The sequence below is a fragment of the Novosphingobium sp. JCM 18896 genome (assembly GCF_025938095.1).
In the GTDB taxonomy this organism is placed as follows: Bacteria; Pseudomonadota; Alphaproteobacteria; order Sphingomonadales; family Sphingomonadaceae; genus Novosphingobium.
Genome location: NZ_JAPCZF010000009.1, coordinates 56992 through 155434, shown reverse-complemented (window position 1 = coordinate 155434; position 98443 = coordinate 56992). Strand labels below are relative to the sequence as shown.

The window sequence follows — 98443 nt, the reverse complement described above, 5'->3', positions numbered from 1 at the left end:
CGTTTCGCCCCTTCCTGACGATATCGAAGCGCTCAAGGCGCTGCTGGCGAGCGCGACCCAGCGCGCCAATGAGGCCGAGGCCAAGCTCGCCAATGCCCATGCCCGGGAGAGCGCCACCGAGGCCGTGATCGCGCACCTCAAGCTGCAGATCGCCAAGCTCAGGCGCGAGCAGTACGGCGCCAGTGCCGAGCGCACCCGGCGGCTGCTCGACCAGATGGAGTTGCAGCTCGAAGATCTCGAGGCCGACGCGGCCGAGGATGATCTTGCAGCTGAAGCCGCGGCCGAGAAGACCGCGACCGTCACCGCCTTCGAACGCAAGCGGCCATCCCGGAAGCCGTTTCCCGAGCATCTGCCGCGCGAGCGGGTCGTCGTGCCGGCGCCATGCTCTTGCCCGGCCTGTGGCGGCACCCGGCTGTCCAAGCTGGGTGAGGACGTTACCGAGACGCTCGAGGTGATCCCGCGCGCCTGGAAGGTCATCCAGACCGTGCGCGAGAAGTTCTCCTGCCGGGACTGCGAGACGATTACGCAGCCGCCGGCGCCGTTCCACGTCGTGCCACGTGGCTGGGCTGGTCCCAGCTTCCTCGCCATGCTGCTGTTCGAGAAGTACGGCCAGCATCAGCCCCTCAACCGTCAGGCCGAGCGCTTCGCCCGCGAGGGCGTGCTGCTCAGCACTTCGACGCTCGCCGACCAGGTCGGTGCCGCCGCCTTTGCGCTGATGCCGCTCTATCGCCTCATCGAGGCGCACGTCCTCGCCGCCGAGCGATTGCATGGCGACGATACGACCGTGCCCGTCATGGCCAAGGTGAAGACCGATACGGCCAGACTTTGGGTCTACGTGCGCGATGATCGGCCGTTCGCCGGCGCCGATCCGCCCGCGGCGCTGTTCCACTACTCCCGCGATCGGCGCGGCGAACATCCACGAGCGCATCTCGCGTCGTGGTCAGGGATCCTGCAGGCCGATGCCTATGGCGGCTACGGCGAGCTCTACGCTCCCGGACGTATGCCTGCGCCCGTGCTCGAGGCTGGCTGCTTTGCCCATGCGCGGCGCAAGTTCTTCGAGCTGGCCGACGTCGCCGGCGCAGCTCGCAAGAAGAGCCGCGGTGAGCATGCCGGCATGATCTACCCGATCGCGCTCGAGGCCGTGCAGCGGATCGATGCCCTGTTCGACGTCGAGCGCGGCATCAATGGCAAGGACGCGGCCGAGCGGCTCGCTGTGCGCCAGGAACTGAGTGTGCCGCTCATGGCCGAGCTTCACGTCTGGCTCACCACCCAGCTCGCCAGGCTGTCGCGCAACCACGATCTCGCCAAGGCCATCAATTACATGCTCCGGCGCTGGGACGCCTTCACCCGCTTCCTCGACGACGGCCGGATCTGCCAGACCAACAATGCCGCAGAACGTGCCCTGCGGTGCGTGCCGCTCGGACGGAAGGCTTGGCTGTTCTGTGGATCCGATCGCGGCGGTCAGCGCGCGGCCATCCTCTACACCCTGATCCAGACCGCCCGCCTCAACGACGTTGATCCGCAGGCCTGGCTCGCCGATGTGCTCGCTCGCATTGCTGAGCATCCGGCCCGCCAACTCGATCAGCTGCTGCCGTGGAACTGGCAGCCAACCCAGCGCTCGATCACCACCTGATCCGCGCTACGCCGCGGCTTTCACCGGATGGCTACGCCAAGACATGGTACCGACAGCGATAACTCATCGCGGCTGACCAAGCAGAAGGAACCGCCGGAACCCGCCACTTCGCCCGCCATTAATGCAATCATAGAACGTATCGACTATGGTTGCCGCATGAACCCCGATGCACTGATCGCCTGGACATCGCTCTATATCGCTGTGGACTCCATGGCGCTTATCTGCGCGGTGCTGTCGGTCATCGTCACCGCGTCTGAATTGCGAGCGGGCACATGGCGCCCCGCCCTCGGAACCAGGCTCGACATTGCTTTGGCACTGCCGAAAATCTGGCTCCGATGGCAGAAGAACTATTTTCACGGCGCACCGGTCATAGCGCTCATTGCGCTCGCCTTCGCCAATCACATCGGCTTCGAGGTCTTCTGGAACATCGAGCCTATCGGTTGAACCACGCGAGCGTGACGCCTCTGCTCGGCTGTGACGCGAGTCCGATCCCAGACCTCTGCCGCAGTTGATATGTGCTGACGCTCGAGAGGATCGCTCGCACATAGCCGCGGGTCTCTCGGAACGGCGGCAGCCCGCCGTACTTCATCACATTGCCTGGACCTGCATTGTATGCCCCGAGCGCGAGCGCCCAATTCCCGAATGTGTCCAGCTGCTTGCGCAGGTAGCGCGCTCCGCCATCAAGATTTTGCACAACGCTCCATCGATCGAAAACACCCAGAGAGGTCGCGGTGCCGGGCATGAGCTGGGTCAGACCAGAGGCGCCTTTCGAGCTGATCGCGAGCGGGTTGTAGCGGCTCTCCTGGATGATCAGCGCATCAAACAGATCGACCGGCACCCCCGCCCCGCACGCAGCTGTCGCCATCTGACCGAAATACCGTTGCCGCCGCAGTTCCTGCGCCGCGTTCAGAGCTGGGTGCGGCGCGTAAGGGACAGGCCCGCACGCCGTGATCGATGCGTTCGACGCGAGCGGCGCGGTGACATCGGTTGAGGAAGCCCTCCCCTTCATCCATGATGGGATATTCATGCTCGCGACAAGGCTCGGGCCAGAATCGGTAATGGTTTCGGGAGCCAATGCTTCGAATTCGCTGTCGAGACGTGCGGAAGACACCGCTGCCGTATCAGCGCTGGTAGATGGCGTGCGCCCCGGTTCGAGGAGACGAAACTCGCCATTGCTCGCGGTGAAGGCGCTTACCTCCACCTGGCGAGCATTTGCCACATTGGCCATGGCTAAAGGTACGGCGATGACGATGAAACTTTTGGGGATTTTCATGAACAAGCCTCTGACTTGAGGCTTGGTTCGGTTATCGCGCGTTCAATTCTACACCTCATCATTGACGACGCAAGCGCCCCGCCAGGTTTTGAGGCAAGAAGATCGGCGCCGCGCTCACAACTGTGGAGGTAGTGAGCGACGTACTGCCGTCGCCAAGTTACGCCGTAAGGGCCGATCCGCCTGTCACAACGGACGCTGGACGCTCAATCGCCAGCCTCATGCGAGCGCAGACGCTCTTGGACTCCGGAAAAGAACATCGCGATCCTGTGCTGGGCAAGTTCACGGATCGCGACTTCCTCCTCCTCGCCTCCGCTTTCACCATAGGATGTCCCTGGTTGGCTCGCCTGATGCAAAAGTGCTTCGGCAAGGCCCGGAACGTCATCAGCCGCCGCACCGCGATCACGCAGCGCGACCGCGTAGAGGTTCTCAAGGAGAAAATTGATCTTGCTGATCTCGGCGTTCAGAAAGATGCGCGTGTCGTCCATGGCCTGGTCCTTGTCCTAGCGCACGACATGATAGCCAACGGTGCACCCAACCAATACTCCTGCGAAGCAGAGCAGGCAGCTTGATTTCCAATCCCCCGTCGAGCGGGAATTAGAAAGTCGGATCCGACCAGCGGTTCACGGTTTTGAGGTTGCCGTCGAACCGGCGCCGCAGGTCGATGGTTCGCCCGCGCTCAGTGAGGTCCATTCGCTTAAGGGAGTCCTCCGTCACCGTGTTGGCGCCGAAGAACTCGTTGTCGCCGTGCCAATTCTTTCCCTCGATCAAACGGAGGTTCCATGCCCCCTTGGGCACCTGTACACTCGCGGATTGGTTCTCGCGGACATAGGTCGCGAAGATCGGCTCGGAGCGTTTATTGAGCAGCTGAACGACGACCTTCCGGTCGCTCGCGATCACCATGAGCGGCATCGTTTCGCCGGACGCATAAGCCCGACGCACCTTGAACTCCCCGCTCTTTGGGAAGGGCTCGGAAAAACTGAAGTCGGGGAGGAAGTCCCACCGTTTCGCGTCTGTGTAGAACCTCAATCCATAGGTCAGCAGCACCAGCGGGAGCACAAGCTTTCCCGCCCAGGCGACCCGGGTTTTTGCCCCTCGCTCTCGCCATCAGCGGTCCTTTTGGTACACAAAGCCTTGTCGGTTCGGGTCGCAGCGGGCGCCTGCCCAGTCGCCTCGTTCGACACGCGACCTTCGATCGTTCCAGCGCGTGTCCCCCGGGGCACCGGGCCGCGGACCTTTACGCTCGCGCATGTAATCCCGATCATCAATGCCCATAGCGGATCTCCCGCGGAAGTAGCTCGGGCTGTTGAGCGAAGGCGTGCCGAATGTGCCGCTCCACACTTTCTCGGCTCGGAGTTTCCGACCCTGGCAGGCGCAGCGTGGCGTATCCAGCGGCCGCCATCATGCGATCCCGGCGGGCATCTGAATCGGCCCGGTGGTAGCGATCGTCGAGCTCGATCAGCAGGACGACCTTTCCGGTCTGACGATCTTCAACGACGTAATCCACGCGCTTGCTCGAGAACCTGTTCCGAACGGACGTCGCCTGAGAGCGGTTCAGACCCTTCTTGGGCTTGAGGATCGCACCCATCGATACTTGAGCGTGGATCCTCGCCCAGGGCAGCGTTTCTTCAATCAGCGCGAGCGTCCTGCGCTCGATCGGCGTCATCAGGGGCGCCGGCATCACGTCGAGCGTTGGCCCCGATGGTCGCCGCCCAAGCCAGGCTTTCACCAGTAGCGCGAACCCGAGAACCATGAGGAGCGGCAGAAAGCTCCGTAAGAGTGACCACTAGCCATCGATCGCCTCCGCTTGCAAACCGCCGTGCGAGATCGCTGCCCGGACCTTCAACCAATCGCGTCGACGTCGGAGGGCGAGCCCCGCCAGCTCGACAAAGGTAACCGCGATCCGGCCGACCACAGCGGCCGCAAACAGCGCGAAGCCAATCGCCGCCACATCCGCCAAGACCTGCTCCTGCGCGATCGCGTCCGCCAAGTGGCCGCATCGCGCATAAGTTTGGGCATGGGAGTCACATCGCATGGGCTTGTGGATCGTGATCGCATCGGCAAAGTCCTCGAGGCCTGCCTGCCTGACGATGGATGCCAGAGTGTTCGATGGTGTCAGCATGTGATCGCCCTCATCGGCTGCGTTCGATATTGCGTTCGGGCAGGTCCACGTCCTTCGCCGGGGCCGGCGTGTCCGATGATTTGGCTGCGCTAAGGGCTTCAAGCCCGTGCGTCGGAAAGCCGATCGCGGAACCAGCGCCGTTGAGTACGCCGGCGGATACGCTCGCGCTGAATTTGCCGACCTTGCTCGCGTCAAAGCGCGAGGCTTTGCCAAGGGTCTTCTCTCCGGTTGTTTCGAGAGCGCTGGTCTTCTCACCATCATTGCGCGAAATCGTCCGCAGGAGCTGGTCGCGGTCGTTCGTGAAAATCTCCACGTCCTCGCGGACGCGCGTGAGCATCACATAGCTCAACTTCTGGGTGGCGAGGTTCTGCTCAGTCGAGTGCATGACGCCGATACCCCTGTCGGTCGTCATGCCCTGCGCCTGGTGCATGTTGATGGCGTAGGAAAGCCCGAGGCGCTCGAGCATCTTGTCGCCGAGCTGGAGTTCGAGGACCTCTCCCTTCGCGTTCTCAATCTTCACGCCGTTCTCGCCGACCGAGAGGATCTTGGCAGCTTCGGAGTTCAGCAGGCCCCGCTGCTTGTCGTTGTCGGCCCAGCGGATTTTGTCGCCCCCATGCAGTGACGTATCCATCTTCTCGGAAAGCTTCAGCGTATCGCGCTGATCTGCAGGATTGATCTTCTGCGGATTGAACCGGAGCTCCCGGCCGCTCTCATTACGCAGGACTACCCTGCCCTTGGTATCGGAGCCGAGGACTTCGTACCGCCCTCGCAGGAGGCTGATGTCGTCATTGCGCCGGACCACGTCGAGCACGAGACCGGCGCGGTATGTTTGCGGGTACCGCAGTTCCTCCCGCGTCGTGTTGACCTGCTGCAGCGTTGTAACCCGCACGCCCTCGCCCGAGATCGACCCCTCGCTTTTGAGGCCGGCTTGGACCAATTCGTTGAGTTCCGAGCGCGCAACCCGGCCAGAAGCATAGATCGCGGTGCGTTCGCGATCTTCAGGCGACAAGCTGAGCCAACGGTCCGCAGCCTGCTCGAGATACTCGTTGCCATGGGCCTGGACCCGCGCACCGAGCACCTGGAAGGCCTCCTTGAAGCTGCCCGCCCGGCTGAGCGAGGCCACCTGCTGCATGTGCTCGGTCTTTTGCCGCTGGCTCGTGTCGAGGCGCGCCATCGCCGGGTCGTGGCTTTGGGCAAGACCGAAGGCCTTGCCCCAGTCGATCGAAGCCAACTGCTTCTCATCGCCCGTCATCCATAGACCGTCGAGCTTGAAGACATTGGCGATGGTGACGAGGTTATTCATAGCTTCGTTGGCGACGAGCGAGGCCTCATCGAGCACGAGGACCTTGTTCTCGAGCGCAGCCCTCGAGGCCTCGAAGGCCGACCCCTGCCCTGCCCTTGCGCCGCGGATATGCTGGTTGACGAAGGACGACACCGTGGTCGCGTCGATGTTGGTTTCGTCGCGGAGCATGGCGACCATTTTGTTTGCCATGGCAAGGCCGATGACCTCCTTTCCATGATCGGTGGCGACAGCGGCCATGGCCTGCAGCATGGTTGTCTTGCCGGCGCCGGCGACGCCCTGTATCACGACGACGCGATCGGGCGAACTCAACGCAAGAGTTGCCGCGGCGAGCTGCTCACCATTGAGCGGCCGCTCGGCGGCGGCCTGCAGCTTCTCGCTCACCACTTCGGCGGAGACGATCGGCGCCGTGGCCCCCCTGCCCTCGTCGATACCGGCAAGCAGCTGACGCTCCTGAGCGATATGCTGCGGTGTGGTGACCTGACTGGAGACCCCGTCCAGCCTCGTCGTCGCTCCTGGGATCAGCTTGCCTTGGCCCACCAGGGCCGAGACCCGGCTCTCCGCTCCTTCGATGGTCACGCCCGGCAGGCCAAAGTTCAGGGCCGACTTGTAGATATCGTTGACCGAAAATGCCGCCTCACGCTGCCCCAACATTCGGATCGCGGAGGCTACCGCCATTTCGGTTCGCAGCTGCGCCGGTGACAAGGAGGCTCGGGCCAAGCCCTTGGTCGTGAGGTCGTCTGCGGGCCGCAGGTAGTCGCCTATCACACCGCTCACGCTGGCGATGATCTCCTGAACCCTGGCCGGAATTCCGATCGGCTTTTGCCCATCGATCCCAGCGCCGACAGCACTCCGGCTGAGAGCTTGGCTCAAGAGCGCCTTGCCATCGAACCCTAGGGCGGCGGAGCGATTGACCCAGGACTCCCCGAGCTTCGCCCGATCATCGACCGTGATCTTGGGATCCCGGGAATTGACCACCACACGGTCCCGGCCCTGAGGCGTGGTTATGCCGATCTCGTTCGCTTTGGCGACCACCTCCTCGCGCCGTTGGCTGAACTCCTGGATGACGTCCTTTGGGACGCCTCTGATCTCAAATTGCCCATGTTTGCCGGTAAGCTCAGTTTGATATCCAAGCTTGGCAAGTTCCTCTCGGAACGCGGCGTGATAGGCCGAACCGATCGTCGTATTGTTCTTCCAGAGCTCACCATTCCACAGCGCCTGCCATTTGCCAGCCGCGGTCCTGGTGATCGCTGCGACGACGACATGAATATGGCCCTGGGGGTCGAGCTTGCGGCTCGTGTCGTGCTCGAACATGGCATAGACGAGATTGCCCGTTCGCACAGGCTCGCCGCTCTTGTTGCGGCTGTAGTCGCGTGCCTCCGCCATGGTCTTCTCGACCCAGCCCATCGTCGATTTGACGGCGGCCATGTGCGCCGCGAGGATGCGCTTGTCGCCGGCGATGTAGGCCATGACGCTGGCCGACTTGGGCATCGAGAAGGTGAGATCGATTCCAGTGCGCCGGTTGGCGCTCTGGTTCACCAATGTCCCATCGGGCAGCTTGCCGTTGAGGAGGTTTTCGAAGTCCTCCTTTTTCACATCGCCCGTAAGCCCAAGCGCCTCAGCCCCCTTGCCGCCCCACCCGGTGGCCTCGGCCGAATGCTCGGCCGTGTAGTAGTCGTCCTTGGCGAAATAGTTGGCAGCTCCGCCGGCGGAGCGCACCGATGCGATGGAGTGCATGGTCTACATCTCCATCCCGAAATCGTCGCCGGCATCGTGGTCCCGGCGATGCTCCTCCTCCTCGAGACCGATACCCTGACGCTCTTCCTTCGCGATCAGGCTTTCCTGCTCCGATTTTCGAGCATTGGGCCGATCGGCTTCCTTCCGCTGGTCGGAGGTCTGGAGACGCTGAGCATCGGTACTTCCCTGCTGCTCACGCTCGCTCTCCCGCCTGTCATCCGTGCTCCCGGTGTTGGGCGATTTGAGGCCGCCAAGCCACTTGGGCGCTTGCTCGCCTTGCCCCGTCGGGCTCGAGGCCCCTGGCTCTTCGGTCGGCTTGGCCGGCGCCATCGGGAACGCGCTACGCAGGGCTTCCGCGCTGAGCTCTGCCTCTGACCGGTCATCAACCGCTGCAGGATCCTTCTCAGGCTGCCGCTCACCACGATCGAGGACCTCCTGCGGCTTGCCGTCAGGCCCGTCGCCCTCGCGCCCTTCCTCGCCCATTTCGTCGTCGGATTCCTCCTCCGGGGAGTATTCGGATGCCCGCATGGTGGTGACCCGTTCGAAGCCTTCGGCGACGTGGGGATAGCTCAACCATTTCAGCTGGATCTTGGCTGCCGGGAAGCCGTCCGGGAACTTCACGAAGCCGTGGAGCGAGGGCAGTTCCTTGATGTCGTCCGGCATCACCAGATGCTGGACTTCCTTGCGCGGTGTGATCGTCGAGGCATCGCGCGAATTGTTGTAGCCGTAGCTGTATGCCTCATCCATTTGGCGCACTTCGCGGCTGCCGATGAAGTCCGAGCAACGCTTCGCCGTCTCGATATCCGAGGTGGTCAGGATGAGCTTCGTTCGGGCGAGCGAACCGAGATTGATCGCGCCATTCTCGCCGTAGGTTTCGGCGAGTTTTCCGAACGAGTGGATGCCCAGAACGAAGGCGCCGCCGACCGCGCGGGCGGTCTGCAGACCATGCTCGATCGCCGGCAGACGATGAAGCGCGTGGACCTCGTCGAGGAGAAACCAGGTACGCAGATTTCGGGTGCGACCGATGCGGAACAACGCGTTCACCGCGAGGTCCATCCACAGCGTCAGCAGGGGCCTGTTCAGCACGAGGTCCGGGTGGGTCGAGGTAATGAACAGAATAGCGCCCTCACCGCCCTCGTCGGCCATCCAACGATTGATCGAGAAACCCTCCTCGCCGGGCCTGGGATCGGGGAGAAAGCGGAGCGCATTGGCGTGCGTGTTGAAGGTCGCGCGGATGGACTCCGCCATCTTGGCCGCCTGGGTCGCGACGAGCGGTGCGGCGACCGTATTTTCGAGCTCCTGGCTGATGGTTTTCAGGTCAGCCTGCATGAGATGATAGGCCAGCGCGCCGTTGCTCGTTGCGCCCTTCTGGATGAGCTTCATGCACATCTCGACGAAGAGCGTGCGGGCGGCCTTTTGCCAGAAGTCATCCTCTGCATTGTGGCCGCTCGGAATGAGCGCCGTCGCGGCCGACAGGAACTCAGCGTAGTTGTCGCAGTCGGAGAAGATCGTCCACGGCTTGCAGCGCCGGTCCATCGTGTTGAGGATGGTGTCCGTGTCTGGATTGAAAAAGCTCTCGACGAAGCTGCCGGTGAGATCGAAAATCACGCAGCGGTGCCCCCGCGCGCGGGCCTGCGTCACGAGCTTCTTCAGCTCGGTGGTCTTCCCCGCACCGGTCGTGCCGATGAACATCGCGTGGCTTTGTTCGAGCCGCCACGGATAGGGGATGCCGGCAAGCAAATAGGGCACGTGAAAACCGCTGCGAACGCGCTCGGCGGTGGGAAGATCAAGGACCGCCGGAGGAGACGCCGGCGGCGAACGATCTGCGCATTCCTTGTCGAACTCCGCGCGGTTGTGACGGCGGATCTCTTCGACGAGCTGATCCTTGGGAATAAGCAGTGCGCCGCGTTCATGGCGCTCCTTCAAAATCTCAGTCCCGCGCTTCCTCGAGTAGTCGATAAACCAGAGCGTCAACGGTGCGCAGATGAACACCGAGCCTAGCCCCGAGGCCAACAACAGACGCATGAATTTCGCCCACGCCACAACGACGGCCGAGTGGTGCGGAACCCACGACATCTGCCCTACGACGACCGAACCATCGGGCAACGTAAGGTTGACCGGCTTGTGCGGATTGAGCGCCACCCAATTCCACAATTCCGCGTAGATCTTCATCAGGCACAGCTGGATTTCGTGTTCCTCGAAATAGAAGGCGGAGATGATCGACAGAAGCACGGCGGAGGTGCCAAGCCAGGTCAGGATCGGAACCCGGATTCCTGCCCAGGTCATCATCAGCTCATGCGAAAAAAGCTGCGATCCCCGGGTGAAGTTTCCAGCGTTTCGGACAACCTTCCCGCGCGCCGAATGATGCTCGATCGTGGCGGCGGATTTGCTGAAGCGGATGTCCTGATCAGCCATGGTAGGTCGCCACGTTCGTAGTGGCCGCCTGGATCAAAACTTCGGCATCTTTCGCATCGGTTTCGGTTGCTCGGCGAAGGCAGTCGATGACGAGGATTTCGAGCCCGGTCAGCAGCCTGTCGATGTTCACGTTCTGAGAGCGTAGAGCGAGCGGCGCGCCGATCTGGATGATGTGGCGAAGCGCCTCAGAGCGATCGCATGAACGGATCGACGCGACCTGGTCGATCATGCCCGCCATGTCTGGCTGCAGACGCACGCCGACGACTTGGCTTTCTGAAGGTGATTTCATTTCCAAGCCTTTTCGAAAGAAGGCTTGGTTCGGTTATCGCGCTGCCATTCTTAATCGCCAGCAAGCGCGGTGTCTACCGTCTAAGCGTTTACAGACAGGGCCGCGGAAACGCGTGATTTTGCGGGATAAACTAAACGACACCAATGGCGTTTACATGCGTAAACGCCGTTTACGCGCGTTAACGGCGCAATATCACCTACTTAGAGTTACGGCTTGCCGTGTAGGGTGTGCTTCCGTAGTAGGCACTTCATCACCTCGAATAATGGTTGGTCGGATTTAGGAAACGGACAATTCTTTCCCGTTCCTGTGGGGATATTTAGCCGAGCCGGCGCTTGATGGCTACCCTCGTTGTTCGCCCTTACGCGTCGCAATCGCGCCTTCGGTCCACAGATAGCCTGCATGAATATGCAAACTGACAACGATTACTGACTCACTGCGGGGCCAGGTATCGCCCGGCAGTTCCTTGCAAAGCTGCCGCGCCGCGATGTTGGATTTTGAAAGAAATGGCGTCTACGGCTGCCTGATCAGCCCGGCACATCGAATAGCCGTGAAAGGGAAATGCATCATGCCAGAGACCGAGCCTAAACCGGATGTTACCGCCCTCACGGTTCAGTTGCTGAGCGCGTATCTGGCAAACAATACTGTCGCCTCAAACGAGCTTGCCGACCTCATCCGCACGACGCGATCTGCGCTCACCGAAGATCCGCCGGCGGCATCTAACCCGGCAGCCGACGAACATCCGGCGCCAGCGGTCACGGTGCGCAAAAGCTTGGCCTCTCCCGACCATATTCTTAGCCTCATCGACGGCAAGCCCTACCAGACGCTGAAGCGGCATTTGACGCGCCACGGATTGACCCCTGAGACCTATCGAAAACGCTACAACCTCCCGGATTCGTATCCCATGGTCGCGCCAGCTTTCGCGGCTAAGCGGCGCGAGATCGCTCAGAAGATTGGACTTGGCGTCAAGCGGAAACCTGAAGCTGAATCGCCGGATGCTGGGAGCCAGACTGGAGTGGTCGCCGAGGTTGTCGGCAAGATCGAAGCCGCCGCGCCGCAGACCGAAAAGGCGGTAAGCAAGTTGGCGTCGACGAAGGCTTCATCTCCTGCCCGCTCTCGCGCAAAGGCAGCTCCTGAAAAGGCTGCGGCCTTAACCGCAGCGAAGGCCCCGGCCGAAGCGCAAAAGCTGACCCAGGAGAAGGCCGCTTCCCCTGCCCGAACCCGCTCGAAATCGCCTGCCGCGAAGACACCGCTCGCAAAAGCTCCGAGGATCGAAACGGCGGAAGAGAAGCCTGTCGCAAAGCGAGCCGTCGACACTGCGAAGCGCAAGGCCTCGGGCAATTCTTCCGCAAAAAAGACGACGAAACCGGTCGCCGATCTGAAGCCGGTGGCTGCGGCGGATGGCGCCGCCTCGCAAGTTCAGGCCGCGCCGTCGGAGGAAGCAAAGCCGAAGGGTGATGCGGGTGCGAAAGCGGCGGCTGCCACCTCCAAGGCTCCAACGCGCAACCGAACGAAGGTGGTACCTAGCGGCCAGGCGAAATCGGAATCGGCCGTTGTCGACACCGCGAAGTCGCCTCCACGGGCGAAGCTCGGTTTGTTTCGTAGCAAGGCAGTGGAGCCGGCCGTCGATGCACCCGTGCCGCCCGTTGAAGACGTCGTCTCGGACGATGCTGGGGCTGCACGCAAGGCGCCCAAAGCTAAACGGATGGCACGGATGCCCGCTGCCAGTCCGCAGGGCTGACACGGCGGCAGATCGGGGACGATAATGAGTTGGCTAGAGCGCAGAACGCCCGAAACCAGGAAGCCCTACGATGCCCGTTCGGAGGGCGACATTGATTACGGTCGTGTCGTCCACTCGGCGTCTTTCCGCCGGCTCCAGGGCAAGACGCAAATCCTCAATCTCGGGGACAGCGATTTCTATCGGACGCGGCTGACGCATTCGCTTGAAGTCGCCCAGATCGCGGGAGGCATCGTGAAGCAGTTGCGCTTCAACTATCCAGACCATCCCGCCCTCGCCAGCCTGCCTGAGCACAGCCTCATCCAAGCTATCGCCTGTACGCACGATCTCGGCCACCCCCCGTTCGGACACGGCGGGGAAGTTGCGCTGAATTATTGCATGCGCGCCGACGGCGGTTTCGAGGGCAATGGGCAGACCTTGCGCATCCTTTCGCGGCTCGAGAAATTTTCGAGAGAGGCGGGTTCGAACCTGACACGCGAGACGATGATGGGCGTCCTCAAGTACCCCATTGCATACGATCTCGCTGCGAACCCTGCCATCAAGCCGAAGATGCTTGAGGAGACCAGCGGGACACCTCTGCTGGACCGCGAAGCATCGAAGCCGCCAAAGTGCTACTTGGGCACCGAAGACGATGTGGTCGACTGGATCCTACAGCCTCTGTCGCGAGGCGATCGGGACCTGTTCCAAGGCTTCGAGGCGAAGAAGGGCAAGCATCACAGGGCGCAGCACAAGTCGCTCGCTTGCAGCATCATGGACCTCGCCGACGACATCAGTTACGGGGTCCACGACCTTGAGGATGCGCTGGCGCTAAGGCTTATCGAGCCTAACGATTTTCGCCGTCATGTACCGCCCGACAAATGCAAAGGAATACTCGACTACCTAGCTGTCCAATATGCTGCGTGGGGGGAGTACGGCAACGACGTCTACGAAGGTTTTGTAGAAAGGCTGTTCGGTGGCGGCGACCGCCGCAAACACCAGATAAACCGGGTGCTGAACTACATCATTCCGTCCGTCCGATTTGACGAGCATACCGAGTTCGAGGAGCCTCGCTTGCGCTATCGGGCCGGCCTGCCCGGACCGGTCAAAACCTTTGTCGATGCGATGAAGGACTTCATCTACGAAATGGTCATTCGAAGCCCAAGCGTGCAGCACCTAGAACTCAAGGGACAGATGATGGTGATCGCAGTTTTCGAGGTGATGAAATCGGATCCAAAGAGCTTCCTGCCGACGGACATCTACGCCAAGCTTGATAGCGGTGAGAAGCCTGCACGCGTAATATGCGACTACGTGAGCGGGATGACCGACAATCACCTCCTCCGCACATACGAACGGCTCTTCTCGCCCCGCCTAGGCTCCGTGTTCGACCGCCTGTAATGGGACATTTCCTATATCGCAGATACCCGCGATTGACGCGTCCACCAAATCAGGACAAATCCAACTTGCCAATTAGTGGCAGGATGCGAGTTAGGCTGACCGCACGTCGTGGGAATGCCGTCCACAAGCGGCGAGACTTCGGATCAGAATTTGTGGACTTGGGATCCGGGATTTATCAAAGACGGGCATTCATTGATTTCGGACAGCCGCTGAGTTACGTGCGGGACACTTAGGCATCATCAGGGGGCGGGCGATGCCGACGAAGGCACAAATCGAGAAACGGCGATGGTGGATTGGCACCTCGCTCGCTGTTGCGAGCCTCGCGGTGGCTGTATGGCAGTGCTCAAATCCACCACCAGCCCCGAGTGGACCAGAAATGACGCCTGCTAGCGCGGCGGCCACCGATGCGGACAAACCGGAGCCTCTGCTCAAAAAAATTCCATTTCAGTCTCCCGTGACGATGCCATCCGGGCATTGGGCAAGACTCGAGCCACTTTCGCCCGAGAAGGGCCTATCAGCTACAGCGCGCGCATCCCTCATCACGCAGACCGCTATCTTGTTTCAGCAAAAGGTGGTTGGCCCCGATAAAGTTCAGGGCTTTATGAGCATCGACACTGATGACTGTACGGATTGGAACTCGCCTATTTGGAGCGAGGGCGTTGAGAAATACCGTAGCCAGTTTGAAGAGCTGTCTGATGAAGATCTAATTGCACTGAATAGACAGTTGAACACCATGCCATCACCTGCTCGCGAGGACGTTAAGCAGAAGAATGATTGCTTGGATCGCATGATGGATGTTTTGACGACGCTGCAAGGACGCGACATTGATAAGTAGCGTTCAATATTTCTAGATATTAATGAACTCATATTTTTCAAGAGCGACTGATTGTTCCGTCACTCTGGTACGATGGAGCCGATAGCTGGCGCTTTGTACTTATGTTATGTGCCGAGTTAGCGGCTTCTTTGGAGGGATTGAGTTGGGTAGCACGTGCGTAAGCGTCCTAGCATTTCTGTGGGCGCTCAAGATAAACTGGGAAGCCTGGTCGGCAATTGGCACGGTTGCGGCGGCGTTCTTGGCAATGTGGTTGCCTGGAAGGGCGGCCCAGAAAGAATGGAAGCGTCAGGATGAGATCAGGGAGAAAGATCTCGCACGAGCCAAGAAAGAAAAGAATGATGTGATCCGGGAGGTCACTTCGAGTGTGGCGCGGATACTCTCGTATCGAAACGCCGCAATCGCGATTTGCGATGCCGACAACGTCTATGGGGTAGGCTTCCTAGCGATCGAACGCATAAATCAGAACTCCAGAACCTATCTTGAGATGTTAGAGATTCTTGAAAATCGTCCGGAGCTGACTGACGGTGCGATCTATTCCGCGATATTCGCTAAAAGGATTGCTCAAGTAGTGATTGAGCAAACTTCCGTTAGCAACAATGGCTGGAACTGGAATGAGCGCAGCAATGTCCTGAGAGCATACGACACGGTCGCGGAGATGACCGAGGCTCGAAACAGAAAGGCTCGAATTGATGCGGGCTGCAAGCCAGATTCGAGCGTGGCCGATTTAATTGGTGCAAAGTACAAGGCGGTTGCTGAAGCGATAGCAGCATCCAGAAAAGCCGATAGCGGCGAGCCTATCATTACAGTCACAGACGAGTACTACTGATTTCAGAAATGAACTAAAGGCGTATAAGAGAAATTACTCGATGTATCGGCCGAACTCAATCATGAGCCGGATAGGCGGACAAATTCATATTTTCTTGGAAGCTCAGTATGATTGACATAATTCCCCTGAGGCTATCTCAGTATACTTCTTTAGAAATTCCTTTATCGTAATGACATAATCCGAATATGCGAAATCACTAGCTTACAATTCCTCGCAGATACACGTCCAGCGATCTGGCTCTGGCCTCGGCCTTCGGCGGCGTGTTGATTTCGCACTCCCAAACAACGATCACGTTCCATCCCTCGTTGCGAAGCTGTTCGAGATTGCGTCCATCGCGCTCGACATTTCGATTGAACTTTTCGATCCAAAACTCGGTGTTCGACTTTGGCGTCGTTGCGACCTTGCATCCCTGATGGCGATGCCAGAAGCAGCCATGCACGAAGATTACGGTCCGGTACTTAGGCAGGACGATATCGGGTTTGCCGGCAAGGTGCTTGCCATGGAGCCGAAAGCGAAATCCTAGGCGATGAAGTTCCCTCCGCAACGCGACTTCTGGCTTGGTATCGCGCGACCTGATTCGGGACATTCGTTCTGATCGCTGGGCAGGCGTCAGGGTATCGACCATTACCTATATCTCATTCGCGCTCCTCTGCGCAACAAGTTCGAAGAACGGTAGCCCGCGGACCACCTCGCCCGGGACATCGAAGGACTTGTAAAGGCATTGGTGGACTTGAAGCGACTTTACGCGCTCGGCAAGCTCCGCTGAGCCGCCGGTTAGGCCCAGCGCCGACAACTCAGCTGGCGTCACATTAGGTACCTTGTGAATGAACCAACTCAGCAGCGGCTCGCGGTAATCCGTCGAATTCACCTTAAAATGCCGCAAGTATTGCGAGGCGAGGATAACTCCGGTGCCGAACTCGCGACCTTGCAACAGCAACTTCCGCAGCACGTCGAATTCGTACCGCATAATATTGTCTGCCTCGTCCACCAGCAGATAGGAATCGACTGCACGGAGCTGCGGTTCGGTGCCGATGAACGGTCGCTTCGGCGTCCGCAGCATGTTTTCGTAGAACATGTTCAGCATCACTGCGACTAGCATGTTCTTGCTCCGGTCATCCTGACCGAGGGCATCAAGGGATACGACCACAACACCGTCGAGGAACTCGTCGAAGGGTATAGTGTCACTGGTACTTGAGGCAAACACCTCCATGTCGACCAGGTCATCGATAATCGCCATCGGGGAGTCCGACCTGCCGTCGAGCAGTTCTCCATATGCCGTATGCACGTCGTAGAGCGTCGGCTGCTGGCCCGGCAGGCAACTCTCGTAGGCCGCCTTAACAGCCTTCTTGAGCTTGTCGCGCTGGACCGGCCCTATCCCGGAGTAAATCTTGTCGAGGACGTCCGCGAAGAAGCGGAAGCGATCCAACCAAGGAGCCGCGGCCTCGCCCATCGCTGACGTGTCAAACAAGTTCAGTGGGAGACGATAGGGCCGGACGACCCGCGCACCCGTCGCCTCCACAAAGTCCGGGCTGCTGTAGTCTCGCTTGTAGTCGAAGATCAGGAAGCGCGGCTTGATGCCGCGGTTGCCGGCGGTGGAATCGCTGATCTGGAGGATTAACGACTTCAGGAGCTGCGTCTTGCCGGTACCGAGATCGCCGACGACTCCCATGTTCAACTGGTTTAGCCGAGTGTCGGAAATGTTGAGCGACAGGTCGGCCGGCTGGAAGCTGTCGACGGTCCTGCCGATCGACAAGATCACCCCCGTCGACGCATCTGGGGCGACCGCGGGCGCTTCAACCTCAATCGGTACTGCCTGCGCGGCGTCGACGACTGCGGCATCCGCGACGCCAGCCTCCGCCCCCGTCGGAATTGCCGCCTCTTCCACCTCTGCGATGCCCTCGTCCGTGGACCTGATCGCAACCGATCGCGTGACCGCTTCGGCACCCGTGGGGAACAAGTCCCAATGTCCTACGCGCGCGCGGACGCCCTCATAGAACTCCAAGGGATTACCGGACACGATTTGGCCACCGTCAGCACTTCCGATCGTTATCGTCTCGTCGAACCCGTCGCCATCGCGATCCCGGACGCCACTGCGGGCGCTGTCGTCGACGATGATAAGTCGCCCGCGTTGGTCAATCGAGACGCATGGCTTGGGATCGAGGATCGCGGCCGCGACCTGCTCGTGCAACACCGACCAATGCGTCTCCTTGCCTTGGATGTCGGGGTGCTGGCTATACACGCGCATCCCGAAGCCGATGATCGACAGCAACAGATGTTGAAAGCCCAGCGTCCATGCGACCGGCTGCCCTTCATGCGGTAACATGCTCGACAACAATCGCGAAAAAGTCCGGGCCTGCTCCAAGGCGTCGTTGATCTCGGCGGCAGGAAATACGGATCCGGGCCGGCATTTTACCTCGACCGGCGTTAGATGGACACGGACACCGCCATTCGTGGCCTTCATGCCGACGACAAGGAGGTCCGGCCGCGAGAGCGATGCGTCCTTTCGCTCGTGGCCCAGCGACTTGGCCAAGTCGGAGAAATAGCCGCGGAATGGGTCCACGGGCACGATGATGCACGCCGAGACCCCGTCCCCATCGACGTCGAGCACGGGGACAAGACTGTCGCCTATGTTCGAGAGGCGAAACCGATCTTGCAGCATTCGCACGGCGACGAAGAGGCCAAGATCGCCTGTCGCCCCAGTGTTATCGCCAGCCAGGCCGCGAATTGTAGGAATGCCTCGTCGAGCTATTTCCAGCAAAACATCTTGGATCTTGGAGGAGTCGATTGCCGCGCAGCCAGGCAACTTGGACAGTGCCTTAGACAGCGCCTCTCGGTCGGCATCCTTGACCTTCGACAAGAGGTAGTAGCCGTTAGTGTCGCCGGCTCGATGGGAATACGATGGCATGTCGTAGTCCCAAAGATACGCGCCCTCTAGCCATCCCCCTAGGAAGCAGGCCGGGTCGATCGCCGAGGAGGAAGCCGCGACGAAGTCCGTCTTTCGCGTTTCCAGCATGTCCCTGACGACGTTTACGTTCGGCGCAAACCGCAGCCCCGTCCGGCGCTCGCCCAGGCTTTCAACCGTGGCCACGCAAGTAGCGACCTTGTCGGCCAGCACGTCGCCGGACGCGGTGGACAAGGATGATTGACGCGTTTCGCTGAGAAACGCTCCTGGTAGCTGCCTCCGCACGCGGTGGCGGAGCAATCCGCCAAGGCCAAGCGGCGATCTTCCGGAAACCTCTGCGGCGCTCGGCTCCGACATGTCAAGTTGAGCGATGATACCAAGGTCGGGCCTGGCATTCGGCGGCTGGCCCTCGAACCACCGAACACTGTTCCTAGTATCCTCGGTCAAGTTCGCGATCGTTGCGTCGTCCGGCCGCGAAAGACTGTCCCGATGATCATAGATATCGACGAACCTGCGGCCGGCGGCCTGCCTTGTCGCTCGCGTCGTTTGTTCGCGGTACCGCTCGGAGCACCACGTCAAAAGGCCCTCGTTACAAGCGTCAGTTGTGCCGCCAGCACTCGAAACGACTACGCCGATGGATGTCTTCGCAGATAGCAAGCCCGAGACGTCATCTAATGACCTAGCGACCTGCGCTGCGCTGAATCCAACCGAAATCCCGCCTACTGAAATTCCGAATGCCTCGCCGAACGGAGCAAGCCTGGACCGTTGGGGAAGGCGACCGAGGCGATCACCATTCCAAAGGACGGACCAATAGTCCGTGCCATTCTCCACGGCGAGGAAGTCGACCTTCTCGATGCCTCCGGGGGATCGAAGGGAGAGGGACAACAGGTCGGGGATGCAATCGGGATCGAGCACGCTAACGGCGGGACATGGGTTGCCGCCCTCGTCCGCTTCTAGCAGCACGCTCTGCGCGACGGCATGCCAAGCCATCCTCAATGGATGCAAGGGCGACAACAGGATCGCGTCGGGGACACGCGAGATCGTCTTGCGGTCATCCTCAAGCGAGGTGACGACTGCGACATCAACCCAGCATGCGACGTCCGGATCTGATGCGAGCCAAGCCTGGTAGGCATCGAGGTACCGCTCGACCAGCGTCCGGAATTCGTCGTCGGTGGAAAGCCACTTCCCCAACTCCGCCGCCTCGACGAGGCCCGTTTGGTCGCCGATGCCGCGAACGCGCGCCGCGATCGCCTGGCGCGCCTCGATGAACCCGTCGGGCGGTGCGAACTCCGATGCATGGGGGCGCGGGTCTTGCAAGAAGCGCCCTTGAGAGAAGATCGGCCCGGTCCCTACCCCCCAGGCAGGCTGCACCCAGGCGTCGACGTAGTCGTCCGCGAGGACAATCGGGAGATATGACCGCGGCACGGCGTCTTCCGACAACATCCAATCTTGCAAGCTGGAAGCGCGCGCACTTCGATTCAACTGGACGACCGGCTTCGCCTCGGAAGGCTCGATAACTCGTCTGTTCGCCCTAATCAGTCGCTCGAATTCACTGCGGCAACCTTGCTCGACGACTTCCTCGACCACAAGGAAAACGCGACAAGTCTCCGCGGAGACAGATCCGTCCGGGAGCGACTTCGTGAAGCTAATGTCGACTTGGTAGTTGGTATCGGCTTCGACCTCGACTTGGTGGAAGCCCTCGCGGATAGCGCGCACGTCCAGCTCTTGGCGTCCGTCTGGACGATCATGGACCTCGTCGGAAACCCCAAAGGCGACTGGATCGACCTCAACGCCGGGGGAGGTGAGCACCAACAATTCGTAGCGACCGCCACCTGGAACGGTAAGACTCGTCTCCAATGCCGGCGAGCCCTTGGGGGCCCGCGAAGGCTTCTTCGGCGGCGCCATTTTGCGGGCTAGTCGGCACGCGACCACGATGCCTGGTTGCCATGTCGCGAGGGAAATGACCTTCACGGCGCCGGGCTTGAAGTTCTCCGCGGAAGCCGAATAGCGGATCGGCGACTTGTGCGATGGAGGAGCTTGATCGACGAAGACGCTCTCCGGCTTCTCGCCTGCAATTACGTTCCCAACGTTGTTGCCCTTTCCGCGCTCAATGGAAACAACTGTAGCAACGGCATCCGGACCGACGGCCTCGAACGTCAAGGCCACGCTGGATTCCACGATGAACGGCATGCCCTTCGCGACCGGGATTAGGCCATTCGAGCAACCCATCTTGATGTCGCCCTGCGCCGCTGCATCTTCCGTCAGCAGTTCGGACCATTTCTCGACGGTCAAAGCTCGCCACCAGTTTTGCGCGCATTCAAGCTCTAAGCCGCCGCTTGAAGCGTAGTACGCAGGCGTCGCGCGCTCGAAGGCCGTCGGAAGTATCCCGCCGTCCTTCAAGTGGCCTAGAAAGGCATCGAGATGGCGACTGTCCTCGTCGGAAGCGCTCTCCTGGGCCCTCCGGATGCCTGGGCCAAAGCCATCCGCCATTGCGTCAGCAACCTTCTCCAGGATTGCTGCCTGCTCCTTGGCCGACAGCGAGCCATCCCGCATTGGTGGCATGCCACATGCCAGGCTCAGCAGTTGCGTGCCGGAAAGACCTTCTCGGCCTGGCTCAATCGAGAATAGTCGTGAAATCGTTTTCCAGGCAGCCAGGCGCTGCGTCCGATCCTCGTCCATTTCATCCGCGGCCGACGCCGATCGCGACAAGAGGTCGCGGGCTTCTTCCCGTTGTACCGGATCGGATATGCCGGCATTCGTTATGCCGACGTTGACTATCTCCTGTAGAAACCCATCTGCCCACCAGTCCTCGAACGGCACGTTCCCGCCGTTGCTAGTCGCCGCGACCCCGAACTCGTCTGTCGTGGAGGTGACGGAGCGCATGCTGTGTTGACCAGGAGGCACGAGCGCCAGGAAGATCGGCTTACGCGGAGAATTCCGCAAGTTGAGGAGGTGGGTATCGTCACATCGTCCCGACGCGCCGATGGCAGGATTTACCTCGCCAGCCTGAAGCATAGGGAGCTGGAGTAGGATCGGCACGGCCGACTGCTCGGCACCTGAGACGAGGGTATCGAAGACGCCTGCCATCACCTCCATCGGCGGGCCGTGAAAAATCAGCCTCACCTCTCCCTCGGCAGACTGGGAAAGCTTGTCGCGGATCAGGTTTGCGATGTGGGTGGCAAGGCGACTCATCCGGCGAAATCCTGCGTAATTTCAAACGGTGGAACCAAGAGCATTCCACTCTCCGCATCTGGACTATCTAGGACCAGGCCGAGCATCCTAAGTTGGTGGCCGAGGTCATTCGTGGCGATGTCCCTATGGTCGACGATTGCACCGTAGCCTGCGAGGTGTTGGGAGAGGCGGCGAACCGACCGGGGACCGCTGGTTCCAGCCAGGGCGCAATGGACGAGCGCCAACACGCTGACCGGCCCAAGACCGACTACCCATGGGCTGGCATTACTCGTCCCGCGCTTGCGCAGCGCGTAGCCTTGATCATAGCCCCGAAGGATGGGATTGGCGGCTTGGCGCTGCCCGAGAACGTGGCGCGCGAATTCCATGATGTTGGAGCCGATGCCCTTCTTGCAAAGAAGCGTCCGGGTTTCGCGCTCGGAAACTTCGTCCAGTAGCTCCTTAATCGCCGAAATCTGTCCAGCTGATAGGCAACGCAGGCTTTCGCACGTCGCCGCGACGGACTGGGCCGATGATAGCGGCTGGCAAGAAATGCCCGCCTCCTGCAATGTCCAGAGCGCGGCGTTCATCCCCAATCGGGCTTGGAGGAAAGCTGATGCCCGATCCTTGATCCCGGGCAACGCCCTATCGCCATAGGAAAGGAACTGGAACCTCTGCGGGAACATCGCCGTTCTTGTTTCGGTCTCGCCAACGGGACCACCTCCATCGAGCGACGAGCGAATACAATTCCATGTTCGCGCATGCACGTCGCAAAGCCATGTAACATGGGCGACGGCTGCGATCCGAACTATGGCTTCCAGGAGGCTTGTCCACTGCCTCCTGGTCATTGCATCCTTCGCTGCGATGATAGCCGACAGGTCGCGGACGAAGCGACCGGCAGGATATTGCAACCCACTGCGGTCAGCAGGGTCGAGCGTGCCCCTCTCGGTCACTTCGAACTCCGCCCAACTGGACTCTGGGCACCAGGACGACATTTCTTGCTGCAGGAAGCGGGCAAAAACATCGTCTTCCTCGGAGACGGACAGGCCCTCGAATAGCGCGGTCCAAGTTGCCGCTGCGGCGGCATCGTTTGGCGAGCCGAGCCAGACCATGCGGCGCACAAGCGCGCCGGCTGGCCATGAGTTGCTGCTCAATCTTGCGGAGCCCGAGAACACCGCTGCCTGCGGAACGAGCGGCGTGACCTGCACGAACCGCTTCGATGACTGGTTCGGTAGTTTTGGGCTTTCGAGAATCGAATGCAGCAACAAATGGAATGTGTCCGCGTCGAGCGCAGCGTCATCGGGCTTTCGCGACCGGTCGCGGCTGCGCTGGACTTCCCTGTCCAATTCACGGCCCCGCTGCGGGACCGTGCGCTCCGATGAGCCCTCTAGTCCTACGTGTCTGTACAACGACGACAAGATTACTTCGGAACTTGCATACTCTGGAGCCGGCGACATCGCCAAGACCGAGTCTTGGTATGCTGAATGGGAAGTGCGCCAGGGTTCATCCCGGAATTTCGCGAGAGTCACCGCGATGCCCCTTCCTTGCGAACGCCAAAGCCCGACCGTCGCTGGACGACGGAAGTGTCAGTCGAGCCGATCCTGATGCGCGCCCTGTCAAGGATGATCTTGTCGCGAACGATCGGGCCAGAAAGTCGCGCGCGCGTTGTGTCCAGAAGTGCCAGCACCGTGCGCGGTAGCGAAGCCATGGACATGCCTTGCTCCAGTTCCCTGACGGCCTTGAATAGATCATAGGTTAGGGCAATAGGCTGCCCGGACCGACCATCTCCAACCATGAGGAAGCAGATTGGGGATGCTGGCCGACCAACCGTATCGATCTCCAGGGGCTGCACAGACCGCGATGGGACGATCAGCGTCGCCCGCCTTATGGCTGGTGGGAGGGGCTGGCCGAAGGTCGTCGTCAGGGAAATCTCAAAGTCCTGATTCCGGTTCAGGAGCTGTTCTACCTCCTGGGCGACGTCGAAGAGGTCATCGCCCGCGGTGTCCTCGATAACTCGCTGGAAGTCAGCGAGGATCGGCGCGTCTAGCGCCGCCGCGGTGCGCGTGCCGAAGGATCGCCTGACCAGCCGGCATGCGAAATCCCTTACTAAGCGCTGGACGTTTGTGGCTGATGCCGGCCGCTTGCGCCGTACGCCTCCAAGAGAGAGGTCGCCATCGAGCTTCGCCAGTCGTTCCAGAAGGTCCACTTCTGGCCGCGTGAGGACTTGCAGCCGGCGAACGTAGTCCAACCCCTCGGCCACCGAGCGGCTAAAGCGAACGTCTAGCTCCCTCAAGGCAAACCTTGAATTTGTCGTCGCCTGGATTTCCATGTCTGGGTCGGCCAGCGCTGGATCCAGCTGAATGGAGAGTCCCTCAAGCGTGTCCGCTATCATCGCTGGAAGGTAGGGAGAACGCCGCGACGACAGGAACCAGGCCAAGCCCATGGCGGTGTTGTCGTCTTCCATGTCGAGGTCCTTGAGCTCGCGAAGCAGTGCCGGCCCGGCCTCGCGGTCCCAGGAATGAAACAAGGCGTGCTGGTACTGCGCAGCAACAAGCTGGAAGATTGCTGTCGACTGTTCCTTCGACGGTTTTGCTCCCCTCCGGGCTTGTTCGTCTTGGAGGACTTGCTTGGCCGCCCACTCGCAGGGTTCTAGAGCAGCGTCGCGAGGGGTCACGCGGTGCCCAGCAAGCAGATATGACGCGAGGGTAAAGAGATCGCGGAAACTCCAACGCTTACCGCTCGCCACCTCGTACCACCGAAGCATTTTCAGCAGCGAGCCTTCTTCCCGCTCACGCGCCAAGCGCTCCCGACTCCCGCAGAACGGACAGGTCGCGCCGCCGGCACAACTTCCGGGGGATAGCCACATCCGGCTATCGAGCGCGGTTCGCAACAAGCTGCGAGCCGGCTCCTCTCCTGCCTTTTCAGGCGACAGGAGAAGAGATTCAGCGTCCATCGGCCAAACCGCCACGGTCGGGAAGCCATCGAGTGGCCAGCATCGGGCGGCGTTGGGCGAAAGGCTCACAGCCCGCGTCACTGCTTCAAGCAGGTTGAGCGAGCGCTCCCTATTCGTGTCGATTGCTTCGATCAGCGCGTCATCCAGCACGCCGCGGTTGACACAGCAGAGGTAGGCCTCTCCGGTGGTCGATGCTTCGGAACTCTCCAGTTCATCGAGCAGGAGCTGGGCCGCCGTGCGACCGGCAGCATCGACTACTGCGGATGCGTCTTGCACGATCGACAGTCCGAGCGTCGCCTTACCCTCGTTCGAGCCGCCGTCGGCAAGGACCCGCACGACCCGAGGAACGGCGGTTCCCTCCGCTGGGAAGAACGCTTGGCGAAGACCGGCAATCAATTCGCCACCACATTGCAGGGAGGCGTCTAGCCACCCTACCGTCGACTCGATCGCCTCGGTCTTACCGTTCCCAGGCCCTCCAACTAGCAGGAGAATCCGCGGCGTCTCGTTGGGTCGTGAGGCGATGTCCGAAGTCCACTGCTCCAATCTATGAAGTAGGTTCGTCTCGAACACTGCTTTGCCGGGCCGGCCGCTGCTTGAATCGAAAAGGCGCCGGACACCACCGGACCGATTGCCAGCCCAATTGAGCAACTGCGCCGGATAAGGCGCCGCACCTTCGACCGTCATTCGTCCCCCTTAGGCTGTGGCCGCGATCGGCATTGCTTCCACTGACTTGCCGAATACAGACTTCGTAACCGCGACCTCCTCTAGCAGGTCGCGTACAGCAGCGCCGATAGCGCGAGCAAGGTACGGAGGTACAGCGTTCCCGACTTGGGTGTAGCGAGGGCATTCCTTGGTCCTGCGCTCGCCCCCGGTAGTGTACTTGCCCTTGAATGCGAACCAGTCAGGGAAGGACTGGAGACGCGCATATTCCCGCACTGTCAGGATTCGAGGCTCGGAATAGTGCAAGATGTCGTCGGGAAGCGTCGTGACGGTCGGGGCTGGCTCTCCGCTCGCCATTGGATAGATGCGGTGCTTCTTGAGGCCGTAGGTCTTACGGCTCTCGTCGTCCATACGAACCCCGCGCCGACACTCTGCCAAGATTCGCGCGAACCGTTCCCTTACGTCGTCGCGATGACGTGCTAATCGCATGCTGTCCATCGGACCCTCGTGTCCCTCGTGCATGAGCCATTGGTATCGCGTGGCTGGACCGTCGTATGGGACTTCCTTGGCTGGACGCGAAAGCGCGGGGTCATGGCAATCCACCAAGCCTTTTCCACCCACTTCGAGATCGGACAGCGCGTCGCTAGCGCTGACGGCGCTAGGAAGGCCAAGTTCCTTCAACTGCCTCACACGGGCCTCTTCGAGCAATTCAAAAATTCGCCCCAGACCGCCGTCCAGCCATTCGCACAGGTCGCGGCGAACGCCGACCGCTATTAGGCGGGAACGGCGCTGCGGGACACCAAAGCGCGACGAATCTACGAGAACCGCCGCGACCTCGTATTCTGCGACGCGCAGCCGCTCCACAAGCCGATCATAAAACGACTTTGGCTTCTCTGCCAGCGAACCTGGGATTGGAAGATCGACCACGTTCCTGCGGGCGTGAGCGACTTTCATTCCGGGCACGTTTTCGAGGATAAGCGCCTGCGGCTGTAAGGCCTCGACTACCTCGACGTACCGCTCGAACAAGAGATTCCGGGGATCGTCTTCCACCCTCCGCCCTGCGAAACTGAAACCTTGGCAAGGGGGGCCTCCCGCCAGAACGTCGATTTTCCCTCCAAGCTTCGCCAGATCGGAACGGTGCTTGTCCAGTAGCTGCTCAATGTCCCAAGCCTGGCGGGAGAGCCAGTCTGGCCAAGAAAATCGACGGCCCTTGGCCGCTTTTGAAAGGAAATTGGCCGAGAAAGTATCGAACGCCATCGGATCGCGTTCGATCGCAAAAACCCCCTGCAAGCCAGCTTGCGACAGGCCGAGCGAAAATCCACCACAGCCCGAAAACAAATCACCAAATGTATAGGTTCTCATTCCCCGCCTGGCCCCGATAGAGGAGAAATCATCCTTGCGTTGCTTTTGAACTAAAGCATTATTCAAGCTTGATGTCTCAGAAAATTCAGTCCGTTTCGCCCCTAACCGACCGACGGTCCCCATAGCAATCTCCTCGACGTGACGCCACTCAGCTGGACGCTTTTCCAGATTTCGACGGCAGAACATATAGGGAACATATCACGGGTTTCGGCGAGTTAGAATCACTTTTCTCGCCCGCTGGGTTGCGGGATGACGGCTTGGCCAAGCTTATCGGACAGCTTGCCCCTCCCCCGTCATCCTAACCAATAGCTGTCCAATCGCATCATTAGCCGAGATGACCGCTTCGTCATCAAGGTGCGCATAGCGCGCCGTCATCTGCAGCGACGCGTGACCCAGCAACTTGCCGATCATCGGCAGAGTTTCCGACATAGTCGCGGCATGGCTCGCAAAATTATGACGGAGATCGTGCATCCGCACGTGTGAGAGACCGGCCGCCAAGCGAGCCTTACGAAAGACGCCGTCGAGGCTTGCTACGGTTAACTGACGATCTCCGATCCTGAAAACCCAAGGGACCGTCGGGTGCCTGGCGATGGAAGACAGAACCCCCTCCGCTTCCGCGCCCATCCATACCGTGCGGGGGCCGGTCTTGGCGTCGTGGAGCAAGAGGCGACGCCCTTTCACCTCATCCCAGCCTAAGCCGCAGATTTCGGATTTTCTGCAACCCGTGAGAGCGACCAGCTTTATCGCCGCGACCTGCATCGGTGCAACGGCCTCCAGGTCGGCGAGTGCCTGACCAAAGCGCGCCAGTTCATCAGCCGTAAGCAGGCATTGATGCTTGTGCAGGCGGTGGCGCTTGATCTCGGTACAGGGGTTCGCTCTGCCCGGCAGCACTCCCCACGCTTCGGCCTTGTTGAATAGCGCGCATAGCAGTTCAAGCGCGCGGTTCGCGGCCGCCGGCCCCGAGTTCGCGGTGATCGCCGCGAACCAGCGCGCAACATCCGCGACCTCGATTTTGTCCAGAAAGCGCCGTGGGAACGCACCCGTCAGATGGTTTCGGTAGTAGGCATTCCGAGACAACGTTGATGCTTTCCATCTTGGGGAAATCTTATCCCAAAACTCCTGCAAAAACTGTTCATAGAGTGGCATGCGCCTAGTTACGACTTTGTCGTCGCCATGGCTTTCGCCCGTCTGCATGCGCAGAAGAATTCGGCGCGCCACATCGAGCGCCTGCGCGCGCGAAAGCACACGGGCATTGCCGATCGTCAGTGTTCGATTTCGGCCTTCTGATCTGGCCTGTACGACGTACACCTTCCGGCCCGAGCTGTAGGATCGCAGTCCGAAGCATGGCAGGTCTTTTGCCCACTGCGTGTATCTCTTGCCTGGCGCGTTTCGCCCTGCGTCATCGGCAGGCAAACCCAGCGAGGCAAGCTCCTGGACGAGAATGGCTTTGAGCGTAAGAGCGTTCATGCTGTCGGCTCCATTTTTCCAGCGATCGAAGCGCAGACGCGTGCTGCGGCCTCGGAAACCACATCATCAGCCAGGTGCGCATATCGAGCCGTGGTTTCAGGAAGGGCATGGCCCAGAAGCTTGCTGATCAGCGTCAGCGGAATGCCATCGCGGATCGCGACGGATGCAAAGCTGTGGCGCAGATCATGCAACCGGACGTTGCTGAGGCCTGCCCGCGTCCGCAAGTCCATCCACGCCGGATTGACGTTGTACGGTAGGCTCGGCCGTCGTCGGGACGGGAATATCAGGCCTGTGGCATTCTCACCCCGGAGGTCGTCGAGGATCGCCGCCGCTGGGGCGTTCAAATAGACGACCTTCGCCCCGGTTTTGCTATCAGGCAGGAAGATGCGTGGGGGCTTCACCCATTCCCATTCCAGGCCCGCGATTTCGCCGACGCGGGCACCGGTATAGATCAGCAACCGGATGAGCTGGACGGCAGCCGGGTACTCCCGTTCCCCCTCTCTCAGGACGGCGGCAAGCGCACGATATTCTGCAGGGCTCAAGTAGCGCTCGAGGAGCTTGCGCTTGTAGCGCGCGATGCCCTTGCAGGGGTTCGAGCCCCGCTTGCGATAGCCGAGCAATTCGGCCTGCTGGAACATCGCCGAGAGCACCGGCACAGCCCGGTTGAACATGGCTGGCTCATGGGCCATCGCATCACGCCAACGAGCGACGTCACTGACCTGCCCCGCCGCCACGGCTATGGAGCCAAAGAATGGCAGGATGTCTCTGCGCAGCGCATGCTCGTTGCGAGCCGTAGTAGACGGCTTCCAACCGCCCTTACGCAGGCCAATGAACTCCGCCGCAAACTCTTCGAACGTGAGCCCTTTTCCGGGCCTCTCTTTCGGCTTCTGAGGCAGGCCATCTAGCGCTACCTCCTGCAGGATTCTGAGAGCTTCCCGGCGTGCCTGGCGCGCCGTCATTTTCGGCACACTCCCTAGCGTCTTGAACCGCTCCATTCCGCGCTCACGATACCGAACAATCCAGCTCTTGTGCCCACTAGGACGACAGCGCAGGCCGAAGGCCGGCACTTCTGTATCCCACAGGATTGTCACAGTTTTCGGCGGCTTACGCAGTGCGTGGTACGCATATAGCCTGCAGGGTCGCTTTTTTGCCTTCTCTAGCCCGCCGGAATCCTTGGTCTTGGCACGCAACTGGCCTGCGGCAACTGTCCAACCTCTCGTGTTTTCAGCAGCGGCATCGCTTGATTTTACTTGATTTTTTACCCTGCTTTTACGGTTTTTCCGTGTAGGGTGTGCAAAAAATAGGAACTTGAAGCCTTGCCATTGCCGATGTTTCCCTGATGGTTCTTGACGACAAAATAGATACCCTTGTGGGACGCGGCAGCCGCTAGGCTGAACCGCAATTTATTCATGGAATGAACTCCATAGGGTCGCCAGATCGGTGTAAAAACAAGTCAAACTCGTGCAATATCCATCTCGATCATCGCTCGCATTTCGGCAATGATCCCAGGCGACATTTCTGTCCTGGAAGGTGCGAAACCATGTCGAAGATCGAACGCGAAAGAGCTGCCTTGCGACAAGCGGAGGTCGAGCTCGAGGAACGGCGTAAGCGCCTCGAGGAGATGGAGCGCGAAGAGGAGGAACGCGAGCTTCAGAAGCTCGTGAAACGGCTCTCGACCGACAAGGCGATTTCAGTTTTGAAATGCGCCGTTGAACTGGGTTCGAAACGCGCGCTCGAGGCGCTGGAATCTGCAATCGGCACGGCTTCGAAGAAGCCGGCGGCCGAGGCGGCATAGGCCGCGAGAGCAGATTGCAAAATGAAGGGCGCCGGAGCTTGCTCCGACGCCCTTTCCATAGGACGATTTCAGCGGTCTCAGGCCCAAGCCAGGTGCGGGAGTTGGTCGCCGCAATCGGTGTCGCAAAAACGCACGAGATAATCGAAAATGTGGCTGAGCTTGCATCGATCAAAACGATAGCAGGTTGCGGGATCGTGAAGTTTCTGGCGGACCGTCGCCAGCGGGATCGAGGGCACCTCCCCGGCTTCGAAACCAAGACATTCCAGAACGCGCTCTGCCTGCTCAAACGTGACCGCGATCGGCGGTGAGAGTGCGATGTTGGGGCTGACCTGAAGCTGCGGTTCGTCAGCAGTGGATGCCCGGCTTACACGGATAGCCCGGCCGAGAAACTGGGCCTCCTCGATTATCGCCAGAATGTCCTCGCGATCGCCCAGCGCGCTGGCAAACGTAGCGATCGGCACGGCATTGGCGTTGTGTTCGAAATTGAAAGCCGTGCCGTCCATCTCGCCATCGTCGGGCATGGCGTAGCGGCCTGCTGACTGAAGGATAACGCGCAGTGCGGCCAGCTCCCGGGCATTGAGGGTGGCAGGCTTCGAGTGAAGGGGTGATTCCGTATCGACAATGCGGAACATGGCGGGCATCGATCGTCTCCAGCTGATAGGCTGGCCTTTCCCCTCCCTCTCCTCTTTTCATCGCCAGTTCGGCGCGTGCTGCTCGCAATTCTTGACGCTCCACCGTGGTACCGTGGGACGATGCGAAGCGACGCGCCGCAGCGTCCATGTCGCAAGCAATCAACCTCTCCACTCGTGCTGCGCAGGCGAGCCGAGGCGATACTCCTGGACCGCGAAAGCGGGCCGGTGCGAGCCTGCCGGCGGTGCCGTGATCCGGCGCCGGCGGACCGCGCGAAGCGAGACGGCCGCAGGGCCGTCAGCGAGCAAGGGACCGCCGCGCCGGCCACCGCCCTCGCCGCACGCGTTCGACCTCTCCGCTCGCGCTACGCAGGCGAGCCGGGGCGATGCACCTGGACCGCGAAGGCGGGCCGGTGCGAGCATGCCGGCGATGCCGTGATCCGGCGCCGGCAGCCCGCGCGAAGCGAAACGGCCGTGGGGCCGTCAGCGAGCAAGGGACTGCCGCGCCGGCCACTGACCGTGCCGCTGGCTAGCGACCTATCGGGCGTCCGAACATGCGAAGAAGGGCCACCCGGTCGCCCGGATGACCCTCCAATATTTCGCGCGGGCGCTGAGCCTCGTCAGCTGATGATTTTGACGTATCCGGCGATCGTGCCTGCCAGGAGTATCAAGGTGCCCTGAGCGATGAGGACCCACTTCATCACGTCGATGGACGTTTGGATCCCCGCAAACTTGCCCTCGAATTTCCCATCGATTCCTGCGATTTTCCCATCGACGCCTGAGATTTTTCCATCGAGACCCGCCATGCGTGCCTCGATGCCTTTGAAACCGGCATCGAGTTTCGCTTCGATGATGCTCTGCATCGCGGTGATGCGATCATCGTAGTGCTTCATGGCTTCTGCGACGGCCATCTCGATGTGTTCCTCGAAGGCGTGCACCACCCGCTCGGCGGCTTCGTCCGAGATATTAGCGGACTTCAGCGCTCTGAACAACGAAACCTGCATGATCGTTCCTCCTGTGTCTTGATGACGCAAGGGATCAGGTCGGCCGTGCCGGGTGGTGTCAGGGACCGCGTAGCGGCCGCGTCAGCGGCGGTAGGGGAAACGATTTTCCCGCAGGGAAAATGGTGGGCCCCTGCCGTCCTTGAGACCACCCGGCACGGCCGACAGACTGGGCCGACTAGAGAGAGATTTTCCCTCTCGGTTTGCTCGCGAGCGATCTGCCCAGAGGGCATGTCGCGACCGCGACGAAGGGGCTCGATGCCCCTGCAGTCGCGCCCCAGGGCAACAGATAGAGAGAGGGAGGCCCGGGCGAATGCCCGAGCCTCCCGATGGGCGCTCACGCCCGGTTGGAGAACTGCTCCGGACGCTGATCGGTGAGCCGGCGGATGTGCAGCGGAACGCCTGCCTGGCGAAGGCGCTGCGCGAGGTTGGACTGGATGCCCGAACCTTCGCAGACGATCGCCTCGACCGGCCGCAGCTTGACCAGGTTTTCGTTGCGGAGGAAGGCGGCGCGGTTTCCGTGGGCGCGGTTGGGGATGAAGCTGATCGCTTTGACCTTGCGGGCCTGCGCCCATGCGGTGGCGGTGGCGTCGACGCCCTTGCGCATCCCGGTCGTGGCGAGGACCATTTCCGGGATACGGGCCTGGATGTCGTCGAGGATGTCCCAGAGCATCTCGTGGTCGTGCCACTGCTGACCGCCCGACACGACGACCATCGGACCGGTCGGTGCGTGCTCTTCGTTGCGCTGGCGGTTTCGTGCGGCCAGGAAGTCGCGTGCGTTGATCTGCGAGGCGGTGACCCCGCCCCGTGAAATCTGCGAGCCGCGCGTTGCGGTGAAGGGCTTTCCGGTCTCGACCCGATAGACGGCCGATGCGTGGTCGCGCATGGCTTCCAGCGCTTCGCGGCAACCCTGCAGGGTCTGGCAGAGGAGCTGCGTTTCCTCCATCTCGACGGCGTGGATTTCCGACGGATCGTAGTTGCGGGCGAGCTCTCCCAGCTTCTTGGCGGCGTCGTCTTCGCGTCCCTCGGCGATACGGGCGGTCATATGGAAGGAGTTGACCATTCCCCAGACGATCTGCTGCGCGAACTCCTCCATGCGGGTGTCGCGAAAGACGTCGAAGATCGTGCCAACGGCGAGTTCCACGGCCGCGCGAGCCATGTCCGGATCGGGCATTTCGGAGGCAATCGGCGCATCCATGACCGTCAGCTTGGCCAGCTCGCTGTGCTCGATGAAGGCGCCGTCATAGCTCTGCTCGTGGGATTCATCGGAACGGGCGATGCGCTCGTTGGCAACGTGGGCGGCGAGGTCGGCGAAGTTGTTGAACTGGGTCATGATAAGCCTCCGATTGTCCGTCATCGTCTTGATGACCCTCATCATCAGGCACGTGGCGGTCAGGAGGTCAGGGACGGCCGCAGGCCGCCGCGAAGCGGGCCGTGGGGGAACCGATTTTCTCGGCATCCTGGAGCGAAGCGGAAGGGTGTCGTGAAAATTGGGGGGACCGCGGATCCTTGACGGACGCCAACCGACGCGTGCCACACTTGGCCTACAGTGTGAGAATAAATAGAATTGTGCTCTCCCCGCGCCCCGCGCGCGGCAGTGCGTTTGGCGCGACGTCGGTGGCGCGGCCGCCCCCGCAAGTCTGATCGTCACCCGCAGGGCCGAGACCCGCTTGCGGGGCTCGGTGGAGCTTGGGCTTTGAGCGAGCCGGCCCTTGGGCCGGCGATGCGCTGAAGCCCTAGCGGAATAGAGCAGCGGTGCCGCGCAGCGGCATGCGCCGTCCCCTTTCCTGCTTCCCTTCAACACATACGCGATATCGGAACCTGAGCGCGATCCCCATCCCCAGATCTTCCCCGACATCTACTGGCCAACGGCCGCACGGCGCCCCTTGAACTATGAGGTCCAAGTCTTCAGCACGCCCATCGTCAGACAGGCCATTTGAGGTGGGGTGCAAATCCATCTGCAGATCTGGGACACCCCAGATTCTCGATCCTGCAGGCGGCCTGCGTGTAAGGCAGGGCGACAAGCACGGTTCAGATCGCTCCGGCGGGCAGCATGTAACTTGGCCACCCGCCATAGCGAGATCCATCCGGCTGCATCGGTCGGGCAAGATCGCCGTCAGGCCGCCAGGTGCGACAGCCCGCTCAGCGCTGATCCGAGCGCTTCCATGTTGACCAGATGCTCGAGATACAGGTGCCCCCACGCAAGCTCTTCGGCGATACGCTCGTCGTCGACAACGAGCTGCCACCGCTGGCCAGGGCCTAGGCTTCCAACATCGAGGGAGGCGAGCAGTTGGGCCCGGCGATCTGCGAACCGCTCCAAGTCCCTGAGGCATTGTGCCGCGCGATCGAAGTCGCGCTGCGATGTGATGGCAAAGTCCTTCATGACGGTGCTCTCCTGTCCGGGACGCAACAGAAAGGGCGGCGCTGCGCGCCGCCCTCGTTCGGTTCAGAGAAACTCGACTTCTTCGGCGATGATCTCGCAGCCGTAGCGCGTCTGGCCATCACCGTCGGTCCAGCGGGTGTAGTGGATGCGGCCAATCACCGCGAGCAGATCGCCCTTGTGCTTATGGTTGCGAACACCGATGCCCATGCCGTTGAAGATCGTGACCTTGTGGAACTCGGCGTCCTTGAGGGGAAAGCCGGTTACGGGGTCCTTTTGAACCTTGCCTTCGCGGATGCGCGGGCGCTCGGTCACCAGGGTGAGTTCGGTGATCCGGGTGTCGCCGCGATCGCGGGCGACGGGGTCCTTGGCAAGACGACCGACGAGGTTGACGTTGTTCATTTTCCTAAGCCTCCAGTTGAACCGGTGGATCGTCCGCCGGTGCCCCTGATGAGCCCCTGGGCGGGGGCTGACCCACCGGAGCGAAGCGAAGGGAAACCCCTAAGGACCGGGGTGGTGCGGGCAGCCCGCGAAGCGGGCAACACGGCCCGGGACGCCGGGGTTGGGGCGGCTCCTGAGCAGGGGCAAGGGGCACTACCGAGGCGGTCGGCCCACCGGTTCAACTGGAGGCTTCTTTCGAGATGAACGACTTCTCGCTGGATCGCCGCTGACCGTCAGGCGGTGAGGTAGCCATTCCCGGCGACCAGGATCCACGCTTGCCGGCCCGTTGGCCACTGGCGTTCTGATCTGGGAAGCGCAAAAATCCGGAACACACGCTATCAAGACGAGCATCCGGGAATCCAGAGAACGGTAGAAAATCGCTGTTCAGTGAATATAGACTTATTGGCAAATATACGCTAGATCATGCTTATTCACTGGACAGAAAATATGCTGAAACTCGAAAATGAAGAACAGGAGCTACTGGATGGGCTCGTCGATGCGATCGGCGGGTTGCCCGAAGGACAAGCCTGGATCGCAGAGCGGGAGGTCGCACTCACGCCGCGCGGTAGTCGAGTCGATGCCATTATCGAGGCAATCATCGCGGGTCAGTCGCTTCAGCTTCTAGTCGAAGCCAAGCGCGAGGCCTTTCCACGCGACGTGCGCCAGGCGGTCTGGCAGCTCCGCAACCACCTCGCTCATCAGAACGACGCCGAACGCGAGGTGGTGCCCTTCTTCATCGCGCGCGCCATCTCACCGGGCGCACGCGAGATCCTGCGGGAGGAGAAGATCGGATTTTACGACCTGGGCGGGACGCTCTACATACCGGCACCGAACACCTTCATTTATATCGATCGCCCCGTTCCGCCCAAGGACAGCAAGGCATTCCGGGCAATTTTCCAAGGCCAGCGCGCCCGCGTGGTCCAGGAAATCTTCGCGAGACGCGCCGACTGGGTGAGCGTCAAGCAGATCGCCGAGGATGCCGAAGTCTCGCCCGCCACGGCATCCGAAACGCTCAGCGAAATGGAGCGGCGTGAATGGGTCGAGGTCGAAGGCGCCGGGCCTTCGAAACTGCGCCGGTTGCGCGCACCGACACTTGTCCTCGACGCCTGGGCCGATTTCCTCGCCGATCAAAAGCCGCCGAAGTTCGACCGCTACTATGTCTCGAGCGCCAATGCCGAGGACCTCGCCCAAAAGCTCGATCGAGCGTGCGATGAAGCTAATGCTGCTTATGCTGTCACCTCGGAGGCGGCCGCACAGGCTTATGCGCCTTATCTCTCGAGCGTCTCTCAGATCCGCTGCCGGATCGTCCCCGGACCACACCGCGATCGCGCACTCGAACGTCTGCATGCCCGCCCGGTTTCGGAAGGCTGGAACCTGGCCGTGATCGAAACCAGGGCTCGGGGTGATGTCACCGTCGGCGAGCGGATCGACGAGATCGCCCTCGCGCCGCCGCTGCAGGTCTATCTCGACCTGCTGCAGGGCTCTGGGCGAGCCAAGGAGATGGCCGCCCATCTCCGCACAGAAAGGCTCGAGCAGTAATGGCCAAGCCCCGTACCATCGGCGGCTATGGCGCCGCTGTCACCGAAGGCTGCGAGCGGGTTCTCGTCACGCTACTGCGCGGGCTCGGCCCGTGGAAGGATTCGGTCTTCCTTATCGGCGGGCTCGCACCGCGCTATATCATTACCGCCCGGCCGCCGGCCGTCCCGCAGCATGCAGGGACCGGTGATGTCGACATCGTCGTCGACATCGCCATGCTTACCGACACGAAGGCCTATCAGACGCTCGAGAATAATCTTCGTGCGATGGGCTTCGATCGTGCGGAGAACGACGCCGGCAAGAAGCAGTCCTGGCGCTGGAAAGCGCAGATCGACGGTCGCGCAACGATGGTCATCGAATTTCTGGCGGACGCGCCCGAACTCAGCGGTGGACGCGTGACCGAGCTGCCTACCGAGGGCAACGTGACCGCGATCAACATCCCACATGCCTCAATGGTCTTCGACCTCCATGATCAGGTTGAGATCACCGCCGAGCTGCTCAATGGCGGTGGCCGCGCGACGGAGGTGGTACGTTTTGCCGACATCGTCAGCTTCACCTGCCTCAAGGCGTTCGCATTCGATCAGCGGGCTGAGCCCAAGGACGCGCATGACCTCGTCTATTGCCTGGAGCATTACGAGGGAGGCCAGGAAGCCCTCTATGGCGCGTTTAGCGCTGCTATGGAGGGAGAGCATGGCGCTGTGATCCGAGAGGCCCTCGGCCGTCTCGCGGTCCGTTTCAGCGACGCCAATCCTGACGAGAGCTATCTGCGCGACGGTCCCACTGCCGTGGCGCGCTTCGAGGATGACGACGCCGACGTGGAGACTGAGCCCGAGCCGCGCGACCGGCGCATTCTACGTCAGCGGCGTGCGGCCGACGTGATGAAGGAATTTCTGGCTGCGCTCGATCAAGCGGAGTCAAAATAAGGAAGGGATGGCGCTGAAGCTGGCCATGGAACCACTACTTCGCCCCAAGTCGGTCCGATCAGCAGCGAACTTTCAAATGTGATGAGGGATGAATAGAAAGACCCGCCGCTCCGGAAGACCGGAGGGCGGGCCTTTCAATCGACGCCGGAGGCGCGTCACTTATGCGGGTTCGAACTCCTTCTGCTTGCCGCGCGCGGGCGTCTTGGGAGCGGGCGCCGTGCTGTCACCGAGACCGTCGCCACCCGCGGCCGGGTCGACGACCTGATCACCTTCAGGCTCCGCCGGCGGCATCGGCGGCAGAGCGCCATCACCCGACGCTGCGGGCATCTCGCGCTTGCGCTGCGGGCGCCGCCAGCTGACGTTGAAGCTCTCGTCTTCCTGCTTGAAGACCGCGATATCGAGCGGCGCCGCAAGGCTCGGATCGTCGAGCCGGCCCGAGTAGAAGCTCTCGCCGGTGCCGCTTGCCGAGTATTCCCACAGCGCGCCGATCTTCACCCAGGTCCGACGATCGGCCGAGAGGCCCATAACATCGAAAACCGGTGCGCGTTCGTTGTTCGAGACCACTCCCCGCAGCGCGACGACTGCGTTGAAGCCCAGCGTTACGATGCGACCAACCGGAGTGCCCTGCTCGTTCGCCTTCAGATTACCAATGTTCATGCTCATGCCACTTCTCCTGATGAGTCCGAAACCCAATGTCCGAACCACAATCCTCTTTCCCCCTCCTCCCCCGGGCCCTTCGGCCCGGCCCGCGCGAACGCGCGTATCCGCCGCGCCGGTCAGGCGCGGCGTCGCTGGCTTGGCGGTGAGGGTGAAATAGGCCGAGCGGCGCAGCCGCTCAGACAGCCATTGTCCGTCTGCCAAGGGGAAGGGAAAACGCGCAAAAGAGAGGGCGGCCCCGGCGGGGGAGCTAAGGCCGCCCCAGGGAAAGGAAACACTGCGTGGTCATGCAGTGCCCTTCGGGTCGCATGCATTTTGTACGCATTCGAAAATTGTCCGGACAGTATAAATGCGACGAAATACTTAGTTACGCCCGTAATGGAGGCAACAGATGTTATCGCATGTTAACTACACATTCCGACCAAGGTTACATGATACGCTCAAGTGTCCAGACTGATATCGAACAGCCAGCCATTGACGGAGAGCATCTCGTTCTCGCTCCGATCGTATGCCTCAAAAGTGCCATCAAGGTCCGTATCGGGCTTGATGAGCAATTCGAGCGTATGCTGCGAGCTGTCAGCGATCACGGCCTTCGTAAAGCCCGCGGCAATCGCGGACGCTTCAGCGTCGACTACCGGCGGAAATTCAGGAGAATGAAAATTGCTATCCATGACTAAGGCTCCGAGATCATCGGTCGGCGATCGCAATGTCGGCGCGCACCCTCGACGCTGTTAATCGCAATACTGATCTTCTGTGTCGCTTTGGGAGTGCCGGCTTCGCGAAGGAGTTTGCGGGCCCGTCTCATAAGTTGCAAGGCTTCGTCTATCTGGCGCTTCGCGCGCGGACTTGCGGGTGTGAGGGGGCGCATCAGTAGTCCTCCCTGGCCATGATGGTGATGACCCTGCGGGTGACCGATGCATCTGCAGGATCATCCGATCCAAATTCGAGGCAGAGGTCGTAGTAATCGATTTTGAGACAGGCCTGCACGCCGTCGATCTCGAAGCTGGAGAAGTCCCTCTCGGGCGAGCTCGAAGTGAAGGTGCATTCTCGAGCTGCTTTCATGACCCTCGCCTGTGCGACAACGTCGCCAGGAAACGTTCCGTCCGAAATCTGCGCCAGCAGATTTGCGGTTATGACTATCCTGGCGGTGCGGTCGAGACCTTGGCGGGCTCGATCGTTGAGCCGGGCGATCGTCTCTGTCGTTGCTTGGGTGGTAGCGAGCATGGCCGTTCCTTTCAGCTAGATCGCCGCGGCCCTCCCACTCCACCTTTGATCCCCTGCGCAGAAATTCCTCGCGTTACATGACACCGCCACGCGCTTCTTCAGACCCTCTTCGAGCGTGAAAGCGCTGCAGCCAGGTCTCGAGCGAGGGTCTGTTGTCGAGATCGTAGTGGGCGGCCATCTCCTGGAAGCGCACCAACGAGGTCGGGGCAGAGGCAACTATCTCGTCGATCTCGGCCTCGGGGAGCAGGCGCTCTACACGAATGAAGTCCGTCATCCTGCCAGGCTTGGTTTTCGTCGATCGTCGCCAAAGACCTTCGACGGTCTGCAACCGCGGGGCCGCGCGGGCTTCAATGAGGACAATCATGCGCAACCAGTAGGCGGGCAGTGCCCGCACCTCGTCGGGCTTCATCGCGGTGCAGAACACGCAGCTCGACTTGGGCGGAACCGGGAGACCCTCGGCGCGGATGCGATCCTCGCAGGCCTGTCGATTCCATCCCCAGTCTCGCAGCGGGTAGCGATTGTCGAAGAATGGATCGGCGATCGTCGCGGCATGGGCGTAGCGTTGCCCATCCCGCTTCCCGGCGTCGTAGCCAATGTAGCGGGTTACCTTCTCGCCGCGCGCCCACGTGTCGATCGCCGGTTGCCACCGCTTGATGAAGGCCTCCTGGGGCGCCGCCTTGTATTTGAGCGAGCAGGACGATCGTCCGAACGCGATGCTGGGAAGGCAGCCGTTCGTGAGGAGTGAGCCTGCAAGATCGGCATAGGGCGGGTAGTTCTTGAAGCGCTTGGTGACGTAGCGCACGACATGGAATTCGATGTCGCGCCTCGCCATCCAGTCGCGCATGATTTCGAGATAGGCGTAGGTCTCAGGTTTCTCGGCGCCGGGATCGGCGGTCAGCACGAGATCGGGCGGTCGGCCTTGGCTCACGAGCTCGGGGAGAAGCGCGGTCGAGTCCACGCCGACGCCGTAGGAAAGCACGGCCCGCGGACGCGCAAGCGAGAGGAAGTCGATCGGCCTTCGCGGACGGCCCGATGTCATTGGCGGAGGGGCGATCGCGTTCATGAAAGCACCATCGCGGTCGCGGCGGACCAATCGTAGTCGGGAAGCTCTTCGACCTGCGGACCGTCACAGTCCCACATGATCCAGTCGCACCCTTCGCGCTTTGCGACGTGAATAGCGGACCGGATCTCAGCCGGCACACCGTCGTCTTCCGTGATGCCTACGTCATCACAGACGTACATGAACCAACCATAGTCTCCCTTGTCATAGCAGGCCCACGGACAGTTCGGGATCCACTCCTTTGCCGTCTTCGGGCTCATGTGAACGGTGCCAAGCACCATCATTTTCGCGATTTCCATGCGAAGCTCCTGGTTGAATTTCCGAAGGGAAGTGGTTTCGCGCGGGGCTCAGAACGGGAACCGTTCGCTAAGGCGCGTCGCGCCGCCAAAGGCGCGCAGCGCCTGGGCCATTTCGAGCCGCAGGCGGGCCTTGCTGGAGATACGGATCTCAGGCGCCAACGGTGAATGGTCGGCCGTGACAAAACCGTCAGCGATCGAGCCGTCCTCAAGGCTCACGCGGATGAGGTGCCCCCATTCTGCAGCCGGGCCCGCGTAGCGGGCTGTGAACTCTCCAAGCTTTGCCGTCAGTCCTTTGCTCGCCTTGCTCCAGCGAATGTGACCTGCACCCAGATTTTGCCCCGGCATCCGGCCTCGAGCGAGCCAGATTTCAAGGTGGGCGCGCTGCTGGAGCGGCGTGTTGCGCGTCCTTTCCATCGTGCGCATGACGGGGAACGCATCGCTCAGTGCGTCGAGGACACGCAGGAACTCGCCTTGAGCGGTAACCAGCAGATCATCGCATTCGCGAGCGGCCAGTCTTGCCTTCAGCTGGGCCCTTACGGCGTCGTCTGCGATCAGAATTTCGGCCTCGGCCGCGGTTATCGTGTGGGAACAGGGGACGGCATCCTCCGCCTCGACAAATCCAGTCCTGGTCAAAACGAGGATCGAGAGTGCTTCTGCCGAGCGCTCGCGCGCGAGATGAAGCGCGCTCGGTCGGCGTGACGGCCTGTTGCCGCGCCCCAATGGCGGAAGAAGGTCGAGTTCTGTCAGAATGACGATCCGGCGCTCCCACGACACCGGCCGATGTCCGTCCTGAGGTATGGGCCATTGGCTCGGCCGGAGCTTGCCGCTGGATTGCGAAGTAGGCGCGGATTGGCGCACGCTTGTATCTTCCCTGGCGAGGTTCGCCCGACGGGCAGCGTCGAACAGATCGCTGATGTCACCGCCACCGTCAGCAAAGCCGTGATCGTATGCTGCCTTCAACGCCCCGTGAGCGTCGCTCCGGCCAGCCACGGTGCACCGGTGATTCCATCCAGCGATTGCCGCGTACCAGCCCTGCGCAAACTGCACCGCTCGATCCCAGTCGTAGCCGTAATCGTCCCGGGCCCGCACGATCGCCTTGTCCTGTTCGCTGGCCCTGCCGTCGGCGATCTGACCCGAGACGAAAGCGAAGTTCTTGCTCTGGCGCTCGGCCTCGGTGCGCACGCGCATGGCCTCGAAGATGGGACGCATGGCGATCGTCCTGGCGTGGGTGCGCGCCATTCGTTCATCCGCCGGCGCGCTGATGGGCAAATCGGGATAGTCCTGCCAGGCGGCGGCGAGAGCTGCGGCCTCGGCCGGGCTCCGCCCGCGCCGAAGCCAGGTTTCCGGATTCGTCACGTCGATGGTGTTGCAGTCCATGGGAGGCTCCCGACTTCCCACCAAATCTGGCGGGCCGAAATTTCCCTCCCTCTCCTCTCCCTAACTGGCCTGGCAGAGGTCTGCCGCCCATTGCTCGACCCAGCACTCGGTAAGCTGATCGTGGTCGAGGTCTTAGGTCTGGTTCTGCCTGTCCGATTAGGCCCAGCGGGCTGACCTTGAAGGGTTTTCGGGCGCGCTCGCTAACCGGACGTCTGGTTAGCCCCGCGCGCGGCTATTCTTCGGACGCATTCGGTGGGGTGATCGGCAGCATAGCAACATTGCGTCGGTCTCGAAGCTCGCGGACAAGATCGGCATTGCGCTCCTCCAACCGCTTCGCGCGGGTCTCCGCGATCAACGCGCGCCGCAAGAGAGAGGCATTCTCGGTGGCCAGCACCCGGACCCGTACCTCCGCCTCCCCCTTTCCTCCATCCAGCTTTGGAACCTCATCTTGACCCGAAGCCGGAGATCGTTCAGCCTGAAGGGCACGGAGATCTTCAAGCACAGCGCGATGATTGGTGTAGAGCGCGTTGCGTCCGATGCCGGCGTGCCGGGCCAGCGCCGCAACGGAGATTTCGGATTCAGGATCGGCGCGCAACACGGCGAGAGCTTCCCGCAGGCGGGCAGCGACCCGCTCGCGGCGACGCCCTTGGGGAGTATCAGCCGAGGTTGCCATCGGCGGGCTGCAAATCGAGATCGTCGATCACGCGGCGGCTCTCCTCGACCCGCGTGATCGCCAGATTTCGGCTTTCAGGGTCAAGGTCGGTTCTTTCCAGGAGAGTCAGGTTTCGTTTCAGGCGGGCTTCCCAGACCGGCTTGTGACGTTCGCTCACTGCGAAGTTCGCGCAAGTGACGCAGGTGCCCTGCGTGCGGAGAACGGGATTGGGCTCTTTGTCGGACCCGAGGCAAGCCGACGTCTCCCGACGGTAGAGGCAGTAGCCCCAGTCGCAGACATCGAGCCTGATGTCGGTATCGGCCAGCAGGCGGGTGATGTAGGCATCGAGGTCGCCATCGTGCGTGCGACCGCGGAACGGCGATCGCGCCGCGAGATCGCGCCCGGCCTTGCCGCCCAGGCGAGGCGCGACCAGCAACTCTTCGAGCGCGGCGCGGGTTTCTCGTGCCGCCTGGGCGTCGACCAGGTCGGCGAGTTCGAAGTCCGTGCCGACATAGGCGCGGTCGGTCATGCCGCGGGTCACATGCCCGAGATGCTTGGCCAATGCCGCGAGGCCGGTCCTGTCGCGCCGTCCTACGAACCGCGCGAACGTCTTGCGACCCTGGTGGGTGGCCAGTCTCCAGCTTTCACCGTTGATTTCGGGAAGGCGAAGCGCGGCCCCAATGCCGTCATTCAGGCGAATATTCATAGCCGAACTGGTGAGCGGCTCGATCGGCAATGCCGAGGTTCGGATCGCGCTCCCCGGGCGGACCTGGAGCAGCCAGAGATATTGTCGGCCGTCGATCGCTCGCCATGGTGCTGATAGGCGCTCGAGAACTTCGATGGCGCGAACGGCGGGTTCGGGGGCGATCCAGCGATGCAGCATTCCGTTCCCTGGAGCGTCCTTTCGGATCGTGCCGGTCAGATAGGCGAACATCTCCTGCTGCTCGCCCTTCACCCTCTCGATGCAACCGGCTTCCAGCGACAGGATTTCCGAAGCGCGCGGCCCGACGAGATAGGCGATGACAATGAAGCAAGCCTCGTAGAGACGGGCCACCATGCCATTGAAGGTGAGCATCGGCTGGACCGTCAGCGGCTGAGTCTGCCCAGGAACAAACTCGATCGGTGGAGCAGCGTGCAGGTATCGGCGTATGCGCCTGGAACGCCCCGGTTTTGCATGCCCTTTTGCGGACGCCGCATCGTGCAACGCCTGTATGTCGTCACGCATCTGAAGGATGGCATCGGCTGGCTCGCCGATGAGATGGAGCGCTCCCGCAACGAGCGGCACTGCGATCTCATCAGGCGTATAGGGCCACCGCTCGACCGGGCGCCACCGGCCCAGCTCATTGAGCGCGGGCGGCGCGGATTTCGGGGTGTCGGGAAGCTTCTCACGCTGCTGGTAAAACGCCCGCAGCAGCGTGCGGTAATTGCTCGCGGTCGATAGCGCCATCGTGCCATTGTCTCTCGGACGCTGGGCGAGATCGTCGAACAAATGCCGGATGGCCTCGTCATTCAGTTCCGACCATCGAGCCAGGCCGCGGGCCGCCATCCATTCCAGCACGACCCGCTGGAGCGTTCCCTGCGTTCCAAGCGAACGTAACGAGAGCGCGGATCGGCCGGGAGGTGGATCGCTGTGCAACGACCAGAGCAGATGCTTGCTCGCCTCGCGCAGCGTCCGCCAGCGCGGCTCGTTGAACCGGCTTCCGTCGGGCAGTGTGAACCCCCAGTCGACGCGGAAGGTGGTGTCCCGTTGACCCACGACGCCTGTTGCCATCTGCCAATGGTCGTCGCCGAACATCGAGTGCGGAGAGACGCGAAGCGAAGCCTGCGGCAAGGCGAGGAGTGGAACGCTCATTCCAGTTCCGGGAGATCGGGGAGCATCGCGGCCCGTTGTTCAGCCTCCTCCCTCAAGTCGGGCGGAAACACCGGAAGAAGATCATGTTCGAGCACCTGCAGGCTGGGCGCATAGAACAACGCCCAGCGGGCCGGATCGATCTGATCGCGGGCGTCGAGAAGGTGCCGGAGGGCCTGTAGCACGCGCGCGAACCGCTCGACGTCAAGCGGAACGATCAACCCCGGACAGGCAAGGCAACCTCGCAGTCTCGGACAGAGATGCGGATTTCCGTCAGCACCCTGTTCGACAGGCGCCAAACAACGGTGTCCGAACAATGCCGTTACCGGGCCGTGGCGGGCGGGCTCCTTCCAGTCGGGTCCGCAGACCCAGGCCACCATGAGCTTCTGAAGGCGCGCGATCGTCTCCTGCTCGAGCTTGCGCGCGGCCGGTCCCTCGACGTAACGATCAGTCGTGACGAGGCTGGCGTGATTGAGAACCGTCCCTGCCGCGCGCAGGTCGCCGCCAGAAGCCAGATAATGCTCCGTGGCCACGCTGCCGCGCAGTTGCGAGGCCGTGAACTTGGGCACCAGCGGCTTCGGCCGCTCGGGATGTGCGGTGTTCCAGCGTTCGATCCGCCGGTTGGTGCGGCCGATGAAGCGATTGATGAACCCGGGGATGCTGTCGGGCGCGATCAGTCCGGCAGGATGGTCGTGCCTGCGATAATAGGCGCGTGACAGGTAGCGGATCAGGAACAGACATTCCCGTTCTTCGGGCGGAGCATGCGCGATCAGCGGCTCGGTCATCGCCAGCAGCATTTCGATCAGACGCGGTGCGGATCGCATTTTACGGCGGTCGAAAGACCGACGCTGCATTTTCGGAGTTCGACCGCCCCGCTGCTTGAGCCATTCCACCATGACCCGATGATCATCGAGTGGATGGGGCACGAGGCAGTCGCGGCGGATCGCCCGAAGAGGCTGGGGATTGGCGGCAAGCTGGATCGCCAGCGCGACAAAGAACGGCCCCATCGTGTGCGAGGTCAAGTGATAATGCTGGGCGATCACCTCCTGACGTCCATGATGCTCGAGCGAGTTCGGGTTGATCCCGGCAGCGCGGATTGCCTCGCCGCTGGGAGCGATGCCGCCGCCGATCCGGTGGAGTTTCCACACCCAGCGCGCGAGCGGCTCTCCCGGACCAGTTCCCTCCGGGGGGTGGGGAGAGGCGATGATCTTCTGGCCACGCTGGAACCGCGCCCATGCGATGTCGATCTCTTCATAGGCGGCCGCGAGGATCGTTTTCATTTCCGCTGCCGTGAGCCGGGCTTTGGGTTCTGGCGCCCACCCCGTGCTGGGGAACGGACTGTAAGGGATCGCGAGCGCGCTCCCGAACAGATCCGGATCGGTCTGCTCGATGCGCTCGAGCAATGGTTTTAGGCTGGCGAAGCGTTGCGCCATCGTGGCTCGGCTAAGCTGGCGGCCTTCTCTCGAGGGTGCCAGCGCATCAATGTAGCGCCGGATCGTGCCGGCGTTCACATCAGCAGCGCAGCTTACGCCTTCTGTGCGTAGGAAGCGACCGAAGCGCCGGATCACTCTCCAGCGTCCGCGTCGTGTGGAGATCGAAGATCCGGCATCATGAACCCTGAACGCCTCGACAAAGGCGCAGGTGAGGTCACGTGGCATGTCGAGGGCGACCGGATCGAACGTCTGCACGACCTGTCCCCATTCATCACGAAAGGAGATGCCTCGATCATCTGGCGCTTGCGCGGTCGACGCTCGATCGATCGCAATACGGCGGTCGATCCGTCCCTCAGACAGCATCGTTGATCGCTTCGCCGTAGAGCCAGGCAAGGCTCTCGTTGATATCGGGTTCGTACAGCTCGACGCAGCGCAGGTAGATGGCGGTCGTCGCGATCGAGGCATGGCCCAACAGAACCTGGACGATCTTCAGCGGATTCAGCGCCGGATTGGCACGAGCCTGGATCTGAAGTCGCGTGAGCATCACCATCGCAAAGGTGTGACGGAGCCAATGCAGCGTGCCGGGCAACCCGGCGGCCGCGAACGCCTCGGACAGAAGCGCCGTCAGGCGTTTGCGCGTCATCGCACGGCCATGTTCATTCAGGAGAAGATTGGGCGGCGCCCTGTAGCGGGGATCGGCATTGCGCGCGCGCCGCACGATCCGGGCCCGGTCCTCTCCGATATACCAGTGCGTGCGATCAAGCAGGCGAACCGGCGGATAGACCGTTCGCGGCCGGTCGCCCTTGGTGATGCTGAGCGGCACGCCCACAAGCGGGGTTTCTTCCGGGTGAAGCGACCAGCTATCCGGTATCTGATCGACCGCCAGAGCACATAGTTCCTTGCGTCGAAGGCCTGCGCACAGCGCCCACTCCCCTGCAAGGCGCGCGGTCGGCGCAAGCTGCGCGAACAGCCTTGCCAGCTCATCGGGGCGCATCGGTCGTGGCAGTTGCTCCGGGACCGAGACCGTGAGGCTCCCGGTCGAACGGCGTCTGATCTGTGGCCCAACACGCGGTCCCCTGCCCTGCCGTATCTGCAACGGTCGCGGGAACGCGCGATGCCGGATGAAGTCGTGATCGAGGGCCCAGGAATAGAAGCGATAGACGGTGGCAACCCGGGCATTGATGGTGGAGCCGGCAAACGGCCGTCCGGTATGCTGGCTCGGCCCTTCGAGCATTCGGGATCGAAAAGCGGCGAGCACATGCTCGTCGGCGACATCCCATCTGATGTTGGACTGCTCGAGCGCATCGAACCACTCGTACAGGTGCTCGCCATAGGTCCGTACCGTCTCCGAGGCCTGGGAGTGGCCATGAACCTCGGCATGTTCGAGCAGATAGGCAAAGGCCGGCTCGATGATGGCCATATTCGCCTCGAACAGGATGGGGAACCCGGCGGGAATGCCGGGCTCACCTACAACGGCACGGATGATCGTCACCATGGATCACACCTCCGCCTCACCCACGCGGGATCAGGGCGGTTATTCTAACATCATCCCGGCCCTTCCTGTTCGGACAGTCGGCTGAGCGAGCAATTTTTGGGTCGGGCGACGCAATGCCTGTTCCAATTCATCCATATATCCACTATCTCGGATATATGGATACAGATTCGGCTATCACGGCCCTTTCCGCTCTCGCACAGGGCACGCGCCTTGACGCATTTCGGTTGCTGGTGCGCCACGAGCCCGACGGATTGCCCGCCGGCGAGATCGCGAAAGCGCTCGACGTTCCGCAGAACACGATGTCCGCGCACCTCGCCGCGTTGACGCGCGCGGGCCTGCTGCGTTCCGAGCGGCACAGCCGCTCGATTATCTACCGCGCCGACCTCGGTGCGCTGCGCGCGCTGACCCTCTTTCTGGTTAAGGACTGCTGCGCCGGGAAGCCGGAGCTGTGTGCGCCACTCGTCGCCGAACTCGTCCCCTGCTGCTGACGGAGACTGCCATGTCCACCGATCGCGTATTCAACGTCCTGTTCCTCTGTACCGGCAATTCGGCGCGCTCGATCCTCGCCGAAAGCGCCATGAACAAGCTCGGCCAAGGCCGCTTTCATGCCTTCTCGGCCGGGAGCTATCCCAAGGGTGCGGTCAGCCCCGACGCGCTCGCACTGCTGGAGCGGCTCGACTATCCGACCGAGGGCCTGCGCTCGAAAAGTTGGGAAGAATTTTCCCAGCCCGGTGCGCCAGTCATGGATTTCGTGTTCACCGTTTGCGACGACGCGGCCGGTGAAGTTTGCCCGGTATGGCCCGGCCATCCCATGACCGCCCATTGGGGCATCGAAGACCCCAGCCATGTCCAGGGCGGCGACATCGAGCGCGAACGCGCTTTCGTGATGGCGCTGAACTATCTGGAAAACCGCATACGGCTGTTCATCTCGCTGCCGATCGACAAGCTCGAAGCCACGGCGCTGACCGCCAAGCTGCGCGAGATCGGCCATGCCGAAGGCTCGACCGCTCGCCGGGGAGATGCGGCGTGACCGACATCATCGTCTATCACAACCCGGAGTGCGGCACGTCGCGCAACGTGCTGGGCCTGATCCGCAATGCGGGTGTCGAGCCGCACGTCATCGAATATCTGAAAACCCCGCCATCGCGGACGCTGCTGGTCCAGCTTATCGAGCGCGCCGGCATCACACCGCGCGAGCTGCTGCGCGAGAAGGGCACGCCCTATGCCGAACTTGGCCTGGGCGATCCCTCCCTGTCCGATGAATCCCTGATCGACGCGATGATGGCGCATCCGATCCTCATCAACCGGCCGCTGGTCGTCTCGCCGCTCGGCGTGAAGCTGTGCCGCCCTTCGGAGGCGGTGCTGGACCTGCTGCCCGCGCCGCAACAGGGCGCCTTCGCCAAGGAGGACGGCCAGCAAGTTGTCGATGCGACCGGCGCGCGGGTGATCTGAGGCATGGCGACCGTTTTCGACGCCGACACCGCGCCGGTCCGTCCCGGCATCTCCTTCTTCGAGCGGTATCTGACCCTGTGGGTGGCGCTCTGCATCGTCGCAGGCATCGCGCTCGGCCATCTGTTGCCCGGCTTGTTTGGCGCGATTGCCTCGGCCGAGGTGGCGCGGGTCAATCTCGTGGTCGCGGTGCTAATCTGGCTGATGATCGTGCCGATGCTGCTCAAGATCGATTTCGGCGCGCTGGGAAGCGTCCGCCAGCACTGGAAGGGCGTCGGCGTCACCCTGTTCATCAACTGGGCGGTCAAGCCTTTCTCGATGGCGCTACTTGGTACGCTGTTCCTGGGCTGGCTGTTCGCGCCGCTGCTGCCGGCGGGCGAAGCTCCGTCTTACATTGCCGGGCTTATCCTACTCGCGGCTGCGCCCTGCACGGCAATGGTGTTCGTGTGGTCGAACCTCTGCGACGGCGAGCCGAACTACACGCTGAGCCAGGTGGCGCTGAACGATCTCATCATGGTGTTCGCCTTTGCGCCGCTGGTGGGGCTGCTGCTCGGTGTCGCCTCGGTGACGGTGCCGTGGGATACGCTACTGCTCTCGGTCGGCCTCTATATCGTCGTGCCGGTGATCGTCGCGCAGCTCGTCCGCCGCGCCGTACTGGCGTCGGGCGGACAGGCAGCGCTGGACGGGTTGCTGGCCCGGCTCGGGCCGGTGTCGCTCACCGCTTTGCTGGCGACGCTGGTGCTGCTGTTCGGCTTCCAGGGCGAGGCGATCGTCGCGCAGCCCTTGGTGATCGCGCTCATCGCTGTGCCGATTCTCGTACAGGTCTATTTCAATGCGGGGCTGGCCTATTGGCTGAGCCGCCGCTTCGGCGTGGCGTGGTGCGTGGCCGCGCCCGCCGCGCTGATCGGCGCCTCCAATTTCTTCGAGCTGGCGGTCGCCGCCGCGATCAGCCTGTTCGGCCTCAAGTCCGGTGCTGCGCTCGCCACCGTAGTGGGTGTGCTGGTCGAGGTGCCGGTGATGCTGTCGGTCGTCGCGATCGTGAAGCTGTCGCGCGGCTGGTATGAGAAGGGAGCGATGGCTTGACCCGTATTCGCGAGCTGACCGACCCGGACAATCTCCCCGCGCTCGATCTGCGTTATGCCCATGAGCGGCCGGCGCTCGGGCTTGGCGCGGGCGATCCGCCGCCGCGTATCCTGCTACTCTACGGCTCATTGCGCGATCGGTCCTTCTCGCGCTTCGCGGTCGAGGAGGCCGCGCGGTTGCTCCAATTCTTCGGGGCCGAGACGCGCATCTTCGATCCCTTCGACCTGCCATTGCCGGATCAGGTGAAGGGCGACGATCATCCCGCCGTCCATGAACTGCGCGACCATGCCATGTGGTCCGAAGGCATGGTGTGGTGCAGCCCGGAGCGGCACGGCCAGATTACCGGCATCATGAAAGCGCAGATCGACCATCTGCCGCTGGAGATGAAGGGGATGCGCCCGACCCAGGGCCGCACGCTCGCGGTGATGCAGGTGTCGGGTGGCTCGCAATCGTTCAATGCGGTCAACACGCTGCGGCTGCTCGGCCGCTGGATGCGGATGTTCACCATTCCCAACCAGTCAAGCGTGGCGATGGCCTACAAGGAGTTCGACGAAGCCGGGCGCATGAAACCCTCCAGCTATTATGACCGCATCGTCGATGTGATGGAGGAACTGGTGCGCTTCACCGTGCTCACCCGTGGGCACGCCGCGCAGCTCGTCGACCGCTATTCGGAGCGGAAGGCGGAGGCGGCAAAGCAGGGTGCCGCTCCCGATCTGGCATCGCAGTCGATCGCTTAAGTCGAGCGCCTCGCCAAGCGAGGGATCAGGCCGACCACCGCCAGCTCTTTGGGTTAGCGCGGCGGTCGGCCTGATCCCTCTCCGCATCCGTTCCTAATGAGACAGATCAGAGGACCGGACCTAAGAGGTCGCCCATTTCAATGAGCTCGCCGATCTCCTTACGAGCAGTGGCGATCGCCAAACTCCAAGGGTCGGTTGGTCGCAATTCCGGCCTCGGGGCGAGTGAGGGCGGCAGCAGCCGAACCGGGCTGCGGGCTCGGCGCTTTTGCCGCAGGAACCAGCGCGTCATATGGTCTGCGACCAGCATGTCGGTTTTGGAGATCCCGCGCTCATAAGCTTCACGGCGAGCCGCGATTCCGTAGGCCATAGAATCTATACTGGCGATCCGATCTTCAAACGCGCGCAGATAGGGCAAGGCCGCGCCTTTGACCACAAAGCAATGCAGGCGAACACCGGCCGGCAGAATCCGATCCAGGTGCTCAACGACCGCGATCAGGCCTTCCGGCCCGCGGACCTCCCGGCGACACATCGAGCCGACACCAACTACTCTGCCCGGGACCATGGACCAGGCTAGAGCGTCGGCGCAGCGTTCGTAGTCCGTCGGCGATCGGCCTTGCAGGACCGGCATAAACCTGTCGGCAATGCCAGTGGCATCAGCTCTGCGGCGGGTTTCTCTGTTGGCGCCGATCGTTCGGGACAGTCGCTCGGACACGGATGCCCGGTCGCGCGCAATTTCGGCCTCGCAGGGGTAATCGAAGCTGGCGAACAGGCGAAAGGGATGCGCCACGGCGAGCGCGATGTAGTCGTCGATCGACCACGGAAAGCCGCCGTAGACGACGTGGCTCGTGAACCCGCCAGAATCGAGGATGGCGTCGACGCTTGCGGGCAGGTTGCCCAGTTGCGCGAAGTCCCAACCGATCCATTGGCGTTGACCTCCCGCAGACTTCCAACGAGCGAGCGCGCTGGCTGAAACGAGCACCGTCGCCCTCAAGGTTAGCGCTCGGCGCAGGATGGGGCCTGGGCGCAAATGAGGCAGGCCAAGTGCGATCTGTATCATGCCCGGCCCGCCTCAAAGGTTCATGCCGGGTGGGCAGTCGATGAGCTCGGCGCCGAGGCTCGCGAAGGACGCCGGCTCCTTGCGGCCTTCGTAGATTTTGGCGTCGACCAAGGCGAACTGTCGTTCGCCAGCGTAGCTGGCGAAGCCCAGATGATTGACGCTTTCGACGATCATTCCGACGACGCCGGTCTTCCCCTCTGGAACCCAATCGGCCCAGCTGCCCCAGGCGGCGGTGACGCACAACTCGCCGATGCTATCCTGGTAGGCCTTGCGGCGCTTAAGAACATGCGACTGGTTCTCCGTCACGCTTTCACCAGTGAAGGCCGAGAACGCGTCGGGATGCCAACAGCGGACGGTGTCACGGGCGAGCTGAAGGAATGACGCCGGATAACGGCCTAGCCGTGCAATTTCGGCCTCGTGGGCGAGAATGACATGCGACCAGTCCACGTCTTCCTCATACGAAGCGCCCTCGATGCGGAGTGAATCCGGCATAGCCTGCTGTCGCTGATCGGAGAGGATGAGGCCGCCATGCGACGGCGTGGTCACCGACCAGATGCCGGGAAGAATCTGATCGGCCTCCTGGATTGCCCCCCAGATGGACGATTGAGGCCGGGGACTGAATGCGAACGTCTTCATGGCGATCTCCTGTGCGAGTTCGCCGCTCTCATCCCCCTTCACCTTTCAGGCGGCTCAGGCCTGGTCGAGCATCGCCTCGAGGCGGTCCAGGAAGTCGGCATCACCGAGCTGGTGCACCTGGACACTCAGGGTTCGATGGAATTCCTCGAACCGCTGTCGTTCATCGGCCTTCATCTCCAGGTACTGAGGCGTGCGTTCGCGCAGCAACTGAACCGCGAAATCGGCCTCGAGACCTGTGCGCAGGTCGAGGAAGGCAACGATGGCATCGGGGCGCACTTTGCCGGCCTGGGTGACAATATCGAATAGCGGGCGCTTGATCGCGACCTGCACATTCTTGCGGCGCATCCGGTATTGGAAACTGACCAACTGCTCGAGAAAGGTTCGATCCTCTTCGCGATCAACCGGGATGAAGCGGTTCCCCTTGAACACCGGTTGCGCGTAGGCGCGGAGCGGAAGGTATCCTTCACGCGGGCTATGCTCGCCCACGACGGCGAGGACGATGAAGGGCGGCTCGACCTTGGCACGGATGATGCCGGTGTGCTGGACGCGGTTGCGGACCTTGAGGTCGCCGAGCCCGGTATGGATGGTCGTCCCCGAGATCCCGTGCGCCTCGAGAAGCAGGAAGGCCTGCGGGGCAAAATCGCCGGGCCAAAGTTTTTCGGCCTCGCGCAGACGAGCGTGAACGCGCCGGGCCTCCCAATCCTTTACGTTGAAGTAGAGGTGGTCCTGCAAGTTGATCCGCGGGGCTATCAGGAACCGGCTCGCCGCCTCGCGGATGCGCGCGAACTCGTCGCGCAGGCCATGCTCCGGCCGGCCTTGGGCCGGAAGCGCCGGCAGCACGTTTGCATGGGACGCTTCGAGCAGCATCCAGAGCAATCGACCCAGGCGCGGGATCGAGACGCCGCGGCTGCGATCGTCGAGCTCCTCGTCGTCGGGTTGCTGCGCGAGCTTCTCGGGAGCCTTCTTGTGCGCATTGAACAGGCCCTTGGGGAATTCGATCTCGAACAGACTGTCGCCCGGTCGCTCCCGGATGCGGTCAGGCGCCTGGGGTAGGTAGAATGGGCAGCGGCGTTGGTGCAGCGGGCGGCTCGTCAGCCGGCGGAGGTAATAGGTCTCGGCTTCGGACAGGTACGCTGGACTGGTGAGCGGCGGCGGGCATGTTTCGCCGAGGCAACCGCAAGCGATCCACTGCTCGTTCTCACGCGCAATCGTCACCAGCGTGACGGACGCGCGGTGATCGGCATCGCTGCCTTTCCCGGTGTACCAACGTACCAGGGCATCCTGCACGCTCGGGGGAATTTCTCGGCGCGCAGATAGTCCGTGGGTATCGCGCGGTACCAACCACATAGTTCAAACGACCTCTTGTGCAGGACATTTGTTCTTGATACGTTCTTTCCAACAGGAGAGCAGCATGATCAAGAAGTTCGAGATTGGCCGGTTCGACCTCGATATTCAACTAAGGGACGAGGCGCTCGACGAGCGCAACTCACCGGCTCGTCGCATGGTCGCAAATGCGTCGATCGGTATCGAGCCGTTCGATGCTTATTATTCCACGCGTGAACTGCGCGAAGCTGTCGAAGGCGTTCACGAAGGTCGCATCGGAGCAAAGAAGCGCCTGGCCCGCATTCTTGGCACAGAGTGCGACGACTATCAGCGCTGCCTCTATTACCAGCTGGCGGGCCGCGGTGTCATCCAGATGCTGGAAGTCTTGACCTGGCTCGAGGCGTTGCTGGGAAAACGCACTGTCATCTCGGCGGATCTGTTCCGGGCCAAGGAGTGGCCGGCGGTTATGGTGAACCCATACGTCGCGGCGCAGCCGGACGGTCCGCTGGTGAGCGCCGATCCCGATTTCGAGGAAGGCCCCTCCTGGTATCTCGATCCTGATCTTGGCGGCGTGATCGAGGAATAGTCAGAGCGTCATCACCTCAAGCTCTATCGTGTCGTGGGAAGTCGTATCGGCGACCCTGACGACCCGATAGGGCTGCAGGGCGAAGTCGGTACGCACCACTGCGAAGGGCATGGCGGTCTCCTCGCACATTTTCTGCGCAATCCTGTCCGCGTTGCCACGGCTGCAAAGCGTCCGTCGACGCGGATCAAGAACAGGGTCGGTCACTGGCCGGGCCTTTCAGGTGAAGATGGTCGGCATGATCTTGCGCTCGCGCACGATCTCGAATTTTCGGTCCAGCAGCCCGCTGACACGATACCGACCGGTCCCATCGCTGCGCGTGAGAACGATCTGCTTGCCGCTGCGCATCACGCGCATGAGTTCGTGCTGGGTATTGTCACTGAAAGCGATCGGCTCGGGAAACCGGATCAGCGCGCCGTCCGGCAATGCGCGCGAACGGCGCCGGATCGTCGCAAAACAGCGTCGACGCCAGTCCAAGGCATTCGGATCGCGCGTCGGCGTCAGCCGATCGAGGATCCTGAGCGGGCAATCGGCCTCATTTGGCCCCATGCTTTCGCTCATGTCCTTGTATGAAAACGCGAAACCGTCGTCTGCCTTCGGGTTCCACCGCACCAGGCAGACGATCGCGGTCACCGCGCCAGGACCGTTGTCGTCGTAAGCCTGGAGCGCGGCATAATAGACGCGGTTGCCCGGGCACGCGCTCTCCAGAACACGGTAGCCGTGAGGAGGAGCCTCCTCGGTCGCAGACCGTTCATAGGTGAACTGCGCGTCGAGATATTGCTTGGGGCTCGCGTGCCCATCCATACTGGCAAGGCGCATCGACAGCCATCCCATGATGATCTCCTACATTAGCGTTGGTTGAGAGCGGCCCACCTCGATCTGCAGATGGACGGCGATCTGGCGAGCCAGCGCGGGAATGTCCGCGAGCTTGCCGGCGCTCGCATGCCGGACCTGGTTTCCTGGCCTTTTCCAGTGGCGATGGCGGTAAGTCAGCGCGGGCGAGCCGAAGCGCTCGACTGACAGCCGCATGTAAACGACATCGCCCTCGAGCACATAGTCTCCGGCGATCGACGCATTCGGCGCGACATAGTCGAGCCGATAGTCTGCGCGTGCGAGGCCCAGCTCGAATGCGATCTGGCGCAAAGCTCGCTGCCCCTCTCGTCTGAAGGCCCGCAGATCCTCGGGCATGTAGTCGATGCCCTTGCGCAGAAGGGCGACGATCGCGGGTTTGTGCTTGAGCTCGGCAAGCCGTGACAGGCAGGCCTCTCGCAGCGGTCCATCATCGGGATGATCTTCGGCGAGCGCGCCCTCGGCGAGGCGCGACAGGCGCCTGGCGAAGAGCTTCACCGCGGGGTCGCCACCAGGATCATATCCCGCCCGCTGGGCATCGCTGGCCGCATCGTTCAACGCAGCCATGCAGCTCGCGAAAGTCGTCAAACCTTCCGGGTGAAGGGCGCGGCGGAAGCGAAAATCGAGATCGTAGGACAAGGAAAACCTCCTGCATCACGTTGGATGCCGGGCCCCGTCCCCCTCCTCTTTTCAGTGCAGCGATGCGGCATGCGCGTTTTCATGCCGTTCCTCGGAAATGGAAGTACGGCCCGGAGCTGACCATGCGGCGAGCCATTTGAAGGCTTGTTCGGCCTTGGCCGCGGCGGTGATGATCGCACTTTTGTCGGCCTTCAGAATTCCAATCCAATGATCGATGTAGCTCGCATGGCTGTCGTGGAGCTCGCACGGCAGGCCAAGTTCGCAGCAGATCATTCCCGAAGTCATATCGGCGACGACCTCCTCGAACGCGTAGGCCTTGTCGCCGAACCGGCGGCCAAATTCCCTCCCGAGCCGGTGGGCAGCACCCGTCGCGTGGGCATACTCGTGCGCTAGCGTCGCCGCGTGATGATCGCTGCTGATGAATGCGGCTTTGAGCGGCATCTGCACGTAGTCACCGCCTGGTGAGTAGTAGGCCCGGCTTCCCCCATGCCGCGTCTCGATCGGGATCGCCGAGAAAAACGCATCGATCGCTTCCTGGTGCGCGGAAGGATCGGGAGCTTTTAGGGCAAGAGTATCGGGGTAGAACCGCGACGGCAGGCCTTCGATATCGTCGCAGTTGTAGACGAGGTACGAACGCATGAACCGGATAAAGCGCACGCCGGCATCCTCGCCAGCCAGTGAAGGGACTCCGGCCTTGCGCAGGGTGTTGAAGTAGATGCTGGGCGCCGGCAGCGCACCCTTGACGATCCGGCCGCCGAGTTCATCGGCCTGCCGTGCTGTCATCCAGAAGCGCGACTGGTAACCGCTTCCATCAGCAATCGCCCACAACAGGATCGAGTTGATGCCAGTATAGGCCTGCCCACCGGCGCGCAGCGGCCGCCCACCTGCGCCGAATGTGCGCCACGGCCGCCGCCATGGCAGCACGCCCAGCTCGATCTTGGCGATGATGAGATCGGTGATTTCCTGCGCGATGTCGCGCTTGCCTGCACGGCGCATGGGCGTGATCCTCTTCGAAATGAAAAGGGCCCGGCGAGAGATGCGCCGGGCCCAGATTGTCATCAGCAGGAAGGAGACGGCGTCAGGCCGCGAGAACCTCGCCTTCCTCCTGGTCGACCGTGTCACTAACGGTATCGCTGCTGCCGGGGTCTTCGTCGGTCGTGCTGTCGTCAGCGAGCACGCCACTCACGTTCGGATCTTCATCGGACGTGTGGCCATCGCCGCTTCCCTCAAGACCGTGGGCCTCGTCGATGTCCTCCGCTTCCACATCGCCCGGGGCATCACAATCGAACCGCATCGCGGCGGGAACCCACGCGAGCGCTCGTTCCTTGATGGCGTCCTCGACAATGACCTCGCCAGCGAAGAGCTTGGCGCAGCTTTCCGAAATCTCGGTCTTCTTCGAGGCCGCATAGCGGTTGGACAATTCCGCGCCGCCGACGTCCTTCAGCAGGTCGAGGATGCTACCCTTGCTGATGCGGTCGAAGTAATTCTCCGAGGTCGGGCGCCACATCGCGGCAGGTTCGATCTCGAGAAGCTGGCCGAGCTGCGCGTGGATGGGGTTGTAGCCCGAAGCATAGCCCATTTTGGCCTCGATCGAGGTGGCGACACTATAGGCAACCCAGGCGCCCTTGGCCTCGTCGCCGAGATCACGGAATGCCATGAACCGGTCGACCACACTCTTGTGCTCGCCCCAGGCCCGGTCGAGAGCCTCGTAGGCGCCAGCGATGATCTCGTCGGCCATGCCCTTGGGCACCGCATCAGCCGACACCGGATCCTGCGGCCGACCGGCTTTGATCGTCGTCCCGCGGTTGTCGTAGCTATGCAGGATGCCGTCGGCGAGCGCGAAGATCGCGTAGTCGAGCGCCAGGCCGGGATCGCCCAGCAGCGAGGCGGCGAGAATGTTGCGGCGCTGGACCGACAGTTCGTCGAACAGGCGAGCGCTGTAAGCCTTGCCGCCGGGGGCCGTGGCCTCGGGCGCCGAAGGTTTGGTCGCGACCGGGCTCGATCCCGTCGGCGTCTGGAAGCTTCCGCCGGTGACCTTGCCTTCCTCGTCGCGCTCTATGCGCAGCTGCTTCTCGCTGAAGAAGTCGGCCTCGAGCACCATCTCGCCCTTGGTCGTGATGATCAGGAAGCGGCCCACTTCAGACTTCCATTCCTCGGGAAGTTCGGCCGTCGGATTGGAAAGCTCCTGCATTTCCTCGTCGAGGCGGTCGTACTCGGCGTTGAGGGCGACGGCCTCGTCGGATTCCTCATCGAGCCCGTCGACCTCGCTGCAGATCGCCTCGATGCGCTGTTCGATTTCATCGATCCGAGCGACCGCGGTCTCAGTCAACGGCGCCGGCGGGAGAGTAACCCGGTGCAGATCCATATCACGCGCGGCCTGCCAGCTCGACGTGTTGGCAACGGGCCAGATCGTGCCGAGACCGGTCTCTTCAGACAAGCTCGCGGCTTCAGCCTCGAGCTTGGCAGCGGCGAGCTGTTGCAGGATCTCGAGATCGGTCCAACGATCGTCCGCAGCTTCGGTGAAGAGGTCCCGTTCGATGCGGCCACCAGCAGCGGTGTACGCCTCTTCGCCGACCAGTAGCGCGATCGGATCGTTGCCCCGGGTCGAACCGTTGGCAATCAAACGGCGGACGTAGTCCGGGTTCTCTCCGTGATACCGCGCCTGCTCATAGACCCGGAGCTGAACCGCGTGCTGATCGGTCGACGCGTAGGCCTTGGCCATCTCGAGCGAGAGATTGCCGCTGGCCAATGCCTCGAAGATCGGTTCGGCAAGCGTCGCGAGGCGGAGCCGGCCTTCGACAAAACGACGCGTCAGACCGAACCGCTTCGCCACGCCAGCGATATCACCGCCATTGCCAAGGAAGTGATGAAACGCGCGGCATTCCTGCGCCGGCGTCATCTTGAGCTGATGGAAGTTAGCCGCCAGCGAGGTCTCCGACAGCGTCGCATCGTCTCCCTTGAGGACGAGGACCGAGACGTCAAAGCTATCCGCGGCGATTTCGCCGCGTTCGGCCATCAGGTTCAGCGCGCGAAGCCGACGCCCGCCGTCGAACACCGCGAAGGTGCCGCGGGGCTTGGCCGGCGTAACCAGCAGGTTTTGCAGAACGCCGCGCGCACCGATGTCGGCCGCCATCTGTTCGATGAAGAGTTCGCCATCAGTGCGCACGTTGTTTTCGGAGAGGACGAGCTTGGCAAGTTTGACAGTCTGGATCATGGGGATTTCCTTCTGAAGCCCCGATCTTCTGCCGGAGCACCCTCCCCTTCCCCCTCCCCTCCTTCTTCAGCCCTCCTTGAGGATCGACGCGAGAATCGCGTCTGCCTGGGCCACGGGCACGAAGATCCTGGTCTTGAACTGAATGATCTCGGTGAAGCACCCGAGCGACTTCAACCAAGCGAGCTGCGAGTAGAGTTCGCCGACGAGCTCGATCCGCTGCTCACCATTCACCAGGCTCTTCCGGATCGTCATGGGGCAGGGTCGATCGACCACCGCCGAGCCCTTCTGGGCGAGCGCAGTCATGATCGCTTTGGGCGAAGCCTGGAATTCGCTGGCCACCCCGAATTTGGCGAGCACGCCGGCAACATCGCTCTCGTCAACCAGGCGGCCGAGCCAGCTGTTCCCCTCGCCGTCGACCACCCGGCGAACGGCAATGTAGTCGTGCGGGAGAGAGTTCCAGATGGGCAAAAGCAAGCCGGTCGCGAGATGGATCGTATCGACCTCGGTCTTGGCAGCCGCTTCCTCGACCTCGGCCGCCCACAGGCGCGCGAAGGTATCGGTATCCGTGGTCTCCCATGCGCTTTCAGCGAGATCTGCGGCGATCTTGTACTCGTGACGGGTCGGCCGCGTCAGGATCACCCGCTGGATGAGTTCGCCGCTGTCTTCCATCAGCGACCGAGCTCGTTCGGCGAAAGCGACCCGGCCCGACTTCGTGTTGAGCATGAACTGCGGCTTGTCGGTTCGCTCGGCGATCGCGAGTATTCGTTCGAGCGTTGTCGGCCGCACAGCACGCTCGATTTCGATCGACAGCAGATGCGAAGTCGCGCCGGTACGCGCATCGGTCCGGAGGACAACGTCGCCCACGACCCGGGCTTTGTCGGCCGCGATCGTCTCGACGCCGACATCAAGTGTGCCGGCCTCGCGCGCTGCCGCAACCCGTGCCTCGACCAGGCCCAGGAACTCCTCGAAGATCGCGTTCTGCATCCCGATCGGTAGCGCCAGGATCCGGTTGAGCCACCGAGTGATTGGCGGAAGATCTTCAACGATGCAGCCGTCATCTGTCGTGATCTTCAGCCCAGACCGGCTTTCGAAATCGAGCAGCGTCGTGCTCTGGAGCTTGCCCGTATGAAGCAGGCCGAACCAGGTCACGAGCGCGGCCCTGGCATATTCGCTTTCGAGATTGTCGGCCGGGTCGAACAGGTTCTGGCCGCCAGTCTGCCGCTGGCCTCGCGTCAGCGCGCCCAGGCTGTCGAGACGGCGAGCAATGGTGCTGGTGAAGCGCAGTTCGCCTTTGCAGTCGGTCGTGCAGGGGCGGAACAGCGGCGTTGTCGCCTGATGGGTACGGTGCGTTCGGCCCAGACCCTGGATCGCGCGATCGGCGCGCCACCCGGGTTCGAGCAGGATGTGAACGCGGCGCTGCTGGTTCTTGGCGTCGAGGCTCGCATGATACGAACGGCCGGTGCCGCCGGCGTCGCTGAAAACCAGAATGCGCTTCTCGCCGGCCATGAACATGGCGGCCTCGGATTGATTGGTGCGGGCCGAACGACTTTCGAGCCGCTGTCGCCCATCGGATAGCGAGACCAGGCGCTTGGACCGGCCGGTGACCTCGGCGACGGATTCGGTGCCGTAGTGCTCGAGTAGCGCGTCGAGCGCGGTCTTGATCGGCGGCATCACGCAGATCCGCTCCATGAGATCCTGCTTCGCTCGAAGGGCGACCTGGTTGTGCACGGGCTGTCCGGCCTCGGTGAACATCGGCCGCGAGTACTCCTTGCCGGTGTCGTCGGTGAAAGTCTGCATCTGCTGGGTCGGGAATGCCCGCTCGAGATACTCCATGATGTATTCGCGTGGGGACAGGTCAACTTCGAGCCGGGCGCGCTCCTCCGGGCTGAGGCCGTCGAGCCGCCGATTGAGGATGCTCTCAGCCGTGGTCACGAGCTGGACCACGACCGACTGCCCCCCGGCGATATGACTGTCGATCGCGTCGATGACGGTGGGAAGCTTCATCGACAGCAGCACTTGGTTGAAGAACCGCTGTTTGCAGGATTCGAACCGCGAGCGCGCCGCAGCCTTGGCCCCGCTGTTGAGCGTGCCGCCGCCAATGTCGTCGACCACACCTGTGATCGCGAGCGCTTCCTCCAGATTGCGATGGATCACCGCCCACGCATCTGCATAGGCGTCGTAGATTCCGATCTGATCTGGGCGAAGTTCGTGCTTGAGGATGTCGTATTCGACGCCAGCGAAGCTCAGCGCGCGGGCTTGATATAGGCCCAGGGCCTTTAGATCGCGTGAGACGAGCTCCATCGCCGCGATCCCGCCCGCGCGGATCTCCGTGATGAAAGTCTCGCGATTGGCGAATGACGTCCCCGGCCCCCAAAGGCCAAGCCGGACGGCATAAGCCAGGTTGTTGACGTCCGACGCCCCCGTCGCCGAAGCATATAGCACCCGAGCGCCGGGTAGATGATTTTGGAGCAGCACACCGGCGATGCCTTGCTGCGATCCGGCCGTCTTGCCGAGAGCCCCCTCCCCGCCAGCGACCCCGCCCATCTCATGGCTTTCATCGAAGGCTATGACGCCCTCGTAATTTTCGCCGGCCCATTCGAGGATCTGGCGCAGCCGAGACGCGTCCTGCCGCTGACTGCGCAGGGTCGGGAAGGTCACGAACAGGATGCCCTGTGCGAGCGTGATCGGCTCGTCGATCTTCCAGGCCGAGAGCGGTTGGACGTCGGCCGACATACCGCCCAGCGCCTGCCAGTCACGGCGAGCGTCTTCCAGCAGCGCCTCGTTCTTTGAAACCCAGATGTTTCTCTTACGGCCGTTGACCCAGTTATCGAGAATGCAGCCGGCGACCTGACGGCCCTTGCCCGCCCCGGTACCATCGCCGAGGAAGTAGCCCTTGCGATATTCCCGACCGTCCTCCGAGGGGATCAGGCCGACGCCTTCCTTGTCGGGGACGAAGCGGCCCGGCAGGAATTGGGTCCATGCGCTCCCCGCATAAACGATCGTTTCGAGCTGGGCCTCGGACAGACGCTTTTCGGTAACAATTCGCTCGTGAAGCCTTGGCTCGTAATTGGGTACCGGCGCGGGGATAGAGCCCATCGCGACGGATTCGACGAGATCGGTCGGATGCTGGCCGGCCTCGTGGAAATCGATGCGGCTCGGCCGATAGGGCAGATAGACCCCCGCTTGCTCGCCGAGAGGTCGAGGTACTTGGAGGGCAGTGAAGCGGACGGGAAGGACATCGTTGCGCTTCGGAGCGGGAATCGCCGCCGGCACCGTCTTCTTGGTCGCGCGCATTGCCTTGAAAAGGCTCGGCCGCGCGACTGCGGTCGCGGTAGCCGGTCGAACCGGGGAGGCGCTGCAGCGCGGCACTATCGTCACCGCCTCAAGGAGCTGCGCCACTGAATCCCGTGCGACGATTGTCGAGCGCCCGAGGCCAGGCTTCTTGTCGACGACGTAGATGCGCACCGCGACGCTCGTGCCCTGCTTCTGGTAGCATTTGTCGAGCCGGTAGGATCCGATCACGCTGCAGCCGGTGAACGTTGCCTCATAGGACTGCCCCATGCTGGCGCTGCTAGTGAACCAGTCGGGCATTACTGCAACGAGCCGCCCGCCCTGCGCGAGGCGAGAAAGCGCGGAGCGCAAGTGCCGGACCGCCGCGAATTGATCGACGCCCCTCCCCTCTGAGCGCGAGAACGGTGGGTTCATCAGGATGAGCGTGGGCGCAAAGTCTGGCGCCAGCGTCGCGGCGAGCAGAGCTGCGTCATGACCGGTGATGGTCGCTCCAGGAAAAAGGAGCTTGAGCGCGTCCCGTCGTTTCGGATCGAGCTCATTGAGGTGGAGGTCTTTGACCTCCGGCAACATGGCGACAAGGCTGCCATGCCCGGCGCTTGGCTCGAGCACGATGTCGGTGGCCCTCACTTGCGCAAGCAAGACCACCAATCCTGCTATATCGAGCGGTGTCGAGAACTGCTGATATCGGATTTGGTCCTCGCTGCGGACCGTTTGGGTTGGCAGCGCTGCAACAAGATCCGACAACGCGTGAATGTCCTGGGCGCATGTCACTCGCGGAAGACCGAGGGCGTGGCGGGTTAGGCCTTGCTCGAGCAGTTCGAAGGTGTCGCGCTGGGTCCAGCAGCCGTTGGCGTTGGTCCCACCGAACAACGTCTCGGCTTCAAGGTTTAGCACCTTGCGGTTGATGGTCCCGCTGGCGATGTGCCCGGCGATGCGATCGATCGCGGCGTTTTGCGCGCTACTGGTGTAGGTGAGAAGGTCGGTCACTGCGAGGCTCCTGATGCTGACGATGCCAGCACCAGGCCCTCCCCCTCCCCTTTACCGTTTCAGGTTGGCCTCGGCCCAATCCTCGAAGGGATGGGGAGTCTTGCGGATGAGCTGCAGCTTCTTGTGCTGATAGGTAGCCCATGCGCGACGAGCCCCTGCCCTGCCCGCACCGTTGTTATCCTCGGCGATGACGAGCTCCTCGATGTTTTCGGGAAGCGCCAGCAGGTGAAGTCGCTCTGCGCCAAGCGAGGCCCAGCAGACAATTCCGTGCATCGCCGTGAACGCCGCGGCGTCCTCCATGCCCTCGGCGATCGCCAGCTTGCGCCCGCCATTGAGGCTTGGTCGCCAGGCACCCTGCCCCGGCCTTCCGAGCATGACTTTCTCGGTCCGATAGGCGGTGGCCGGATCGAGGAATATACGCTGGACTGCTGTGAGCTGCAGACGGTCTCGAACCGCTACCAGCAAGGCCGGCTTGAACTCGGTATGCGGCTTGGGCTTATGAGGACAGCGCGGATGAAACCGGAGGTCCTCAAGGTCGGCCGGCAACCTGCGTATCGATAGGTACTGCTCAGCGAGGGTTCCAGCGATGGGCTGGCCTTGGTCCCAGATCTTGCTGACGTTGCCGCTTCCCGTTGGCTGGCGGTATTCGGGCATGGGCGTCCCCACCGCAGGCTTCACCCGGCGAAGTTCGCGCAACACATCCTCGGACTGACAGCCAGCGAAGCAATGGACGATGATCCCACGATCGCCCTGCCGCAGGGACAGGCTCGGTTTTGCATCGGCGTGTGCGGGGCAAAGGCACATAGCGTAGTTGCCGTGCCAAATACCGCGGAGGGCGCCGACGAGGTCCACCAGCTCTTGGGAGGGTCTATTAGCCTTGAGCGTCATGGTCGTTCCTTTCCGACCAAACCCCTCCCTCTTGCCTTTGTTCGGTTTGGTTGCCTGTTTTGGCACCGTGTGTGCCGGCTTTTCCATCTACCAAGAACCATCTCTAAAAACGCCGCTGCTTGCAGCGGAAGGATTCGTGATTCAAAAGGATTCAGATTCAGAGCCTAAAAAACGAAGCGATATTAATGTGATAGAACGGTTATCCTGACTTGGCGGGGGATTTTGCCTGTCCTTGTGGGGGCAGTTTCCTGACCTAGTGGGGGGCCTTACCTGACCGAGCGGGGGCCATCCTGACCTTTTGGGGGAGGTCGAGTGCGGGACCATTCTGAGGTGAATTTGTCCCTCCAGAATTCTAGAGGGAGGGTTTTAGCGCAGCAAAACGCCATAGCTGGCTATGCTGTGCGACTCGCCTGCATTGCTGCCCATCTGCCGCACGCTAGGCATTTTCTATCCTGACCAATTGGGGGATACACAGCCTTTCTATCCTGACCTGACTTGACGAAACAGGTCAGGTCAGGCAGCCACTAACGGCGATGTACCCGATTCTGATCGGATTATGGCATGGATGACCAAGCCGACGAAATAGCTGAAACAGCTGAGCCAGCTCGTGGTGACGAAGCTCCGGGTCGGGCAATGCGCGTTGCTGCGGCTTTAAAAGCCAAGGGGGGCGATGAATTCGCGAAACCCGGCAGCATCATCGAAGTTAAATTCGTAAAGGGCGAGTCCCTTAGTCTCACCGCATCGCGCCTTTTGGCCTTGATGATTCTGACCGCAGGCGGCGATGCCTGGGAAGACCGTCCACACCGGATGCGCAAAGCCGATATCCGCCGCGGTCACAAGGGCAACGAGCGTATCAGTGACATGCTCGAGGAGCTTCATCGAACCTTGTTCGCCGTAGATGACAAATCTTGGCGCGGGAAGAAGGCCACCACACGTTTTTCGCTGATCTCTCGATCACGCGAGGAGAGTGAAGAAGACGGTGAGGCTGGCTGGATTGAATGGGAATTCACGCCCGACGCTCGCCGTCTCATCCAGGCGTCTGAAACGTATGCAGTACTAAATCGCCAAGCCGTCCTTGGGTTCAGATCAAGTTATGCGCTCAAGCTTTATGAGCTTGGGGCACTGCGCTTGCATCGCCGGCATTCCACCTGGAAGGGTGATATGGCAAGCCTTCGGGCGGCGCTCGGAATTCCGCCAGAGGTTTATACTGACTTCGCTCAGCTTCGCCGAAAGGTGCTTGAGAAGGCAAAGGCGGAGATCGACCAGCTCGCCCATTTCAAAGTTGAATGGAGCGAGATCCGCAAGGGAAGGACGGTCACCGAGCTTGAGTTTCGTTTCGAGCCCAAGGGCGCCCCCGACGTACTTGATACAGTCGACGAATTGGACCGGCATTCGTCGGGGCGAAAGGCTCGGAGAGACGGGACAGTCGAGGATGTTGCAGTTGCCCAGTCAGCGCGCGCGCTTCCCGGAGCTGCGACTAAAAGTGTGATCAAGCCGGAAGATAGAACCTTCCCCAGAGGCTCGATCAGCTTCGGAGCAAATGACCTGCTCGAGATTGGGCGTCAGTTCGGTGGGGGCTGGGATGTCAACATGATCGCTGACGCTTATCGCGACCACATGGGAGATCGTCTCGAGAGGCTTCGTGGCGCCAAAATGATCGCATCTTGGAGAGGATTTTGTGAAGGATGGGTCATCCGCAGGGGGCGTCCACAGTAAAAATTGCACGCGTGCAATTCTGCCTCCCCCATTGAGTCAGGATAAGCCGCAATCGGGCCAAAAACTGGGTCTCAAGCTGTTCGCACTTTCGCAATTCGTGAATTTCTTGACCAAAAAGCGCAAGTTGAGGTACCACCTTCGCGATTGCGAAAGGTGGGCATGTGTCTAACGGTCTCGATATTGAAGAAGCCGAGCGTCTTGTGTCGGTGGCGACGCTTGCAAATCGGACATCGTCGGTTCTCGAAAAGCTGAGAGATTCTGCCCGCAATGCGCGAGCAGATGACCGCCGCGAACCTACGTTCACAATCAGCAAGGCGGCAGAGCTGGTAAACAGGACGCCTGCGGCAATTCGCGATGCGGAGAAAGACGGCCGCCTACCGGAGCCGTTGCGTACCGACAAAAACCGACGCGAACGGTACACGTTGGCACAGCTGAACGACATGCGCGGTGTCTTCGGGACGAGACCCTATCGAGCCCCAGGCGATCCTTGCTGTGTCGTTGCAGTCCAGAACTTCAAGGGTGGAGTTGGCAAGTCGACTGTAGCAGTCCATCTGGCACAGTACCTCGCGATCCGAGGGTACCGAGTTGCCCTTGTAGACTGTGACAGCCAGGCCTCTGCGACGACGCTTTTTGGCTATGTGCCTGACCTCGACCTAGATGAGGAAGACACGTTGTATCCTTTCCTCCGAGAGGATGAGAGGACTTCGCTCGACTATGCGCTCCGCAAGACACACTTCGACGGTCTTGAGCTAATCCCCGCGAATCTACGTCTCTTCAATTCTGAGTATGAGCTCGCCGCGCGGATGGCGAGGGGAGGGTTCGACGCGCTGCTTAACCGACTGAAAGTCGGGATCGACAGCATCGCCGACCGCTTTGATGTTATTGTAATGGACCCGCCGCCAGCACTGGGAGCAATCTCATTGTCTGTGCTTCGTGCCGCCAATGCGCTGGTAGTTCCGGTCCCGCCCACCGTGATGGATTTTTCATCTACTGCAGCCTTCTTGTCGATGCTCGACGAGACAATTGAGCAGCTCGCTGAACGCGAGATGGCGCCAGAGCTTCAATTCCTGCGCTTCGTCGGCTCCAAAGTCGATGAAAACAAGTCGATGCAGAAGGAGCTCTTGCAGCTGATGCGGACCCTGTTCGGCCACGCTATGGTTCGAACCCCGCTCAAGGATTCTGCGGAGATCGATAACGCGACCGCACGTTTAATGACTGTCTACGAGTTGGACGGTCCAGCAACGAGTTCAGCCGTTCGCAATCGCTGCCTCGGATATTTAGACGGGGTCAACGCGGAAATCGAAGTCGATATCCGGTCGATGTGGCCGAGCCATCAAGCGGCATTGCGCAAGGCAGCTCTGGCTTAAGTTGGTCAAATTGCACGCGTGCAATTTAGGTGTGAGGATGCTGGGATGACCAGAAAGAACAGCGGTTTTGCAGCGGATCTAGCGGCAGGAATCGATCTGTCTGAGGAGCAGGCTCCGCAGCGGCGAACGGGCATTGCTTCAAACGTTTTGACCGGTCGCTCGAACAGGCTCGCTGATCTCGCTTCCGGCGCAGTAATTAACCGCATGCAGGAGTTGGTGGACCCTGCTCGCTGCCGAATGTGGGAGGGGCACAACCGCGACTATCAACTGCTCACCGAAGAGCGCTGTGCCGATTTGATCGATAGTATCAAGGCTCAGGGGCGCCAGGAGATGCCCGCCATCGTTCGTCGTGTCTCGGGCGAACCCGACTATGACTTCGAGGTCATTTGCGGAGCGCGGCGGCATTGGACGATCAGCTGGCTCCGGTCACACAACTATCCGGATTTCAAGTTCCTCATCGACATTCGAGATATTGGCGATGAAGAGGCATTCCGCCTTGCTGACATTGAGAACCGCGCGCGTGACGATCTCTCGGACCTGGAGCGGGCGAGGGACTACCTCCGTGCGCTCGACCTGTACTACGGGGGGCGACAGAAGACGATGGCGGAGCGACTGAACGTGACCGAGAGTTGGCTTACACGCTATCTCGATCTCGCGCGGTTGCCCGAGGAATTGACACGAGCTTTTCCTAACCTTCAGGATTTAGGGGTCCGAAACGGCATCGCGCTGAAGGGCCTGTTGAAACCGGAGGAACGTAAAGCGAGGGCTTTCGCTGAAGCTGGGCGGATAGCCGAGGCGCGGAAGGCCGGGGCGCCCGTCCAGACGGTCGTTGATATCATCAAGACGCTGACTCTCGCGGTAGACCCCCCCAAGAAGTCAGGATCCCCCAAGAAGTCAGGAAGGGGTGAAACGATCACCAGTGAAGGGGGCAGGCCTGTCCTCAGGATCGAGGGATCTGATCGCAAGGGGGTCCGGCTTACACTGCTCCATAAAGGTGGTGCATCTCGCATCGAAGCAGAGTTGGCTCTGAAGGCGATCCTTGACCAGCACTGGTCGTGAGCGTCCACGTGGTTGAGCTCGGCGGAATGACGAGGTCGTGCCGCGAAAAGGCGCGATAAGACGGGCCACAAGCCCGAAAGAGTGGATTGATGCTCGCCGAAAACCCAGGGAGCTCTAAAAATGCGTTTTAAGGGGTGCTACAGCGTTTTCGTCGGGTCTCTAGTACGATGCCCCTGCCAAGGTCAGTTTCGGCCCTGTACGGCCCTTTAAATCGACGTCTAAAATTGAGCTTATAAATCAACAATTTGGGTCAGGTTTTGCCCCAGATCGTAGGATGTCACGCCGTGCGTGCCAGCAAAGCGTCGATTTTCGCCATCTCATGATCGAATGCATCGAACACCGCAGCGAGCTCACGATCGCGGGGGAGGGGAGCGGCCTCCTTGACTGGTCGCCCCCGCTTCGGCGCTACAAACCCAAACTCCGCGGCAAGATCCGGCGTCAGGAACAGGCGCCAGGTTTTTCGCGCGGTAATCTCGACCAGCAGCTCCGCGGCCCGCGCGCGCTCGAGCAGCTTGCTCGCGCCGGCGAGGCTCAGACCCAGATCGCTTGCCACCAACTGCGGCGACACCAGCGGGCGATGCTGGGTCAGCGCGAGGAGGGCGGGCAGGGCGCCAGGACGGTACGCGGCGGTGATCGCGCGCTGGGCATCGCGGTAGAGCCGCTCGAGCGCATCGAGCCGCGCGAGCCCGGCGTTAGCCTTTGCCTCTAAATCCCGGATTGCCGCGAGCCAATCGGCATCCTGCGGCGTCTTCTTGAGCCGGAAGGCTTTCACCCCGCCAACGAGGCAGGGGAGGGGAGTGCTCGCCAGTTTCAGATCGCGCAGCGCAAACGGGAGGCCGAGCCAGGGGATCGGGCTGCCATCGACGCGCGCGTGCTGGCGCACGCGGTCGAGCGCGCGGATGAGGGTGGGGTGCTCGGCGGCGCCGGCGGGCTCGCCGATCGCAAGCGGGAGCGCGTCGCGCCAGGCGAGGGGATCGCTCTCGGCGAGCGCGGCCTGCCACGGCGCGAAGTCGGCGTAGAGGTCGAGATGCGTGGTGGGCTGCGCGCGGCCGGGCAATTTGAGCCCGCAGCCCCAGGAAAATGCGTCGATTTCATCAAGCTCGACCTGCTGCAGCTGAAGCGCCTTGGCGTAGCCACTCCAGGCGGCGCGCCGGACCCAAGCCGCGCGTACCGAACTCGCGCAAATACGGGCATCAAGCCGTGCAATCGCTGCGCTGCAGCTGGCGATCGCGTTGACCATTTGCGGCGTGTAAGCCGGACCGAACTGGGGTGAGGGCAGCGGCGCAGACACGTCCCAAACTTAACCCAACAGCACTCTCAGTCAACTCAGCCGATAGGATTGTAAATGTGGATATTCGATAATTGCAGTTATCACATAAGCATGTTTGACGCCCCTTTATAAGGTGCGCTACAGGTGGCGCTGAGGCGGACAAGGGGGAAGTGTTTGGAAAAGACGGTTTTCTGGTCCTGGCAAAGCGACCTCGATGCGCGCGTCACGCGCGAGGTCATCCGCTATGCGCTCGACGCCGCCATCACGCTGCTCGCGGCCGATGTCGAGGAAGCCGAGCGGCCGAGCCTGACGTCGGACACGCAAGGGGTGGCCGGCACGCCCGATATTGTCGCGACGATCCTGCGCAAGATCGACGAGGCCGCCGTCTTCGTCGGCGACGTCACGCCGATCGCGGTGTCGGCGAGCGGCAAGGCCTGCGCCAACCCAAACGTCCTCCTCGAAATGGGCTATGCCAACCGGGCGCTGACCGACACCCGCGTGATCCAGGTCTGGAACACGGCTTTCGACGGGGCCACGCTCGACAAGCTGCCGTTCGATATGCGGGGGCGGCGGGGGCCGATCGGCTTCCATTTGCCGGTTGGCGCGGTGACCACCGAGCTGCGCCGCGTGCGCGGCGACCTTGCCAAGCAGCTCGCGGTCGCGCTCAGACTCTCGCTAGGCCAGCTGCCCTCGCCGCCGCCTGAAGCGGTGCATTGGCAGCCGCATTTCGCTGGGGATCCTGACCTTTGGTTCGACCGGGCCGAACCGCAACTCGTGACGAACCCGGCGCACGGCACGAGCAAGTTCGTCTGGATGGACCAGTTTCCGGGCTACGCGCGGCTTATCCCGTCAAAGTGGCAAGCAAAGGCGGGCGCCAAGCAGTCGCTGGCCAATCATCCCGGGCATCCGGCGCTGCTCGCGCGCGCCAACTCCTTGAGTTACGGGATCAGTCGCGGCGGAACCTCGGTCTACTGGCCCGGCACCGAGGAGAATCGGGTCAATCCGACCTTGGCGGTCACCCAGTGGTTCGAGAACACCGGCGAATTCTGGGGGGTGGGTGGTGGCTTCCTGTTCGAGCGGGAAGGGCGAGTACGGCTCGCCACCGGCTATTTCTTCCACCACTGGCTGGAATTTCTGAAGCGCAACACGGCGCTGGCGCTCGCGCATGGCGGGTCGCTGCCGATCCACGTCCGGCTCGGGGTCAATGGCCTCGCGGGAAGTTGGTGGCCGCAGGGACGCTTCGATTTTGGCGACGAGGGCTATGCTGCCGTCGAAGAGAGCTACGAGTATCAGGCCACCCTGACCTCGGTTGCCCCTGAGGCGCTCCAGCAGGCGGCGGTCGACGCTTTTAACGGTCTGGCCGCGGTCTACGGGGTCGAGCCGCACAGCTACGACCACATTGTCGCGCTCTCCAGATGACCGGGGAGGATTCTCTTCGCGTGCCGATCGATGATCAGGCGGCGCATTCGGTCGACCTGGCCTGGGAAGTCACCAAGCTTGGCGCCGGGCAGACGATCACGGTCAACAAGGCGCTCATCGACGCCTATCAGGCCGCGTCGTCACCGCACAGCATCCGCGCCCTCAAATCAGACCTCGAAGCCTTCGATCTGTGGTGCCGCAAGATCAAGCGACCGGCGTTGCCGGCGACGCCCGAGCTGGTCGCGGATTATCTCGACGCGCGGGCAGGGCAGGGGGCGAGGCCAGCCTCGCTCAGCCGCTACAAGGCGTCGATCGCCAAGATCCATCAATTGCTCGATCTCAAGGATCCGACCCAGACCGAACTGGTCAAGCTGCGGCTCCGCGCAATCCGGCGCGACAAGGGCAGCGCGCAGGCGCAGGCGCGGCCGCTGCGGTTCAAGGGGCCGGTGCGCGACGTCGCACACGATAGCCCACGCGGATTGAACGTGCGGGCGCTGCTCGAGGCCTGCGCGGACGATCTGCCGGGCCTCCGCGATCGCGCGCTGTTGTCGGTCGCCTATGACACCGGTCTGCGCGCCTCCGAACTCGTCGCGATCGACCTGAAGCACATCGTCGACGCGCTCGATCCCGAAGCGCGGCTGTTGACCATTCCGCGCAGCAAGGGCGACCCCGAAGGGGAGGGGGCGACCGCCTTCCTGTCGCCGCGCTCGGTGCGGGCGATCGCGGCGTGGACGGCTGCGTCCAGGATCGACGCGGGGCCGCTGTTCCGACGGGTGCAGGTGCGCCGCTACAAGGCGCGGGCGGCGGTCAAGGGAAGGCGGATCGAGACCATTTCCGGGCGCGAGACCTGGGACTTGCGCAAGACGCTGTCTCGGCCCGCGATCCCGGCGCGGACCGAATATGATGTCGGCGCGGCGGCGCTGCATCCTGGCTCGATCGGACCGATCTGGCGGTCGATCATCCGACGGGCGTTCGATCGTGGCGCTCTGGGCGATCTCACCGCCGACGACTTGGCGCGGCTGCTCAAGGGTATCAGCGCGCATTCGACGCGGGTCGGCCTCAACCAGGACCTTTTCGCCAGCGGCGAGGATTTGGCGGGCATCATGGATGCGCTGCGCTGGAAAAGCCCGCGCATGCCGCTCGCGTACAACCGCAACCTCGCCGCCGAGTCCGGCGCGGTTGGCCGGCTCGCAGCAAAGCTCAAGTGAGGCGCACTACGAGGGGATGCCGCCGGCGAGCGGCACCCCCTCTTCGTTATTGATGCGCGGCGTCAGCAGCCAGCGGGTCCTTCGCCGGCGGTGTCGGTGTCTCCCGGCGTCCAAACCTGGCGTAGAGCGTCGGTAACACGAACAGCGTGAGAAGCGTTGCGGAAAGCAGTCCGCCGATCACCACCGTCGCGAGCGGCTTCTGCACCTCCGCGCCAGGCCCTGTCGCGAGCGCCATAGGCACAAAACCCAGCGATGCGACGAGCGCGGTCATCACCACGGGGCGGAGGCGGGCGAGCGCCCCTTCGTGCGCGGCTCGCGCCCGTGCCATACCGCGCGCCATCAGATCCTGAATCGATGTCACCATCACCAGGCCATTCAGCACCGCGATGCCGGAAAGAGCGATGAAGCCGACGGCAGCCGAGATGGAGAAGGGCATGCCGCGCAGCGCGAGCGCCAATACCCCGCCCACCAGTGCAAGTGGTACGCCGGTAAAGACGATCGCCGCCTCTCTAACGCTGCCAAGCGCGCCATAGAGCAGTAGCAGGATCAGCGCGAAACAGGCAGGGATCACGAGCAGAAGCCGATCGCGCGCTGAGGCCAAATTTTCGAACTGACCGCCCCATTCGAGATAGGTGCCTGCCGGCAGTCGAACATCGCTTGCGATTTTCTCCTGCGCGTCGGTCACCACGCTCGCAACATCCCGGCCGCGCACATTCGCTTGGACCACAATGCGTCGCTTGCCATTGTCGCGGCTGATCTGATTGGGACCATCAACAACCGCGATGGTCGCAACGCTGCCGAGCGGAACAAAGGCTCCAGTCGGCGTCGGCACCGGCACTTGGCCCAAGGTCTCGAGATTGGCGCGTGCCTCTTCTCCCAATCGGATCGTCACGGCAAAACGCCGGTCGCCCTCAAAGATCATACCTGCGTCGCGCCCACCAACGGCCGCTGCGAGCGTGTCTTGAAGCGCTCGCGCGGTGATGCCGAACCGCGCCATCGCGTCGCGATTGGGCGTGACGTCTAGCATGGGAAGCCCCTCGGTTTGTTCGACGCGGACATCGGTCGCTCCCTCGACTTTCCGCAGCACGGCGGCGATGCGGTTGGCCGTTTCTCCCATCTGTTCGAAGTCGTCACCGAACACTTTCACCGCAAGGTCACTGCGGACGCCTGCGATCAGCTCGTTGAACCGCATCTGGATCGGCTGAGTGATCTCGTAGGCATTGCCGGGAAGCTGCGAGAGCCGCTGCTCAAGACGTTCAACCAATTCGGACTTCGCAAGGTGCGGATCGGGCCAGTCGCTGCGGGGCTTCAGGATCACGAACGTGTCCGAAACGTTCGTTGGCATCGGGTCCGAGGCAAGTTCGGCAGTGCCGGTCCTTGAAAATACGAACCGCACCTCCGGCTCGCGCGCGATCGCTCTCTCGATCTCGATCTGCATCGCCTGGCTCTGGTCAACCGAAGTACCGGGCACGCGAAAGGCTTGGATCAGCACGTCGCCTTCGTCGAGTTGTGGCAGGAATTCCTGTCCAAGCGTCGCGAAGCTGCCGATCGCCACGACAAACGCGGCGATGCCGATTCCCAGCGTGCGACTGGGCCGCCGCATGGCTGCGTTAAGACCCGGCTCGTAGCGGGTCTTGAGCCAGCTCATGACACGCCCTTCCTTTTCCTCGACAGGCTTTGAAAGCCAGATACCGAGCATGGCAGGCACGAACGTGAGCGAGAGGATGAAGGCGAAGACGAGGGCTAGGATCACAGTCAGCGCCATCGGCGTGAAGGTTTTTCCCTCGACCCCGCTCAGCGTCAGCAGCGGCACATAGACCAGGATGATGATCGCCTGGCCATAGACCGAAGGCCGGATCATTTCTCGAGCAGAGGCGGCGACCGTCGAGAGCCGTTCCTCAATATCAAGGGTGCGCCCCTTGTGATGTTGGCGTTCAGCGATCCGTCGAAGGGTGTTTTCGACGATGATCACCGCGCCATCGACGATGAGGCCGAAGTCGAGCGCTCCGAGGCTCATGAGGTTGGCCGAAACACCGCCTCGCAGCATCCCGAAGCTGGTGAGCAGCATCGTGATGGGAATGACGAGTGCCGCGATCAATGCCGCACGAAAGTTTCCAAGCAGGACGAAGAGGACGACAATGACGAGGAGTGCACCCTCTGTGAGGTTTTTCACGACCGTCTTGATCGTTGAATTCACCAAGGCCGTTCGATCGAGAACCGGCTGTACGACGACGTCGTTCGGCAAGGAGGCATTGATCTCCTGAAGCCGGGCGTTGACGCTTGAGGCCACCGTCCGGCTGTTTTCACCGATGCGCATGACGGCGGTGCCGACCACCACTTCCCTGCCATTTTCGGACGCGGAACCCATCCGCAGAGCCTGCCCGGAACGAACGGTCGCGACCTGATTCAGGAGGATCGGTATCCCTTCCTTGGTGGCGATGACGGTTCGGCCGAGTTCGTCGGCATTGAGCAGACGGCCGTCGGAACGAACGGCCAGTCCCTCGCCGTTGCGGTTGATCACACCTGCGCCGACCGAGCTGTTATTCTCTTCGAGCGCAGTCGCGAGGTCGCTGAGGCTGAGGTCCAAGGCTGCCAAGCGCTGTAGGTCTGGGACAACCTGGTACTGTTTCACATAGCCGCCGATTGAGTCGATCCCGGCCAATCCTGGCGTGTTCTTCAGGAGCGGTGAGACGATCCAGTCCTGGACGGTCCGCAGATAGGTTGCCTGATCGGCCTGGCTGACAAGCCGCTCGCCCTCGGGCGTTATGTAGCTGCCGTCGGGTTGGATGCCGGGCTCACCGGGCGCGTGGCGATCCTCCTTGCGATGTGCGAGATGGACCGTCCACATCAGCACGTCACCGAGACCCGTGGCGATCGGCCCCATTTCCGGCGTGACCCCCTCGGGGAGGCTCTCCTCGGCGCTGCGCAGCCGTTCTGCCACCTGGGCCCGTGCGAAATATATGTCCGTGGAATCGGAAAAGACCGCCGTCACTTGTGCGAAACCGTTTCGACTCAGCGACCTTGTATACTCAAGGCCCGGCACGCCGGCGAGCGCCGTCTCGATCGGGAACGCCACCTGTTTTTCGACGAGCTCGGGCGAGAGGGCAGGTGCCCGGACATTCACCTGCACTTGGTTGTTGGTGATATCGGGGACGGCATCGATCGGCAGGCGGGAGAGTGCCCAACCCCCGATGATCACGCCGATGACGGTCACGAGCAGCACAAACCAGCGCCGCTCGACCGAAAAGGTCACAATGCGCTCGATCATGGCTTAATCCTCGTCGACCGCTTCGCTCTTTCCGAGCTCGGCCTTGAGAGTGAAGCTGTTGGCGACGGCGATTTGCTCGCGTCCCGAAAGGCCTGACAGGATCGTCACGGCGTTGCCGCTGGGTTGCCCGAGGGCAACTGGAATCGCCTTGAAGCCCTGCGGAACACGAACAAAAACCGATGGTTTTCCTTCGACCGTCTGCACGGCGTCGGCGGGCACCATAATGCCCGAGGAGCTGCTTGCCACCGAGATTGCCGCCGTCACCGGCTCGCCGATCCGCCACTGGCCCGCCCGGTTGTCGATGAGGGCTATGACAGGCACGAGGCGGGTGCCTTCGTCGAGGATTGGCGAGACAAAGCTCACACGCGCAGTCGTTCGGCGCCCAGGCGCCGTGATCTCGACGGTTGAACCCGGTCGCACACGGCCGGCATCGGCCGGCGACAGCGACAGGTTGACCGAGACTTGGGAGAGATTGGCGACCCGATAAAGTTCGGCATCGGCTGCCACGGTCTGCCCCAGGGTCACGCTTCGTGCGATGACTTGGCCGCTAATGGGTGATCCGATGCCGAGACGGTTGAGACCGCCGCCGCCACCCCCCGCTGCAGAGACCTGCTGCTGGGCCAAGCGCAGAGCGATGTTGGCCTCCGTTGCTGCCGTACGTGCGGCGATCAGATCCTGTTCGGGCGACACGCGTTCGGCAAACAGGCGTTGCTCGCGTCTCAAGTTGGATTGTGCGAGCGCCAGACGGGCACGCGCAGCTTCCACCTCGGCCTTGAGCGAGGCGGCCTCACGGCTTTCGACGATGGCGAGCGTTTCGCCGCGTCGCACGTCTTGTCCGAGATTCCGGGTCAGCGCGACGACTTTCCCGCCGATGGCAGCGGAAACGACTTGCATACCCTGGGGATCGCCTTCGACGGTTGCAGGCAGCGTGATCGCGCCCGTGCCGCCGCGGGAGGGAAGCGCGACCTCAATTCGCGCCGCGGCGACCTGCTGGGGCGTGAGTCGGATCAGACCCTCTTCGCCCGCGTGGCCTTCTTCCTTTTCCGCCTTCTCCTGCTCGGCGGGCTGGCTACCGCATCCGGCCACGACCAGTGCGAGCACGAGGGGCGCGATGGCCCGCTGCGTGAAGTTCATCGATTGTCTCCCTGATCGGGCGCGCGGGCGGTCAGCCGCTCCAGCTGCGCTTGTGCGTTGTGATAGGCGAGCAGCGCATCGATGGCGGTTGCGCGCGTCTCGGATAGGACGCGCTCCGCATCGAGCAGATCGAGCTGGCTGAACTTCCCCTCCCTATAGCCAATCCGGGCGATGCGCGCTGCCTCCTCGGCAGCCTCAAGGGCAGGCCCGGTCGCGGTCGCGGCGCTCGTTGCAGCGTTAGCGGCATCCGCCTGTGCCTCGGCGATTGCTTGCGCAACGTCCTGTGCCGTCACCCGCTTTTGTGCTTCGGCGCGCAGTTGCTCTGCACCCGCTTGCTCGAGCGCTGCCTTGCCGCTGTTGAAGAAAGGAAGCGGCACCGACAGGCTGAAGACCGCTGCGGTGTCATTCGTCTCCTCGAGACGGCGAGCGCCTGCACCCAGCGTGAGATCTGGGACGCGCTGCGCGCGTGCAAGGCGCATTTGGGCGGTTGCCGTGGCAAGGTCGGCATTGGCCGCAGCCAGCGAGAGTGTACCGGCAGCATCAGGGGGCCGCAGCGGTCCATATCGGCTGTCGACGCTATTGAACCAGGAGCCGTCGAGTGGCGCCAGGATGGTTTGGCCTATCCGCTGGCTGAGCGTGAAGCGGGCGACCTCGGCAGACCGTTCCGAGCGCTCCAGGGCGGCCGCGGCATTGATCCGCGTGACATCGGCGCGCTGAACTTCAAGCGGTGACGCGCGTCCGGCGCGGACACGGACATCGGCGGCACGAAGACCCTCGTTCGCAATCCTGAACTGCTCGCGGGCGTTGACGAGGCGACGTTCCGAGGCAGCGGCCTCTGCATAGGCGCGCGTTACCGCGAATCGGAGATCCGCCTGAGCAATAGCGCGCTCAATTCCCGCACGATCGCGCTGGGCATCTGCGACTGCTACGCGCGCGGATCGTTTGCCGCCGAGTTCGATTGGCAGTTGGAGAGAGGTCGTTGCCTCCATGCTCTGGGTCCCCGAATAGGGCCCAGTCCCCGCGACATTCTCCGCCTCGATATTGATCGTGGGGTTTGGCCTGAGGCCGGCGATGGTTCGAGCCGCTTCAGCCGCTCGAAGGCCCGCCGATGCTGCCTCAAGCGCTGGCGCTGACGCGCCTGCAAGGTCGAGTGCGCGCGACAACGTCAAGGGCGGTTGTGTTTCTGCGGAAGGCGGCGTCTGCGCCTGGGCGCTGAAAGCGTACGGCGCTGCGACCACAAGGGCCGCTAACAGTCGATTCATGTCTTGGAACTCCTGTGATGGCTGAGGGGCGCGATAATCGGTGGCGCCCCAGCGGCTATCATCAGGCTTTTGGGGGTCTCAGCTCTGCGCTGCGTGGCGCAGCCGTGAGTGCCTTCGCCGTATGAATGAACATGTCTGGCGGGCTGGCCCGAGCGATTGGGAGATCGCGGGTCGCAGGAAGGGCGGCAAGATGGTGCCCATGACAGCCACAATGGTTGTGGTGGCAGGCCTTCTTTGGATCTGCCGGCAGCGATCTTCCCTCTTCGGCACCATCTTCAGCCGCGATGGTTGGAGAAGTCGCGGAGCAGTCGATCGACGCCACGGCGTGGGCAAAGGATCCGGTCCCGAGGGACAGAATGAAGGCCAAGCAGGCGAGGACGATGAGCAGCCGGACCATTCTCGCCTTCACCCCTTGCTGGCCGCACGCGCAGTAAGGAGTTCGGTCCGGCTTGGCCCCTTTGAAACCCTTAGCTCGGTGATGGACTGCTGCAAGATCTGCGCACCACCCCACAGCCCGAGCGCCGCCATAATTCCAGCCACGATTATATCGGGCAGCGCCGAGCCGGTGCCGAACACGCCCAAAGCGGCCAGCATCACCGCAATGTTGCCGATCGCGTCGTTTCGCGAGCAAATCCATACCGAGCGCATGTTCGCGTCGCCCTCACGGAAGCGATACAAGATGAGCGCGACACCGCCATTGGCGAGCAGAGCGACAAAACCGACCGCGCCCATCACCTCGGCATGGGGAACGGTGCCATGTGAGAGTGCCCAGATCGCGTTTAGCAGCACATAGAGGCCGAATGCGAAGATAGTCGCGCCCTTGACGAAAGCTGCGCGAGCGCGCCAGGCAAGAGCAAGGCCCGCTACGCCAAGGCTGATCGCATAGTTGGCGGCATCACCAAGAAAATCGAGGGCATCGGCTTGGAGTGCTCTCGATCCTCCCATGATGCCGGCGGCCAGTTCGGCGGCAAACATGAGCCCATTGACGGCCAGCGCGATCCACAACGCGCGCCGCCAGGCGGGGCTGTTTGTGGGGCCGCCTTTGTCGGCGGCACAGCTGGAACATGCCATTGGTCGGGCTCTCGTATTCTTAGAACGGCTCGCTATATGCACCCTGTAGCAACTATAGGGTCAAGAGGATTTCTGATGCAGATAGGTGAGCTGGCCCGAACGACCTCGACGAAGGTCGAGACTATCCGCTTCTATGAAAAAATCGGCCTGCTTCCAGAGCCGGGCCGAACCTCGGCGAATTATCGCGACTATGGTGCCGCTCACCTGGCGCGGCTTTCCTTTATTCGCAGGGCACGCGATCTCGGTTTCACCCTCGACCAGGTGCGCGAGCTGCTCACCTTGTCTGACGATCGTAACCGGTCATGCGCCGCCGTCGATACCGTCGCCCGCGCCCATCTCGCGCACATCGACCAGAAGATCGCCGATCTTCGCGCGCTACGCCGGGAGCTCGACGAGTTGATCGGCCAGTGCAGCCAGGGTGCGATATCCGAATGCCGGATTATCGAGGCCCTCGGTCCGTCCGCTCAGCGCGGGCATTGACCCTGTAGCTACTAGAGGGTGCAGAATTCCGCTGCGACTCGCTGCGGAGACAATCGATGAGCGACTGTGGATGCGAAACGGACACCGCCCGCGCCGGAACAGATCCCGGCTACAAGCGTGCCTTGTGGATCGTCGTAATCCTCAATCTGGGATTTGGAATCTGCGAGCTTGTGGGCGGCTTTGTCGCAGGCTCCCAAGCTCTCAAGGCGGATTCGCTGGACTTCATCGGCGACGGATCCATCACCTTGGTGGGCCTTGTCGCGCTTGGCTGGTCTGCCGTGGCCAGGAGCCGGACCGCACTCATTCAGGGCCTGTTCCTCGCCACTCTTGGGCTCGGCGTGATCGCATCGGCGCTTTGGCGCATATTCAACGCCGTGCCGCCCGAGGCCGATCTGATGGGCGCGCTTGGCATTATTGCGCTCACCGTCAATGTGTCTGCCGCGCTGGTCCTCGCCCGTTTCCGCGATCAGGGCGATGCCACCTCGCGGGCAATCTGGCTGTTCTCGCGCAATGATGCACTGGCCAATGTCGCGGTCATCGCGGCGGCGGCGTTGGTGGCGTGGACCGGGCAGGCATGGCCCGATCTGCTCGTCGCGGGAGTTATCGCGCTGCTCTTCTTGCACTCCGCCTATGACATCATCCGCGATGCCCGCAAGGAGCTGACGGAGCATGGCAGGCGGGTCGTGCAGTGAACGCGCGTGCTTACACCCCGCCGCTCGGAAAGGACAGCACTGCGGACTACGACCGCGCGATCCGGCTTTGGACGCGCGAGACGCTCTGGCGCCGGGCAATGCTCGAGGAATTGGCAGCCCGGCCGGGCGAGACAATTCTCGACGTCGGCTGCGGCACTGGCAGCTTCGCTGTCATGCTCAAGGCTTCCCAGCCCGCTGTGCGCGTGATCGGTATCGATCCCGATGAAGAGGCGCTGACCATTGCGCGCGCAAAGGCGGATGTTGCGGTCCTGAACGTTGAGTGGGAGCAGGGCTTCGCCCGCGATCTCGGCGTCAGAGGGGCCGATGCGATCGTGTCGAGCCTGATGTTCCACCAAGTCCCGATGACGGAGAAGCGGGCCGGCCTGAGCGCAATGTTTGCGGCAGTGCGACCCGGCGGACGGATTGTTATTGCCGATTATGGCCGGCAAAAAGGGTTGATGCGGGTGCTGTTCCGCCTGACTATTCAGCGGCTCGACGGTGTCGCCGATACCCAGCCCAATGCGGATGGGATCCTGCCCGAATTGGTCAAAGCTGCGGGCTTTCGCAAGGTGCGCGACGTCGCACGCTTCGACACGGTTACCGGCACCATCGGCCTTATCGTGGCGAGTCGGCCTGACTGAGGCGAGAACGATGGATTTGGCGGAAGAACAGCGGCAAATCCGGAAACGGTCGGCGCTGGCGCTCCTGCCTTGCGCGGCGGTTTCGACCGGGAGCGTGCTGCTTCTTCCAGAGGTTATGTCCTTTCCGGAAGCGCTTGCCGAGCGTCTCGCCTTCGCAATCCAAACCAGCAGCATCCATTTCCTGCTCGTGCTGGTGGCGGTGCGGCTTGTTTCGAGCGGACGCTATCGTTCGGAGGCCGATATTGGCGGGGCCGCCAAGAGCGCGCCCAGCCCGGCGCTCGCGATCAAGGTCGCATTCCTGCAAAATACGCTCGAGCAGTCATTCTTGGGCGTCGGTGCCCATTTGCTCCTTGGTTCGATCGCGGAGGGCCGATGGCTGGGACTGTTGATTGCCTCGCCTGTGCTTTTCGCCATCGGCCGCGTGAGTTTCTATCGCTGTTATTCCAGGGGCGCTGGCGCCCGCGCCTTCGGGATGGCGACGACCGCGCTGGCTACGCTCACCTGCTATTCGGTCGCCGCTGTGTTGATCGCCGCTCGGCTATTTGGCGGGTGATGCTTGCGATGCGGCCGCCGCCGAACTGCGACCGCTGAACCAGAAGCCGGCGGCAAGCACTACGATGGCGGTGACCTGCGCGAGCACGCTCTCCCTGGTCGGAAAGAGACCCAGAATCTCGATACGTGGCACGTCCACCAGCGGCCTCACGCCGAGGATACCGGCCTCCTGCAAACCGGCGATACCCTTGCCGGCGAGCACGACGGCCAGGATCGCGATCAGGACCGAGCTCCAGGAGAAGAACTGGGTGATCGGCAGGCGAGCGCTGTAACGCAACATTATCCACGCGACGAGCGCAAGCAGACCCGCTGCGGCGCCTGCGCCCGCGAGCATCGCTGCGCCATTTCCCTCGGCCCAGAGAGCCGCATAGAACAGGATCGTTTCGAAGACTTCCCGGTAGACGACGACGAACGATAGCAGGAACAAGAACCAGCCCGAGCGGCGGGAAAGGGCGGCGCTGACCTTCGCCTTCACATAGCGTTGCCATGCCTCGGCATTGCTCTTACCATGCATCCAGATACCGACGCTGAGCAGGATTATTGCAGCGAAGAGGGAACCGAAGCCCTCGGTAAGTTCCCGCGATGCGCCGCTCACGGTGATGAAGTAGGTTGCCGCGAACCAGGTCGCGACACCGGCTGCGAGGGCTACCGCCCATCCGCCGTGAACATAGCCGAGGACGTCCGGTCGATCAGTTTTCTTCAGAAAGGCGATCATCGCAACCACGATCAGAAGCGCTTCGAGCCCCTCGCGCAACAATACGCCGAACGCCCCCAGGAAGCTGGATGCTCCACTTGCCCGTTCCGGCGCCAGCGCGGCCTCGGCCTCAGCAAACAGGTTGGCCAGTGAACGGTTCGCCGCTTCCACCTCGGCCGTAGGGCGCCCTTGCCCGATGGCCGCACGAAGCTGCGCCATCCCTGTCTCGATCCGCGCCATGAGCGCAGCGTCGCGTGCGGACAACACCGGCTCAACCGGCTCGAAGCCGTCGAGATAGGCCGAAAGAGCCAATTCGGCTGCGGCTTTGCGATCGCCGGCCCGATAGGCGGTCAAGCTTTCGGCCAGGCGTTCACGCGTAAGCGCAAGCGAGCCGTCGGGACGAGCGGTGACGGCATCCGGATGTCGGCGCAGAAAGGCCGTGAGCATCGCAGCGTTTTTGGGGCCGAGGTCGCGGGCCAAGGCGGCCGGCGTCGTCCCGACCAGAGCCGCCAGATTGGGATATTTTGAACGCATATCGGCGCGCTCCCGCCAAAGACGCTCGCCTTCGCTGGCGGCAGCGTCAGGATAGGCGAAATGGCCGGCATAGAATGCCAGGGCCCAGCGGTCCGCTTCCGGTAGCGCCTCGAAGCTCTGCATGGCGGTGCCGTCCAGACCCTGGCTGATGACCTGGTAGAGACCGAAGAGGCTGCGCTGGTCGGCACGTTCCTTGTCGGTGAAGGCGATGGGTGGCGGGTCGAGCTTGGCCGCATCGCGCCCGCGCCCGTCGCCGTTCATGCCATGACAGCTCGCGCAATTTTCGGCGTACAGCTTAGCGGCCCGGTTTAGATCGGGGGGAGTGCCCGGTGCGAGCGGCACCGGATAGGCCGCCAGGAGTGCCGAGGCGAGAAGATGCGATTGCTCGGCGACGACCGCGGGTGCTGATTTCGCGGCGATCGCGCTTCGCAGTGTGGCCGATCGGCGGAGAAGGTCTTCCTTCGCCGGCTTTTCTGGCAGGGCCTTGAGTCGTGTCTCGACCTGTGCCGCGAACTCGGTCATCTCGCCATATTCGGCCGAGCTTGTCACTTTCCCGTCCGCGACAGCCCCGGCGTAATCCACCCCGATATAATCGAGCAGCCGCCAGCTGGTCTGAACGTCCGCATCGCTCGCCAAGGCTCGTCCTGGGAGCGAGATCATCATTAGGGTTGCGAACGCCAGCGCAATGAGATGCGCTGTCCGGCGCCATCTGAGGGGAAGAACGACGGAAATGGCGGCAGGCGAGCGAGGATACATTTGCGAGTCTCTGATAAGAATTGTTCGCAACTTGCACCCTGTAGTAGCTAGAGGGTCAAGTGGTATCAACGGGCGCGGCAGCGCGCCCAACACCCCGGCATGCTTGGTCGTTCATGAGCGTGATCCGACGGCGCGCGCAATGAAGCTCGAGGTTCCATCGGGGCAGCCAGCAAGGGCAACAAAGCTGGAATTGGTAAGGGGTAGCTGCGTCGCGCATGATCTTGGCTCTGTATGACGTGAGCTTACGTCGTTGGCTGAGTCTCGGCCCAATTATGGTCTTGGGAAACTTGACTCAATTCAGCATCAGGCAGAGAATGCGGACATGAGACGAGCGCACAAATTTGCGCTGATCTTAGGCGTCCTTCTCGGCCTGTTTGGACAGATAGCCACAGTTGCCGCAGATCCCGCTGTGGCAACCGCCATAAGCGCGAACGCGGCAGCAACGATGCCCATGGACTGTGTCGGGATGACGCAGGACGATGGCGAGAAACCACTCCCCTGTCAGCGGATGACGCTCGCTTGCCTGGCAGGCATGGGGTGTCTCCCTTTATATGCGCTCGAGAGCCGGGGACCCCTAGCGGCTGAAATAGTGAGCGCGGATGTTCTTGTCGTCTTTCCATCTTATCCGGCGCTACACGGACGGTCGGCTCCGCCGGAACAGCATCCACCCGACACCTTGGCCTGACAACTCGCCAGGCGAACCCTCCCAAGCGCTGGACGGCCATAGGCTGCCCAGCCCCTCGGAGCCAGTTTGCCCACGGCACCTTCAGTCCGAGGAGAGAAATCATGAAGACCTTGATATTCACCGCCGCCGCGGCCGCATTCACAGTGCTCGTCGCCGCCCCGGTTCCGGCATTGGCACAGGCTGATGTCGAGAAACCGGCCACCGTCAAATGCGAGTGGCAACCCCAAGCTCCTGGTCCGCGTGCACAGTTGAGTGCGAGGGTCTGCAAGAAGGTTGGCGACCAACGCGACCAGTGGACTGGCAAAGGCGGACCGGAATGCGATCCGGCCTATACCGGCAAGACCGGTCGCTACGTGTGGCGGATGCGGCCGCAATATGGTCCGCGCGCGCCGTTGCAGGGACCGGTCCGCGTTTGGGTCGACGGGAGCGATGTCTGCTGAGGCCGTGAAGTGATGGCGAGGGGCTAACTTGCCCTCGCCATCGATCATGGATCTGACGAAACATTTGCCTGTCCCAACTGTCGGAACTCATCGGGAGGCGCTTCCACAGTGCCTCCCGAAGCCCTCATCGAATTACTTGTTGCTGATGCTGGTGACCTCGCCGGCATTGCCGTCGAGCTTCAGCTCGAAATTCACCTGATCGCCGACTTTCAGGCTGTCGATCATGGTCGCAGCGATGCCGCTCATGACCTCCACGCGGGGGCCGGAACCGAAGAGTATGGAGTTCGGCGTACAGAAGGCGTCGCCCAGGCGGAATTTAGCGAGCCGCAGACAATGTATTGATCAGTGGGCACCCGACATGATCGCCGGAACTGCAGGCCCGCACGGTGTCGGCAAGGACCCGCTCCATGCGCTTCAGATCCGCGATCCGCGCGCGAACCTGCGTCAGATGCAAGGTCGCGATTTCGCGGGCATCGTCACATGAGATGTCATTGGCGGTCGCAATGCCGAGCAGCGTGCGAACCTCGTCCAGCGTGAAGCCCAGTTCCCGCGCGCGCCGAACGAAATGCAGCCGCGCCACGTCCGCGGGGCCGAAGCTCCGATACCGGCCCCGCCGCGCCGCCTCGGGCAGGAGCCCGATCCGCTCATAATAGCGGATCGTCTCAATGTTGCAGCGTGTGCGCCGCGACAGTTCCCCGATTGCGATAATCTCCGATGTCGTCATCTTCTGCTCAAAATTGGGGGTTGAGTCTGTAGCGGCTACAGACGGTAGGATGCGATTCCGTTGATCACAAGGAGTCGCCCATCATGTCCGAACCGCCTGAACTGCGCCGTTCTTTGGGAGCGGAGGGCGCTGCTGTTCTCACGGTCGGCGGAATCGCGGCCGCCTTCGCCGTGGCATCCTGCTGCGCGCTGCCCATATTGCTCACCACCGCCGGCTTGGGTGCCGGATGGCTCGGCGGCATTGCCTTGGCGGCCAGCCCGTATCGGATGCTCCTGCTGTGCTTGAGCGCGCTCTTCCTGATCGGCGGCGCGATCATGCTCTGGCGGCAGCAGCGCGTGGCGATGACCTGCGCATCCGAGGGCGTCTGCACACCGCCTGCTGTGCGCGCGGTCCTTTTCATCGGCTTGCTGCTGGGCGTGACGTTGTTCTGGCTTGGCTATTCCTATGTCTGAGCGCGTTTTCGTTCCTCAATCGGTCCTCACCTGTCCGCTGTGCGGCACGACGAAGACGGAGACGATGCCGACGAACGCCTGCCAGTTTTTCTATGATTGCACCGGTTGCGGAGCGGTCTTGCGGCCGAAGACCGGCGATTGCTGCGTATTCTGCTCCTACGGGACCGTGCCGTGCCCGCCGATCCAACTCGCCGGGCCGGACGCCTCCTGCTGCACCTGACGATCGTTGGCCATGGCGGGCCGCCGGCATTCCGGCGACCCGCCCGGAGCAGGTCTGGAATCGACTACTGCTTTGTGATCGCGGTCACCTCGCCGGCATTGCCGTCGAGCTTCAGCTCGAAATTCACCTCATCGCCCACTTTCACGCTGTCGATGAGCGCCGGCGCGGCCTTGAATGCCATCGTCATAGCCGGCCAGTTGGCCTCGGCGATCGGGCCATGGTCGAGCGTGATCGTTCCGGCGGCCTTGTCGACGGCCGTCACTTTGCCGGTGCCCTTGGCCATCTTTGCTGTAGGGGACATCGCCATATTGCCCATGTCGCCCGCCATCGCGTTGGTTTCGGTAGCCGCCGGTGCCGCCGTATTCGTCGCTGCCGCCTCATTGGTCTCGGTCTTCGAGCCACATGCAGCAAGGGCAGCGGTCAGGGCCAGGACGGACAGAGCGTGAACTTTCATTGCAGGTTCCTTTCGTGGTGCTTCATTGGGATCGAGGGTTGAGAAGACCGCTGCCTCAGAAGCAGATAGGCGGCGGGGATGACGAACATCGAGAGAAGCGGCGCGGTCAGCATGCCGCCGACCATGGGTGCGGCAATCCGGCTCATGACTTCCGAGCCGGCGCCGGAGCCGACGAGGATCGGCAAAAGCCCCGCGATAATGACGGCGACGGTCATCGCCTTGGGCCGGACCCTGAGCAGCGCGCCTTCGCGCACCGCTTCTGCAATATCTTCGTGCGACGGCCTCTCGCCCCGCGCCTCGAGGGCATCCCTGAGATAGATCAGCATCACGACGCCGAACTCGGCGGCGACGCCGGCAAGCGCAATGAACCCGACGCCGGTCGCGACCGACTGGTGATAGCCGAGCAGGTAGAGGATCCAGAAACCGCCGGTGAGCGCGAAGGGGAGTGTGCCCATGATGAGCACTGCCTCGTCGAGCCGCCGGAAGATGAGGTACAGCAGCAGGAAGATGATCGCGAGCGTCGCCGGCACGACGATCTTCAGCCGGTCGATCGCGCGCGCGAGATATTCGAACTGGCCCGAATAGGCGAGGCTGACACCCGACGAGAGCTTGACCTCGCGGGCCACCGCAGTCTGCAGATCATCGACCACCGAGGCGAGATCGCGTCCCCGGACGTCGACATAGACCCAGGTCGATGGCCGTCCGTTCTCGGTCTTCAGCATCGGCGGTCCGTCGCTGATCGCGATCTGCGCGACGCTGCCCAGCGTGATCTGCTGGCCCGATGGCGTGAGCACCGGAAGAGCGCGCAGTGCGTCCGGACTGTCGCGCAACTCGCGCGGGTAGCGGACATTGATGGGATAGCGCGCCAGCCCCTCGACGGTTTGGCCGACATTCTCGCCGCCGATCGCGCCCGCGACGATCGCCTGGACATCGGAGATGTTGAGGCCATATCGCGCGGCGGCGATCCGATCGATCTGCACATCGACATAACGCCCGCCTGTCAGCCGCTCGGCGAGTGCGGAGCTCACTCCGGGCACTCCCTTCGCGACCCGTTCCACCTCGCGCGCGATATGGTCGATGGCGGCAAGATCCGACCCAGAGACCTTGACCCCGATCGGGCTCTTGATGCCGGTCGCCAGCATGTCGATCCGGTTGCGGATGGGCGGCACCCAGATGTTGGCGAGGCCGGGTACTTTCACGGTGCGGTCGAGCTCCTCGACCAGCTTCTCCGGAGTCATGCCGGGCCGCCATTGCTCGCGCGGCTTGAAGCGGATCGTCGTCTCGAACATCTCGAGCGGGGCGGGGTCGGTCGCGCTCTCCGCGCGCCCCGCTTTCCCGAACACGCTCTGGACCTCAGGCACCGACTTGATCATGCGATCGGTCTGCTGGAGCAGCTCCGAGGCCTTGGCGGCAGAGAGCCCCGGCAGCGCCGAGGGCATGTAGAGAAGATCGCCCTCGTTCATCGCCGGCAGGAATTCGCCGCCGAGCCGGGACAGCGGCCAAGCGGTCGTCAGGAAGACCAGCCCCGCGAGGACGAGGGTCGCCTTGGGTTTCTTCAACACCCAGTCGATGGCGGGACGATAGGCCCGCGTCAGCGCGCGGTTGACCGGATTGGCCTGCTCGGAAGGAATCTTGCCCCGGATGAGCCAGCCCATCAGCACCGGAACCAGCGTCACGGACAGGATCGCCGCGGCCGCCATGGTGTAGGTCTTGGTGAACGCGAGCGGCGCGAAGAGACGCCCTTCCTGTGCTTCCAAAGTGAAGACGGGCACGAAGGACAGGGTGATGATGAGGAGCGAGAAGAAGAGCGCGGGACCCACCTCGCGCGCCGCGTCGGTGATCACCGTCCAGCGCGCCCCCCCGGCCAGCTCTTCACCGGGATGATCATGCTCCCATTGCTCGATCCGCTTGTGGGCGTTCTCGATCATCACGATCGCGGCGTCGACCATGGCGCCGATCGCGATCGCGATCCCGCCCAAGGACATGATGTTGGCGTTGACGCCCTGGAAATGCATCACGATGAAGGCGGCGAGGACGCCAAGCGGCAGCGTGACGATCGCGACAAGCGCCGAGCGCACGTGCCAGAGGAACAGCGCGCAGACGATCGCCACAACCACGAACTCTTCGGCAAGTTTGTGCGTGAGGTTCTCAATCGCGGCATCGATGAGGTGCGAGCGGTCATAGGTCGGCACGATCGCGACGCCGCGCGGCAGGCTCTTCTTTAAGAGCTCGAGCTTGTCCTGCACCGCCTGGATAGTGGCACGTGCGTCTGATCCCGAACGCAGGATGACGACTCCGCCCGCCACTTCGCCGTCGCCGTCGAGCTCGGCGATACCGCGGCGCATTTCGGGGCCAAGCTGGATGGTCGCGACGTCGCCGAGCGTTACCGGCACGCCGCCGGCCGCAGTGCGCAGCGGTATGGCGCGAAAATCGTCGAGCGACTGCAGATAGCCCGAAGCGCGCACCATATACTCGGCCTCGCCGAGTTCGAGGACCGAGCCGCCGGTCTCCTGATTGGCCTGCCCGATCGCCTCAACGGCTTGGCGGTGTGTGATACCGTAACCGGCGAGTTTCACCGGATCGAGCACGACCTGATATTGCTTGACCATGCCGCCGATGCTGGCGACTTCGGCCACCCCAGGCAGGCTCTTGAGCTCGTAGCGGAGGAACCAGTCCTGGAGCGACCGCAGCTGCGCGAGGTCGTGTCCGCCGGTCCGATCGACCAGCGCATATTGATAGACCCACCCCACCCCGGTGGCGTCGGGGCCGATCGCGCTGCGTGCGGTGTCAGGCAAGCGGCCCTGGACCTGGTTGAGATATTCAAGGACGCGCGAGCGCGCCCAATAGAGGTCGGTCCCATCGGCGAAAATGACATAGACGAAGCTGTCGCCGAAGAAGGAATAGCCGCGCACGGTCTTCGCCCCGGGCACCGACAGCATCGTCGTCGCGAGCGGGTAGGTGATCTGATTTTCGACGATCTGGGGGGCTTGGCCCGGATAGCTCGTGCGGATGATGACCTGGGTGTCGCTGAGGTCGGGCAGCGCGTCGATCGGCGTGCTGCGCAAGGCAAGGAGTCCGCCGAGGACGAGCGCCAGGGCGCCGAGTACCACGAACAGGCGATTGTTGGCCGACCAGTCGATGAGACGGCCGATCATCGCGCCGCCTCGCGGCTCAGCGTGCGAACGACCGGGCCTTCCGCCGCCTGGTCGAAGCTGAAGACGACGCGGTCGCCCTTCTTGAGCCCGCGCGCGAGCGCCGGGATCCCCAGCTTGAACGTCATCGTCATGGCGGGCCATTTGAGCGCGGGGACAGGGGCGTGACTGAGGGTAATCCTGTCGCCCGCGATGCTCTCGATCCGGCCGTTGGAGCGATAGGCGCCGGTCGATGGCGCTTCCGGCCGCGGAGTTGGGGCTGCCCCGCCGATCGGGCGCGCCTCGATGCCCGAGAGACTGGCCTCGGAGTCGATCAGGAACTGGCCCGATGCGACGATCTTCTCCCCCTCGGCGAGGCCGGCAAGGATTTCGGTCTGGCCTCCCGACTCGGCGCCGGTCTGCACCTCGGCGGGCCGATAGCGCCCTTGCGCCAGAGCCAGCATGACCAGCGCGCGCTTGCCAGTGAGGATGACCGCCTCCGAGGGGACGAGCAGTGCCGGCCGCGCAGCGCCGCCGAGATCGACCGAGGCGAACATGCCGGGGCGCAGGCGTCCGCCTCGATTGGGAAGTTCGATCCGCACGGTGAGCGTCCGGCTTTCGGCGGCGACGCTCGGGAGAATGGCCGCGATGCGGCCGGTAAAACGCTCGCCCGGATAGGCGGCGAGGGTCGCGGTTGTGCTCTGGCCCGGGCGCAGCCTGCCGGCCATCGCCTCCGGCGCCGCGGCATTCAGCCATACCGTGCCGAGGCCATTGACCTCGGCGAGCGTCTGACCGCTCGCGACCGTCATCCCGGCCCGGACGCCGAGCGTCTTGATGGTGCCGCCGGTCGGCGCCGAGATCGTCACCACATTATGCGGCCGCCCGGTTCGTTCGACCGCAGCGACCGTTCCTGCGGGCATGCCCAGCAGCAGGAGTCGTTGACGGGCGGCGCGGCTGAGGCCTGCATCGCCGATCCGCCGCACCGCCAGATACTCTGCCTGCGCGCCCGCCCATTCCGGCACCAGAATATCGGCGAGCGGGGCGCCCGCCCCGATCACATCGCCCGGCGCGCGCGCATAGACACGGTTAACGAAGCCTCCGGTCCGCGCCTGGACGATGGCGATGTCGCGCTCGTTGAACTCGATCGTGCCAGTCGCCGTGAGGCTCGATCCCAGCGTGCCCGTTCGCGCCTCCGCGATGCGCAGGCCAAGCGATTGTGTGCGGCTTGGGTTGATCGCCACGCCGGTCTCGCCGCTCGCTGCTTCGTCGGCATATTTGGGGACAAGCTCCATATCCATGAACGGCGACTTGCCCGGCTTGTCGAAATGCTGGCTCGGGACCATCGGGTCGTACCAGTAGAGGATCTTGCGTCCGCTCTGCGCTGTTGCCCCAGGTGGAGATTCATGGCGCCAGTTCGCGAGGCCATAGCCGAGGCCACCCGCCGCGAGTGCGAGCGCTGCGGCGGCCATGCCCATCTGCGCGCGCGAGGTTGGGTCGAATTTCATTGGCTATTCCCCCCAAAGGTGAGGACGAGCCGCACGGCATCGCGTGCGACTTCGGCCTCCCTGTCGAGCAATTGAAGCTCGCTGTCGGCGAGCAGGGTTTGTGCTTCGATCACGTCGAGCAGTCCGGCGCGACCCGCCGCATAGCTTGCTGTCTCGAGCTCGGCCCGGTTGCGCGCGAGCGGCAGCAGCGTGTTGCGGGCGCGCATCCATTGCTCATGGTGCATGGCATGGTCGGCAAGGCCGGCTTCGAGATCGGCGAGAAGCGACCGGCGCATATCCTCCTGTTCGGCCAGCGCCGCGGCTGCGCTCGCTGCGCTGGCGGCGATCATCGGATCCTGCCGCCGTTTGGCAAAAAGGGGCAGGCTGATCGTGACGCCGGCCGAGACCATGTCGCCATAGCGGTCAGCCCGGCGCTGATAGGCGACGTCGAAGGCCCAGTCGGGACGCTTGTCTGCCCGGGCGATGGCCACGTCAGCCTCGGCCTGGGCGACCCGGGCATGGGCGGCGCCGAGATAGGGATGATTGGCTATCCCGGATTGCAGGGCCGTGGCATCGACGGTGAGCGTTGGGATGTCTCCGACTGCCTCCGGCGCTGGCTCGCCGGTCCAGCGCGAAAGGATCGCGCGTTGGCGTCCCACTGCAGCCGCGAGTTCGCTCCTGCGATCTTCCAGGACCGCGAGGGACTGTCGAACCTGCAGCGTCTGCGCGGGGCGCGCGGTGCCCGCGGCGACGCCACTCTTCGCCGCGGAGGGGAGGGGGGCAAGTCGCGAAAGAATGCCATCGAGGGCGGCGAGGCGGCGCTCCGCATAGGCGAGATCGATCCACGCCAACGCTGTCGCTACCTTGACCCGGCGGCTCTCGGATAAAAGCGTTGCTTCGGCGGCCTGGAGATCGGTTTGCGCCCGGCTCGTGCGGGCGTGGCGCTTGGCGGCGTTGGGGACCTCCTGCGAGACGCCCACGCGCGCCATCGTCATACTGTCTTCGACGAAACTCCCGGCCGGCGGGCCAGAGACCGGGAAATTGTCGATGCCGAGCCCGAGCTTGGGATCGGGAAGCTGCCCAGCGGCGGGCAGCGCCGATCGGCGCGCGTCCGCCTCCAGCGCTTTGGCGCGAAGCGAAGGGGCTTGGGCTTCGGCTCTGGCAAGCGCCTCCTCGAAGCGAAGCGGTCCTGCCAAAGCGGCTGTGGTCGGTAGCGCCAATAGCGGCAGGGCGAGGGCAAGGGTGCGCATGAACATCTCCCGTTCGGGAGTCCCCGGCGCGCGATCACAAAGCTGCCAACACGGCACCGACGCAGGGCTTGATGTCCCGCGCCGGCGCCGCGCGCCTGGCCTAGCTGTTTTGATCTGACGGCCGGGAACTCGAGCTTAGCCGGCCGACGGCTTGTCGCGGCCGCGATGCATGTTGCCCATGCACTCGTCGGCGCGCATCTTCATCATGTCGCAGTCGCAATTTGCCATCTGGGCATGATCCGCGACCCAGACGCGCTGCCGGACCGGGCCGGTTGTACGCGGGCCATATTGCGGCACCGATCGCCATTCATAATGGCCCTGGCTCGAGTCGTGCGACGCATCAGCCCAAGCAGGTGCGGCGACGCTGAAGGCGGCCGTCACGGCAGCCAGAATCATCTTCATGTTCATCACGAATATCCTTGTCTGAATTGAAAAAGGTCACGGCGCTGCGCGGAGGAGCGCAGGGGCCGGACACAATGGTCCAATCAGCCAAGAGTCGTGGGGGGATCCGGATCGGGCGCGAAAGACTTGCCGGTCAAGACGGTATCGGTCGGCCAAAAGCCCGTCGCCCCATAGACGCGAGCCGTGGCAATGTCGGTGGAAAGGTCGGCCGTGACCAATGGAATGACGCATCCCATGGCGGCGATGCAGTTGAGCGTGAGGCCCTTGCAGGGCTGTTTTTCAGGCGCGGGCTTCTGCTTGGCCATCATCGCCATGCAATCCGCGTCCATCGCCATCGCCTTTGGCGCGGCCATCGCCGTCGGCACACTTCGAGCCGCCGCCATCTGGGCTCCAAAGAGACCAAATAGCGCTCCGATGAGAAGCAGGGAGGCGAGAAAGCGTTTCACGACGAGTACTTCTAGCAAAAGCCCAACTCAGAACCAAATGAAGATTAGCCTTAATGGCGAGCGAAGATGCGCTGGCCTGAAGGTCCGAACGCAATCACGACATAGGGCTGCGCCTGCTGGCCGGGCACTTCCATGCCGGGTGAACCGATCGGCATCCCTGAAACCGCGAGGCCGCTGACACCACGGGGACGCTGCGCGAGAAGCCGCTTCATGTCGGCGACCGGCACATGTCCCTCAAAAACAAGCCCATCGATCACCGCGGTATGGCAGGAGGACAGCCGTGACGGGACGCCCCGCGCGCGCTGGAAAGCGGCGCGCGAGCGATCATCGACGATTCTGACAGGGCGCCCGAATTGCGCTCGCACCTGTTCGGCCCATTTCTCGCAGCAGCCGCAGCCCGGATCCCGGTGGATGAGGATGGGACTGGCGGCGACCGCGCCAGTGGCCATCATCATCGCCAAGCTTACAAGCGCGGACTTTATGGTGATAGCTCTCATCGTCGATTTCCCTCTGCCTTACTTGATCGGTTGCAGCGTATCTATCCCGGTGCTCTGGTCTGTCTGGGGGGGCGGCGGAGCGACTGACGCAGTCACTCGCTAGGAGCATGTCGGTGATTCGAAATGCTTCACAACCCCCTCGACCATGTTGACGACACACCATCTGGCGTAGAAGCCGCCCAGCAGCCAGCCTATCCATGCGAAAAGCCCGGAGGGCAGATCATAGTTAATAATGACCGTGAGCATCGTGTGACCATTGGTCTGCGCGATGGCGAAGCCCATGCGGTAGAGACCGATCACATAGAGCTTCGGTTGACCAATGGTTTCCCAGCTTTTGCGCATCGGCGGCTCGCGCTCGGTTACGACTTCCTGCAGCGTCAGATTGAGTCCGAACATGCGACCTGACATTCCGATTACCGCTCCGACAGCGCGCCCTTCCTTTTCGTCAAGGAACAAGTTCATCCGGCCGCCGGCCATCATTGTCGATGAACGCATCATGTGCGAAGTGAGGCGCTCGTGACTATCGACATAGGCAAAGACCTCATCAGGCGTCGCGTTGACTGCAGCCGCCTTCGAGAAATGATGCGCATATGATCTAGTGGCCATCAGATCCGCTTCGCTTGCTACAAGGGGCTTGCTCTTCCATGCCGTCACCGAGGGGTGGCGATAAATCCTCCAAACTTGGGCAGGAAGGCCGGTACTCTGGCCATATAGTCGCGATAGTCCTGACCAAAGGCGGCGATTGCGTCGGCTTCTTCATGCCGAGCGAGCCGCACATACATCACCACCAGGACTGGAAACATGGCAAGTGTCAGGAGCGTCGGCCATTGCAGTAGAAAGCCCAACATGACGAGAATGAATCCGTCATATTGCGGGTGACGGACCCTGGCATAGATACCTGTCGTCACCAGCTTGTGAACACGTTGGGCTGCGTGGAGGGGCGCCCACCCGGCCGAAATCAGCCAGAAGCCAGAGCCGACCAGCAGAAAGCTTGCGATGTGGAATGGCCCGAAATGCGGGTTGACGTGCCAGCCGAACATCATCTCGAGCAGGTGTCCGGCATCGTGGCTCAACCAGTTCACCCCCGGGAAATGGGATTGGAGCCACCCGGAGAGCAGAAAGATCGTCAGCGGGAAGCCGTACATTTCAGCAAACAAAGCGACGATGAAGGCGCTAAACGCACCGAAACTACGCCAATCCCGCTTTGTCGCGGGCTTGAAGAAACTGAATGCGAACAAGATAAAGACGGCGGCGTTCAGGAGCGCCAGTCCCCACAGACCATATCCATAGTCAGGGTGCGTCATTGTCCTTGCCCTTCAGCCTGCGCGTGAGATGTGGTCGTCTGCGTGGACTGATCCGCGCTGTCGCCATGATTGTGTGCGTGGCCGCCGTGATGGCCGTGCATGAACAGGTGCATGAGCGGGCAGGCTAGGAATATCAGGAAAGGAAGCACGCCAAGAAAGTGTGCGGTATGTTCGGTAATCAGATAGAATCCGGCCACCAGGAGAAATCCCACGAACACGATCTTGCCCCGAAAGGCACGACGGGCGCTCTGATCATCCATTGCCGCGACTCTCTTTCCTCGCTGTCAACCGGACATATCATCCGCTGTGGCGAGAGATCGGGAAATAAGTAGACGTCGCAGCTTTTGACCAAGCCTCATATTGTCCGAAATTGGCGGCGGTTCATGCCAGTCGCCTCGCGATCGCCTTGATCGCCTTGAGGCCTGAACCGAAACGGGCGATTGCCTCCTTGTTATGCTCGAGCTCGCCATAAGGTAGGTAGGAAATGTCGAGATCGTTGATCCGGCTGAATGCGGGACGCTGGAGTTGGGCGCGGACATCTGCCTCGCGTGCGTCTGGGGCCACCAGAAAAAGTCCCGCAGCGGCATGTAAATCACTGCCGCTGAGTGCGAGATCGAGCATCCGGACGATACCGGAATAGATGGAGGTTGAATGTTCGACCTCGAAGGCCGCTACGACACGGTCGGCACCGGGTTCGAGCCACAGCACGTCGATGAGCCGGATCGCGTCGGCGCCCGGCGCCTCGGCGATCGTGTCGGGCAGGCGGCTGAGGCAATCGGTGCCGAGGGCCGTTCCCTGGTATGCGCGGCTGCGGTCATTCGCGGCGATCCAGACGTCATAGCCGAGTGCCCGGCCAAGGTCGCGCAGCCATGCCTGGATTTCGGTATGGGTGCGCTCGTTCTGGCCTTCGACCTGCGCCGCTTTGGATAACGTCCGGGCTTCCTCTCGCGCTGCTTCGAGGCGTCCGTTCCAGTCGTCGAGCGCCGGCCCGGCCGCGTCGATTGGCGGCGCGGGATAGCGGCCCGAGCCGATGTCGAAGAGCAGGCCGCCGATCGCCCCGAGATCGTTGGAAAGCAGGTCGCGATAGCGATCGTTGAGATCGAGGATGCCGACCCGCATCGCCAGGAAATGCCCCCAACTCCCGAGCTTCACGTTCGCGCCCGTCAGCGCATTGTAGCCTTTGACGATGGCCGTGTTGAAGGGCGGAACGAGCGTCGGATGAAGGAAATAGAGCAGGTTGGCGACGGCCGGTCCTAGCCCCTTGATGGCGAGCCGATCGATTTCGTGGATATGCCGGACAATATCCTCGGCAGTGTCGCAGCAGGAGCAGGCGTGGAGCAGACGTCCGAACGCGCGCTGGTTCTCGCGGTTCTCATAGATATCGGGGATGCGAAGCTTGGGCTTCCAAAGGAATGCGTGATCGGCGCCCTTGAAGATTTGCCGCTGCTCGGCCACTGAGTGGACGATCGTCTCGAGTGACGAACCGCGATAAGCATTGCCGAAACTTCCGGCCTCGATGTCGCTGACCACCTGGGCGATTCCGCGGCGGATGGAGCGGAAATTCTTGATCCGTTCATCCCACAGGAACCAACTGCAATAGGTTGCGCCGGGATCCTCGCGCCAGCGGTCGATGAGGTGCCGGACATGCGCGTCGCGCGCATCGTGAGCGTCAGCCAGGCGAGTTTCCATGTATTTGGCCGTATCCGAATCTTGTGTTGGGCGAATTCCGGCTGTCGCCGAAGATATTGAGAAGCATCCAGACTAGCTCGCCCATCTTGCCGATTGCCATCACTTTATGCGGCCGGTGCCGATACCGAACCGGCGCTACGGTGTTTGCGTATATCTTCGATACGCAGTCCCCGGAAAGTTGCGACCGACAATCGTGAACACGGAGAGAGGCAAGGCCGGGGCTATCATGCACAAGCGCAAGAAGAAGCATCGTCAGCAGCATAACCCCGGCATCGCCTTCCAGGAGCCGAACGCCAGTCTCCATCTGGAGACGCGGCCCGAGGGAGCCGGTCTTGCCATCGCCTTCCTTGGCGCATCGGGAACCGTGACCGGCTCACGCTATCTTGTCGATGACGGCGAGACACGGGTCGTTGTCGATAGCGGACTTTTCCAGGGAGCGAAGGATCTACGCGTCCTCAACTGGGCGCCGATTCCGCCCGATGTCGCCGACGTCGGCCTGGTCCTGCTCACCCATGCGCATCTCGATCATTCCGGCGCGCTTCCGCGCATGGCCCGGCTGGGCTGGAATGGGACGGTGCTCTGTACCCGCGCCACGACCGCCTTGTGCGAGCTGCTACTGCCCGACAGCGGCCATCTCCAGGAAAAGGATGCCGACTTCGCCAATCGTCATGGATTTTCGCGGCATCAGCCTGCACAGCCACTTTATACCCAAGCCGATGCCCGTCTGGCGCTTGAGTTGTTTCAGACGATCCGGTTCGGCGAATGGCACCCAATCGCGGACGGTATTTCGGCCCGCTATCACGACGCTGGCCATATTCTGGGCGCAGCGTCGATCGAACTGTCGTGGAAGGGCAGGACGATCCTCTTTTCGGGCGATATCGGCCGCTATGGCGATGCCGTGATGAAGGATCCCGTCCCACCCGCCCGGGCGGACTATGTTCTCGTCGAATCGACCTATGGCGATCGCCGGCACGAGAAGGTCGATCCGACGACGACGCTCGGCGACCATATCGAACGCTGTGTTCGTCGCGGCGGGACAGTGGTGATCCCCGCGTTCGCTGTCGGCCGCGTACAGTCGCTGCTTTACCATCTGTCGCGTCTGCGCGCGGCGGGACGGCTGCGCGATACGCCCATCTATCTCGACAGCCCGATGGCGATCAACGCGAGCGAGCTGATGTGCAAGTTCATGGACGAGCATCGGTTGAACCGCACAGACTGCGAGGCGGCGTGCGGCGTCGCCCATTATGTCCGCGAGGTCGAGGAGTCCAAGGCGCTGACGGCGGACACCAACCCCAAGGTGATCATCTCGGCGAGCGGCATGGCGACAGGCGGCCGCGTACTCCACCATCTGAAGCGTTTCGCGCCAGATCCGAAGAACCTCGTTCTGTTCGCGGGATTCCAGGCCGCCGGGACGCGCGGTGCCGCGCTCGTGGCGGGCGCGAAGACGATCAAGATCCACGGCGAATATGTGCCGGTCGAGGCTGAGGTCGCGAACCTCACCATGTTGTCGGCGCATGCCGACAGCGATGAGATCATCCGCTGGCTCGGCTCGCTCGAGCAGGCACCGCGGCAGGTCTTCGTCACCCATGGCGAACCGACCGGATCGAATGTCCTCGCCAAGCGCGTGTCCGAGGAACTGGGCTGGTCCTGTACCGTGCCGACGCTCGGCAGTTGGAGCGTGCTGGCATGAGCGCGCTCGTCTCTCGAGCGGCGGAGGCCGCTGTCGGCGCAAGCGTGCTGCGCGCTCGGCGGCTCGGCCTGACCGCCGCAGGGCATGATCTCCTTGCAGTCATGCGGCACGACTGCGCGGTCTGCCGCTCGGAGGGGCTGGCCTCGCGTGCCCAGGTCGCACTCCGCATCGGCGGTCGGGAGGTCGTGGCCTCGCTGCTGCACAGTTCGGGCGATCTTCTCGCCCATGGCGAGATCGGGCTCTCCGAGGCTGCATGGCACGCCCTGGGCGTGGCGGATGGCGATCTGGTCGCGGTGACGCATGCGCAGCCGCTCGGATCGCTGAGCGAGGTGCGGCGGCGGATCTATGGCAACAGGCTTGGCGAAGGGGCCTTCTCCGCGATCGTCGGGGACATCGTCGCGCGCCGCTATACCGATGTGCATCTTTCCGCCTTCGTGACCGCCTGTTCGGCATTGCCACTCGATCGCGACGAGATGATCGGACTCTCCCGAGCCATGGTTGATGCCGGGGAGCGGCTCACTTGGCCGGACGAGATCATCGTCGACAAGCACAGTGTCGGCGGTTTGCCGGGCAATCGCACCACACCGATCGTCGTGTCGATCATGGCGGCCGAAGGCATGATGATGCCCAAGACGTCGTCGCGCGCGATCACGTCGCCGGCGGGGACTGCGGATACGATGGAAGTACTCACGCAGGTCGATCTCGACCTTCCCGCGATCCGGCGGGTCGTCGAGCAGGAGGGTGGCTGTATCGCCTGGGGCGGTGCCGTCCGGCTAAGCCCGGCGGACGATATCATCATCGGCGTCGAACGCGTGCTCGACATCGACGCGGTCGGACAGCTCGTCGCGTCGGTCCTTTCTAAGAAGATCGCCGCAGGAGCGACCCATCTGGTGATCGACATTCCTGTGGGTCCGACC

At 62.5% G+C, this 98443-nt stretch carries 89 protein-coding genes (1 of these 89 cut by a window edge); 30 read left to right on the top strand and 59 right to left on the bottom strand.

What is annotated here, in order from left to right:
* Together tnpC and OLX23_RS23160 are read left to right on the top strand one after the other, a co-directional pair.
* Nucleotides 1-1633: IS66 family transposase (tnpC, locus tag OLX23_RS23165; protein WP_264447633.1), on the top strand; the 1633-nt coding region annotated here is incomplete at its 5' end.
* A gap of 27 nt (nt 1634-1660) precedes the next feature.
* Nucleotides 1661-2077 (top strand): hypothetical protein, encoded by a 417-nt coding sequence (locus OLX23_RS23160; protein WP_264447632.1) that lies wholly within the window; start codon nt 1661-1663, stop codon nt 2075-2077.
* Here OLX23_RS23160 and OLX23_RS23155 read toward each other — a convergent pair.
* From OLX23_RS23155 to OLX23_RS23120, 8 genes are all read right to left on the bottom strand, one after another.
* The gene (locus OLX23_RS23155; RefSeq protein ID WP_264447631.1) at nt 2067-2906 is read right to left on the bottom strand and encodes a lytic transglycosylase domain-containing protein; all 840 of its coding nucleotides are present in this window, start codon (nt 2904-2906) and stop codon (nt 2067-2069) included. The two genes, OLX23_RS23160 and OLX23_RS23155, sit on opposite strands and share 11 nt — an antisense overlap.
* 203 nt (nt 2907-3109) lie before the next feature.
* Complete coding sequence (locus OLX23_RS23150; RefSeq protein ID WP_264447629.1) at nt 3110-3391, bottom strand: hypothetical protein; 282 nt, start codon at nt 3389-3391, stop codon at nt 3110-3112.
* A 109-nt stretch (nt 3392-3500) separates the two neighbouring features.
* Nucleotides 3501-3962 (bottom strand): hypothetical protein, encoded by a 462-nt coding sequence (locus tag OLX23_RS23145; protein WP_264447628.1) that lies wholly within the window; start codon nt 3960-3962, stop codon nt 3501-3503.
* A gap of 205 nt (nt 3963-4167) precedes the next feature.
* On the bottom strand, nt 4168-4569 hold the full coding sequence (locus tag OLX23_RS23140) for a DUF2726 domain-containing protein (RefSeq protein WP_264447627.1): 402 nt from the start codon (nt 4567-4569) through the stop codon (nt 4168-4170).
* 120 nt (nt 4570-4689) lie between these two features.
* Nucleotides 4690-5025 (bottom strand): hypothetical protein, encoded by a 336-nt coding sequence (locus tag OLX23_RS23135; RefSeq protein WP_264447626.1) that lies wholly within the window; start codon nt 5023-5025, stop codon nt 4690-4692.
* Between the two features lie 10 nt (nt 5026-5035).
* Nucleotides 5036-8062, bottom strand: a complete 3027-nt coding sequence (gene mobF / locus OLX23_RS23130) for a MobF family relaxase (RefSeq protein ID WP_264447625.1) — start codon at nt 8060-8062, stop codon at nt 5036-5038.
* Nucleotides 8063-8065: 3 nt separating this feature from the next.
* Nucleotides 8066-10477, bottom strand: coding sequence for a type IV secretion system DNA-binding domain-containing protein (locus tag OLX23_RS23125; RefSeq protein ID WP_264447624.1), 2412 nt, complete (start codon nt 10475-10477; stop codon nt 8066-8068).
* Nucleotides 10470-10766, bottom strand: a complete 297-nt coding sequence (locus OLX23_RS23120; protein WP_264447623.1) for a hypothetical protein — start codon at nt 10764-10766, stop codon at nt 10470-10472. Before OLX23_RS23120 ends, OLX23_RS23125 begins: the two co-directional genes overlap by 8 nt.
* Nucleotides 10767-11250: 484 nt before the next feature.
* On the opposite strand from OLX23_RS23120, the gene OLX23_RS23115 reads away from it, so the two are divergent.
* From OLX23_RS23115 to OLX23_RS23100, 4 genes are all read left to right on the top strand, one after another.
* A complete protein-coding gene (locus OLX23_RS23115; protein WP_264447621.1) occupies nt 11251-12504 on the top strand; it encodes a MucR family transcriptional regulator in 1254 nt (417 codons plus the stop codon).
* Between the two features lie 24 nt (nt 12505-12528).
* Complete coding sequence (locus OLX23_RS23110) at nt 12529-13875, top strand: anti-phage deoxyguanosine triphosphatase (RefSeq protein ID WP_319641344.1); 1347 nt, start codon at nt 12529-12531, stop codon at nt 13873-13875.
* A 253-nt stretch (nt 13876-14128) separates the two neighbouring features.
* Complete coding sequence (locus OLX23_RS23105; RefSeq protein WP_264447619.1) at nt 14129-14710, top strand: hypothetical protein; 582 nt, start codon at nt 14129-14131, stop codon at nt 14708-14710.
* Nucleotides 14711-14852: 142 nt separating this feature from the next.
* Nucleotides 14853-15536: a hypothetical protein gene (locus tag OLX23_RS23100; protein WP_264447617.1), complete on the top strand. Its 684-nt coding sequence runs from the start codon at nt 14853-14855 to the stop codon at nt 15534-15536.
* A gap of 196 nt (nt 15537-15732) precedes the next feature.
* On the opposite strand, the gene OLX23_RS23095 is transcribed toward OLX23_RS23100, so the two are convergent.
* The 7 genes from OLX23_RS23095 to OLX23_RS23065 form a co-directional block, all read right to left on the bottom strand.
* Nucleotides 15733-16161 (bottom strand): very short patch repair endonuclease, encoded by a 429-nt coding sequence (locus OLX23_RS23095; protein WP_264447615.1) that lies wholly within the window; start codon nt 16159-16161, stop codon nt 15733-15735.
* Between the two features lie 3 nt (nt 16162-16164).
* The gene (locus tag OLX23_RS23090) at nt 16165-21630 is read right to left on the bottom strand and encodes a hypothetical protein (protein ID WP_264447613.1); all 5466 of its coding nucleotides are present in this window, start codon (nt 21628-21630) and stop codon (nt 16165-16167) included.
* The gene (locus OLX23_RS23085; RefSeq protein WP_264447611.1) at nt 21627-22952 is read right to left on the bottom strand and encodes a hypothetical protein; all 1326 of its coding nucleotides are present in this window, start codon (nt 22950-22952) and stop codon (nt 21627-21629) included. The genes OLX23_RS23090 and OLX23_RS23085 overlap by 4 nt, the downstream gene beginning before the upstream one ends.
* A gap of 179 nt (nt 22953-23131) precedes the next feature.
* A complete protein-coding gene (locus tag OLX23_RS23080) occupies nt 23132-25243 on the bottom strand; it encodes a hypothetical protein (RefSeq protein WP_264447610.1) in 2112 nt (703 codons plus the stop codon).
* 9 nt (nt 25244-25252) lie between these two features.
* Nucleotides 25253-26704: a DNA cytosine methyltransferase gene (locus OLX23_RS23075; RefSeq protein ID WP_264447609.1), complete on the bottom strand. Its 1452-nt coding sequence runs from the start codon at nt 26702-26704 to the stop codon at nt 25253-25255.
* Nucleotides 26705-26848: 144 nt separating this feature from the next.
* Nucleotides 26849-28048 (bottom strand): site-specific integrase, encoded by a 1200-nt coding sequence (locus tag OLX23_RS23070; protein WP_264447608.1) that lies wholly within the window; start codon nt 28046-28048, stop codon nt 26849-26851.
* Nucleotides 28045-29139 carry a tyrosine-type recombinase/integrase gene (locus OLX23_RS23065; protein ID WP_413629929.1) on the bottom strand — a complete coding sequence of 365 codons (1095 nt, stop codon included), beginning with the start codon at nt 29137-29139 and terminating at the stop codon, nt 28045-28047. The genes OLX23_RS23070 and OLX23_RS23065 overlap by 4 nt, the downstream gene beginning before the upstream one ends.
* 449 nt (nt 29140-29588) lie before the next feature.
* Between OLX23_RS23065 and OLX23_RS23060 the strand changes: the two genes are divergently transcribed.
* Nucleotides 29589-29843, top strand: coding sequence for a hypothetical protein (locus OLX23_RS23060; protein ID WP_264447606.1), 255 nt, complete (start codon nt 29589-29591; stop codon nt 29841-29843).
* 77 nt (nt 29844-29920) lie between these two features.
* Here the strand turns inward: OLX23_RS23060 and OLX23_RS23055 are convergent, their stop codons facing one another.
* The 5 genes from OLX23_RS23055 to OLX23_RS23035 all read right to left on the bottom strand — a co-directional run bounded on the left by OLX23_RS23055 (nt 29921) and on the right by OLX23_RS23035 (nt 34255).
* A complete protein-coding gene (locus OLX23_RS23055; RefSeq protein WP_264447605.1) occupies nt 29921-30484 on the bottom strand; it encodes a hypothetical protein in 564 nt (187 codons plus the stop codon).
* Nucleotides 30485-31092: 608 nt separating this feature from the next.
* Complete coding sequence (locus OLX23_RS23050; RefSeq protein WP_264447604.1) at nt 31093-31476, bottom strand: hypothetical protein; 384 nt, start codon at nt 31474-31476, stop codon at nt 31093-31095.
* 334 nt (nt 31477-31810) lie between these two features.
* Nucleotides 31811-32806 (bottom strand): DUF2493 domain-containing protein, encoded by a 996-nt coding sequence (locus OLX23_RS23045; RefSeq protein ID WP_264447603.1) that lies wholly within the window; start codon nt 32804-32806, stop codon nt 31811-31813.
* 783 nt (nt 32807-33589) lie between these two features.
* Complete coding sequence (locus OLX23_RS23040; RefSeq protein WP_264447602.1) at nt 33590-33856, bottom strand: hypothetical protein; 267 nt, start codon at nt 33854-33856, stop codon at nt 33590-33592.
* A 63-nt stretch (nt 33857-33919) separates the two neighbouring features.
* Entirely contained in the window at nt 33920-34255 is a 336-nt protein-coding gene (locus OLX23_RS23035) for a single-stranded DNA-binding protein (protein WP_264447601.1), read from the bottom strand.
* A 486-nt stretch (nt 34256-34741) separates the two neighbouring features.
* Between OLX23_RS23035 and OLX23_RS23030 the strand changes: the two genes are divergently transcribed.
* Complete coding sequence (locus OLX23_RS23030; protein ID WP_264447599.1) at nt 34742-35833, top strand: hypothetical protein; 1092 nt, start codon at nt 34742-34744, stop codon at nt 35831-35833.
* Nucleotides 35833-36753 (top strand): antitoxin, encoded by a 921-nt coding sequence (locus OLX23_RS23025; protein WP_264447598.1) that lies wholly within the window; start codon nt 35833-35835, stop codon nt 36751-36753. Before OLX23_RS23030 ends, OLX23_RS23025 begins: the two co-directional genes overlap by 1 nt.
* Before the next feature lie 159 nt (nt 36754-36912).
* Here the strand turns inward: OLX23_RS23025 and OLX23_RS23020 are convergent, their stop codons facing one another.
* From OLX23_RS23020 to OLX23_RS22975, 10 genes are all read right to left on the bottom strand, one after another.
* Nucleotides 36913-37416: a DUF736 domain-containing protein gene (locus OLX23_RS23020; protein ID WP_264447597.1), complete on the bottom strand. Its 504-nt coding sequence runs from the start codon at nt 37414-37416 to the stop codon at nt 36913-36915.
* A gap of 434 nt (nt 37417-37850) precedes the next feature.
* On the bottom strand, nt 37851-38081 hold the full coding sequence (locus OLX23_RS23015; RefSeq protein ID WP_264447595.1) for a hypothetical protein: 231 nt from the start codon (nt 38079-38081) through the stop codon (nt 37851-37853).
* A 196-nt stretch (nt 38082-38277) separates the two neighbouring features.
* A complete protein-coding gene (locus OLX23_RS23010; protein WP_264447593.1) occupies nt 38278-38634 on the bottom strand; it encodes a DUF3768 domain-containing protein in 357 nt (118 codons plus the stop codon).
* Between the two features lie 73 nt (nt 38635-38707).
* Complete coding sequence (locus OLX23_RS23005; RefSeq protein WP_413629927.1) at nt 38708-39697, bottom strand: hypothetical protein; 990 nt, start codon at nt 39695-39697, stop codon at nt 38708-38710.
* Nucleotides 39694-39993 (bottom strand): hypothetical protein, encoded by a 300-nt coding sequence (locus OLX23_RS23000; protein WP_264447591.1) that lies wholly within the window; start codon nt 39991-39993, stop codon nt 39694-39696. Before OLX23_RS23000 ends, OLX23_RS23005 begins: the two co-directional genes overlap by 4 nt.
* Before the next feature lie 48 nt (nt 39994-40041).
* On the bottom strand, nt 40042-41370 hold the full coding sequence (locus OLX23_RS22995; RefSeq protein WP_264447590.1) for a hypothetical protein: 1329 nt from the start codon (nt 41368-41370) through the stop codon (nt 40042-40044).
* Nucleotides 41371-41602: 232 nt separating this feature from the next.
* Nucleotides 41603-42043: a hypothetical protein gene (locus tag OLX23_RS22990; protein WP_264447589.1), complete on the bottom strand. Its 441-nt coding sequence runs from the start codon at nt 42041-42043 to the stop codon at nt 41603-41605.
* A complete protein-coding gene (locus OLX23_RS22985; RefSeq protein WP_264447588.1) occupies nt 42027-43874 on the bottom strand; it encodes an integrase in 1848 nt (615 codons plus the stop codon). Before OLX23_RS22985 ends, OLX23_RS22990 begins: the two co-directional genes overlap by 17 nt.
* Nucleotides 43871-45667, bottom strand: coding sequence for a site-specific integrase (locus OLX23_RS22980; RefSeq protein ID WP_264447587.1), 1797 nt, complete (start codon nt 45665-45667; stop codon nt 43871-43873). Before OLX23_RS22980 ends, OLX23_RS22985 begins: the two co-directional genes overlap by 4 nt.
* Nucleotides 45657-46799: a tyrosine-type recombinase/integrase gene (locus tag OLX23_RS22975; protein ID WP_264447585.1), complete on the bottom strand. Its 1143-nt coding sequence runs from the start codon at nt 46797-46799 to the stop codon at nt 45657-45659. The genes OLX23_RS22980 and OLX23_RS22975 overlap by 11 nt, the downstream gene beginning before the upstream one ends.
* Nucleotides 46800-46954: 155 nt before the next feature.
* On the opposite strand from OLX23_RS22975, the gene OLX23_RS22970 reads away from it, so the two are divergent.
* From OLX23_RS22970 to arsH, 5 genes are read left to right on the top strand one after another with little or no spacing between them, the layout of a single operon-like run.
* A complete protein-coding gene (locus OLX23_RS22970; protein ID WP_264447584.1) occupies nt 46955-47287 on the top strand; it encodes an ArsR/SmtB family transcription factor in 333 nt (110 codons plus the stop codon).
* 11 nt (nt 47288-47298) lie between these two features.
* Nucleotides 47299-47829, top strand: coding sequence for an arsenate reductase ArsC (locus OLX23_RS22965; RefSeq protein ID WP_264447583.1), 531 nt, complete (start codon nt 47299-47301; stop codon nt 47827-47829).
* A complete protein-coding gene (gene arsC, locus OLX23_RS22960) occupies nt 47826-48251 on the top strand; it encodes an arsenate reductase (glutaredoxin) (RefSeq protein WP_264447581.1) in 426 nt (141 codons plus the stop codon). Before OLX23_RS22965 ends, arsC begins: the two co-directional genes overlap by 4 nt.
* Before the next feature lie 3 nt (nt 48252-48254).
* Entirely contained in the window at nt 48255-49331 is a 1077-nt protein-coding gene (gene arsB / locus OLX23_RS22955; protein ID WP_264447580.1) for an ACR3 family arsenite efflux transporter, read from the top strand.
* Nucleotides 49328-50068, top strand: coding sequence for an arsenical resistance protein ArsH (arsH, locus tag OLX23_RS22950; protein WP_319641343.1), 741 nt, complete (start codon nt 49328-49330; stop codon nt 50066-50068). The genes arsB and arsH overlap by 4 nt, the downstream gene beginning before the upstream one ends.
* A gap of 106 nt (nt 50069-50174) precedes the next feature.
* Here arsH and OLX23_RS22945 read toward each other — a convergent pair whose 3' ends face one another.
* The 3 genes from OLX23_RS22945 to OLX23_RS22935 are packed head-to-tail and all read right to left on the bottom strand — an operon-like array spanning nt 50175 to nt 53048.
* Nucleotides 50175-51125 (bottom strand): hypothetical protein, encoded by a 951-nt coding sequence (locus OLX23_RS22945; protein ID WP_264447578.1) that lies wholly within the window; start codon nt 51123-51125, stop codon nt 50175-50177.
* A 12-nt stretch (nt 51126-51137) separates the two neighbouring features.
* Nucleotides 51138-51761 (bottom strand): DUF7007 domain-containing protein, encoded by a 624-nt coding sequence (locus OLX23_RS22940; protein ID WP_264447576.1) that lies wholly within the window; start codon nt 51759-51761, stop codon nt 51138-51140.
* 54 nt (nt 51762-51815) lie between these two features.
* Nucleotides 51816-53048, bottom strand: a complete 1233-nt coding sequence (locus OLX23_RS22935; protein WP_264447575.1) for a hypothetical protein — start codon at nt 53046-53048, stop codon at nt 51816-51818.
* A 124-nt stretch (nt 53049-53172) separates the two neighbouring features.
* Here OLX23_RS22935 and OLX23_RS22930 point away from each other — a divergent pair, with 124 nt between their 5' ends.
* Entirely contained in the window at nt 53173-53670 is a 498-nt protein-coding gene (locus tag OLX23_RS22930) for a hypothetical protein (protein WP_264447574.1), read from the top strand.
* Here the strand turns inward: OLX23_RS22930 and OLX23_RS22925 are convergent, their stop codons facing one another.
* The 7 genes from OLX23_RS22925 to OLX23_RS22895 form a co-directional block, all read right to left on the bottom strand.
* Entirely contained in the window at nt 53671-53874 is a 204-nt protein-coding gene (locus tag OLX23_RS22925; protein ID WP_264447573.1) for a hypothetical protein, read from the bottom strand.
* Nucleotides 53875-53886: 12 nt separating this feature from the next.
* Nucleotides 53887-54501: a DUF6927 domain-containing protein gene (locus OLX23_RS22920; protein WP_264447572.1), complete on the bottom strand. Its 615-nt coding sequence runs from the start codon at nt 54499-54501 to the stop codon at nt 53887-53889.
* A 9-nt stretch (nt 54502-54510) separates the two neighbouring features.
* Nucleotides 54511-55155 carry a hypothetical protein gene (locus OLX23_RS22915; protein ID WP_264447571.1) on the bottom strand — a complete coding sequence of 215 codons (645 nt, stop codon included), beginning with the start codon at nt 55153-55155 and terminating at the stop codon, nt 54511-54513.
* A 51-nt stretch (nt 55156-55206) separates the two neighbouring features.
* Complete coding sequence (locus OLX23_RS22910) at nt 55207-56151, bottom strand: ArdC family protein (protein WP_264447570.1); 945 nt, start codon at nt 56149-56151, stop codon at nt 55207-55209.
* Between the two features lie 82 nt (nt 56152-56233).
* The gene (locus OLX23_RS22905; RefSeq protein ID WP_264447569.1) at nt 56234-58369 is read right to left on the bottom strand and encodes a ParB/RepB/Spo0J family partition protein; all 2136 of its coding nucleotides are present in this window, start codon (nt 58367-58369) and stop codon (nt 56234-56236) included.
* 66 nt (nt 58370-58435) lie between these two features.
* Nucleotides 58436-62647 (bottom strand): strawberry notch-like NTP hydrolase domain-containing protein, encoded by a 4212-nt coding sequence (locus OLX23_RS22900; RefSeq protein WP_264447568.1) that lies wholly within the window; start codon nt 62645-62647, stop codon nt 58436-58438.
* Nucleotides 62648-62698: 51 nt separating this feature from the next.
* A complete protein-coding gene (locus OLX23_RS22895) occupies nt 62699-63535 on the bottom strand; it encodes a toprim domain-containing protein (RefSeq protein ID WP_264447567.1) in 837 nt (278 codons plus the stop codon).
* Here OLX23_RS22895 and OLX23_RS22890 point away from each other — a divergent pair.
* The 4 genes from OLX23_RS22890 to OLX23_RS22875 all read left to right on the top strand — a co-directional run bounded on the left by OLX23_RS22890 (nt 63525) and on the right by OLX23_RS22875 (nt 67677).
* Nucleotides 63525-63743, top strand: a complete 219-nt coding sequence (locus OLX23_RS22890; RefSeq protein ID WP_264447566.1) for a hypothetical protein — start codon at nt 63525-63527, stop codon at nt 63741-63743. The genes OLX23_RS22895 and OLX23_RS22890 overlap by 11 nt on opposite strands.
* 425 nt (nt 63744-64168) lie before the next feature.
* Nucleotides 64169-65251 (top strand): replication initiation protein, encoded by a 1083-nt coding sequence (locus tag OLX23_RS22885; RefSeq protein WP_413629928.1) that lies wholly within the window; start codon nt 64169-64171, stop codon nt 65249-65251.
* A gap of 161 nt (nt 65252-65412) precedes the next feature.
* On the top strand, nt 65413-66618 hold the full coding sequence (locus OLX23_RS22880; protein ID WP_264447563.1) for an AAA family ATPase: 1206 nt from the start codon (nt 65413-65415) through the stop codon (nt 66616-66618).
* A 45-nt stretch (nt 66619-66663) separates the two neighbouring features.
* Nucleotides 66664-67677: a ParB/RepB/Spo0J family partition protein gene (locus OLX23_RS22875; protein ID WP_264447562.1), complete on the top strand. Its 1014-nt coding sequence runs from the start codon at nt 66664-66666 to the stop codon at nt 67675-67677.
* 277 nt (nt 67678-67954) lie between these two features.
* Here OLX23_RS22875 and OLX23_RS22870 read toward each other — a convergent pair whose 3' ends face one another.
* On the bottom strand, nt 67955-68968 hold the full coding sequence (locus OLX23_RS22870; RefSeq protein WP_319641342.1) for a hypothetical protein: 1014 nt from the start codon (nt 68966-68968) through the stop codon (nt 67955-67957).
* A 153-nt stretch (nt 68969-69121) separates the two neighbouring features.
* On the opposite strand from OLX23_RS22870, the gene OLX23_RS22865 reads away from it, so the two are divergent.
* Together OLX23_RS22865 and OLX23_RS22860 are read left to right on the top strand one after the other, a co-directional pair.
* A complete protein-coding gene (locus OLX23_RS22865; protein WP_264447560.1) occupies nt 69122-70366 on the top strand; it encodes a hypothetical protein in 1245 nt (414 codons plus the stop codon).
* A complete protein-coding gene (locus OLX23_RS22860; protein ID WP_413629926.1) occupies nt 70363-71574 on the top strand; it encodes a tyrosine-type recombinase/integrase in 1212 nt (403 codons plus the stop codon). The genes OLX23_RS22865 and OLX23_RS22860 overlap by 4 nt, the downstream gene beginning before the upstream one ends.
* Before the next feature lie 46 nt (nt 71575-71620).
* Here the strand turns inward: OLX23_RS22860 and OLX23_RS22855 are convergent, their stop codons facing one another.
* The 4 genes from OLX23_RS22855 to OLX23_RS22840 all read right to left on the bottom strand — a co-directional run bounded on the left by OLX23_RS22855 (nt 71621) and on the right by OLX23_RS22840 (nt 78309).
* Nucleotides 71621-74842: an efflux RND transporter permease subunit gene (locus OLX23_RS22855; RefSeq protein ID WP_264447557.1), complete on the bottom strand. Its 3222-nt coding sequence runs from the start codon at nt 74840-74842 to the stop codon at nt 71621-71623.
* Nucleotides 74843-74845: 3 nt separating this feature from the next.
* On the bottom strand, nt 74846-75976 hold the full coding sequence (locus OLX23_RS22850) for an efflux RND transporter periplasmic adaptor subunit (protein ID WP_264447556.1): 1131 nt from the start codon (nt 75974-75976) through the stop codon (nt 74846-74848).
* Nucleotides 75973-77238, bottom strand: a complete 1266-nt coding sequence (locus OLX23_RS22845) for a TolC family protein (protein ID WP_056383951.1) — start codon at nt 77236-77238, stop codon at nt 75973-75975. Before OLX23_RS22845 ends, OLX23_RS22850 begins: the two co-directional genes overlap by 4 nt.
* Before the next feature lie 405 nt (nt 77239-77643).
* Nucleotides 77644-78309 (bottom strand): cation transporter, encoded by a 666-nt coding sequence (locus tag OLX23_RS22840; RefSeq protein WP_089221186.1) that lies wholly within the window; start codon nt 78307-78309, stop codon nt 77644-77646.
* Nucleotides 78310-78384: 75 nt separating this feature from the next.
* On the opposite strand from OLX23_RS22840, the gene OLX23_RS22835 reads away from it, so the two are divergent.
* From OLX23_RS22835 to OLX23_RS22820, 4 genes are read left to right on the top strand one after another with little or no spacing between them, the layout of a single operon-like run.
* A complete protein-coding gene (locus OLX23_RS22835) occupies nt 78385-78789 on the top strand; it encodes a MerR family transcriptional regulator (RefSeq protein WP_056383946.1) in 405 nt (134 codons plus the stop codon).
* A gap of 56 nt (nt 78790-78845) precedes the next feature.
* Complete coding sequence (locus tag OLX23_RS22830; protein WP_056383944.1) at nt 78846-79481, top strand: cation diffusion facilitator family transporter; 636 nt, start codon at nt 78846-78848, stop codon at nt 79479-79481.
* The gene (locus OLX23_RS22825; RefSeq protein WP_089221187.1) at nt 79478-80122 is read left to right on the top strand and encodes a class I SAM-dependent methyltransferase; all 645 of its coding nucleotides are present in this window, start codon (nt 79478-79480) and stop codon (nt 80120-80122) included. Before OLX23_RS22830 ends, OLX23_RS22825 begins: the two co-directional genes overlap by 4 nt.
* A 10-nt stretch (nt 80123-80132) precedes the next feature.
* Nucleotides 80133-80675: an MAPEG family protein gene (locus OLX23_RS22820; protein ID WP_056383940.1), complete on the top strand. Its 543-nt coding sequence runs from the start codon at nt 80133-80135 to the stop codon at nt 80673-80675.
* On the opposite strand, the gene OLX23_RS22815 is transcribed toward OLX23_RS22820, so the two are convergent.
* Nucleotides 80661-82565 carry a cytochrome c/FTR1 family iron permease gene (locus tag OLX23_RS22815; protein ID WP_056383938.1) on the bottom strand — a complete coding sequence of 635 codons (1905 nt, stop codon included), beginning with the start codon at nt 82563-82565 and terminating at the stop codon, nt 80661-80663. The two genes, OLX23_RS22820 and OLX23_RS22815, sit on opposite strands and share 15 nt — an antisense overlap.
* 879 nt (nt 82566-83444) lie before the next feature.
* Here OLX23_RS22815 and OLX23_RS22810 point away from each other — a divergent pair.
* Nucleotides 83445-83783, top strand: a complete 339-nt coding sequence (locus OLX23_RS22810; protein ID WP_264447555.1) for a hypothetical protein — start codon at nt 83445-83447, stop codon at nt 83781-83783.
* A 132-nt stretch (nt 83784-83915) separates the two neighbouring features.
* Here OLX23_RS22810 and OLX23_RS22805 read toward each other — a convergent pair whose 3' ends face one another.
* Both OLX23_RS22805 and OLX23_RS22800 read right to left on the bottom strand, forming a co-directional pair.
* Nucleotides 83916-84029: a copper-binding protein gene (locus OLX23_RS22805; RefSeq protein ID WP_022684336.1), complete on the bottom strand. Its 114-nt coding sequence runs from the start codon at nt 84027-84029 to the stop codon at nt 83916-83918.
* 70 nt (nt 84030-84099) lie between these two features.
* Nucleotides 84100-84507: a MerR family transcriptional regulator gene (locus tag OLX23_RS22800; RefSeq protein ID WP_056383936.1), complete on the bottom strand. Its 408-nt coding sequence runs from the start codon at nt 84505-84507 to the stop codon at nt 84100-84102.
* Between the two features lie 83 nt (nt 84508-84590).
* Between OLX23_RS22800 and OLX23_RS22795 the strand changes: the two genes are divergently transcribed.
* Both OLX23_RS22795 and OLX23_RS25780 read left to right on the top strand, forming a co-directional pair.
* Nucleotides 84591-84959 (top strand): mercuric reductase, encoded by a 369-nt coding sequence (locus OLX23_RS22795; RefSeq protein ID WP_056383935.1) that lies wholly within the window; start codon nt 84591-84593, stop codon nt 84957-84959.
* Nucleotides 84952-85179, top strand: coding sequence for a GDCCVxC domain-containing (seleno)protein (locus tag OLX23_RS25780; RefSeq protein ID WP_082594896.1), 228 nt, complete (start codon nt 84952-84954; stop codon nt 85177-85179). The genes OLX23_RS22795 and OLX23_RS25780 overlap by 8 nt, the downstream gene beginning before the upstream one ends.
* Before the next feature lie 64 nt (nt 85180-85243).
* Here the strand turns inward: OLX23_RS25780 and OLX23_RS22790 are convergent, their stop codons facing one another.
* The 11 genes from OLX23_RS22790 to OLX23_RS22740 form a co-directional block, all read right to left on the bottom strand.
* Nucleotides 85244-85633 carry a copper-binding protein gene (locus OLX23_RS22790; protein WP_065847539.1) on the bottom strand — a complete coding sequence of 130 codons (390 nt, stop codon included), beginning with the start codon at nt 85631-85633 and terminating at the stop codon, nt 85244-85246.
* Nucleotides 85630-88788, bottom strand: a complete 3159-nt coding sequence (locus OLX23_RS22785; RefSeq protein ID WP_264447552.1) for an efflux RND transporter permease subunit — start codon at nt 88786-88788, stop codon at nt 85630-85632. The genes OLX23_RS22790 and OLX23_RS22785 overlap by 4 nt, the downstream gene beginning before the upstream one ends.
* Nucleotides 88785-90269, bottom strand: coding sequence for an efflux RND transporter periplasmic adaptor subunit (locus OLX23_RS22780; protein ID WP_264447551.1), 1485 nt, complete (start codon nt 90267-90269; stop codon nt 88785-88787). Before OLX23_RS22780 ends, OLX23_RS22785 begins: the two co-directional genes overlap by 4 nt.
* A complete protein-coding gene (locus tag OLX23_RS22775; protein WP_264447549.1) occupies nt 90266-91498 on the bottom strand; it encodes a TolC family protein in 1233 nt (410 codons plus the stop codon). The genes OLX23_RS22780 and OLX23_RS22775 overlap by 4 nt, the downstream gene beginning before the upstream one ends.
* Nucleotides 91499-91633: 135 nt before the next feature.
* Nucleotides 91634-91906, bottom strand: a complete 273-nt coding sequence (locus OLX23_RS22770; RefSeq protein WP_264447548.1) for a hypothetical protein — start codon at nt 91904-91906, stop codon at nt 91634-91636.
* A 77-nt stretch (nt 91907-91983) separates the two neighbouring features.
* Nucleotides 91984-92346, bottom strand: coding sequence for a hypothetical protein (locus OLX23_RS22765; RefSeq protein ID WP_264447547.1), 363 nt, complete (start codon nt 92344-92346; stop codon nt 91984-91986).
* Between the two features lie 50 nt (nt 92347-92396).
* On the bottom strand, nt 92397-92843 hold the full coding sequence (locus OLX23_RS22760) for a DUF411 domain-containing protein (protein WP_264447546.1): 447 nt from the start codon (nt 92841-92843) through the stop codon (nt 92397-92399).
* Nucleotides 92844-92942: 99 nt separating this feature from the next.
* Complete coding sequence (locus tag OLX23_RS22755; protein WP_264447544.1) at nt 92943-93449, bottom strand: SRPBCC family protein; 507 nt, start codon at nt 93447-93449, stop codon at nt 92943-92945.
* A gap of 44 nt (nt 93450-93493) precedes the next feature.
* Nucleotides 93494-94147 carry a methyltransferase family protein gene (locus tag OLX23_RS22750; protein ID WP_264447543.1) on the bottom strand — a complete coding sequence of 218 codons (654 nt, stop codon included), beginning with the start codon at nt 94145-94147 and terminating at the stop codon, nt 93494-93496.
* Nucleotides 94144-94407 carry a DUF2933 domain-containing protein gene (locus OLX23_RS22745; protein WP_264447542.1) on the bottom strand — a complete coding sequence of 88 codons (264 nt, stop codon included), beginning with the start codon at nt 94405-94407 and terminating at the stop codon, nt 94144-94146. Before OLX23_RS22745 ends, OLX23_RS22750 begins: the two co-directional genes overlap by 4 nt.
* A 121-nt stretch (nt 94408-94528) precedes the next feature.
* The gene (locus OLX23_RS22740) at nt 94529-95836 is read right to left on the bottom strand and encodes a type II restriction endonuclease (protein ID WP_264447541.1); all 1308 of its coding nucleotides are present in this window, start codon (nt 95834-95836) and stop codon (nt 94529-94531) included.
* 226 nt (nt 95837-96062) lie between these two features.
* Here OLX23_RS22740 and OLX23_RS22735 point away from each other — a divergent pair, with 226 nt between their 5' ends.
* Nucleotides 96063-97526: an MBL fold metallo-hydrolase RNA specificity domain-containing protein gene (locus tag OLX23_RS22735; protein WP_264447540.1), complete on the top strand. Its 1464-nt coding sequence runs from the start codon at nt 96063-96065 to the stop codon at nt 97524-97526.
* Nucleotides 97523-98443, top strand: the 5' portion of a protein-coding gene (locus OLX23_RS22730; RefSeq protein ID WP_264447539.1) for a thymidine phosphorylase family protein. Its footprint extends 618 nt past the window's final position; the window shows 921 of its 1539 coding nt (coding positions 1-921); its start codon is at nt 97523-97525; its stop codon lies off the right edge, out of view. Before OLX23_RS22735 ends, OLX23_RS22730 begins: the two co-directional genes overlap by 4 nt.

Excerpts from the sequence above, each read along its gene's own strand:
- OLX23_RS23160 (WP_264447632.1), top strand. The coding sequence starts at position 1,661 with ATGGCTACGCCAAGACATGGTACCGACAGCGATAACTCATCGCGGCTG.
- OLX23_RS23090 (WP_264447613.1), bottom strand. The coding sequence starts at position 21,630 with ATGAGTCGCCTTGCCACCCACATCGCAAACCTGATCCGCGACAAGCTT.
- OLX23_RS22805 (WP_022684336.1), bottom strand. The coding sequence starts at position 84,029 with ATGAGCGGCATCGCTGCGACCATGATCGACAGCCTGAAAGTCGGCGAT.
- OLX23_RS22755 (WP_264447544.1), bottom strand. The coding sequence starts at position 93,449 with ATGGCCACTAGATCATATGCGCATCATTTCTCGAAGGCGGCTGCAGTC.
- OLX23_RS22885 (WP_413629928.1), top strand. The coding sequence starts at position 64,169 with ATGCGCGTTGCTGCGGCTTTAAAAGCCAAGGGGGGCGATGAATTCGCG.
- OLX23_RS22770 (WP_264447548.1), bottom strand. The coding sequence starts at position 91,906 with ATGAACATGAAGATGATTCTGGCTGCCGTGACGGCCGCCTTCAGCGTC.
- OLX23_RS22940 (WP_264447576.1), bottom strand. The coding sequence starts at position 51,761 with ATGAAGACGTTCGCATTCAGTCCCCGGCCTCAATCGTCCATCTGGGGG.
- OLX23_RS22920 (WP_264447572.1), bottom strand. The coding sequence starts at position 54,501 with ATGGGATGGCTGTCGATGCGCCTTGCCAGTATGGATGGGCACGCGAGC.
- OLX23_RS22810 (WP_264447555.1), top strand. The coding sequence starts at position 83,445 with ATGAAGACCTTGATATTCACCGCCGCCGCGGCCGCATTCACAGTGCTC.
- OLX23_RS23070 (WP_264447608.1), bottom strand. The coding sequence starts at position 28,048 with ATGAACGCTCTTACGCTCAAAGCCATTCTCGTCCAGGAGCTTGCCTCG.
- OLX23_RS22905 (WP_264447569.1), bottom strand. The coding sequence starts at position 58,369 with ATGATCCAGACTGTCAAACTTGCCAAGCTCGTCCTCTCCGAAAACAAC.
- OLX23_RS23015 (WP_264447595.1), bottom strand. The coding sequence starts at position 38,081 with ATGGATAGCAATTTTCATTCTCCTGAATTTCCGCCGGTAGTCGACGCT.
- OLX23_RS22875 (WP_264447562.1), top strand. The coding sequence starts at position 66,664 with ATGACCAGAAAGAACAGCGGTTTTGCAGCGGATCTAGCGGCAGGAATC.
- OLX23_RS23045 (WP_264447603.1), bottom strand. The coding sequence starts at position 32,806 with ATGACCCAGTTCAACAACTTCGCCGACCTCGCCGCCCACGTTGCCAAC.
- OLX23_RS22735 (WP_264447540.1), top strand. The coding sequence starts at position 96,063 with ATGCACAAGCGCAAGAAGAAGCATCGTCAGCAGCATAACCCCGGCATC.
- OLX23_RS22820 (WP_056383940.1), top strand. The coding sequence starts at position 80,133 with ATGGATTTGGCGGAAGAACAGCGGCAAATCCGGAAACGGTCGGCGCTG.
- OLX23_RS23050 (WP_264447604.1), bottom strand. The coding sequence starts at position 31,476 with ATGCAGGTTTCGTTGTTCAGAGCGCTGAAGTCCGCTAATATCTCGGAC.
- OLX23_RS22790 (WP_065847539.1), bottom strand. The coding sequence starts at position 85,633 with ATGAAAGTTCACGCTCTGTCCGTCCTGGCCCTGACCGCTGCCCTTGCT.
- OLX23_RS23155 (WP_264447631.1), bottom strand. The coding sequence starts at position 2,906 with ATGAAAATCCCCAAAAGTTTCATCGTCATCGCCGTACCTTTAGCCATG.
- OLX23_RS22985 (WP_264447588.1), bottom strand. The coding sequence starts at position 43,874 with ATGAGCGTTCCACTCCTCGCCTTGCCGCAGGCTTCGCTTCGCGTCTCT.
- OLX23_RS22830 (WP_056383944.1), top strand. The coding sequence starts at position 78,846 with ATGAGCGACTGTGGATGCGAAACGGACACCGCCCGCGCCGGAACAGAT.
- OLX23_RS22745 (WP_264447542.1), bottom strand. The coding sequence starts at position 94,407 with ATGGATGATCAGAGCGCCCGTCGTGCCTTTCGGGGCAAGATCGTGTTC.
- OLX23_RS22775 (WP_264447549.1), bottom strand. The coding sequence starts at position 91,498 with ATGCGCACCCTTGCCCTCGCCCTGCCGCTATTGGCGCTACCGACCACA.
- OLX23_RS22895 (WP_264447567.1), bottom strand. The coding sequence starts at position 63,535 with ATGACGCTCAAGGCTAATAGACCCTCCCAAGAGCTGGTGGACCTCGTC.
- OLX23_RS23075 (WP_264447609.1), bottom strand. The coding sequence starts at position 26,704 with ATGGGGACCGTCGGTCGGTTAGGGGCGAAACGGACTGAATTTTCTGAG.
- OLX23_RS23150 (WP_264447629.1), bottom strand. The coding sequence starts at position 3,391 with ATGGACGACACGCGCATCTTTCTGAACGCCGAGATCAGCAAGATCAAT.
- arsB (WP_264447580.1), top strand. The coding sequence starts at position 48,255 with ATGGCGACCGTTTTCGACGCCGACACCGCGCCGGTCCGTCCCGGCATC.
- OLX23_RS23040 (WP_264447602.1), bottom strand. The coding sequence starts at position 33,856 with ATGAAGGACTTTGCCATCACATCGCAGCGCGACTTCGATCGCGCGGCA.
- OLX23_RS22850 (WP_264447556.1), bottom strand. The coding sequence starts at position 75,976 with ATGAACTTCACGCAGCGGGCCATCGCGCCCCTCGTGCTCGCACTGGTC.
- OLX23_RS23115 (WP_264447621.1), top strand. The coding sequence starts at position 11,251 with ATGTTGGATTTTGAAAGAAATGGCGTCTACGGCTGCCTGATCAGCCCG.
- OLX23_RS23010 (WP_264447593.1), bottom strand. The coding sequence starts at position 38,634 with ATGCTCGCTACCACCCAAGCAACGACAGAGACGATCGCCCGGCTCAAC.
- mobF (WP_264447625.1), bottom strand. The coding sequence starts at position 8,062 with ATGCACTCCATCGCATCGGTGCGCTCCGCCGGCGGAGCTGCCAACTAT.
- OLX23_RS23055 (WP_264447605.1), bottom strand. The coding sequence starts at position 30,484 with ATGCCCGCCATGTTCCGCATTGTCGATACGGAATCACCCCTTCACTCG.
- OLX23_RS23110 (WP_319641344.1), top strand. The coding sequence starts at position 12,529 with ATGAGTTGGCTAGAGCGCAGAACGCCCGAAACCAGGAAGCCCTACGAT.
- OLX23_RS22855 (WP_264447557.1), bottom strand. The coding sequence starts at position 74,842 with ATGATCGAGCGCATTGTGACCTTTTCGGTCGAGCGGCGCTGGTTTGTG.
- OLX23_RS22835 (WP_056383946.1), top strand. The coding sequence starts at position 78,385 with ATGCAGATAGGTGAGCTGGCCCGAACGACCTCGACGAAGGTCGAGACT.
- OLX23_RS22970 (WP_264447584.1), top strand. The coding sequence starts at position 46,955 with ATGGATACAGATTCGGCTATCACGGCCCTTTCCGCTCTCGCACAGGGC.
- OLX23_RS22785 (WP_264447552.1), bottom strand. The coding sequence starts at position 88,788 with ATGATCGGCCGTCTCATCGACTGGTCGGCCAACAATCGCCTGTTCGTG.
- OLX23_RS23080 (WP_264447610.1), bottom strand. The coding sequence starts at position 25,243 with ATGACGGTCGAAGGTGCGGCGCCTTATCCGGCGCAGTTGCTCAATTGG.
- OLX23_RS22815 (WP_056383938.1), bottom strand. The coding sequence starts at position 82,565 with ATGATGATCTCGCTCCCAGGACGAGCCTTGGCGAGCGATGCGGACGTT.
- OLX23_RS23140 (WP_264447627.1), bottom strand. The coding sequence starts at position 4,569 with ATGACGCCGATCGAGCGCAGGACGCTCGCGCTGATTGAAGAAACGCTG.
- OLX23_RS22910 (WP_264447570.1), bottom strand. The coding sequence starts at position 56,151 with ATGCGCCGTGCAGGCAAGCGCGACATCGCGCAGGAAATCACCGATCTC.
- OLX23_RS23020 (WP_264447597.1), bottom strand. The coding sequence starts at position 37,416 with ATGAGCATGAACATTGGTAATCTGAAGGCGAACGAGCAGGGCACTCCG.
- OLX23_RS23060 (WP_264447606.1), top strand. The coding sequence starts at position 29,589 with ATGTCGAAGATCGAACGCGAAAGAGCTGCCTTGCGACAAGCGGAGGTC.
- OLX23_RS23035 (WP_264447601.1), bottom strand. The coding sequence starts at position 34,255 with ATGAACAACGTCAACCTCGTCGGTCGTCTTGCCAAGGACCCCGTCGCC.
- OLX23_RS22930 (WP_264447574.1), top strand. The coding sequence starts at position 53,173 with ATGATCAAGAAGTTCGAGATTGGCCGGTTCGACCTCGATATTCAACTA.
- OLX23_RS23030 (WP_264447599.1), top strand. The coding sequence starts at position 34,742 with ATGCTGAAACTCGAAAATGAAGAACAGGAGCTACTGGATGGGCTCGTC.
- OLX23_RS22800 (WP_056383936.1), bottom strand. The coding sequence starts at position 84,507 with ATGACGACATCGGAGATTATCGCAATCGGGGAACTGTCGCGGCGCACA.
- OLX23_RS22860 (WP_413629926.1), top strand. The coding sequence starts at position 70,363 with ATGACCGGGGAGGATTCTCTTCGCGTGCCGATCGATGATCAGGCGGCG.
- OLX23_RS22945 (WP_264447578.1), bottom strand. The coding sequence starts at position 51,125 with ATGATACAGATCGCACTTGGCCTGCCTCATTTGCGCCCAGGCCCCATC.
- OLX23_RS22740 (WP_264447541.1), bottom strand. The coding sequence starts at position 95,836 with ATGGAAACTCGCCTGGCTGACGCTCACGATGCGCGCGACGCGCATGTC.
- OLX23_RS23105 (WP_264447619.1), top strand. The coding sequence starts at position 14,129 with ATGCCGACGAAGGCACAAATCGAGAAACGGCGATGGTGGATTGGCACC.
- OLX23_RS23095 (WP_264447615.1), bottom strand. The coding sequence starts at position 16,161 with ATGGTCGATACCCTGACGCCTGCCCAGCGATCAGAACGAATGTCCCGA.
- OLX23_RS22995 (WP_264447590.1), bottom strand. The coding sequence starts at position 41,370 with ATGGACTGCAACACCATCGACGTGACGAATCCGGAAACCTGGCTTCGG.
- OLX23_RS25780 (WP_082594896.1), top strand. The coding sequence starts at position 84,952 with ATGTCTGAGCGCGTTTTCGTTCCTCAATCGGTCCTCACCTGTCCGCTG.
- OLX23_RS22845 (WP_056383951.1), bottom strand. The coding sequence starts at position 77,238 with ATGAATCGACTGTTAGCGGCCCTTGTGGTCGCAGCGCCGTACGCTTTC.
- OLX23_RS23135 (WP_264447626.1), bottom strand. The coding sequence starts at position 5,025 with ATGCTGACACCATCGAACACTCTGGCATCCATCGTCAGGCAGGCAGGC.
- OLX23_RS22750 (WP_264447543.1), bottom strand. The coding sequence starts at position 94,147 with ATGACGCACCCTGACTATGGATATGGTCTGTGGGGACTGGCGCTCCTG.
- OLX23_RS22980 (WP_264447587.1), bottom strand. The coding sequence starts at position 45,667 with ATGCTGTCTGAGGGACGGATCGACCGCCGTATTGCGATCGATCGAGCG.
- OLX23_RS22780 (WP_264447551.1), bottom strand. The coding sequence starts at position 90,269 with ATGAAATTCGACCCAACCTCGCGCGCGCAGATGGGCATGGCCGCCGCA.
- OLX23_RS23125 (WP_264447624.1), bottom strand. The coding sequence starts at position 10,477 with ATGGCTGATCAGGACATCCGCTTCAGCAAATCCGCCGCCACGATCGAG.
- OLX23_RS23025 (WP_264447598.1), top strand. The coding sequence starts at position 35,833 with ATGGCCAAGCCCCGTACCATCGGCGGCTATGGCGCCGCTGTCACCGAA.
- OLX23_RS22760 (WP_264447546.1), bottom strand. The coding sequence starts at position 92,843 with ATGAGAGCTATCACCATAAAGTCCGCGCTTGTAAGCTTGGCGATGATG.
- OLX23_RS22840 (WP_089221186.1), bottom strand. The coding sequence starts at position 78,309 with ATGGCATGTTCCAGCTGTGCCGCCGACAAAGGCGGCCCCACAAACAGC.
- OLX23_RS22990 (WP_264447589.1), bottom strand. The coding sequence starts at position 42,043 with ATGGCAACCTCGGCTGATACTCCCCAAGGGCGTCGCCGCGAGCGGGTC.
- OLX23_RS22965 (WP_264447583.1), top strand. The coding sequence starts at position 47,299 with ATGTCCACCGATCGCGTATTCAACGTCCTGTTCCTCTGTACCGGCAAT.
- OLX23_RS22795 (WP_056383935.1), top strand. The coding sequence starts at position 84,591 with ATGTCCGAACCGCCTGAACTGCGCCGTTCTTTGGGAGCGGAGGGCGCT.
- OLX23_RS23000 (WP_264447591.1), bottom strand. The coding sequence starts at position 39,993 with ATGGAAATCGCGAAAATGATGGTGCTTGGCACCGTTCACATGAGCCCG.
- OLX23_RS23005 (WP_413629927.1), bottom strand. The coding sequence starts at position 39,697 with ATGAACGCGATCGCCCCTCCGCCAATGACATCGGGCCGTCCGCGAAGG.
- OLX23_RS22975 (WP_264447585.1), bottom strand. The coding sequence starts at position 46,799 with ATGGTGACGATCATCCGTGCCGTTGTAGGTGAGCCCGGCATTCCCGCC.
- OLX23_RS23120 (WP_264447623.1), bottom strand. The coding sequence starts at position 10,766 with ATGAAATCACCTTCAGAAAGCCAAGTCGTCGGCGTGCGTCTGCAGCCA.